Below are 113,630 nucleotides of genomic sequence, written 5' to 3'. Positions count from 1 at the left end.
TGAGACGCTGTTTCTTGTGTGAACGCGCGTCGACGACGAGCCAACAAGGCGGGCCCGGCCTCCAACTCTGACAGGATCAGGTCATTGATTGCGCCTGCTGGACGAACAACATCCTTGATCATTCCAGCTTCACTGCGCTCAACCAACTCTTCGATTTCACCACGAAGAACTGGGCGGATGAAGGTCGCTTCCGCGATTTCCATCAGGCGTGAAGGCGGAACGCTTGGTAGCGATTCTGGTTGTACCAGCGCAGGACTAGCGAGGAACGGATAAGATCATAAAGTCGCTCAGGAACGATCTCTGTCAGTGAAACCCCATCGAACCTGTGTTTTTGGCGCTCTAGCCTGTTGTAATGATAGAGGGCGAAACGGACAGGGTCGCAGTACTCAAGTGCGAAGGAAACCAGGGATTTCGGAAACTCATCGTGTCCTGCATATGGATCTTTCAACTGAACCCAATCCAGAGGCTCAGGATTACCCTTTAGCAAAGCGATCAGCGTCTTCTTCAGATCCCATCCAGACACGTTTGCTGGTGTGTTTACGTCAACTTCCAACGTGTCTTCAGCAGGAAAAAGGGAGAGGTAGTGCTCAATTGACCGAATGTAGATGAACCGGCAATTGGCGTAGTAGTCCTCGGACTTCTTGTTGAGGTAGAGGTGCGAAAGATCGCCCGCGTGCAGAACACGCAGATTTCTCTCGTTTTCCAAATCACGAAAGCTCTTTTCAAGCTCAAAAATACAGAAGAGCTTTCCGAACCGACCTGTGAAGGTGCACCCACCAATATTGCCTACCTGAAATCTAAGAGGCTTCCCCTCGTTGCACTTACCCTTGAACGCAATTCAGGGCAAGTGCACACGAGCAGTTTGCTCTCTAAGTTTTAGGAAAACAGAGAGGCATTGTGAAGATGTGCGGTGTCTTACTTCGCTTCTTCCAAAAGAGCATCAAATGCGCTCAGCGCCTCGGCAGCGTACATCAGGGAAGGTCCGCCGCCCATGTAAACCGCTACGCCGAGCGCTTCCATAAGCTCTTCGCGGGTTACGCCGTACTTGATGCAGGCTTTTGCGTGGTAGCCCAGGCATGCATCGCAGCGCGCAGCCACACCAATTGAGATTGCGATGAGTTCTTTCTGCTTTGGCTCAAGAGCACCGGTTCCGATCGCGCTTTTTGCGATTTCGCCAAATCCCTTCATTACGCCAGGGATACCTGGCGAAGTTCAGCGAGGCGACCGTCGGTTTGTTTCAGAAATTCTTGCCAATTCTCTACAGCCATGCTTCGACTCCTTTATATTAGATATTACTAATACTAATAATTCACCGAAACCCAACAATGATAAAAATCAAAGAAATCACGCATAGCGTATTAATATCATTCGTGTTTTTACATAATTTGCCTGTTAATGTGACGCTAACGTCATTGCAATCTTTACTCAGCTATGATTACTGAAGGAACTCTCGTTTTTTCATTTCGGAAATTAAGATGTCCATCGCAGAAATCCTGACTGCAAAGGGCCGTGCTGCTGATCTTCTCAGCGCTGCCCGTGATGCTTTCCTCTCCCAAGGCTACAAGAAGACCTCGGTGAGCGAAATTGCTGATGCCTCAGGCATTTCGATGGCGCACATCTATAACTTCTATCCCAGCAAGATTGATCTTGCCTGTGCAGTGGTTGCTGCTGAGGTGGTGAAGCTTGTTGCACGCCTTGAAACTGCGACTGATCCCAATGCCAGCGCTTCTGCCCGTCTGAGCAAATTCCTTTTGATGGAATTTGAAGAGACATACAGGTTGCTGGAACTTAATCAGGGATTGGCTGACTGCCTGCAAGTGCTTGAACGCAAACGTCCAGAGGACTTTGAAGAGCTGTTCCGGCTTGTGCGTCAGCCGATGCACACGATCCTGCATTCCGGCAACCTTGCTGAAGAGTTTGACCTGCGTGAGGTTAGTCAGGTTGCGCGGAACATCCACGCGGCCACAATGAAGTTCCGGTTTCCTCAGTTACACAGCCAGGAACCCTATGACATTCAGCGTAAAGAGTGCATTGGCGTGATCAAGCTTGTGCTCAAGGGTGTTGAACGGCGCTAGAGAGTCGCTGATTTTTCGTAAACCGCATTCAATGGCGTTGACTGTTTCGTAGGGATTGCAGATTTCGCTCCCTTGAAACTTATAAAACAGCACGTACGTACTTGTCATTTCGAACTAGCATTAACGCAAATTTTCCTTTTTAAAATCAAGCATTTATAAAGATCACAGTTCTAGACTTATTTGTATCAAGTTACCTATCACGTCTGATTTTTTAGCCGTGTCATCCTCTTGCGTATTTTGGGGGAACCAATGAGTCGCTTAAGAGTATTTGCGTTTGCGGTATTGGGATTGCTCGGCTTCAGCAGCCATTCCTATGCTGTTGAATATCCACCCGGTGTTGAGGTGGAAGAACCCTATGAAGTTTATGAGGAAGAAGTTGTCGACGGGCTGATCACCCCGCCTGAGTATGACTGGGATGGTTTTTATCTCGGTGTTCAGGGCGGCTGGGCTCGTCTGCATGGCACGAACCGCTTCAACAACAGTGGCTCTCAGTACAACGGCGGCACAGTCGGTCTGTATGGCGGTTACAACTATACATACCAGAACATTCTGATCGGCGTAGAAGGTGAAGGCGCATATTGGGCCTTTGGTGAGCGTTCACGTGGCGAGATGTCCCTGCGCTCCGATTACTTCGCAGCAGCCAAGATCCGAGCTGGTCTGACTTATGACTGGTTCATGGCCTATGTGACTGGTGGTGCAGCGGTTTCTACCTTCCGCGCTTCAAATCCAAACTTTGGCCCCGGCACAGACAGCAATACGATGCTGGGCTGGGTTGGTGGTGCTGGTCTTGAAATGTTTGTCACTGAGCGGATTATCGTGCGCCTCGATTATGAACGTATCGTGTTCCCGGGCCGCAGCTTCACCGTAGGCGGCACGCGCTTCAAAGAAGACATTGATAGCGATGCAATCCGGCTAGGTATTTCTTACAAGTTCTAGGCTATCAGAGCCTCAAATGAAAAAAGCCGCCTCATTTCAGTGAGGCGGCTTTTTGTGTTCTGATAGGTCGCTTGAACGCTGATTAGACGCGGCGCTCAACCATCATCTTCTTGATCTCAGCAATTGCCTTTGCAGGGTTCAGACCCTTTGGACATGCCTGAGAGCAGTTCATGATGGTGTGGCAGCGGTACAGACGGAATGGATCTTCCAGATTGTCCAGACGCTCACCAGTTGCCTCATCACGGCTGTCGATCAGCCAGCGGTATGCCTGCAGCAGGATAGCTGGACCGAGGTAACGGTCGCCATTCCACCAGTAGCTTGGGCAAGATGTGGAGCAGCAAGCACACAGAATGCACTCATAAAGACCATCCAGTTTCTGGCGATCTTCGTAGGACTGCAGCCATTCTTTTTCAGGCTCAGGTGTGGTGGTTTTCAGCCATGGCTCGATAGAGCGGTGCTGCGCGTAGAAGCGTGTCAGATCCGGTACAAGGTCCTTCACAACAGGCATGTGTGGCAGAGGGTAGATCTTGACGATCTCATGGGAACATTCGTCCGCACCCTTTGTACATGCCAGTGTGTTGGTTCCGTCGATGTTCATCGCACAGGAACCACAGATACCCTCACGACAAGAACGACGGAAGGTCAGCGTAGGATCGACCTTGTCCTTGATGTAGATGAGCGCGTCCAGAACCATTGGGCCACACTCGTCAGCGTCAACGTAGTAGGTGTCGATGCGCGGGTTGCGACCATCGTCCGGAGACCAGCGGTAGATGCGGTACTCACGTACGTTGGTGGCGCCTTCTGGTTTCGGCCAGACCTTGCCCTCTCCCATCCGGGAGTTTTTTGGCAGTTGGAATTCAGCCATAACAGTTACTCCTGGTTTCGGCGCCTTAGTAGACGCGGGCTTTCGGTGCGATCTTCTTCATGTCGATGCCACCCTGCTCGTAGGTGGTCAGCGGCTCAAGAACAACCGGACGGTAGCTGAGCGTCACCTTACCATCTTCGGAGAGATGGGAGATGGTGTGCTTGCGCCACTCGTCATCGTTACGACCACCCAGAGGACCATCTTTGTAGTCTTCACGAGCGTGCGCGCCACGGCTCTCTTTACGGGCTTCAGCGCCGTAAACAGTGGTAATCGCGTTGGCCATAAGGTTTTCAAGTTCGAGAGTCTCGACCAGATCAGAGTTCCAGATCATGGAGCTGTCGGAAACGTGCAGATCGCTCAGCTCACCCCAGATTGCGGAGATGCGCTCACAACCCTGTTCCAGGCTTTCCTGAGTACGGAACACCGCAGCATCTTCCTGCATGGTCTTCTGCATTTTCAGGCGCAGGTCAGCGGTTGGAGTACCACCTTTCGCAAAACGCAGCTTGTCGAAGCGCGCCATGATCTTCTGGCTGCTTGCTTCGTTTGGCTCTGGGATTGGAGCTTCGCGGTCGATCACTTCACCAGCGCGAATTGCTGCCGCACGACCGAACACAACAAGGTCGATCAGGGAGTTGGAACCGAGGCGGTTTGCACCGTGAACGGATGCACAACCAGCTTCACCAACAGCCATCAGACCCGGCGCAACTGCGTTTGGATCGTCTTTGGTTGGGTTCAGCACTTCACCCCAATAGTTGGTTGGAATACCACCCATGTTGTAGTGAACGGTTGGCAGAACCGGAATTGGAGCCTTGGTTACATCAACGCCTGCGAAGATGCGTGCGCTCTCGGAGATGCCTGGAAGACGCTCTGCCAGCAGGTCAGGATCGAGGTGATCCAGATGCAGGAAGATGTGGTCTTTGTTTTTGCCAACACCACGGCCTTCGCGGATTTCCATTGTCATACAACGGGAAACAACATCACGGGATGCAAGGTCTTTTGCGGAAGGTGCGTAACGCTCCATGAAGCGCTCACCTTCGGAGTTCACAAGGTAACCACCTTCACCGCGCGCACCTTCAGTGATCAGACAGCCTGAACCGTAGATGCCAGTTGGGTGGAACTGAACGAACTCCATATCCTGCAGAGGCAGGCCCGCACGTGCGATCATACCGCCACCGTCACCAGTACAGGTGTGAGCGGATGTTGCGGAGAAGTATGCACGGCCATAACCGCCGGTCGCCAAAACAACCATCTTCGCGGAGAAGCGGTGAATGGTGCCGTCGTCGAGGTTCCATGCAATAACACCCTGACACACGCCGTCGTCAGACATGATCAGATCGAGTGCGAAGTACTCGATGAAGAAGTCTGCGTTGTGGCGCAGAGACTGGCCATAAAGCGTATGCAGGATTGCGTGGCCGGTACGGTCAGCAGCTGCACAGGTGCGCTGTACCGGAGGACCTTCACCGTAGTTCTGCATGTGGCCGCCGAATGGGCGCTGATAGATCTTGCCTTCTTCCGTGCGGGAGAATGGCACACCGTAGTGCTCAAGCTCATAAACTGCTTTAGGGGCTTCACGAGCGAGGTATTCCATCGCATCAGTGTCGCCGAGCCAGTCAGAGCCCTTCACAGTGTCATACATATGCCACTGCCAGCAGTCTGGCGTCATGTTCTTCAAGCTTGCTGCGATACCACCCTGCGCTGCCACAGTGTGGGAGCGGGTTGGGAACACCTTGGAAATACAAGCTGTCTTCAAGCCCTGCTCAGCCATGCCGAGCGTTGCACGGAGGCCTGCGCCACCAGCACCAACAACCACAACGTCAAACTTGTGGTCTACAAACTCATAGGCCTTGCCGCTCTGGCTCGGCGCTGTTGCTACACCGGTTTGTTCAACCATTGAGATCAGCCTCCGAAGCTGATTTTGAGCACTGCAACGACGGAGCTGAGTGCAATAATAGAAACGAAGAAGATGTTACCCATGAGCAGAAGGAGTTTGAGGCCTTCGGAGTGAATGTAATCTTCGATGATAACCTGCATGCCCAGCTTCATGTGCAGGCAACCCACGAGGATTACCAATAGCAGCAAGATGGAAATGACCGGATTTTGAAGCGCTTCAGTGAAACTCGCATAATCAGCACCCTGAAGGGCGATAACGAGGATAACAAAGAAGGAAATCAGAAATACGTTGGCTACAGCGGTTACACGCTGGCGCCAGAAGTGTGTTGTGCCATCTTTGGCAGAACCAAGGCCGCGTACTTTAGCGAGGGGGGTGCGCATATCGGACATCGGTTTCTCCTTTAAGCAACGATAAAGCCAATGATCCAGAGGATCACTGTGAGGCTTACGGAGCCAATGATTGTTGCGCGAGCCATCCAGTTCGCTGCAGACAAGTCAAAGCCATGACCCATGTCCCATACAAAGTGACGCAAACCGCCCAGCATATGGTGCACAAGAGCCCAGGTGAATCCGAAGAGGACGAGTTGGCCCATGAAGGAACCGAATACATCCATCGCGAACTGATAGGATTCAGGGCCTGCTGCTGCACAGACAAGCCAGAACGCCATCAGGATCGTTCCGAAGTAAAGCGCCGCACCGGTGATGCGATGCAAAATAGACATCACCATCGTCACGATCGGCTTATAGATCTGAAGATGGGGCGACAATGGCCTGTTGGCCTTGAGGTCAGCGTTCGCCATAAATCTCTCTCCCGTCCCTAGTTTAAGTTACGCTTACGTAAACGTAACAAAACAAGGCGTTGTATGAGGTTCTAATACCTTCAGTTTCTGGGTGCGTCAAAGCATCCTATGCGACTAAATGCTTTTTCTACTAGGTTTGCCCTCAAAATTGGCCGAAATGATTAGATTTTGCGGTGTAAACTTTGTTAGTTTCTATGTGATCAAGTAACAAGAAACTGCCTATTTATTATCTTGAGTTTTGGGCTCATATTTTATTTTACTGAAATTACCGAAAATTTTTCAGAAAATCACTTAAAGTCAAATTACGTTTACGTAAACTTTATTTAACGTGAATGAGCTGACACAACCCACATCAGCAAGAAATAGAGCAACTGGTTTCGATATCCAGTTTAGCCATCAAAATTGCCTTCTGATCCACTCCCCATCTCACAGGCACTCCCCTTCTGCGTCTTCGTTTCAAGCGATGGCTTACATCGCCACAAACAACATCCGAAAAGGAGACAAAGATGGGCTACAGATGGGCCAAAGACACGCGTACATTCCGAGTAGAGGAGCAGCGTAATTGTCTTGAAGGCATTTTTGATGGTGATGCCTCACTTACGTCCAGCGTCTGTTACTCAGACCACATTGCTTATGAACCGGGAGAAAACATTTTGATGCCCGATGGCGTGTGGGCTCAGGAAGGCTACATGACCACTAACCCGACACGACAAGGTCTTGGCTACATGATCAGCTTTGCTGCTGCCTCAGTTGCGATCCGCGATCGGGTTAACTTCATCTACATTTCATCAGGTAGCATTGATGGTGGTGGATCTGCGTTGATCAAGAAGCTTGGCGGCAAGCTGAACATGGATCTGGAGTTCAGAACCAGCAAAGGCAACAGTGTCAAACTGCCTGGTTATCTCATCCGCACCACCGACATGATCAAGCTCTCTGCTGAAGGCTGGCAGAACAAGGGGTGGAAGCTCATGGAGGCACGTGACTAAGTATGGCAAGCTAAGGCGGAGCAGGAAAAAAGCCGCTCCGCCAAAGTCATCATCTTACTGCAGAGTGAACTCACAATACTCCACGCCGCTCTCATAGAGCTTTGAGGAGAGGCAGGTTAGGTCAATCCGTTCGGAGACATTAGCGAACAACGGTGTGCCGCCTCCACATACGACAGGAGCGACTTTCAAGCGCAGGACGTCGATCAGATTGCTTTCGGCCAGCAGACCAGCAAACATCCCCCCACCGCACAGATAGATATCACCGCCCTGCTCGTTCTTCAGCTCCTCAACGCGTGTAGCGAAGTCGGCCCTGACAGTCTCCACCTCCGCATCTTGGGGCAACTGAATACCTTCCGAGAAAATCAGATGGCGCATATGTGGGTAAGCTTTTGCACCAGCAGGAAGACCAAACTGGTAGCCGAACTCATAGGTATGACGCCCCATGATCACAGTGTCATAAGTCAATAGACGCTCATTATAAGCATCTACATGTTCACCTGTGTGCGGGAAAATTGAAACATCGCCGTTTGGGCCAGCAATAAAACCGTCGCGACTTACGGCGACGTCATAGATAACGCGTCTCATAAAGACTCCATCAAAACAAATAGGCAACAAACACCAGCCACGCTGAACGCAGCAGTGCATCTAATTAGAATTTGGGTTGCCTTAGTTGTTCACTGACAGAGTCCTCCTCATTGCTTGGCGTTAGGCTGAAACAGTTTTCTCGGCAGGTCAACCTGCCAAGACTGCAGAGAGACGATGGCGTAGAGATTTCGAGCTGCTGTGGCGCCGCAGTAACAAAACAAGCAGCTCAACACTCCCTGACTTTTCGCAAAACAGCGGTTTTCAGAGTGCTTTTTCCATATATTGCACCGTCTTCCCTTTTCCTTCCAATTCAGCTTTACCGACGACTTTAAAACCCAAAGAGGCATGGAAAGCGTCAGAAGCTGGGTTGGGAGGATCTGAGTTCACCTCACAGACGACACGTTCGTATCCCTTCGCTTTTGCGAACTGAAAGAGGTCATCATAGAGCTTTCTGGCAATGCCCTGCCCACGCGCTATCTTGGAGATCACGATACGATCCACATAGAGGAAGTTGTCGTAGTGCTCGCAGAACCATCTGAAATTAATGGAAGAATAGACTCCGTCCTGATCATAGGTGATTAGCAGGCCAGCATCGTTGTCTGCGACTTTCACATAGGTCGCCTTTTCGATCAGCTCCGCGAAACCATCCTGTGTCAAAGAGGAGAGCTCGACAGCATGCTCCTCATTCAGAGCATGCGCCCAGGTTAGATCGTCAGCAATAAAGCTTCTAATAGCAAACACACCTGTTTCCTGTTATTTCTTAAAATTGTAGTATTCTTCGCTGCTAAACGGATAAATTGCGTTTCGCCCGGAGCGTCTTGAAGACGTGCACCATAAAGATCGTTGCGAAGAGTGGCGTGATAAGGTTGACGATCGGAATAGCCAGCACGAACGCAACGATGAGGCCTGCCGCAAACACAGTTCCACCTTGTGATCTGCGGAAGGCTTTTGCCTCCTGCACTGGCATAAACCGCATGGCTACGAATTCAAAGTATTCGCGCCCCAGCAAATAGCCGTTTACCAGCAAGAATGCGATCTGCCCGATGCCAGGAACAAAGAACAGCATCAAAGCGAAGATGTTTGCGATGATTACAACACCAACAAAACGCAGAGCGGTAACAATGGACTCGCCAAGAGGCAGAGCCTTACCCGGCTTGTCATGCGGATAGGAGCGTTCTTCAACGAGATCTGAGATCTGGTCCTGATAAAACGCGACAACCATCGCGGAGACTGGGGCGAGGATGTAACCAAGACCGATCAAGGCACCGATGCCAGTCAGGATACTGACTGTCGTGTCCTGCCAATTCTCTGGAAGGTCAATAAAGTATCCGACCAAACCCTGAATGGCGATCCAAGCTACGAGGAGAAGAAGCAGGGTGAGCCCTAAGGCCTTGAAAAATATGCTTCTGAAATGGGGTTCGAAAACCTGCGAAAATGCTTTGATTGCTGCCGATAACATCTCTTGCGCCGAATTCTTGAAAACAAATGGCACTCAGAGCTCGGTACGCTCACACATCCCGCTCTAAGTCGTTGCTTTAAGTGTATTTTGATCTGAAATGCCCAAACACATTCCAGAGTTACGCTCTAGATAAGCATTTCACACAGCAGCAACAAGAGCCGGAGCTATGAAAGCAGCCTGCCAACCATCAAGATCAACAGGCTGCTTAGTTTCTTTATTATCTGCAGCGCGCAAGTTAAGTGGCGAGTTCCATCTCATCAATCAGCTGCCACTTCAGGCTTTCAATGTCAGCCTTGCAAGCCTCAAGGTCCGCTGGATCAAACCGAAACCAGCAACCGCCTCCAACATTTGCAGGTTGGTCAAATGCGCGGTCGATTGCGTTGTTGGCGAGATGGCATTTGAGCAGCGTTCCTACACCGCCATGGCCGGAGAAGAGCACAGGTTCACCACTTGGGATGGTGGTCAGCGCTTTCTTGATCGCATCTACTACGCGGCTTTGGGCATCCAACGCACGCTCCCATCCGCGTACGCTGACTGCGGGGCGGCTGAAGAACTCATCGGCGACCGTTTCAAACTCATCCGGCTCCAGGAAGCCGGTTGAACTGCGGTCATTCTCATGAAGGCCTGAAGCTGTCATGAGCTCGATCCCCAGATGGTTCGCGATGATCTGGCCGGTTTCAATGGCCTTCTTTTCGCGGCTGGCAATAACGTGGTCGATCTCCAAAAGCCACGGCTGGCGCAGGCCTTGTTCTAAGCGTTCCCGACCTTTATCCGACAAATCCCAGTGCGGGACAGGGGTTGCCGGATCGATGTAAACGTTTGGGTGGGTCAGATATATGCAGTAAGTCATGGCACCTCCCCGGTGCCATCAGGCACCTGCTAAACAACCACTGGCTCTAGTCGACCATGGGTCATTGTTCCTCGATAAATTTCTTGATCAAATGATGCGCGATAGAGATGTCAGGAGGACAAATTAATCCCGACTCTGCTTCGCCTTGGAGCATCTTCAGTGTCTCCTCTTTGGAAAACCACTGACAATCCTGCATTTCTTCATAGTCGATATTCAAGTCCGTCGTCAGCGCTTCGCCGTGGAATCCGATCATAATGTTTGATGGGAAAGGCCATGGCTGACTGGCGACGTATTTCACGGTGCCGACTTTAACGCCTGCTTCTTCAAAAACTTCACGGCGGACGGCATCTTCAAATGTCTCACCCGGCTCCACAAAGCCTGCAAGTGTGGTGTAGACATTTTCCATCAGATGGTATGGACGCCCCATCAGGCATTTATCCCCGTGGGTGATCAACATTATCACCGCAGGATCGGTTCTTGGGAAGTGCTGTGCGGAGCAAGACGGGCAATCACGGCGATATCCCGCTTCGGCGAGTTCAGTAGGCTTACCGCACTGGGAGCACATCTTATGGGTTGAGTGCCATTTGCCCATTGAGGCAGCCTGAGCCATCATGCCCAACACTTGTTGGCTTGCAGCGCGCTTCATTGCAATGCCGCGCAGGCCGTAGGCAGCGTATGGCCGATTTTTTCCAGTTCTTCGTCAATCGTTTCCAGGTCAGTGGAGTAACGCAGGCCGAAGTGTGGGCGGTTGCCGTCGCACTCATCAATGCCGAGAAAAATCGTCGTGGCATCGGTGATGCCTAATAGATTGATCACCTCAGCAGAGTGGAGAAGAGGCTGATTGGCATCGTCCGTATTAAAGATAAAACTGTCGTTTGCCTGGATCAGAAAACGTGTTTCCGGCGCAGCTTTGAGTGAATTAACCCATTCTGTATCCTTACGTTTTTCCCCACAGCGATTAAGTGAATTGGCAGAATAGCAAAGAGCAGCAGAGGCGTCGTACACCTCAGTTGTTTCGGCCAGCATTTCGAATTCCTTAAATTATAAAATTATGCAAAGTGAACCCGAGATACCGCTGAATTGCAATGTCGCGACGACATTTTGTGATTTCTGTTTCATCAGATTGATCGGAAGATTCACAGTCTCGTCCACAGTAGCGAGCGGTAAACATCAATGAACACTTGCAAATTTCAGGCAAAACGCCCATATACACGATCGGGAGGTTGGTGGTGGACGAGCCACTCGCCAACCGGGTCAGGTCCGGAAGGAAGCAGCCCTAACGAGTCCATGGCACGGGTCATCGTGCCAGCCTCCCACCTATTTTCCCCGCGCCCATACTCGACAAGCGGCCGGTCTTCGTCTTGAATGGCCGGGAATAAGTTTTACCTTGCCTTTGAAGTGGCTGAGGATTTGGGCGACATGGACGGAATAGACCTTCAGGAAGAGCACCAGACAACAACAGGCGCGGAAGACAAATCTTCCAGCAGCGATGGTGCTTATCGCGTTCTCGCCCGTAAGTATCGACCAAGCACGTTCGATGATCTTTATGGTCAGGAGCCGATGGTTCAGACTCTGCAGAATGCATTTGAGACTGGACGTATCGCACAAGCGTGGATGCTGACTGGTGTTCGCGGTGTCGGTAAAACGACCACGGCACGTATTCTGGCGCGTGGTCTGAACTACGAGATCCCAGGCGAAATTGATAAGCCTACCATCCACTTAGACAAACCAGGCGTTCACTGTCAGGCGATCATGGAAGGTCGCCATGTGGACGTTATCGAGATGGATGCGGCGTCTCATACAGGTATTGGTGACATTCGCGAGATTACCGAGGCGGCGCGGTATCGGCCTGCGAATGCGCGGTATAAAGTGTACATCATCGATGAGGTGCACATGCTTTCGAATGCAGCATTCAACGGTTTGTTGAAGACGCTGGAAGAGCCACCGGAGCATGTGAAGTTCATCTTTGCGACCACAGAAATCCGCAAGGTTCCTGTAACTGTCCTCTCCCGTTGTCAGCGGTTTGACCTGCGCCGGATTGAGAGCTCTACGCTTGTTTCTCTGCTGCGTGAGATCTCCGGCAAAGAGGGGATAGAAATCTCCGATGAAGCGCTGACGCTGATTGCGCGCGCTGGTGAGGGTTCCGCCCGAGACAGTTTATCCCTTCTGGATCAAGCAATTGCACATGGTGCTGGCCGCATTGAAGCTGACGAAGTGCGGCAGATGCTTGGCCTTGCTGACCGCAGCCGTGTGATAGATTTGCTTGAGCACGTGATGCGCGGCGACATTGCCAGCGCTCTGGATGAGCTCAAAGCCCAGTATGATGTGGGCGCTGATCCGGCAGTTGTCCTCTCTGACCTTGCAGACTTTACCCATCTGGTGACTCGCCTGAAAGCGGTTCCCAAAGCGGGTGAAGAGAACTCTGTGACGGAGAGTGAGAGACAGCGTGGGCGGGAGTTTGCTGAGAAGCTTTCCATGCGCGTTCTTTCCCGGACATGGCAGATTTTGCTGAAGGGAATTAATGAAGTGCAGAATGCACCTAAGCCATTGGCCGCGGCTGACATGGTTCTGGTGCGCTTGTGCTACGCCTCCGATCTGCCAGATCCGGAAGAGGCGCTGAAGCTGCTCAAGTCCGGCAAGTTCTCCCCGGCAGGTGGCAGTGCACCAGCAGGTAACGGGCCGCAAGGCGGCGGTGGACCAAGCGCGAGTGGCGCGCCTTCTGGCGGTGGTTCTGCGCCTCAGCTGCGCGCTGTTGCAGGTGGCCAGCCGATGGCACAAGCCGTTGGCGCTGTTCCACAAACAGCACCGCAAATGCGGCAAGCGGAAGAGATCAACGAAAGGATCGCGATCCGCTCCTGGGCTGAGGTCGCTCAGCTTGCGGGCCGCATGAAGGACATTCCGGTCAAGGTTTCCGTTGAGCGCGCTCTGCGACTTGTCAACTTCCAGCCGGGCCGCATTGAGGTGCAGCCAACGGAGATTGCGACACCTGATGCAGCTGGTGAACTGGGCCGAAAACTAACAGAATGGACTGGTCGTCGCTGGATTGTTGCGGTTAGCCGTGAGCAAGGCCGCCCGACTTTGCATGAAGAAAAAGAAGCGAACCAGAGACAGTTGGTTTCTGATGCGCATTCTGATCCGGAAGTGGTGAAACTTATTTCTGCCTTTCCCGGAGCTAAGGTTGTTGACGTGCGCATTTTGAAGCAGGAGGAAGATCTCCCCCTTGAAGCGGCGTCCGAGCCTGTCGACATAGAAGACATGGACTCTATGGATTTCACCCAAGATTTCTAAGGTTTCTGTGGTATGAAACCTAACGAGCAGAACAAGAGAAGCGCGACATGCGCTCAAGAGACGTTTAAGGAGCGAGTCGATGGACTTTCTTAAAATGATGAAGCAAGCCAAGCAGATGCAGGAAAAAATGGGCGAGCTTCAGGAGACTGTGAACGAGCTTTCTGTTGAGGGCACCTCAGGCGCAGGCATGGTAACCGTTACCTTGAATGGTAAAGGTGAAATGACCGGATTGAAGATCGATCCATCCCTCATCAACGCTGATGAAGTTGAAATTCTGGAAGATCTTATCCTCGCTGCGCATAATGATGCTAAGGCGAAGGGTGAGGCGCTGGTTCAGGAGCGCACGCAGGACATGATGTCCGGCATGGGCCTGCCAGCTGGCATGAAACTCCCGTTCGGCTCCTAAGTTCTTCAGGCTAAATCTGTTGCCAAATCACCGCGACCCTGCGCAGATTTGGCAGCATGCCTGAATTGGATTTATTCCCTCTTGCCCGCCTCCTCAGGCGGGCATAGTTTATCTGGCATTGTCTCGCAAATCAGCTTTGCGGGTGCCTTTTCTTTCTCGCAGAGAGCATAGATTTTCGATGAGTACACGCAGGGTTGCTGGTCCCGAAATTGAACGCCTGATTCAGCTGCTTGCCAAGTTGCCCGGCCTTGGTCCACGCTCGGCCAGACGCGCCGCTTTGCATCTGGTTCAGAAGAAAGATCAGTTACTTATCCCTCTGGCGGAAGCATGGGCGTGGCTGTTGATCAGGTTGGCATCTGCTCAGAATGCGGCACCGTTGATACCAGTGATCCTTGCACCATTTGCTCTGATCCGCGCCGGGATGCCTCCACCATTGTGGTGGTTGAGGACGTCTCTGACCTCTGGGCGCTGGAGCGGGCATCGGCTGTGAGCGCGCATTATCATGTCCTCGGTGGCACCTTGTCTCCGCTGGATGGAATTGGGCCGGATGACCTCAACATTTCCAAGCTGATGGAGCGTGTTGAAAGCGGTGGTGTGAACGAAGTTATCCTCGCGGTGAATGCCACCGTTGAAGGACAGACGACAGCGCATTTCATTACGGACCAGCTTGCGCGATTTGAGAATGTGAAAGTGACCCGCCTTGCCCATGGTGTGCCGGTTGGCGGGGAACTGGATTACCTTGACGAAGGCACTCTGGCGCAGGCTTTGCGAGCAAGAACAAAGTTTTAGCAGGTTTCTTGCTTGGCACTTATGCGGGAATTTCAGTGGCATAAGTCGTTTGCGTTGCTATGTGCGTTGATTTGAAAGCTTTGCGTGTTTTTTGCGTTGAACAGGAATTTTGAAAAATGGACACATCTTCTACCAAACCTATCGAGTTTTTCATCCGCAAAACTCAGCGCAACGATGTAAACGAGCTGCTTGCCCTGCTCAACCGGATTATTGAGGCCGGGGGGACAACTGCGCTTGAGAAGCCGCTGAACAAAGGTGAGTTCATCGAGTGGTTTCTTGAAGCGGACATTCTGGAAAGCACTGTTTGCGCGATTGACCGTGAAACCGGTGAGCCGCTTGGCTTTCAGATCGCCAGCCATTACGGAGATATCCCCGCAGACTGGGTTGATATTGGCACCTTTGTAAAGCCGGGCCTGCACAAGAGCGGCATCGGCAGTGCGCTGTTCAAAGCGACCCTTGCTAATCTGAAGGGCAAAGGCCTCGTCGCCATCAACGCCACCATCCGCGCCGACAACACCGGCGGCCGCGCCTACTACACCTCCCGCGGCTTCAAAGATTACAAAGTGCTGAAAGCCATCCCACTCTCTGACGGTACCCCGGTAGACCGGATTTGTAAGCGGTTTGACCTAATTAGGGTTTAGATGCCTTCTCATCGAGTCCCTGAAACAAAAGAGCGTGTTTTGCATTAAGAATTTTCATTAACCGCTCATTTTGCCCACTAAGCATACTGTTATATGATGCAAGAAGAAGACCAAGCTCTCCAGAATAGTGCCAATTATGAGTGCCGTCAGCTAACTTAAATGAACTACTAGAGAGGCATCTCTTCAGTTCCTTGCGGAAGTCTCCATATGCTGGCTCTGTTACTATTTGCGATGCACTGGCATTTTGTAACAGAACTTCTGCCTTTTTCTGCATTTCTCGCAATTTCAACGATATTTCATGGCGTTTGATACCTGCGTCTTCGTCTAAGTATAGATAAACTTCACTTCGTATATCCAAGAACGCCGAGACAGCTTCAGCAGACCTTGAAACAATCTCATAGTCAGCACTGAATCTTTTCTTTCGACAGCTCTTTGAAGAATAAAGGTTCAATAAGTGTCGGAGCTTGCGTCAAAAAATGAACCCGATCTAAATCTTGAACAATAAGCTGATGCGCTCGTTGTAGCGTAGGCAAGAATGCGATTGAGTTGGCTTCATCATCTTTTTGCAACTGCTTACGGACAAGCCAAATACTCCCACCAGTTACTAGCGGCATTACAAACAGAGTACCAAGCATCGTTAGGAACATCATATGTTTAGAAAATGCGTTCTCTAAACTGCCCAAAACGATGCGATATAGCTCAAGCGTCAAGTGTCCTAATGCAATAAGTAAAGCTCCTCCAGCCATGGCGAGGACCATTGCAAAAAACATAAATGGCACCAAAAGCAGCAATGCCCCAGTGACCGAAAAGTCTTTCTTAAAATCTATCATTTGAGCGCAGGCCAGAGAAACTTCAAAAAATGCAATCACTTCTTGGTAGCCCTCTGTTGCTTCAAACTCAAGCTTTGACTGAGTAACAACTTTTACCTTCTGCATTACATGAGAGATCCAAGCTCACCACTCTGGTATCTCAACACCAACCATAACCCCTATTTCTTGAAACTGGATCCCGGATCTGCGCTGTGCTTGTCCGGGATGACGGTGGTGAGGTTGATGGGGTTGCTTCAATGCCGTCATCCCGCGCTTGATGCGGGATCCAGTGGGTGGGCGCAGTAGAGGAAGTGCTACCCCTTATTTTTCAGGGAATGGACCTGGTGTGGGTGGCACTGGTATTTTTTAGGGAGGTGCTGACCTGCGGCGGGTGGTATGGCCGCAGACCAGCAGGGCACCGATTGGCGAGGATGCGGGGTGTATTTGCGTTTCGCCATTGGCACCGGAGCAAGAGGCACTAGTTTGCGCCAAATGCCGTTCACAGTGATGTTGCACGCGCTTTGCGTGGTCAGGGTTACCGATCACGTTGAGCGCATTGCACGATCAAGCCATTTCCTGAGCCAGTCCCTAACATGAGGCTGGCTCTTTTCTTTGCTGCTATGTTGTTTCCTCACTTGAACGCGATGGGCTTTGAGGATTGAGCGCGCGAGCAAAGGGCAGTACGGCTTAATCAGGAAGCGGAACTTTTGTGTTTATTGGCTGCGGATGAGCGACCCGCTCTAACATTCCGCAGCTTTTTTCCAGTGCTTCGAGGCGATCGCGGAAGGCGTGATGCAAAGTGAACAGGGCATCGCGCTCGCTGGAGTGCTGCATTCTCTCCGTCAGCACAAGGTGCTGAATATACGAGAGGTTTTGCAGATCCGAGACAGCGACGATGACTTCATCAATTTCATTTTGGAAAGTATTTGTGGCGCTACATGCGCATGCGGAGTCGTTCATTCTCAATCCCTCTGTCTTTAGGGTGTTGAACAACCACAGGACAGCAAGGCTTTCGACGGCCCGCTGGCGAGCGGGAGGTTCGAAACCTGTAAGACAGACAGGCGAGTTTATTCCCCCCCGAAGGAGGTGTTGTATTCACCGCCCTCCCGCTCATAGCAAAGGGTTTGCGCGCTACCTATAAAGCAGGCACAAAAAATCCGCCAGTGACGGGAGCGGTAACCGCTGTCTTAAAGGAGGTTTCGACGCCTCATGTATGAATGTGGAATGAAAACCACAGGTTGTCAAACTGACAGTTTTTACAGGGATGTGGATGGCTGAGTTTGCGCGTGTTTGGTGAGGCGGTTGAGCTGTGGTTTGAGCTATGCTCATGGCTCTGGATCCCGCATCGCACTTTGCTTGTGCGGGATGACGGTAGGGGTACGAGAGAGCGAGGGTTGCATCTCATGGCGGGCGGGAGGCTAGAAACCTGATACAAGGCAGGCGGGTTTATTCCCTTCCCACGAAGGTGTTGTATTCACCACCCTCCCGCTCACAGCACGAGTTTCACGTACCGTATGCATGACGGTGGAGCGAAACATTGGCGGCGTCAAACTGGTAAATCTGACAGGGAGAAGAAAGGAAACACCCGTGGCTGAGATTAGGCTTCCAAGCGCGATTACGTTAAACAGGATCGTATAAATGCATCATGCTTAGGGCGTGGCCTGCGCTACGATCAAAGCTGAGAAGCCAATTATTTGAAGAGATTGAAGTTGACGATTTACCTTATTCGGCATGCGCAATCAGCTTTTAACGCTGTTTTTGATCCGCAAAAGCCCGACCCCATGATTTTCGATGCGCCGATTACCGAGCTGGGAGAAGCGCAGATCATGCAAGCCCGGAGTGTAATCAACCGGCTTGATATTCAGAGAATCATTGTATCGCCGCTCACCAGAGCCCTGCAAACCGCCTACCTGATGTTTGGAGACAAAAGACCGTTTCAGGTCAACTCATTGGTGCGAGAGCGGGTCTGCCACAGTTGCGACGTCGGACGGCCTCCTCACGAGTTGGCTCAAGATTTCCCTCACCTCGATTTTGATCATCTGGATGAGTGCTGGTGGCATAAGGCGGAGAATGACCACGGTGGGATTTCAGTTGAACCTCAAGAGATCTTGCAGAAAAGAGCCGATGAATTTGCTGAGTATCTTAAGCGCGAACGAATCCATTCAACCGCCGTCGTCACTCACGGCAGATTCATTCGCGCGCTCACCGGATGCCGGCTCAACAACTGTGAAGTGATCGAGTTCGAAACTCATCAGCATTAGGCCTGCACGCTTGGCATTGGGTCCCGCATCGAGGGTGGGATGTGGCTGCTATCAACAGTGTCTCAGGTCTGTTTCGAAAACTCTTGCAATTGGAGGCGGTAAAACTCAGTATGCGCGCTGATGGTTTCTGGGGAGCGAAAGGCCTCGGGATTAAAAGGGAACACGGTGCGGTGTAGCCAACAGGCGCCAATTCCGTGACTGCCCCCGCAACTGTAAGCGGTTAGCGAAGCCAAGCGTGCCACTGGAGAGATCCGGGAAGGCTGGCTGAGCACAGACCCGCGAGTCAGGAGACCTGCCATTATGTTTCACTTCAACCCGGGCGGGGCGTCCCGGAAGGAGGCCATAATGGTTGCATTGGCGCAAGCCTCTCACATATCCGGTTTCTATTTGCCCCCGCTGCAGCGCGGAGGGCGTTATGAGACCTTTTTCCTCACAAACTAAACTTTATCCCGGATCGTTTTGCGAGCCGCTGATGGTCTGCGCACACGTGCGCTTGACTTTTACTTCAGGATTCGACAATTGATGTAACGTTATAACGTAACATTTATGATTATGTAGCGTTTCACTCAGGTGGGGTGGTTGAATGCTGGATCCTGTTTCTTTTCATTTCAATGGCTTAGGCTGCCCGGTTGGTGCTGAACGGCTCAAGGATGCTTTGTCATGAGCGCGGCTTCTGTATCCGTTTGCGAGGTTTCCTGGGCGCCAGAGCGTAAGAGCGCGCTTGTTCTGAAACCGCTGAGCTTTGAGCTGGCGGCGGGGCAAACCCTTGGTGTTGTGGGGGCGAACGGGGCTGGGAAATCGACGCTGCTGCGGCTGCTTTATCGCTTCAACAAGCCGATGAGCGGGCAGATTTGCATTGGTGGCGATGACATCTGGTCTCTTTCTGCTCGGGCAACAGCGCAGCGGGTGGCAGCTGTTCTGCAGGAGCAGCCGACAGATTTTGCTCTCAGGGTGCGTGAGATTGTGGAGCTGGGGCGCACGCCCTATCGCAACGGGCTGGCGGCTTCCGGCGAGCATGACCGGCAGGTGGTGGACCGTGCGATCCGTGCTTTGCAGCTGGATGGGCTGGCCGGGCGGTTGTTCGGCACGCTCTCTGGCGGGGAACGTCAGCGGGTGATGGTGGCACGGGCTTTAGCGCAGGAGCCGGAGCTGCTCATCTTGGATGAGCCGACCAACCATCTGGATATTCGCCATCAGCTGGAAATTCTGAAGCTGATTGAAGAGCTGGATCTAACGATCATCACCAGTTTGCACGACCTGAACATGGCGGCGCAGGTGTGTGATCAGATCCTGCTGCTGGATCACGGGCAGATGCTGGGTTTTGGGGCTCCAGAGCAGATCCTCTCCCCTGCCCTTGTTTCACAAGCGTTTCAGGTGCGGACCACGCGTGATCAGCTGGTGGCTCGGCAACAATCCCTCCTTACTTTTGATCTTCACTCATAAGGACTGTTTTCATGAAAAACTTTGGTTTAGCGCTGGCTGTTGCGCTGCTTTCTTCTTCGGCTGCCTTGGCAGAGGTTTCCGTACAAAGCTGTAATCGCACCGTGGAGTTTGATGGTGTGCCGCAGCGTGCTGTTTCCAACGACTCCAACCTGACAGAGATGATGCTGGCGCTGGGGCTGCAGGAAAACATGGTGGGTTATACCGGCGTTTCTGGCTGGAGAACGCTGGATGCGGAGCTGACCGACAAGGTGGCGGTGTTGCCGGAACTCTCCCCGAAATATCCAAGCAAGGAAGTGCTGATTGGCGCTGATGCGGACTTCTACTTCGCGGGCTGGAACTACGGCATGAAGGTTGGCGGCGAGGTGACGCCAGAGACACTGGAGCCGTTTGGCATCAAAGTCTACGAGCTGACTGAGAGCTGCATCCACCTTGGTGAGAAGCCTAAGGTTTCCATGGATGATATGTACAACGACCTTTTGAACCTTGGCCGCATTTTTGGTGTTGAGGCGCGGGCGGAAGCGCTGGTGCAGTCTTATCGTGATGAGCTGACCCAGTTCAAAGCGGGCCTGAAGACCTCGGACACGCCGCTGCGCGTGTTTGTTTATGACAGCGGTGAGGATTCTCCATTCACTGCGGGTCGTTATGCGATGCCGACTGCGATGATTGAAGCGGCCGGTGGCACCAACGTGCTGGACACGCTGGAGAAGAGCTGGGCGCGCGTGAACTGGGAGGCTGTGGTTGAGGCGAACCCGGAAATGATCGTGATCGTCAATTACGGCGAGGTGACTGCCGAGCAGAAGCGTGAGTTCATGCTCAACAACCCAGCCTTTGCGGAGCTGGATGCGGTGAAGAATGACCGGTTCGTAACGCTGGAGTATGCAGAGGCGACACCAGGACCACGGAACATCAAGGCGATCAAGAAGCTCGCTGCTGCGTTCTGGGGGAACTAAAATGAGCGAAGGAACCGGCGTTGTCGTGGCCCCGCCTGTGGGCCGTTCTCCTCATATGCTGCAGATCTGTTGCGTGGGATTGGCTGCGCTGGTTCTTTCGGTTTGCCTTGCTGTCTCCGTTGGCGCGGTTTCCGTATCCATGGAGACGGTCTGGGGGGTTCTCGTCAACAAACTGGTGCCGGGATTGGTGGAGCCGAGTTGGTCTTTGGGCCGGGAGAACATTCTCTGGCAGATCCGCCTGCCCCGTGCGCTGCTGGCAATAATGGTGGGGGCTGGGCTTTCCATTGTCGGTGCCTGCCTTCAATCCGTGACCCGCAACCCGTTGGCAGATCCGCATCTGATTGGCATCTCTGCCGGGGGGGCGTTTGGGGCGGTGTTGGCGCTGCTGCATACGGGGTTGTTTCTGGGCTTGCTTACGGTGCCATTGCTGGCGTTTCTCGGTTCTCTTGGGGCGACACTGCTCGTGATTGGTGTTGCCAAGTTCACCAGTGCGACCAGCGCAGACCGGCTGGTGTTGACCGGTGTTGCGGTGAGCTTTGTGCTGATGGCGGGTGCGAACATTCTGATTTTCCTGGCGGACCCGCGCGCCACGCACACTGTGGTTTACTGGATGCTGGGCGGGCTTGGATTGGCGCAGTGGGCGCATCTTCTCTATCCGCTGGTGGTACTGCTGTTTTGCGGGACGTGGCTGTGGCTGCGGGCCGGGCATTTCAACGCCATGACCATTGGCGATGAGACCGCAACAACACTGGGTATCTCCGTTGCCTCTTTCCGGCTGGAGACCTTTGTCATCAGCGCGCTGATTACCGGGGTGATGGTGGCGTTTTCTGGCATGATCGGCTTTGTGGGGCTGATGGTGCCTCACATTGTGCGGTTGTTGTGGGGGGACTATCGGCGCCTGATCCCGATCTCGGCCTTGTTCGGGGCGATCTTTTTGCTGCTGGCGGATGTGGTTTCGCGCACGCTGATGAAGCCGGAGGACATGCCGATTGGCATCATCACCGGGCTTGTGGGCGGCATTTTCTTTATCTGGTTACTGCGGGAAAAGCGTTAGCTCGCCGTTTTTCAGGGGCTCAGGCATCTCGCAATTGTTGTGATATTGGCCTGAGCTTGCCGTGATCGCGACACAGATTTTTCGCGTTAGACTCATACAAGGCCGCTCTGGCAGCATGGCAAACAAGCGGTTTTGAAGGGAATTTGCTTTTATTCCGGTTGGTTCCGGCTGCTTTTAATTATGGTTTTGTCGCATATTCCTAGGTGATGAACAGAGGTCTGTTTCGGGAACATGTGTTTGATGCGGAGTACGTGAATGACATCTCGTTTGTATAGCGATTTTGCCGAGCAATATGATGAGGCCATTCAGGAGAACATCTACAACGCTCTTTTGGAGCGCCCGACATTGCTTGGCATGTTGCCTCCGCTGCAAGGGCTGAAGGTTCTTGATCTGGGTTGCGGACCGGGGGTGTATGCGCAGTTTTTGTATGACCACGGCGCGGATGTGACCTGCATCGATGAATCTGAGCAGATGCTGAAGCTGGTGAAAGAGAAGCTGGACGACAATGTGAAGTGCTACACCTCTGACCTTTCCGACGGACTGCCGGATAAGCTGGAGGGCACGTTTGATATCGTGATTTGCCCGTTGATGATCCATTACATTGAAGATCTGGGGAAGCTCTTTTCCGACATTGGCAAGGTGCTGAAGCCGGGCGGCTATTTCGTGTTCTCAACGCACCATCCGCTGATTGATGCGCAGTGCTCTCCAAGCGGCAGCTATCTGCGCCAAGAGCATGTGACGGAGGAGTGGAACACCATTGGCGTACCGGTGAAGGTGAGCTTTTACCGTCGCCCCCTCTCCATGCTATTTGGATGGCTTTCCAGTGCCGGGATGTGCGTTGTGGACCTTCGCGAAGGGATGCCAGCTGCTGAGATGAAGGAAAAATCTCCGGTCCATTATGAGAAGCTGCTGAAGAACCCCAATTTCATCTTCTTCAAATGCCAAAGCCACTGCTGCAAGTGAGTGGTGAACTGAAGCTGCCTCAGACTCTTTGGCAACTTACAGATTTGTGAGTCTCAGGGTTTCTGCGGTTTATCTCCCGCAGAGTCAGTTCCGCCCTGCCCTAACTCGTGAAATCATGAGTCATTTCAAAGGGATATTGACTCTGCGAAACTCACAGGTGTGTTAGTTGCCTCAGAGTCAATTCTCACCTTCTGCAAAGGTGGAGTAAATGCTGCGGAAACGGTCGTAACGGGCTCGGTTAGCGCCCATATCGCTGTAGCCGACACGGGACTGGGAGCGGTAGTGCACAACGCGGTCCTGCTCATCGATCCAGAGCTCTACATCGTCGTTGTAGCCCATCTGAGCGCTTGTAAAGACGGCGTGGAGGTAAGGTCCCTCCACTTTGCTGATCTTGTTCTTGCCCATCTCCTCCAGCGTGTTGGTGAGAGCTGCCTGCGTTGCGCCAAATGTGGCGAGCATGGGCAGCGGCTCTACATGGCGGGAGGCATCCAGTGCTTGAGAGGAGACCGCATTGGGGGAATTCGGGAGCGGCGCAAACTGCCCATCATGAACGCCGACATACTCCGGCACTTTGGAGTTTTGCCAGATAAGCTTTACCGTGACACCGACCACAAGAGCCACCAGAAGAATTGCAATAACAGCCATTTTAGAAAGACCTTTAAACATTATCGTTTCCAGATTTCCCACCTGCACAGAGCATAACTCATTCAGGAGTTGCGGACGAAATGAAATTCTAGTGTTTAGAATTGCCGGGATTATGTCGGCGATGCGGTAGGTGGTTGATGCTGAAGGAAGTTCATGCTCAGCTCTGTGTGTCCAGTATTTCCGCCGTTTTATCGCTTCTGTTAGCCAGCCTCAACATAAGCAGGTTCTGCCGGATTTACTCTTACCATTCGGCAGAAAATACCTAGATCCTCGTTCATTCCATAGTTTTTGGAGCAAACTATGGATCTTTAGGAGCACTCCATCTGGCACGTGCTTTGCTTCTTATTATGTGCGCCACATATTGGCTCGTAATCCGACGAAGCTGCGTTGAGTTCATTGAAGTTCCTTATTGTTGAACTGAGTTCTTCAATTGAAGTTCTGGATAGCGGCTGACGGGGTTCATGAATTAAGTGATTGAATTTGTTGAATTGTATTAGTCAGCTTTGAGGAACTAATTGATGTCGATTAGTAATGTAGGCCAGAATCCTCTACCGAGTACCGATACTTACACTCGGTTCTCACAGTCCTCTGAAAACGTCTTTGGTACTTCGGTTTCTGAAATCACAGCAAAGCAACGCTCTATTAGCAGCGCATCCGCAGAAAATGCACGAGTTGCCGGCCCAAACTTTCGAGGCAAAGTTTCTTATGAGAATTTTCTGGAGCTAAACGGGCTCAATCAGAGTTTGGGCGAAGAAGGACTGGAGGGTATTGCGCAAAGGAGTAAAGAAGCTGAGCTGGAACTGAACGCTGAGCTGGAGGAGCACCTTGCGGAGGGTAAGAGACGATATCACGAAAACTATGAAGAAGATAACAAACGTATAAGACAGAACATCGCCGAGCGTAAAAGAGAGATCGCCAAATGGGAGCGAGAGCTATCAGGAGCTCACGGCAGATACAAAGATTTTGTCCAAGGCATCATAGATAACAATAAGACATCAATCGCAGAGGATGAAAAGCGTATAAGACAGAACGATATTTTTTCATCTCATTGGTCGTAATGAATGTTGCCCTCCTTAATTAGAGCGATGCATGTTGTTTGAACAATGATATCGCCAGTGCGCGGTGTTTTCTTTGCCTGTTGTGGTGGAGCAGGAACTTCATGAAATGACCATGCTCGAGTGCTTACAGATCAACATAAGAGACGCCAATCGCGGCGACATACCTGCGCTGCTTCTGATGATTAAGGCTCTTGCCCGGCATCATGGCGATGATGCTGACGTCAGTGCTCAATCGCTCACCAGAGATGCATTTGAGGACCCTCCATGGATTTACATTGTAGTTGCAGAGTTTGAAGAGCGGATCATTGGTTACGCCGCTCTGTGTCCACTTATGCAATTGCAATCGAGCAGTCGTGGGATCGACATGCATCACCTCTTCATTGAGGAGGAACATCGCGGTCGAGGTGTTGGTAAGCAGCTGATAGATGGCGCTATATCTAAAGCACGTGACCTTAATTGCAGCTATATGATGGTAGGAACATCGCGAAGGAACACTGCTGCGCAGGCTGTCTACCTCTCTTACGGCTTTAAGAAGCGACCACAGTCTGGGGCTAAGTTTCGTATTGATATTTGAGGTAGCAACGTTCATCACTCACACAACGAGTTGAACGCATAATTAAGGCTTTCGGGGCGCAAAACGGCCCAATCGGTGCCATTAAACTTGACGATTTTGCAATTTCACTCTTAATTGCCCTTTTAATAGCAAAATTGCTGCTTAAATCTCTCAGGTCGGGAGAAAAGCAACAAAAGGAAGCCTTTGCAGATGAATTCAGAACGCTCTACGCAAACCACTGAGCGCCAGGAACCTTCTCCACTCTTGAAGCTGGCCCTAGAGCTCGGTCCATTGGGCGTTTTCTTCATCGCCAACTCCAGAGGCGAACAGCTTGCAGAGATGTTCCCTGCGCTGGGTTCTCTCGGGCAACCGATCTTTATTGCGACAGCTGCCTTTATGGTTGCGATCTCCATCTCCCTTACCGTTTCCTACATTCTCACCCGCCATCTGCCGGTGATGCCGCTGGTTTCTGGTGTAGTGGTGCTCGTATTTGGTGCGTTGACGCTGTATCTGCAGGACGAGCTGTTCATCAAGCTCAAGCCAACCATCGTTAATACCCTGTTTGGCTCCATCCTGTTGGGTGGCTTGTTCTTTGGTAAGTCGCTGCTGGGTTATGTGTTTGACAGCGCCTTTAAGCTGGATGCGGAAGGCTGGCGGAAGCTGACCATGCGCTGGGGTGTGTTCTTCTTTGTACTGGCGCTGATCAACGAGTTTGTCTGGCGCAACTTCTCAACGGACTTCTGGGTGGACTTCAAGGTCTTTGGCTTCATGCCAATCACCATGGTCTTCACCATGATGCAGCTGCCGCTGATCCATAAGCACAGCCTTGAGAGCGAAGAGAAGAGCTAAAGCCTCTCTCAGCTTCCTGAATGCAGACAAAATTAAAGCGCGGTTTGGGCCGCGCTTTTGTGTTTTTAGCAGTAAGTTCCAGGTTAGCGCGGTGCGCGCTTTGCCAGGATGCGCTGGAGTGTTCTGCGGTGCATATTCAGGCGACGGGCTGTCTCTGAAACGTTGCGGTCACACAGTTCGTAAACGCGCTGGATATGCTCCCAACGAACCCGGTCAGCGGACATTGGGTTTTCTGGTGGCGGAGCTTTATCGTTTGGACGGCGGGTCAGCGCTGCCAGAATATCATCGGCATCAGCTGGTTTCGCGAGATAGTCAATCGCGCCAAGTTTTACGGCGGTTACAGCGGTTGCGATGTTGCCATAGCCGGTCAGGATGATTGCGCGCGCGTCCGGCTTTTTCATGCGGATGGCTTCAACCACGTCCAGACCGCTGCCATCTTCAAGGCGCATGTCTACGACAGCATAATCAGGTGCCTGTGCTGCAACTTTACTCAGCGCTTCTCTAACACCATCTGCGGTTTCCGTGTGGAAACCCCGTTTCTGCATCGCACGTTCCAAGCGCTGCTGGAAAGCACGATCATCATCAACGATTAGAAGGCGTCCAAGAGGTGCAACTTCTGGTTCTGTCATTTTGCAGGTCCGATTAATCTACGGTATTCACAGGCCACTTTAGTATATTTTTCAGTTAAGGGAAGTTCCCAACGGCTTTTATAGCCAGATTTCGCTAAAGTATTTTTACTAGGATACCTAGAGATTTACTCTCAGGATTCTGGAGTTTGCGCTCCCTGATCCATGGTTTCACGCAGCCAGCGAATATGGACCAAAGCACCGTGCTCCGGATCTTTTCGATTATGAAAATTCACTCTTCCGCCTGAGCGCTCCAGCAATGTTTTGGCGATGAAGAAGCCGAGGCCAAGGCCACCGCCGGACTGGCGCTCGCCGTCATCTATAAACTCTTCTTCCCCGTCCTCTGAGATTGCAGGCGCTGAGCGTTTGGAGACGTAAGGCTCACCCATGCGAGCGAGAACTTCCGGTGCGAAGCCTGGGCCGTCGTCTACGATAAAGATTTCAACGAACTTCTCATCCCACTTAGCCTCAAAGAGAACCGTGGTTTCCGCGAAGTCTACTGCGTTTTCCAGCAGGTTGCCGAGGCCGTAGCTAATGGCCGCATCGCGGACACCCACTGGCTCTGGTCCGGTGCCTTCTGCGTTGACCTTGATTTCGATACCTAGGCCTCTGTGAGGCTCTGAGACGTCGGAGAGCAGCAGGGAGATCGGCATGCGCTGGAACACCTGATCGGCATCACTGGAGAGGCTGGTGAGCTTCTTCAGGATCTCACGGCAGCGGGCAGCCTGAGAATAAACCAGCTCAGCATCTTCGCGTAGTGGGTCGCCTTTCTCAAACTCCGTGGAGAGCTCTTTTGCGGTCAGGTAGATCGTGCCCAGCGGAGTGCCCAGTTCGTGCGCAGCGGCCGTTGCAAGGCCATCCAGCGCGGACAGGTGCTTCTGGTGCGCCAGAACCATGTCACTGGCGGCCAGCGCGTTGGAGAGCTGCCGCGCTTCTTCTGCGACGCGCAGGGAGTATGTGGCCATGAAGAACATGGAGCACATGAGCGAGAACCAGACGCCGACGAGGTACAGCGGTGGCAGATCGATCTGGGTGCCATCGTACCAAGGCAGCGGCATATGGAAGGCGGTGAGCAGCGTTACCACTGCGCCAGCCAGCGCGCCAAGGATGATGGTGTTGCGGGAGGACAGCGCGGTCGCGGAGACCACAACAGGTGCCAGAATGAGGAAACAGAACGGGTTGCCCAGTCCACCGGTGAGGTAGAACAGGCCGCCGAGCTGGATGATATCGTAGGCCAGCTGCGCCGCTGCTGCGTTTTTGGAGATGCGCGTGCTGGATGGCCAGCGTATTTTCAGGATGACATTGAGCCAAGCCGAGGCGGCGACCAGAACGTAACTGTACCCAATTGGCAGCGGGAAGTTGAGCAAGTAGTGCACAACCAACAGAGAGACAGTTTGTCCGGCTACCGCCAACCAACGCAGACGGACAAGCGTATCCAGCTTGATCTGCGGGTCTAACAGTCGCGGCTGTCCTTCCGGTGTGCTTATCATTTAATCTTGCTCCAATACGTCATAAAAGCCCTTCATAAATCACAGGTGATCCACTTGCCAATGGGTTATGTGGCAGAACTATGCTGTTTTGCCGCTGAAATGTTAGCATAGCCTTGTATCCGCCTCTGGGGCATGCTAGCCAACCATCTAGTTGCGCAGGTACGGCAAACAAACACTTAAGAGTGACAGTGAGTTGTACCAGTGATTGTTATTGCGACACGGGAAAAACGATATGAGTGAAGCTAATACTGCTGGCGAACAGGGTGAAGCAGCTGCTCCAGGTATGAACATCCTGGCTCAGTACATTAAAGATCTGTCCTTTGAAAACCCAAATTCTCCGAAGTCTCTTCAGCCAGGTGAGCAGCCTAAGCTGGACATCAACGTAAACGTTGGTGCAAACCCAATTGGCGAAGACCAGTTCGAAGTAATTATTACCCTGAACGCAAAAGCGAACACTCCTGAGCAGGTTCTGTTTGCTGTTGAACTCGTTTACGGTGGCGTATTCCAGATCACCGGTGTTCCTCAGGAGCATATGCACCCGTTCATCCTGATCGAGTGCCCACGCATGCTGTTCCCGTTTGCTCGCAACATTCTTGCAGACACCACACGCAATGGCGGCTTCCCTCCACTGCTGCTCGATCCAATCGACTTTGCTGCTCTGTACCGCCAGAACCTGGCACAGGCTGCAGCAGCACAGCAGGCACCTGCTGGCGACAATGGCGAAGCAAAGCCAAACTAAGAATTTTAAGTTTCCGGCCAACCGTCGGTACTTTGACAAAGCCACGCTGGGTTCCAGCGTGGCTTTTGTTTTGCCTGCAATTCGACATTTCGATCTAGGAAGATGTTTAGTTTCGCCACCTAGGATTGCCGCAGTCAAAAGATAGAGGCCTCAAGAGACTTAAAAATGCGGCATCCAAGATTTTTGAATATTGCTGGCGCACTGGGCATTGCTGCCCTTTTGATGACACCTGTTGGCTCCCTTGCCCAGGACGAAGAGCCGGAGATTGCTGGCCCTGAAGACTGGCACGCTTACAGCTATTCTGCTGAGCAAATCACCGGAGACATCATTCTGGCTCCCGGTACAATCGAGATGGGTAATGCTGGTGTTCTGACGATTACCGGCGTTGAGGGTTATACGCCGAACCTATTTTCCTTCAGCGGTGCCACCTCGCTCAATCTGCCCGAAGGCAAATACTTCTGCGAAAAGGGCGTCGATAAAGGCTTCATGGTCATTGATCGATCCCAGCCAGATTTTCTCGTGATTGACGTCTTCGGCGGAGATGTGCCACCTGTTGCGGGCAAGGGCGTGGACCAACAAGCTGGTTTCTGCGGCTCGTTTACCTACAACAAGTCATAGGAGCTCTCAGCATGGCACGATTGAACAAGGGTGCAGGCTTTGCTTCTGTGTGTTTGGGGTTCTCCCTTCTGGTGAGCCCACTCGCTTTTGCTGAAGATGCTGGTGAGAAGTGGATCGCAGTGAGTAACACCGCGATGAGCATTACTGGCGACATCGAGTTATCTCCTACCGCCATTACCATGAGCACTGGTAGTGTTTTACCGCTGGAAGCGGTGAAAGGTGACGTCCCTAATCTTTATCGCTTTACTCATGCAAATGATCTCAAGCTACTTCGCGACAATACATTTTGCTTGCCACATACAGAAGTGGGGTACGTCGTGCTGAACTATCGAGGTAAGGAGGAGTTGGAGATTGATGTCTTTGATGGTAACGAAGCACCTCACAGCGCTGCTAAGCTAGAAAGCCAACCTGGCTTTTGCGCTTCTTATTTCTATCAGAAACCGTAGTGCTTATAACTGCATTTGCACCTCGATCAGGTCTGTGCAACATACGCTTTATTCTGATGTTGCACGGGGCTGATATGCGGATCAAAGATGCCAATTTCTATCGGAAATACTACAAAAAGTATCATGGCAAGGATCCGTACAAGAAAACTCCGAAGCCTCTGACGCGTCTTGGGGTCACGCGCAAGTATCTGAGCTATCTGCTGTTCTACATCTCCTCCACTTTCCTTTTGAGTGGCTATGCCACCAGCATGCGGGATTTGTTGATCTTCAACTATGTCGTTGCATGCGTGCTTGTTGTGGCTGCTGTTTTCATCTGGCCACGAGAGGTGAAAGCGCTGGAGCTCATTGGTCGCTATCTTGGGGTCGTTCTTTTTGCGGCGGTGTACAGCGCGGTGATCTTCTTGCCGATTGCATACACAGTGACCACCGAGCAGTTTGCCGCCTTTTTGCAGCCCTTCCCGTGGATCATTCATACAGTTTATCTACCCCCAGCCATCTATGCTGGCATCATGATCTGGCGAGCACCATCAGCGAAGGATGAGGCGAACAGCTCTGCTGCGTGATCTCTGTGGACGTCAGGTTGCGCTGGAGGTATCTCTATGCGAATAAACGAGAAATCGTTTTATGCACGGCGCACTTATGCAAAACAAAGCCATCAGCTTTTACAAGAAATACAGCAATAAACATTCAGAGCAGGAGCTCTTTGATCCAGATTTGATACCGCTGACGCGCTTTGGTCTTTTACGCAAGTATCTCAGCTTTGTTGTCTTCTATCTCTCCTATCCGTATGTGAGCAGACTGTTTGACGCCACTGCTCAGGATAGCTTCGCCAGCAACTCTATCCATCTTGGCGGATACCTTATTCTCACTGCCTTTTTGTGGCCCAGACGCCTCAGCTTGTTTGGCTTCCTGATGCGTTACATCAGCATCTGGGGCGCCGTTGTTCTGTATTGGATACTGATCATTTATCTGGTCACGCCGGAAAAGCTTAAAGTATTGGTCGCTACCTATCCGTGGCTGCCCAAGGCTGGCTATTTGCCGTTTGCGTTGTATGCGCTGGTGATGATCTGGCGCACGCCAAAATCAAAAAAAAGACGGTCCTGGCGCCAACAGCTCCGCGCAATGAGGCTCAGTTAAAGTTTGGCCCCTCATTTCAACTGGTCTTCAATTGCTCTTGGGAAAAGTTAGTCTGTCCCGGAGTTCGTGGCCTTCACGTGTCGCGCTCTAACAATTGATTTGAGTGGAACCCTTGCATTTGGTTGTATCTGGCCAAATGAGACATGCTCAATCTCCTTTCCTGAGGCAGCGGTTTTTCTGCGATGTCTGAAAACGCATACGCACAAGAAGTTTGCTACAACCTGCGTGGTGGGAACCGCGCATTGCTGATGGATGCGTTTGCCAATATCCGTAAAGAAGACTTTCTGTTCCCCCCTCCCTGGAAGGTGGCCATCACCACGCCTGGCTATGGACGGCGCGCCATTTTGCAAGATGCTGCAGACCTCTATCAGGATATGCTGGTGGAGCTGGTGCATGAGGCTTCCATTAACACCGGGCAGCCTTCGCTCTGGGCACAGATTTTTAACTGGTCGGGTCTCAAACCGGGGATGAGCGTTTTTGAGTCAGGTTCTGGTCTCGGGTACTTCACCGCTGTTATCGCTCATGTAGTTGGGCCGGAGGGCTCTGTTTACTTCGACGAGCCCCATGAGAAGCTGCATGACAAGTGCCACGAGAACCTTGCAGACATCAACAACGTGCATGCGGTGTATGACGGTGCTGCGTTGGACCGGACCTATCTTTGCTATGGCACCACTACAGTACCTGCTGAGCTCTATCGCAATACCAAGCTGCGAGGGCAGATTGTGTTTCCCTTCACTGATGACTGGGGGCACGGATTCTTCATCAGTCTGAAAAAGAAAAAGAAGGTTTGCGAACTGAAGCTTGGAGCGCCGTGTGCCTTCGTGATCAGCCGGGACTACAAGAACAATCCTTACACCAACGATTTTGGTGAGCTGACGGACATGGCGGTGGACGTCAAACTCGTTGAGCAGGCTTTGGATGACAAGGTGCTGGATGTGGCGAAGATGATCCATTTGGCGATTGAAGCCAAATCGCATTCCTAGGCTTTATGCCGCGCGGTAATCCGGCTTGCCAAACCTCCCTCGTCTCGCTAAGCTCATTTCCGTTGCGCATGAGCGTGATGATCCGAAACGTAACCAAAGGAGGTGCATTATGATTGTGATAAAGGTGCTTCAGGCAGGTTCGTTTAAATAGGCAACACGCCTTACCTGCCTGACCCACTTTGGGGTCCGTATGCGTTAGCTACGGCGACCCTATGGTGCTGTTCTATTTCAGGCAGATAAATGTCCCATAAATTGATTGAGCTGGGTTGGTCCACTCATTTTATGATGCAGCTTCAGGATGATGAGCTGCAGACCCTTCCTGTTGCCCGCGTGACGCAGGTTCATCGAAACCAGATGATTGGCATCGGTCATCAGGGGGAGTTCACCCTGAGCGTTCCCGGCCATGGTTCAACCGGCGATTATGCGGTTGGCGACTGGGTGGTTTATGACGCCCACGCTCAAGTTGTTCGTGCACTGGACCGGCTTACACTCGTGGAACGACGCGCGGCGGGTGAAGATGCCCGTGCGCAGCTGATTGCAGCCAATCTGGACGTGTTGTTTATCACCACCTCCTGCAACAAAGACTTCAACATCGCGCGACTAGAGCGTTATCTGGCCGTGGCTCAACGGGCTGGCATTCAGCCTGTCGTTCTGCTGACGAAAGCTGATCTGGTGGATGACACCTATGCCTTCGAGGCTGAAGTGCAGAAGATTGATCCGCTGCTGCCGGTGATCGCGCTTGATACCCGCGATCCGAAGCAGATGCTCCGCTGTTTGACTGGTGGAAGGCTGGGCAAACTGCAGCATTGGTGGGCTCTTCCGGTGTTGGCAAGTCAACAATCCTCAACAGCCTCAGCGGTTCTTCCGCCAAGACTGCTGGCATTCGCGAGGATGATGCGAAAGGCCGGCATACTACGACGGCTCGCTGCCTCTATCCTGTTGGCGATGGGCGCTGGTTGATGGATACACCGGGCATGCGTGCTTTAAGGCTCTATGATGTGTCCGATGGTGTTGCTGCGGTGTTTCAGGATCTGGTTGATCTTGCAGAGCACTGCCGTTTTTCCGACTGCAATCATGAGAGCGAGCCGGGCTGTGCCATTCAGGCTGCGATTGAAGAAGGGGAACTGGATCCATCACGGCTTAAACGCTGGAAGAAGCTGGCACGGGAAGAGCTGTACAACAGCGAGACTGTTGCGCAATCCCGCTCTCGTACAAAAAGCTTTTCCAAGATGATCAAGCGTGTGCAGGCAGATAACCGTATCCTGAAGGGTGATTACTAGCCCCTTTGAATAGCATCCCCCACAGGGTCAGCTTGTGGGGGTGCTACCGCTTTCTCAGTTTGCCGGTTTCCAGCTAGAACCTTCAAACTGATTTAGGGGAGCCGACCCGCGGTTTTGGCAGAGTTCGCAGGTCGGCTATATGCCCTTGAAGTGTTGTTGTGTTGAGGCAACTTCAAGGACCTCGGGAGGTTTGCCCACTCGGTGGATATGCTGTCTGACCGAAGTGGTGACGCTCACCTTTTTTCAGCCAAATGCAGTGCTGCAATACCGCAGTTGGCGAAGCAGCTTTGTTTTTCCAGCTGCATTCAACGAGTGTTGCGCGTTTCAATGAAATGAGCTGTTCTATAAAGAACAGCAGGGAAAGATTTTTTGAGGTAAGCGCAGCGCGCGAAGCAGTGCCCGACTGCTGAGAGATTCGGTTTTATCCCGAGTTTGCCGTGGCCTTTGGCAGCTCAACCAGGAATGTGGTTTCCGCTCTATCTGGCAGATATGACACGGTACCGTAGTGTGATTTGACCATGGATTGCACGATGCCAAGGCCCATGCCTGTGCCACCTTCTGCCCGCTTGGTGGTGAAGAACAGGTCGAAGATCTTCCCTGCATTGCCCTCAGAAATGCCGCTGCCATTGTCGCAGGTGTAAAACAGCAGGGTTTCTGGTGTTTCCTCGACTTTGATAGTGAGCTTGCTCGCCCCGTGGTTCACTGCATTTTCCAGCAGGTTGGAGAAGATGATCTCCGCATTTTCCAGCGTGATTGGCAGGGTCTGATCTCTCTCGCAGGCAACCTCGATTGCCAACTGCTCATAGTGGCCTTGCAGATGATCGAGCAGGTCTCCAAGGCGCAAAGTTCCTGCGGATATTGGGTTATCTGCCCGGGCCAGATGGCGCAGGCGGTCCAGCAGTGCGGACAGGCGGTTGGAATCCTGCAAAATGTTGTTCAGGAATCTGGTGCGCTGGTCCTTTGACATGTCGTCCCCGGATTCCAGCAGGAGTTCGACTGCTCCTTTGGTGGCTGTGACCGGCGATTTCAGCTCATGTGCTGCGTGAGAGGCGAAGGTGGAGATGTAGTCTGCCCGCTCCGAGATTTTCCGGGCCATGGCGAGGAAACTATCAGCCAGTGATGCAAACTCACGCGTGCCGTTGTGCTTCAAGGGAGCGATTGCCTGTGTGTCACCGCTGCTGATCCGCTGGGTGCGGTCGATCAACTCGTAAATTGGTTTGGTGATGACACGCAGGAACACAAAACCGATGGCGGTTGTCACAAGCAATGTGAAGGCAGCGGCGATTGCCACGATCTGCCATTGCTTGAAGAGCTGGCGCATGGTGTTGCTGGGGGTGCGGGAGGCATAGATCACTCCAACCACCTTGCCCTGCACCAGAACCGGCATTGCAGAGAAGATGCGCGTTGATGTTCCGCGGCTTAGTGAGGTCAACGCTGGCGCCGGTTCGTCCGAAATGCGCTCGCGCAGGACGCTGCGGTATTGGCCAGAGAGCGCCGTTTGCACTTCTTCCACGTGGCTTAGGGAGAGGCCGACTTCGCTGCGCCCAGCGATGACGTTGCTCTATGGTCCAGTATACGAAAGCCGGCCAGAGTGACCTTCTGTGTTTCCATCAGTAGCGGAGACAGGCGACTGCCGATGTTCAGCATCACCTCACTGGATGCTTCAGCGGCTTCGCGAGCCTTTGCGCGGCGTGGGTAGGTTTTGGCGGAAAAGAGGTAGTTGCGCGGTGCTATCGGCGTGTAAGGGCCGTTCTCCACGCTCACGCTGCGCTCAGCACTCACGAGGTCATCTAGGCTGATCTCCTCCTGCTCTTCCACCATTTGCGACATGACGGCTGACAGGACAGCGCTTTGAGCAATCAGGGCGTTTTCCGTTTGTTGGAAGATCTGATGCTCGAAGATGCGGAAGAACAGAATGATTGCGAGAGGGAGCAGCAGCACGCTGAGCAGTACAGCAACCACCACAAGGCCCAGCGTTGGGCGCCACTTCTTTTTTGTTGCTGTGGCGATCATGATGGAACCGGTTGAGCCGCTAGTCTGAAGCCAACGGCGTGCACTGTCTCAATCAGATTCGGCGCCCCTGCATTTGCCAGCTTTGAGCGGACATTGCGGATGTGACTGTCGATTGTCCGGTCTGAGACGTGGATGTTGGGCGGATATGCCAGATCGATGATCCTGTCGCGGGAAAACGTCATGCGCGGGCGGTCCAGAAACAGCTTCAGGATCTCGAACTCGATGGATGTCAGCTCCACGGGCTGACCATTGTAAGCCACTGAGCGGTAGGAAGGATCAAGCTGTACACCACCGGCCTGAAGCTGAGAAGGTTTGGCCTCTCCTGTAATCTTAGGGCCATTGGTGCGTTTCAGGATTGCGCCGATGCGCGCGACCAGCTCTCGTGGGCTGAACGGTTTGGTGACGTAGTCGTCTCCTCCCATTTCCAGCCCGAGGATACGGTCAATCTCTTCATCACGGGCGGACAGGAACAGGATCGGCACTTCTGAATGTTTGCGGATTTCACGGCAGACTTCGAAGCCATCCATCTCCGGCATGCCGATGTCCAGAATGATCAGGTCCACCGGCTGCTGCTTAAAGCAGGCAACAGCCTCAAATCCATTTTCGGCAATGATGGTGTTGTAGTTGGCTTTTTCGATCGCGAAGGTAATCACTTCCCGAATGTGCGCATCGTCGTCAACTACCAGTATATTTTGCATTCTCAGAGGCCCGGATCTTCACGATAACGAGTTCTACTGTCAGAGGCCGGGGTTTGCAACTTAGCCGGGGTTTCCTGTTGGGTCGGAGCCTGCGGTTTTGTTGGAGACTGCGGTCTTGTCGGGACTTCGTTCTCTTGCAGGTAGTTGAGCAGCAGCTGATTTCTGAGGCTCCATAGACGCCAGTCATCCGCATTGTACTTCACGGTGCGAGCCATGCTTCGGCGGGATGACCATAGTTCCAGCAAGTCGCTGTTATTTGCGGTAACACCACGCTCCAACTCACTTCGGATTTTTGCGTCAATGGCCGGGATAGCCTGTGGCCCTAAGCTGATCAGGTACCAATGGTCAAACTTGGAGTTATCGGCGTAGGTCACGTTATAATCTGCGATCAATGCAGCTGTGTTTGTGAGGCTGAGCGTGTAAAGGATCCCCGCAACTGCCAGCATGTTCACACGAACGAGCCAGCCGTTGTTTCGTCCTAAAGCCAGTTTGGCAATGATGCTGAGTACGCCGATAAGCACCAGGATCACCCAGATCAGTGCATAGAGGCGTAGATAAGTCATTGAGTACACGCCGACATAATTGCCGAGGCGTGCGAGGCAGGAGGCGACAAGCAGAGCGGTCTGGATGGTCCATGCAAGCAGCAGCACCTTCACCAATTTGGATTTGGCAGTGGAGGCTCCAGAGCGGCTGGCGAACAGCACAAAGATTGCAGCAAGCAGAGCGGCAATGATGAGGGTGTAGACGCCTTTGTGGGCGTAGTTGGCATAGGTGGTTCCTGCAGGGAGTTCCTGAGAGCCCCACAGGTAGAAGGCATCCAGCACAGTTTGCAGGGCAAAGAGGCCGTTGAAGAGCACGAGCGAGCGGACAACAGCTTTGTAGCCAAAGATTTCATCCATCACGGATTGATAGGCTTGAACAGTTTGCTGTTCTGGGGTTTTGGCCGAGGATTCAGCAGCCTTATTTCTCTTCAGCTTTTTTCTGAATTTTACGCGCAGGAACGGCCAGATCAGAGCAAACGTGATGGACCAGAACACGATGCGTGCCATGTTCAGTTTTTCAAAGAGCTTGCCCAGGTTGATGCTGAGCAGCCATTGCTCAATGACAGGATTTGAAGAACTGAACAGATACAGAAAAATTGGAAACAAGGTGAGAGGCAGAAACCAGGTGAACGCCAGTTTGGCGTAGTTGGACAATGGTCGCTTGCGTCGTTTGACGCGGCTGAGCGTAAACATGTCTTTGATAAAACCCAGCGGCCAACGGCGCAGGAAGATGAGCAGTATTTTGACCATCTTCAAGTCAAAGGCATTCACGCGCTGGTTCATGATGAGAGTGCACATGGCCAGAGCGAGGATGGCGATCAGCCCACTTAGAAAATCCCACTGGAGTACACTTGGCACAACGCCAATGATCACCGTCAGCATCGTAATCCATGCAAGGCGTGGGCTCACCCGGTGTCCGCCCAGCAGCATGACCGCAAAGGCAACAGCTACAATGAACAGGCTGAAGCCAATTTCAGCCCGGTGACCAAAGAACAGATAGTCAGCAAGCAAGCATAGGCCCAAACCGAGAAGAAACCGGGCCTGAATGCCCATTGCAGGCATCCACGACACCGGCTGAATGCGAGAGTTAGATAACATCAATTTCACCCCTGAAATCATTAAGTGAATGAACTCAGGCGACGGTCTACCGATGCCCCTTGCAGGCAGTTGGGCAAAACCGATGAGATCTCGTGCAGATTTGTGCAGTTTCTGTGCAGGTGATAAAAGCTGCTATGGGAAAGCAGCCTGCATTGGTGTGCAGACTGCTGTTTTATTGGGATCTGGCGAGCTTAAGCCGCTTTGATATCACCGAGGAACTGGTCGATTTCGTTGCGGAGGTGATCTGCTTCCGTGCGGAGCTCCTCAGAGGCGATGAGGACTTGCTTTGAGGTGACGCCAGTTTGAATGGCAGCTTCGTTGACCTTGGCGATGTTCTCCGTGACCTCAGCAGTGCCACCGGCAACCTCGCTGACATTGCTGGCGATTTCCTGAGTGGCGAACTTTTGCTCATTAATGGCGCTGGAGACGGCACTGGCGCGTTGGTCGATCTCGCGGATGATCTTGTCGATGTCTTCCATTGCGGTGAGAGATCCCTCTGTGGCGCGCTGGATATCGGCAATCTCATTGCGGATTTGCTCTGTGGCTTGTGAGGTTTGCTCAGCCAGTGACTTCACCTCACTTGCGACCACCGCAAAGCCCTTTCCTGCCACACCTGCCCGTGCCGCTTCTATGGTGGCGTTGAGGGCAAGCAGATTGGTTTGCTCGGCGATGTCTGTGATGATGCTGACCACATCTCCCACACTCTGCGCTGCTTTGCGTAATTCCGCTGCATCTGAGTTAGCACTGTGGACCTGATCCACCGCTTCGGACGCTGCTTTTCTGCAGTGTTGCATCTGGTTGCCAATTTCAGCGACGGAGCAGTCCAGCTCCTCTGTGGCTGAGGCAACAGACTGTACGCTGCGAGAGGCTTCTTCCGCTGCTGAGGCGACTGCCTTGGATTGATTGCTGGTCAGCTCGGAGATGCTCGACATTTCCTGAGAGGACAGCTGCATTGTCTGCGAGTTGCGGCCCATGGTTTCAAGCACATAAGAAACAGCTTGCTCAAAATCTGCAATGCGGCCTTCAAGGAACTCGCCACGCTCGAGCTGAGAGGCGTGCTGGGTGTCCTGCTCCTTCTTCAGATCGCGTGCGAGGATCATGTTTTCCTGGAAGACGGAGACTGCTTGATCATCTGGCCAACTTCGTTCTTCGTCGGCTTTGGTAGTTTGATGTTCAGATTGCCGCTGGCGAGTTGTTCCATGGCTTCTATGATCTTAGCGAAGGAACGCTGGATGGACTTGATGAGGATGAAAGACATCAGGAACACCAGCAGGAAGCCTACAGCAGCAATGCCCATGTGCAGGGTGAGGCGTCCGTTGGCGGATGCCTGAAGCAACTCCGTGTCTTCAATCAGGCTGGCAGCGATGGTGTTTTCCAAGGCCTTGAGCTGGTTGATCTTTTGGGAGGCGGTTTCAAACCACTCAGGGCCGCTGATGGCTTCCAGCGCTTTTGCTGTTTCCTCGCCGCCCAGTGCGATATCGCGATAGGTGTTCAGCTTGGTGTTGGCAGCACCGTTCTGCAGTTTCTCATAGTCTGCGAAAAGTTCGGGTGTGGCGTAGGTTTGGAAAATGTGCGTGAAGGCGTTCTGTTCAACGATTAGACGTTGGAACTTTTGCAGGGCGGCAGGTGGAAACGCATTGCTTGCAAAGCCTGCTGCGCCCACAGCCCGCTCCAGCCCTGCCCGCTCTTTGGTCAGCAGGAAGGCGTGGTAGCTTACGATGCGGTCGACAATTTCCGCATTGGGGCTGAGCTCACTCATTGAGCCGATGATGTCGAGCTTTTCGGAGTTCAGTCTGGTGTAGAAAGCAACAGCTTCAGCCATCTGCACATTCAAGGCATCTACATTGGAGCGCATCCTGGGCGTCTTTTGCAGCTCGGCATTGATGCCTTCCAGATCAGCGGCAAATGCTGGCTGATAGATGGACAGGTCAAAGCCCTCAAGGAACTGCAAGTAGTCGATGCGGGCAGTGTCCGTTGCCTTGCGCTGGCTCTTCAAGTCCGCCTCAAACTGCTGACCTTTGCTGGCAAGGAACAACGCTGTGGCGCCACGTTCTTTCTGCTGCTCATGCACCAGACTGCCGATTTTGACAGAAAGGCGCGTGAGCTGCGAGAGGGCAGCCAGTTTCTGCTCATCTTCAGTGTCGACCTTGATAAGCTGATAGAGAAAAACGAGTGCTGCAATGCTTGGAATAATTGAAAGCAGTGTGATGGTATGAACAATTTTGAGCTTAGCTAAATATGCAAACATGATAATTTGGTCCGCTGAAATCTAACTAAGCATTTTCCCGTGTTTATTTACGGCTAGTTAACGATAAGAGGCCGATTCCATGCATGCGGGCAGCATTCCAAAACGTGTGCTCATTGCATTCCTGATAGAGCCTTGTTCAGAAATTTGTTTTCCGGAAATAAGGTCGAGATGTTAATCAGGTAAAAAATTTTAGTTATTTCGCATATTCTTTAGAAAATAAACATCGAAAATATCAGTAAAATGATTAACCAGAGCAACAAACAACCGATGCAAGGCTATATTTATAAATAAAGATTCGCCGCGAAGACTCGAACCATAAACCTATATACATCCTGATTAAGCGTTTTACTTTGAAGCGGAGAAATTAGAACTTACGTTACGTAGCATGTTCCACGCAATGAACTTGTGAGCCGGACCGACTGGCAGCATGTAGAGTTTGCCGAACCAGTTGTGTGTGATGACGGAAGAGGTTATGCGCACCAACGCACCTTCAGAAATTGCATCGACGCTGAACGTGGTCATGACCGAGAGATGTTTATCTCTTGAGGTGAGCACCAGTTCGCGGTCCTCAATGTGCTCAACCAGAAAGAAATCGAGCTTCTCACCGACTTCTGGAAGCGTGGTCTTTCGTTTGCCCTCAAAGCCTTTGATTTTGGCAACGCCTGCCAAGGCTGAGATCTGGTCCCTCACCCAAAATGCAGCGCCAAGCCATGCAGAGCGTTTGCTGAACAGGGCGTTGTAGACCTCAAACGCGGTTGGGTGTTCTTGTATCTTCAAGGAGTTGACGTGATAGAAGTACAACTCTTCACGTGGAGCAACCAATTGAGGGGCCGGGAGAGATAGGGTTTCCGGCATGTTTTACGCTCCTTTATGATGCTGCAGCTGACCTTCGCTACATTATTTAGATTATACTAAAATATGTTTATTTGCAATGAATTAGATAGCTTCAGCTAGCTTGCCTAATCCTGCGATAATATATTTTTTCGCGCCACATTCTCGCCTTATGATTGCAACACACTTTTTCGCGCACCGCATCGGTGTTTCTAGTATCAATTTACGGCAAACACGCCAACTTCTGAGATCACTTTGGCGAGTGAGTTTCAGGAGGATACGCCTTTCTGTGCTGCTTTGGGCGCCTATGTGCTTGCCATTGGGGGATTTTATGAAATCTACATTGCTTAAAGTTGTTGTGGGGTGTTCGGTTCTTCTCAGCGCTCAGGCCGCTGCTGCGTCCGGTCTTTATCTGGTTCGCAAAGATGGTAGCGAGATTGAAATCTATCTGAAGTCACAAAGCCCGAAGAACGCGACAGATCTTCTTGTGCTTATTCAGGGCTCTGATTGTAACAGCGTGGCTAATAACAAGCTGATCAACGAGGAGTTCTCGCAGGTTCTGCCGGAAGCGGATGTGCTGACGGTTGAGAAGTACGGCATCACCTCCAACCTTTCCTGGGACCGGAATGATGAGCGCGCGGATTGCCCAGCGGCTTATATTGAGAATGACTCGCCGGAACGCCGGACTGCGGATTACATCAAGGTGATCAGTCAGTTGAAGGAAGGCGGCATTTACGAGCGCGTGATTTTGCTTGGTGGCAGTGAAGGCGCGGTGGTTGCCAACATGATTGCTGCGAAGGCTGATTTCGTGACTGCGAGTATTGCGCTGAATGGTGGCGGGCGTCACTTCATTGATGACATCCTGCACAACATGAAATCCAGCGGCATGCCTGAAGAAGCGTTCAAAGAAGCTTCCGCAGGTTTCAAAGGGTTTGCGCAACAGGTGACATCCAGTGAGCCGTTTGAACTCAACATGAGTGGGCATGGCTATAACTGGTGGAACAACATGCTGAAATCAGATCAACTGGAGATCCTCGCGCAGGTCGACACTCCTATTCTGATTGTGCAGGGTGGGCAGGATCAGAGTGTCTCTCCTGAAGCTGTTGAGGAGCAGATTGCGAAGCTGGATGAATTGGGTAAGACCAACGTCACTTACAAATCCTATGCTGACATGACGCATTCTTTTAAGAGCGCTGCGGGCGAAAGTATGGTTCCGCAAGTCATCTCAGATATTCAGGGCTGGCTGGCAAAGCTGGATTGATCCATCGAAGGGCAGTTTTCTGCCCTTTTCTTTTTCGGTGGGGGATGGATCGCTCGTTTATGTAACGGCTAGTGCAGTTCCAGCTTGGCCTGGGCGCTTTCTTGCGTATGGCGAATGCCATCACGTTTCATCTTACGCTCACACTGGCGCTGGGAGGCAGGGGCAAACTTTGGCTTCCACGCGCGTACGACTTCTTTGAACTCGGCCATAAACAGCTGAAGCTCAGTGGCATCAAGCTCATCCAGAGCGATGCAGGACACGACGGCAGGTTGGCCGAGGGCAACACGGATAAAGGTAAAACGGTTCTTGGCAGTATGGTTTTCGTGCAGCATTTGGACCATGAGATGCTGCGGAACTTCTGTATCTTCTGAGAGATAGGCCATCATCTTCAGGCGCTTATCGCAGGCCCGCATGTGGATCTCGATATCGTCAGCGTTCATCGTACACTCGCCGTCTTTGTTGAAGACGAGAGTATCCATGCCGCCATCCGATGCAATCTTATTCATGAGTGTTTGAGGTGTCATATTCTGCAAGACTGACCATCCCATCGTTTTGTTTCTATGATAGCGAAAAATGTCGAACATTCTCCTAAGAGCTCCCCGCTTTTGAGGCAGGAAGTTCTATTGATCACTATGAACGGGAATGTGGGCAGAAACTGTTCTCTACGAGACACAAAGGCGTGAAGTGCACTGAATGGACGTGCTTTGTGCCTGCTTCATAACGTGGGTGTGAAAGCGCAGCATCAAGGCACCCCTCGAAATCGCTTAGATAAGTTGCGCAGATTGTAAAACACAACCAGATGCAATCACATCTGCTGAACTCACCGTCAGATGGCTTGGATAAGTGTTGAAAGACACCGCCGCTTTCCAGGATGCCTTATATCCTTGAGCAGGTATCCCTTTTTAAATCAGCATCTTGGAGATGATGTTGATGTTTTGATCTTCCTGATTTGCCTGCAACGCCTCAATTCCAGCCCGCATGCCTTTTACCAGCGTATCCACGGACATGCTCGGCGCACCGAGGTTCTGAATCATAGCCGCGACTTCTGGCAGATGGGGCAGATGCACCCAGCCTGCCCGGATGGGAAGTTTGTTTTCAGCAATGTGGTGCAGGACGCCATACATGAGGTGATTGCAGCAGAAGGTAGCAGCAGAATCCGAGATATCCGTTGGCACTCCAGCATCCCGCATAGCCTGTGTCATGGCTCTGAGGGGAACTGTGGCGTAGTAACCAACCGGGCCATCAGGTACCGTCAGCTCTCCCTGCAGCGTAACGCCTGCGGTATCCGTAACGTCGTAACGCGCACAATCATTGAGGTTTTGCGCCAGACGTTCCAGCGTGATCATGGAGCGACCACCGTACTCGCCCAACATGAGGACAGCGCTGGGTTTCAGCTCTTCCATGGCGGCAACGGTCTCTTCAATGCAGCGGAAATACGCCCCGGAGACAATGCGGGAGACTATTTTTGCGCCTGCGATCTCTTCACCATCCAGCGCTAATGCCAGTTTTTCTGCGGGATTGGTCGGCGTGTTGGCATAAGCGCCAAAGCCGGTGATGAGAATAGTGTCCATAGGATGCCTGCTCCTTCTCACTGGATTCTATTAACAGTATCGGGAGCAGCTTAAGTCTTTGTTCAAGAGACAAAGAAAGATGGAAAAATGAGCCTCTGAGTGGCAGAGGCTCATTGAAGGTAATTTTTAAAGAGCGCTCTCGATTTCAGCGACCACAGCTTCGGCGGCGGCGCGGGGGTCTTCGGCGCGGTAGATTGGGCGGCCGATGACGAGGTAGTCGGACCCTGCTTTGATGGCATCGTATGGGGTCATGACACGGCGCTGGTCGCCAGCATCAGAGCCTTTCGGGCGAACACCCGGCGTTACGATGCAGAGCTTATCGCCAACCTTGGCACGCATTGCAGCAGATTCCACCGGAGAACAGACAATACCGCCAACGCCTGCTTCAATTGCATCAAGCGCGCGCTGCTCAACAAGGTTTGCAGTTGGGCCGACATAGCCAGCGTCTTTCACGTCCTGCTCGTCCATGGAGGTGAGGACGGTGACACCCAGCAAGCAGAGGTCTTTGTTGCCGACTTCTTCCAGTGCCTTTACTGCGGCACGCATGTTTTTCGGGTACGCATGGATGGTCATGAACTTCATGCCCATTTTTGCGACGTTTTTCACTGCGCTGGTGATGGTGTTGTCGATATCCAGCAGCTTTACATCGAGAAAGATGGAGTGCCCTTCTTTGGCCAGCTCTTCCGCGAACTGGAGGCCACCTGCGAACTGGAGCTGCATGCCGATTTTATAAGTGCCGACAAGCCCTTGTGTCTTCTTGACGAGCTCACGCGCTTCATCAACTGTTGGAACATCCAGAGGAAGGATCAAGCGATCGACTGCATTTGCTGGGCGATAAGACATGCGAGGCTCCAAATATCTGATAGATAAACGGCTCAGTTCCTAACAGTTTGTGCCGAGAAATACCAGAGGGAGTAGCAGATCCTAGCTTTTTCATCTTTGGGTATTTGCAGCGATCCCTTAGCCTGTTAAAACGGCGCGTCTTTAAATGCTTGTGCAGGGGTTTTGCATGAGTATAAGGGCTATAAACTTATCAAGGGACATCCCATGCGTCAGGCCACTATTGCCCGCGGCACTAAAGAAACGACGATCTCTGTTTCCATCAATCTGGATGGCACAGGCAAGTATGACATCAAGACCGGTGTTGGTTTCTTTGATCATATGTTGGAACAGCTTTCCCGACATTCGCTCGTGGACATGACCATTCGCGCAGATGGTGACACCCATATTGACGACCACCACACCACAGAGGATGTGGGCATTGCTCTGGGACAGGCGTTTAAAGAAGCACTTGGCGACATGAGCGGCATCACCCGCTATGCGGATACGCATCTGGCGATGGATGAAGCCCTGACCCGTGTGGCACTGGATGTTTCCGGTCGTCCTTTCCTTGTCTGGCAGGTGGACTTCCCACGGGACAAGGTTGGCACGTTTGATGTTGAGCTTTTTGAAGAGTTCTTCCGTGCGTTTGCCATGAATGCAGGTTTTACTCTGCACATTGCAAACCTTTATGGCACCAACTGCCATCATATTGCGGAAACATGCTTTAAAGCGGTTGCGCGTACAGTACGCACAGCTATCGAACCAGATCCACGCCAGAGTGGACGCGTGCCGACGACGAAAGGTCAGCTTGGCGGCTAACCTTTTTCGGCCCGCAGCTCTACCAGTTATGGAGAATGCAATTGGCTGTCTATTATGTCATGACCGAACCAGGGGTTTCTCTTGACCACCTGAAGGACGAGGACGCACGAAACATCAAATTCGTGAAAGACGGCTTTTCATGGTGGGCGATGCTCTTCCCCCTCCTCTGGTCTCTCTATAACCGCATGTGGCTGGTTTTTCTTGGCTATCTGGCAGCGATCATTGCATTGGTGTTTGTCGCCGATGCCTTTGGCTCGACTACAGGCGGCTTTATCACCGTGCTTGCTACACTGTTCTTTGCGATGGAAGCCGGGTTCCTGAAAAGCTGGAGCCTACGCCGCAAGAACTGGCAGACCGTCGGCTTCATCACTGCCTCCAATCTGGATGAGGCAGAAATCCGTTTCTTCGACCGTGTTTCCCGCCGCAAAGGCGAAACGCGGCCTCCACAGGGGCCTCAGGCTCCACAAACCAGCGACACAGATGTCGTTGGAATGACACTCAAGCGATAACAGGAGTTCCTTCATGAGTGTGGCAATTATTGATTATGGTTCTGGCAACTTGCGCTCCGCGGCAAAAGCGTTTGAGCATGCAGCCCATAACCATCATCATACTCATGAGGTGACAGTGACTTCGGATCCAACCGTTGTTGCCAAGGCAGACCGCATTGTTCTGCCGGGTGTTGGTGCGTTTGCGGATTGTCGGCGCGGTTTGCAGGCGGTTGATGGTATGGAGGAAGCGCTGGCTGAAGCTGTGCTGACCAAAGGCAAGCCATTCATGGGCATTTGCGTTGGCATGCAGCTGCTGGCAACCCGCGGGCTTGAGTTCGAAAAAGCTGAAGGGCTGGACTGGATCAGCGGTGATGTGACCGCGATGAAGCCAGCTAATCCTGAGCTGAAAATTCCTCACATGGGTTGGAACACCATCAACGTGACTGGTGATGAGCACCCAGTTCTTGAAGGCATCAAAACCGGTGGTGATGGCCTGCACGCTTACTTCGTGCATTCCTATCACTTTGCGACAGCCAACCCTGCGCACCGTTTGGCAAGCTTTGACTATGCGGGTGAGTTCACTGCGATGGTGGGGCGAGACAACATCGTCGGCACGCAGTTTCACCCTGAAAAGAGCCAGAAGCTCGGCCTCTCCCTGATTTCCAATTTCCTGAGCTGGGCGCCGTAACGGCTGCCCGCTTTCAGTGACACAGACAAGTCCAAGGACAGAATTATGATTATTTTTCCAGCGATTGACCTTAAAGGCGGCCAGTGCGTTCGTTTGAAACTGGGCGACATGGATCAGGCAACCGTGTTCAACGACGACCCAGGTGCGCAGGCGAAGGCATTTCAGGATCAGGGTTTTGAATGGCTGCACGTTGTTGATCTGGACGGTGCGTTCGCGGGTGAGAGCAAAAACGGCGAAGCTGTTGATGCAATCCTTGCCAACACCAGCAACCCGGTTCAGCTGGGTGGTGGTATCCGCACCATGGAGCACATCGACAACTGGCTGGCAAAAGGCGTTGCACGCGTCATTCTCGGCACCGTTGCCCTGCGCGACCCTGAGCTGGTGAAGGAAGCTTGCAAGAAGTATCCGGATCGCATTGCCGTGGGCATTGACGCCAAAGGCGGCAAGGTTGCAGTTGAAGGCTGGGCAGAGACTTCTGAGCTGACCGTGATTGAGCTGGCGAAGCAGTTTGAAGATGCTGGTGTTGCAGCAATCATCTACACAGACATTGATCGTGACGGCGTTCTGAAGGGCCTCAACATCGAGAGCACTCTGGAACTGGCTAATGCTGTGAGCATTCCGATCATCGCTTCTGGTGGCCTTGCAGACATCAAGGACATTGAGCGCCTGATCCAGCCTGATTGCGATATTCTGGAAGGTGCGATCTCTGGCCGTGCGCTGTATGACGGTCGCCTTGATCCTGCTGAAGCTCTTGATCTGATCAAGAAGAGCCGGGAGGGCCTCGCATGACCCTGAAGGCACGTATTATTCCATGCCTTGATGTGAAGGATGGCCGTGTCGTAAAAGGCGTCAACTTTGTTGACCTGATCGACGCTGGTGACCCGGTTGAGGCAGCGAAAGCCTATGATGCGGCGGGTGCTGATGAACTGACGTTCCTCGACATCACAGCATCCAGCGATAACCGCGACACGATTTATGATGTTGTGCAACGCACCGCGGAAGCCTGCTTTATGCCGGTGACTGTTGGCGGCGGTGTGCGCACCGTGGAAGACATCCGCAAGCTGCTGAATGCAGGTGCAGACAAAGTTTCAATCAACACTGCAGCGGTGAAAAATCCTGAGTTTATTCGGGAAGCCGCCCAGAAGTTCGGCAGCCAGTGCATTGTTGTCAGCATCGACGCTAAGCGTGTTTCTGCTGAAGGGGAGCCTGAGCGCTTCGAAATCTTCACCCATGGTGGCCGTACACCAACGGGCATTGATGCGGTTGAGTTTGCCAAGAAAGCCGTCGATTTGGGCGCTGGTGAGCTGCTGGTGACCTCCATGGACCGTGATGGTACGCAAGAGGGCTACAATTTGCCGCTTACCCGTGCAATTGCGGATGCTGTACATGTACCGGTGATTGCTTCCGGTGGGGTTGGAACTCTGGATCATCTGGTTGAAGGTGTCCGTGACGGGCACGCGACTGCTGTACTTGCTGCTTCAATCTTCCACTTTGGGACTTACAGTATTGAAGAAGCCAAGCAACACATGGCAGATGCTGGAATTCCTATGCGTCTGGATAAGTAAATTTCGCTCAGGTATTGAAAGTAATCCTGAAGCGGCCTCAACAAGGCTAGTCAAATGACCAATTTTACCCTTTCGGACCTAGAGGCTATCATTGCTGCACGTGCGAACAGTGATGATGAACTGTCTTATACCCGCAAGCTCATTTCCAAGGGCGTTTCCAAGTGTGCACAAAAGCTTGGAGAAGAAGCCGTTGAAACTGCGATTGCGGCTGTAGAGCGTGATAAGGAAGGCGTTGCTTCTGAAGCAGCTGACCTGCTTTATCACCTACTTGTTGTTTTGAAGGTTTCCGATGTGGCGCTGGACGAAGTTCTGGCAAAGCTTGCAGCACGCACCGGACAAACCGGACTGGAAGAAAAAGCCTCCCGTACGGACGGCTAGGTTTCTTCTTGTCATGCGAAGTGGGAGGCACGACGGGCCTTGAGCGCTAACGCTATGCATAAAGAACTCGCTCCAGTTCAGGAACTGGATCTGTCTCCCTACTCTGTATTTACAGAGACTGAATGGGCGTCTTTACGTGCAGACACGCCAATGACGTTGAGCGTGCAGGAAATTGAAGACCTGCAATCGCTCAATGACTTTGTGTCTCTGGAGCAGGTGAAGAATATTTACCTGCCCCTTTCACGTCTGCTTGCCTATTACGTGGAAGCTTCCCAGAGCCTTCAGTTTGCGACGAAGCGCTTTTTGGGCATGCAGCTGACCCGCACGCCGTTCATCATCGGTATTGCGGGTTCGGTCTCTGTTGGCAAATCCACCACTGCCCGTCTTTTGCAGGCGCTCCTTTCGCGCTGGCCAGCCAGCCCGAAGGTGGACCTGATTACGACAGATGGTTTTCTGTACCCGAATTCTATTTTGGAAGCAGAAGGCTGATGCGCCGGAAGGGTTTTCCGGAGAGCTATGACCGTTCTGCCCTGCTGAAATTCCTGACCGACATCAAGGGTGGGGAGCGTGAAGTGCGCGCCCCGATTTACTCTCATTTCTTCTATGATGTGATGCCGGGACAGCATGTCACAGTCGAACAGCCAGACATTTTGATTGTCGAGGGGCTGAACGTTCTGCAGACATCTCACCAGCCCAAAGCGGCAAAGGCTGTGCCCTTTGTCTCTGATTTCTTTGACTTTTCTATCTACATTGATGCAGAAGAGCAAGTGCTGCAACGCTGGTATCTGGAGCGTTTCATGCGTCTGCGTGAGACAGCGTTCCGCGATCCAGGTTCATATTTCCATAAATTTTCCACAATTTCGAATGATAAGGCGCAAGAGATCGCGAAGGACCTTTGGCAGAACATCAATCTGGAGAACCTTCGCCAGAACATCTTGCCCACGCGACCACGCGCTGATCTGATCCTGACAAAGGGTACAGACCACAGCATCGAAACAGTGGCGCTGCGCAAGATCTAAACGAGCAAACGCGCTCTTACATTGCTGACTGACAGACTGGCACCAAGAGGCAGGCGCCAGCCTGTATTGCATTTGTTTGAGCGCTGAGTGCCTGCGAGCTTTCCTTGTGAAGGCTTGCCGGACATTTTGCCTGCCGGCGTGCGAGATGCCCCCCAGCAGGAGCTTGCGTCAGTAAAACGACAGCTGCGCACCATCATCAGACTGGCATGAACCACGAAGCGCGTGAGCGCCTCGACCGTTTTCTATTGCCATCTTTCAGCAATCTCGTGATGCAACGCGCGCGGGAACCGGTGCTGCTGTGCCTAAAAAGGCTTTCGGAGGGATTATGCTACAGTTTGCAAAAGTATCCGCGTATGCAGGGTTTAGTTTTCTGGTTCTCACGACTGCAGTGGCTGCAGGACCAAACGCTTCTTTTGGTGAACTATCCTTGCCAGAGGAGCCTGTTTCACTGGTTTCCGGCGAAGATACTCTTCCGCAAAACAAGATGACCACCTCCGGCAACTACAATGTCGCCAAGCCAATTCTTGCAAAGGGCTGGACAGCGGCGGATGACGGAACAGTTGGCGCTTCTCTTCAGCAGATCCTGCCTGTTGGCGCTCAATTGAGTGTTCTGGACTGGGCAACAGACGCTGCCAAGGGTGAGCTGGTTCGCCTTGGCGTTGATCAGCCTGATGAAGACGGTGACATTGCCTCTGATATTTACGTTTCCAAAGCAGACTTTTCCAAATACGCATTGACTGAAGTGGCTACGCTGAGCCGCGACGAAGCCAACAAAATTGCTGGTAGCGAAGAAGACAGCTACATGGGCTATGCCAGCGCCGTGTTGGCAGCAAGCTCAGGTGGTGTTCGTTCTGCCCGCCGTCGCCGCGGCATGACCTACTGCTACCGCTATGTGAAGAAGCACCTCCTTTCCGAAGGGCTTGTAGATACCTATATTCCAGGTGGATCGGCTTACATGGCGATCAAAGCACTGCCTAAATACGGCTTCAAGCGCTTGCGTGTCAGCAGCCCAGACCGCGCTCCAGACGGTTCCATCTGCGTTTACGATCGCGATAAACGGAACCGCCACGGCCACATCGAGGTGAAGAAGAGCGACACCTGCTACTGGTATGGATATGGCTGTAGCAAGAACTCGATGTACGGGCGGCGAGATTTTTATGACTGCTTTGCCAAAGGTGACATCAAACGGAGTTTCTGGGCGTTTACATCATCGAGGAGAGACGATGATGACGATACGAAGGGATCTGCTTCTCTTGTGAGAAAGAACGATCCTTCAGAACGCCTGTAATCAACCTTGATGACGAACCCTGACCGAGAGGTCGGGGTCTTGTCATTTTGGTGTTGTAAACTTTCCAGACCGGGACATTCCGAGGAGCTTTAAAATGCTTGCATATCTAGCTGCACTGAAATCAGTAGAGAAGGCTGAAAAAGATCCTTCTCAAAACCAGAACGAACTGGGGCAGGTTGTCGGTGATGATATGTCTGACTGGACTTCAGCCAAGCAGCCGACAGATGAGACCATGGTTGGTCACTTCTGCCGATTGGAGCGACTGGACCCAGCCAAGCATGCAGAAGACCTTTATGAAGCTTTCAGCGTGGACACTGAAGGCCGGAACTGGACCTATCTGGATGAAGGCCCGTTTCCTGACTTCGAGAGCTTTGAGGCCTACGTTAAAGAGCTTGCGACAGGAAATGACCCTTTCGCCTTTGCCATTATTGAGCAGGAAGGCGGAAAAGCGCTTGGCATCGCCAGCTACATGAACATTGTGCCAGAGACTGGCAGCATCGAAGTTGGACACATCCACTTCTCCCCTCTGCTGCAACGCAAGTGCGGCGGTACTGAAGCGATGTTTTTGATGATGCAGCGGGTGTTCGATAAATGGGGCTACCGTCGTTATGAGTGGCGCTGCAACGCCCTGAACAAGGTTTCCCGCAAGGCTGCGGTTCGTCTTGGTTTCAGCTACGAAGGCACATTGCGTCAGGCCTCCGTCGTGAAAGGCAAAAACCTTGATACGGCTTGGTTCTCTGTTTTGGATAGTGAATGGCCGGTGCTTCGTGCTTCTTTCGAGAAGTGGCTTTCTCCTGCGAACTTCAAAGAGGATGGCGCACGCATCAAGACCCTGAGTGAGCTGATTGCGCGTGAAGAAACACGGGTGTTTTAGCTTTGTTTTTGTAGTCTTCGAGAGGATGAAGCCTCGGGCAACCCCGGGGCTTTCTTGTGCGTGCACTTGCCGCAAAAGGACCTATTACACTCACTTTTTCACTGTGCTAGTCTCACCAGCACCTACCTAAGCTTTTCTTTGATACACTTCTGAATGCGATATGTCCTATGCTTGTTTATGCAGATTACATTGGCTATCTCGCGGCCATTATCGGCACATTGTGCTGGCTTCCGCAGACTTTGAAAACGTGGAAGACGCGCGAGACAAAAGACCTCTCTCTGGCGGCTAACCTTCTTGTGCTGAGCACTGTGTTGCTCTGGTTTATCTACGGCATCATGACTGCTGCCTGGCCACTTGTTGTCGGCAATGTCATCTCCATTATCGCCGTTGGAGCGATTGTGACTGCCAAGCTGATTTACAAGTAAGATTGGGGCAGAAAGATTGGAATTGATTAGATAGAGGTGTGCTGCATTAAGGGCAGGTTCAGCACACCTTTCGGGACGCAATAGACAGAGACGCTGGTTTAAATTCATATCTATCGGGAGGATATGTTTTGACACTCAAGAAGGAACCAGCATGTTCGACCTCAATAAAAACAACAAGAACGCCGCCGCCCAACAAGAACTGAAAGCGCAGTTGGAAGCGCTCCGTTCAAAATCAGGAACAAAGGTCGAAGAAGAACGCGTCGAGGGCGTTCAAAAGAGTGTACTTGATCGCGCTGCTGCCCCTCGTGAAGTGCAATTGACCCACGATATAGCTGCAGCACGCGAGAAGTACCGCGCAGCCTCTTCCGAAGAAGATAAAAAAGCAGCCATGAAGCATATCTCTGACCTTGAGATGCGTCTGGCCATGGAAAAAGAGAAAAACGCCAAGAGCTGAGTGCTCTGGTTTCAGCAATGAAAAACCCCGGTGCAGAGCTGCGCCGGGGTTTTGTTTTGAGCTTTTTCGCGAAGCTTAGTTTGCCAGCTCTGCCAGCATGCCAGCTGCAACGGAGAACTTGGAAACCGACAGGTTCTTCTCCAGAATTTCGCTGGTTGCCTGCTGTGTTCTTTCCGCTTTGCCTGCGTTGCGCTCCAGCCAACCGTCGAAGCCTTTTTCGTCTTCAAGAGCCTGAGCCGCCAGATCACGTAGTGCGTTTGCAAGGATCGAACGGGAGCGGTCGAGTGCCAGACCGTCGTAGTAGTCACGAATGACGAACTCACGAGCCAGCTCTTCAATCGCACCGAACTTGAAGTGTTCAGCAACGCGGAAGTAAGAGGCTGCAACTTCGTCAACGTCACGGTTAGCTTTTTCGGAGACCAGAACGATATCCGGGATGACCATTTCACCAATCAGGCGAGCGATGCGTGCTGCGATCATGATTGGAACGCCAGCTTCTACCAGACGGTTGGTTTCCGCCTTGAGCATTTCAGCGCGACCTTCTGAGAGGAAGGTTTCCAGACGCGGAGACAGACGCTTCACAGTATCGCGGAAGCGGTTGATCGCTGCTTCCAGACCATCCTCAAAGGATACGTTGCGCAGGAACCAGATGACCATACCAAGCACCAGGTCCTGAACCAGAGTGTAGAGCTCCAGCTGCAGGTCACCAGAGATGGTGTTGTCCAGGCGGTCAATCTCTTCGTTCAGCTGTGTCAGACCGAAGGCATCACGAACCACTGCGAATGCACGCGCCACATCAGCTACAGACGCGCCGGTCTGGTCGATAATGCGGGTCAGGAATGCCGGGCCACCACGGTTGATGATGGAGTTTGCCAGCATGGTCGCGATGATTTCGCGGCGCAGACGGTGGCTCTCAATTTCCTGAGAGTAGGTGTCTGCCATCTCTTTCGGGAAGTAGCGGTACAGCTCTTTCGCAAGGTACGCATCATCCGGCACAGAGCTTTCGAGCAGCTCATCATGCAGAGTGAGTTTTGCGTAGGCCAGAAGCACGCCCAGTTCTGGACGGGACAAGTGCTGACCAGCTTTCTCACGCTCTTCGATGGTTGCATCGTCTGGCAGATCTTCCACTGCACGATCCAGCAGATCCTGAGATTCCAGCTGGCGCATCATGCGCACCTGATAGCCCAGATCTTCCAGGCCACGGCGATCACAGAGAGAGATTGCCAGTGTTTGCAGGTAGTTGTTACGCAGCACCAGCTGTGCAACTTCGTCTGTCATATCTGCCAGCAAGACGTTGCGGTCTGGAGTGGTCAGGGTGCCCTTCTTCACTGCGGCGCCCAGCGCAATCTTGATGTTCACTTCCATATCAGAGGAGTTCACACCAGCGGAGTTGTCGATCGCATCGGAGTTACAACGACCACCGGCACGGGAGAACTCAATACGCGCTTTCTGGGTGATACCGAGGTTTGCACCTTCACCGATAACCTTTGCACCAACTTCAGCAGCCGTGATGCGGATGGAGTCGTTGCCACGATCACCCACTTCAATGTTGCTTTCATCAGATGCACGGATGTAGGTGCCGATGCCGCCGAACCACAGCAGGTCTGCCTTCATCTTCAGGATGGCAGTCATAACCTCCTGAGGAGATGCTTTTGCCTTGTTGAGGCCGAGCATCTTCTGAACCTGAATGGACAGAGGAATAGACTTGGAAGAACGTGGGTAGATGCCACCGCCTTCAGAAATCAGTTCCTTGTTGTAGTCCTGCCAGGAAGAGCGGCCCAGATCGAACATGCGCTTACGTTCGTCCCAGGTCACAGATGGATCCGGGTTCGGGTCGAGGAAGATATCGCGGTGATCGAAGGCTGCGACCAGCTTGGTTGCTTTGGAGAGCAGCATTCCGTTGCCGAACACGTCACCAGACATATCGCCGACACCACAAGCGGTGAATGGCTCTTTCTGAATGTCGCGGTCCATCTCACGGAAGTGACGCTTCACAGCTTCCCATGCGCCGCGTGCGGTGATGCCCATTTTCTTATGGTCATAACCAGCAGAACCGCCGGATGCGAACGCATCACCGAGCCAGAAGCCTTTGTCTTCAGAGATTGCGTTTGCGGTGTCTGAGAAGGTTGCTGTGCCTTTATCCGCTGCCACAACAAGGTATGGATCATCCTGATCGTGACGCACCATCAGCTCTGGTGGCAGGATGAGGTCAGCGTCCAGGTTATCTGTCAGATCCAGCAGGGAGGAGATGAAGATCTTGTAGGCTTCTGTGCCTTCAGCGATCCACTCATCACGCTGCCAGTTTTTGGAAGCTGCTTCGGCAGGAAGCCACCTTTTGCGCCAACCGGAACAATCACAGCATTCTTAACCTGCTGTGCTTTCACGAGGCCGAGCACTTCTGTGCGGTAATCCTGTGCGCGATCAGACCAGCGCAGACCACCACGGGCTGCTGGGCCGAAGCGCATGTGAACACCTTCCACGCGTGGGCTGTAGACAAAGATCTCGCGGTACGGCAGAGGCTTTGGCAGGCCTTCCACTTTGTGTGGGTCCAGCTTGAACGCAAAGGTTGCTTTCGGCTGGCCAGCATCATCCAACTGGAAGAAGTTGGTGCGCAGAGTTGCAAGGATCAGGTTCTGGAAACGACGGAGGATTCGGTCGTCATCCAAGCTCGTTACTTCGTCCAGGCTTGCGGAAATCTCATCAATCAGACGGCTCTCCTTACCCGAACGTTCAAACGTTCCGAGTGTAGGATCGAAGCGTGTATGGAACAGGTGAACCAGCTGCTGAGCGATCTGTGGATAGCGGTTAAGAGTTCCCCACATATAATCTTCAGAATAGAGGATTCCTGCCTGACGCAGGTAGCGGGAGAGCGCGCGGATCATCGCAATGTCCCGCCAAGCCAATCCGGCAGTCAGTGCAAGGGCGTTATAACCATCGTTTTCAGCCTGTTTATTCCAGACTGCGAGGAACAGAGCACCGAGTCGTTCAATGTCCGCTTCGGTGAAGTTGCGGAAGCGGTTCTCATCCAGATGCAGCGTGGTGTCGTGCAGGTAGCTCAGCTCACGATCTGCTGGTGTAATCCGATAGGTTCTTTCGTTGATGACACGGAAACCAAGGTTTTCCAGCATCGGAACACGGGCGGACAGCGGAATCGGTTTGTTGAGATGGTATGCACGCAGAGAAATCTGGCCCTTACCTTCACGCTCACGCTTGTAGAAGCTGATCACCAGAGGACGTTTCTCACCGAGCTGCTCGATACGGCGGATATCCTTGGTTGCGGTCGCTGCTGGTGTTGCGGACGTATAGGCACCATCAAACGCAGAACCATAGCGTTTGAGAAGCGCGCCTGAGATCGCATTGCCATAAACGGAGCGCAGAGCTTCTCTCAGGCTGTCTGTCCATGTGCGGACGATTTCCTGAATGGAAGCTTCCAGCTCTGCCTGAGATGGCTGAGGCGTATCACCGACATAACGGCCAACGATGTAGTGGACGCGGACAAGCGGGCCTTCCGGGAACGTTGCGTACCAAGCGGACAGACGGCCTTCGTAGACGTTTGCCAGATACTTGCCGACACGCTCGCGGATGCTCGTGGTGAAGTGATCACGCGGAATATAGGTGATGATGGAAACGAAACGGTCGAACTTGTCAGTTCTGGAGAGAACGCGGACACGTGGGCGCTCGTTCAGCTGCAGAATTGCATCTGCAAAGTTGGAGAGCGTATCGACATCAATCTGGAACAGGTCATCACGTGGATAGCCTTCCAGAATATTGCGAAGCGCACGACCACTGTGGCTTTCTGGATCAAAGCCGTGGTTCTTCATTACCTTCGCGGTCTTATGGCGAATGTAAGGAATGGAACTTGTTGAGCGGGTGTAGGCTGTTGCTGTGAAGAGACCAACTACTCGCAGCTCGCCGCGGAGTTTGCCTTCTTCATCAAACAGCTTCACGCCGATGTAATCCATATGCACGTGACGGTGCACGCGGCTGCGGATATTAGCTTTACCGATGATCAGCGGTTCTGGCTTTAGCAGGAACTCTCTGATTTCCGGTGTCATTACAACGAACTCGGAGCCTTTGCGCAGCACGCGGACGTTAGGATCGGTCAGGATACCCAGACCAGAACCTTCGATCAGGGAAAGCTCGCCGTTTTCGCTGGTATCGTCGAAGATGAATTCACGAATACCGAGAAGAGTGAAGTTGTCAGCAGCCATCCACTCGAGGAAGGCAATCGCTTCATCGAACTGCTTGTTGTCTGCTTTTGCGCGGACCTGCTGGTATTCCTCAACGGCCAGCTGAATTCTGTCGCGCATTGGGCGCCAGTCATTCACGGCCTGACGAACATCATTGAGAACAAGATCGAGGCTCTCTTCGAGCTGCTTGATGTCCTCATCGGAGTTCAGACGGGTCAGGTGAATATGGATGAGACTTTCGCGGCGAACGGATGGTCCTCCCAGACCAACGGTGCCGTGGAATTTCTGGAGGCCACCGTCGTCATCGCGCTCGACAACGAAGAGTGGGTGCAGAACGAGGCGAACTTCGTAACCAGCTGTCTGGATTGCCCCCATTACGGAGGATACGAGGAAGGCCATGTTATCGTTGACGATTTCAACGACGGTGATGTCTTCGAGCTGCTTGCCGTCAGCATTTGGCTGCGGATTGAAAACACGAATTCGATGGGTCCCCAGTGGGTGATTTGCGAAATCAGCCAGGCTTCCTGCGAAACAACAGCAAGCTCTGATGGGGTGTAGTTCAGGAGATCTTCTGCATCGGCGTGAGAGAAGAGGTCTTCGGCAAACCTTGCTTCGTCTTCGTTTTCGTCAATCAGCAGTGCACAGGTATCGGCAATAAGCCCAGCTTTAGCCTCGGTTGTCGTTCCAGACATTCAGGCGTTCCTCATCCAACATTATAGTCGGCACAGGCTGCGCGAACATGCCACATGGACGCGGCCTATGCCTTTGAAACCTATTAAGGTGCATTTGTTCAATTTTTCAATGCGAAACGCGATAAGAACACCGTAAAAACGTCCTTTTCAGTAGAATGTGTTCGGATGTGAGCGACATACGGGAATTCTTGTAATATTCGAAAAGCCCACCCGGCGAACCTCTGGTTGCTTGAGCCTCCCTCAACTGCCAATTGAGGACAGAGGTCTAAAAAAACGCGCCCTATTCTGTGACAATGGGTGATGGACGTTGTACAACCCCTGAACCTATTCCAACTACAAGCTCCAAGGAGTCAAAAATGTCGGTGCGCGTGTTCATTGATGGAGAAGCCGGAACTACGGGTCTGCAGATCCGCGAGCGTTTGGCTGGGCGCCGTGACATTGAAATCCTAAGTATCGCTCCAGAGCGCCGCAAGGAACTGGACGCACGTGCAGAGCTTTTGAATTCTGCTGATGTTGCAATTCTATGCCTGCCTGATGCAGCTGCACTGGAGAGCGTCTCGCTCATCACCAACGACAGCACCCGTGTGATTGATGCGTCTTCCGCACATCGTGTTAATCCAGAGTGGGCCTATGGCTTCCCTGAGATGACAAAGGATCAGGCGGAGATCATCTCCAAGGCACGCTTTGTATCAAATCCGGGTTGTTACCCTCAGGGTGTGATCGCAACTATTCGTCCGTTGCTTGAAGCTGGCCTTATCCCGTCCACCCATGCGTTCACTGTGAATGCGATTTCCGGGTACACTGGTGGTGGTCGTCAGATGATCGAAAAGTACGAAGGCAACGATAAGGCGTCCTCTTACTGGCCATATGGTTTGCAGTTCGGTCACAAGCACCTGCCAGAGATGCAGTTCTACGCTGACCTTGCTCATGCTCCTTTGTTCCAGCCTGCAGTTGGCAACTACGCACAGGGCATGATGACATTTGTGCCGTTGCAGCTCGGGCAGCTTCGCAACGCACCGACTGGCAAAGACCTGCACGAAGCGCTTGCAGACCACTTCTCCAGCGTGGCTGGTGATGTGGAAGTGGCTCCGCTTGAAAGCGTGAATGCAATCGAAGACCTGAGCCCAGAGATGTTCAACGGCACCAACAAGATGCAGTTGCACGTGTTTGCCAACGACGATCGGCACCAGGCTCTGTTGGTTGCTATCTACGACAACCTTGGTAAGGGCGCTTCTGGGGCAGCTGTCCAAAACCTGAATATTATGATGGGCCTGAACGAGAGCATCGACCTCGCTGTTGCCTAAGAAAAATTAGAGAATTCCAGAGATCCGAGGAGAGTATTCCATGGAAAAGTTTACAGTACTGACAGGCGTTGCTGCACCTTTGCCGTTGGTCAACATCGACACCGATATGATCATCCCGAAGCAGTTTTTGAAAACCATCAAGCGTTCGGGCCTTGGCACTGCACTTTTCCATGAGATGCGCACCAACGACGACGGCTCCAAGAACGAAGAGTTCGTGCTGAACAAGCCAAGCTATGAGAAAGCTCAGATCCTCGTTGCTGGCGATAACTTCGGCTGTGGTTCTTCCCGTGAGCACGCTCCATGGGCGCTGTTGGACTTCGGTATCCGCTGTGTGATCTCCACCAGCTTTGCTGACATCTTCTATAACAACTGCTTCAAGAACGGTATTCTGCCAATCATTGTAAGCCAGGAAGACCTCGACAAGCTGATGGACGATGCATCCCGCGGTGCAAACGCGACCCTGACTGTTGATCTGGAAGAGCAGGAAGTTCGCGGCCCAGACGGTGGCGCGATCAAGTTCGATCTGGACCCACACCGCAAGCACTGCCTGCTGAACGGCCTTGATGACATTGGTCAGACTTTCGAGAAGACCCAGCACATCGACAGCTACGAAGACAAGCTTGAACTGAGCCATCCTTGGCACTGATTAAATCAGAAGTTTTCAAAGTTTTTCAGGGCGCCCTCGTGGCGCCCTTGCTATATGGAAAGCTCACAAGGCAGGCTCGGAGAGTTAGGTGAGCAAAGATACCGCTACAGGCTTCTCATTCAAATGGCCGCTCACGTTGGGCTTAGTGATTTTGCTTCTGTCAGTCTGGATTGCAGGTTTCACTTCCAGCATTTTTGCAGGAACCTGTAGAAAGCCTGAGATCTCAGAAGTAAGAAAGGTTCGTGCTTGCAATATTGCTCTTAAACTAGAGTTCTGGAACAGCTTCGTCAGTTCTGAGGAGCAAAAGCTGGCTATTTTGTACTTGGAACGCGGAATTGCTCAAAGTCACCTTGATCGCTCCCATGAAGCAGTTGATGATTTTCGGATCGCTATACAAAAAGCAACCGGACTAACCATCAGAGAGCTGACCCAACGCTTAGAAGCTCATGTAGATACAATCGAACACTTCAAGGGCAGTCCTGAGATCAAGGTCGATGGAAATCCCTTATCAGTTCTTGAGATTTCTAAACAGAGACGGTTTCAGGAGTTGCTTATAAGAATATCTAAGGAAAAGCCTAGTTCCAAAGCGCGGGCAAGTTGGGAGCGACTACTGCAGGAAGCAGAAAGTCAGCGCAATCCGACATTTCAATAACGTCTCCCTCAGCTCGCACTAGTCTTCCAGCAACTCCACAATCTCCGTGTGGCCTTTGTTGCGGGCGTGGTCGATTGGGAGGTTGCCATTGCGGTCGGCGATGGTTTTGCTGGCGCCGGCATCAACCAGCTTTTCGACGATCGCCTGATAGGGCTCGCTGCCATCACCTAGGATGGTTGCTTCCAGAAGGGCAGTCCAACCGAGGTTGTTGACGTGGTCCAGAGGTGCGCCGGCATCAATCAACATGGACACAATCTCGACCGCGCCTGATGGCTGCCATAGATAAGCGCTGACCCTTCGTAGACGGATGTCACCATCGCAGGATCAATGCCCAGATCCAGAGCACGTCGGGCTAAATCTGGGTTTCTCGTCGTAATCGCGATGTTCAGGACGTCACGCTTATTGGCATCTTGCAGGTTGATATCCGCTCCGAGCTTGACCAGATGTTCAAGCAATGCGAGATCACCACGCCGTGCGGCGATGATGATTGCTGTATCGCCTTCCTCATTGCGAAGATCCAATGAGCTGCCGGCTTGAGCGATTTGATCCAGCTTCCCCAGATCTTTCGCTTTAACTACGGCAAAGAACTCCTCCGGTGAAGTGTTCTGCGCAAGCACGGAGGTGCTTGGAGCTGCAACTGCCAGCAGCATTGCCAAAGCAGTACTTGCGAGTGCTTTTGTGAGTGAACTTGGCATCGAAAGACTTCCTCTTTGAGCGAGCTGTTCCATCTCAGTCAAAGCGGCAAACTATGACTGCATGAGGGCATCATGCAGTCATATCACAAGCTTGTGGCTTTATAGCTCGTGTGCTTTTCACTTGTTCGTGCAGATGGCTTTAGGCCATATCGGCAACGACCATGGAGATGCCAACTGCGAAGACACAGAGACTGGCGAGCATAGAGACGCGTTTGCCATTGTTGCTGTTTGCAAGCCAAAGGCGTGCAGGGCCGGACACGAGGCTGCCGACGCCATAGTAGACAATCAGGCAGAGAAGGCTGGCAACCATGCCGAAGATCAATGCATAGACCCAGAATGGCATGACCTCAGGCACATAAAACTGCGGCAGTAAAGAGAAGTAGAAGAGCATGCCCTTGGGGTTGAGCAGGCTGGTCAGGAAGCCGAACTTCAGGTCATTGGTCTCTGTTGGAGCTTGCTGTTCTTCTTCAGAGGTCCACATGCCGCCAGCAAAAAACAAGCGATAAGCTAGATACATAAGATAGGCCAGACCCATCCAGCGGATCGCCTGAAACAGCCTTGGTTCTGCAAGGAAGAGGGACTGAAAACCGGCAGCAACCAACACAGTGAACACAAGGTATCCGGCAGAGATACCGAGAGATGCTTTCAGAGCGGCGGGGCGACCGCTCGCGAGAGCGCGGCTGGTCACGTAGAGCATATCCGGACCAGGAACGATGATCAGACTGAGAATGGTGATGAGAAAAGGAGAGTATTCGCTGCCATTGGGAGTAAATTCTTGCGGGGGTTTTATTCCAAATTTTCTCCGAATATACTCCTGCCACCACCTTCAGAATATCGAATAGATTCCGAAAAATGAACTCATACGCCCAGCTAGACCGAACAGACTTCGCTATATTGGAGATTTTGCAGAATAATGCACTCCTGCCCAATAAACAGGTCGCAGCGGAGGTCAACCTCAGTCCATCAGCTTGTCATGAACGCATTAAGCGACTGAAAGACAGTGGCATTTTAAAGAGTAGCCACGCTGTTGTGGACCCGAAGGCCTATGGCGTTGGGTTTGAGGCTATGTTCTTCATTCAGCTGGATCGGCACGAAGCTCTTTTAGTGGAAGAGTTCATGCAGGAGGTGGTCGGGCTGCCGGAAGTGAAATCCGTCACGCTCATCAGTGGGGTTTACGATATCATTGCGCATTTACGTGTGCGCGATATCGACCATCTGAAAAGCCTTGCCTTTGAGAAGTTCACGAAACGGGCTTACATCACCAAAATTGAAAGCTCGATTGTCTATGATTTTAAAGAGAGCAGAGTGCAAAAGCCGCTTTAGTTAGCTTGTGTTTTAGCTGCGCTTTGCCGCGACTTCTTGCTTATGACGTTCGTTGAGAGCGTCCACTTCATCCAGCTTTCGGCCAACGCAAGCCAAAGCAGCGGCTGCGGTGGTGAACTCGTTTGCTTTATCGACGTAAAGCTTGCGAGCAGTTTCGGGAAATTCCTGAAGCATGCGGGAGAAGAGTGCGCGGCGAATGCGGATCAGCTCACAGTTTTCGAGAGCAACTGCGCGGGCTGGGCGTTTGCCTTCAGCCATCAGAGCGTTTTCGCCAAATAAAGTGCCGGGGCCATAAGTGCCGCGGGGACGCGAGTCGCGCCCCATCCCGGTCTCAAGCTGCACCTTGCCGATTGTCAGCACGATGCCGCCGTCTGCCCGCTCACCTTCATTAAAAACTGTTCCGCCTTTTGATACCTGCATTGTTTCCGCACTGAAGGCGAGCAGGCGCAGCTGGTCCTCTGTAAACTGCGAGAGGAGTGGAACGCGTCTTAAGATTTCGATGTCGCGGGCTAGACTCATAGTTCTTGAATTAGCCGCTTATGCCTCAAGGTACAAGCTTATATCCACCGGCTTCTGTGACCAGAAGCTCCGCATTGGACGGATCACGCTCGATTTTCTGACGCAGACGGTAAATGTGGGTTTCCAGCGTGTGTGTGGTGACGCCGGAGTTGTAGCCCCAAACTTCATGCAGCAGTACATCGCGTGTCACTGGCTTTTCGCCTGCGCGGTAGAGGAACTTCAGGATGGAAGTCTCTTTCTCGGTCAGACGAACCTTCGCACCGCTTTCGTCCTGCATGGACTTTGCAGCAGGCTGGAAGGAGTAACGGCCAATGGTGAACACAGCGTCTTCGCTCTGCTCGTGCTGGCGCAGGTGTGCACGGATGCGAGCGAGGAGAACAGCAAACTTGAACGGCTTGGTAACGTAGTCGTTTGCGCCAGCTTCCAGACCAAGAATGGTATCGCTGTCTGTGTCATGACCAGTGAGCATGATGACAGGAGCGCCAAAGCCTGCTTTGCGCAGCAGCTTTACAGCTTCACGGCCATCGATGTCCGGCAGACCAACGTCCATCAGAACGAGGTCAAAATGATCTTCTTTTGCTTTTTTGATGCCAGCAGCAGCACTGTCAGCTTGAGTGGTTTCAAATTCATCATAAAGCGAAAGCTGCTCAACCAGAGCTTCGCGCAGATCATTATCGTCATCTACAAGCAGAATTTTACGTGCAGTCATATTCTCACCCAATCACCAATCTTTGGTGCTAGCCCTAAAACTTATCTCACATAAATACATGAAGGGTTGCCGAAAAAAAGGCGAGCAAAAACGTGGTAAATCTCAAAGTTTTTCGTAAAATCTACTTCACGCGTAAGTGACCCCCGCTTTATTTGGGAGTGTTTCTCCCGGTGTTTTCCGCAGGACAACAGGTTCGTCAATGCTTCCTCTCGCAGTACCCACTCCACCCGCAAAGTTGCTTAAAAAGACCCAAAAGACCCTATTTGTGCGGCATACAGGTAACGAGCCTCACACAGGAACGTTGACTTTGGGTGCGGTAACATTTGCGTGTGCACTTGGAAGGTCTGGTTTGACCCACACAAAACGCGAGGGCGATGGTGCAACGCCGATTGGACGTTTTGAACTGCTGAATGTGTATTACCGAGCGGACCGCGGGTCCTGTCCAGTGACCTATTTACCAGTTTCGCCGCTATCTCAGAGTGATGGGTGGTGTGATTCTCCAGAGGATGCTCTGTACAATCGTCCTGTAGACCTACCCTTTGAGCCGAGCCATGAGAAGATGTGGCGGGATGACCGGCTCTATGACATCGTCGTGGTGCTGGATTGTAATATGTACCCAGCAGTGAAAGGCGAAGGCAGCGCGATCTTCTTTCACGTGGCGCGTGAAGGCTTCCTGCCAACAGAGGGATGTGTGGCTGTTTACCCTGAAGTGATGCGGGAGATATTGAAAGAAATGGCGCCCGGCGACATGCTCGAAGTCTGTGCGGAATAGTGCAAAACCAGAGGATTCGATTAGGGAGGCTTTAAAGCTGGCCTCTCAATTGTCTCAGGGGAGGCTTTTCCCTGCATTTTCCCTAGTAATCTAAAGTAATTTACTCCATATAGTGCCTTCTTGACGGATTACGCATGAATGGAAGCAAGCTCATGGCGGATACGCTGGTTCCCTTTTTGAAAATGAACGGTTTAGGCAATGACTTCGTGGTGTTTGACAGCCGCGAGAAAAAGGTCATCTTAACTCCGGCGCAAATCGCGACTATCGGAGACCGTGAAAAGGGTATCGGCTTTGACCAGATGATTACGGTCGAGCCTGCAAGTTCCGATGCTTATGCTTTTATGCGCATCCATAACCGCGATGGTAGTGAAGTCGATGCTTGCGGTAACGCAACACGCTGCATTGGCCGTCTGCTAATGGGTGAAGCTGGCACTCCAGGCGTTACCATTCAGACCAACGCTGGTTTGCTGATTGCGCATGCTTCTGACACTGAAACGCTGGTGAGCGTTGACATGGGTACTCCTCGTCTTGAGTGGGATCAGATTCCGCTTGCCGAAGAGTTTGCTGATACGCGCGCTATTGAGTTGCAGATCGGGCCGATTGATGCGCCGGTTTTGCATTCTCCAAGCGTTGTGAATGTTGGTAATCCGCATGCGATTTTCTGGGTGGATGATATTGAAGCCCACGACCTTGAGCGATTTGGACCATTGCTTGAGTGTCATCCGATGTTCCCTGAAAAGGCGAATATCTCCCTTGCTCAGATTATCGGCGAAAACGAAATCCGCCTGAAGGTCTGGGAACGTGGTGTTGGCTTGACGCGAGCCTGTGGCACCGCAGCCTGCGCAACTGGTGTTGCTGCAGCGCGTACTGGCCGGACTGCACGCAAGTGCACCGTCCACTTGCCGGGAGGACCGCTAGGTATTGAGTGGCGTGAGGATAACGACCACATCATGATGACCGGTGAAACCGCAATTGAATTCGAGGGTGCACTCAATCTTGACACCCTGACCTACACAAAGACCGCTTCGGGGGACGCGGCAATGGAGCCAACGCAGTGAGCATTGATGTTGTGACCTTCGGCTGCCGACTGAACGCTTATGAGTCGGAAGTGATGAAAAGCGAAGCGGAGGCTGCTGGCCTCAAAGACGCTGTGCTGATCAACACTTGTGCCGTGACCAACGAAGCTGTCCGCCAAGCAAGACAAACTATTCGTAAAACACGCCGTGAGAATCCAAATGCGCGCATCATCGTAACTGGATGCGCAGCACAAACTGAAGCAGAAACCTTTGCTGAAATGGGCGAAGTGGATCTGGTTCTTGGAAACTCCGAAAAACTGGAGCGCGCCTCTTATGGCCGTGTCGCTCAGTTTGGCATTGAAGAAACCGAGAAGGTTCGCGTCAACGACATCATGAGCGTGCGCGAAACTGCCGGCCACCTGATTGATGGGCTGGAAGGACGCTCCCGTGCGTTTGTTCAGGTTCAAAACGGCTGTGACCACCGCTGCACCTTCTGCATCATCTTATGGCCGTGGTAATTCCCGTTCCGTACCGATGGGTGTGGTGATCGACCAGATCAAACGCCTTGTCGATAATGGTTATGGCGAAATCGTTTTGACCGGCGTTGATATCACCTCTTATGGAGCTGACCTGCCGGGCACGCCGAAGTTGGGCACGCTCTGCGCCAAAATCCTGAAGCTTATTCCGGACCTCAAGCGTCTGCGCCTGTCCTCTATCGACAGCATTGAAGCTGATGATGAGCTGATGGAAGTGATCGCGCATGATCATCGTCTGATGTCACATCTGCACCTTTCTCTGCAGGCTGGCGATAACATGATCCTGAAGCGCATGAAGCGCCGTCACTCCCGTGAGGACACCATTCGCTTCTGCGAAGATGTGCGCAAGATGCGTCCTGATGTTGTGTTTGGTGCTGACATCATTGCCGGTTTCCCAACCGAAACCGACGAGATGTTTGAAAACACGCTGCGAATTGTTGACGAATGTGGCCTGACACATCTGCATGTGTTCCCATTCTCACCACGACCAGGCACACCTGCTGCACGCATGCCTCAGCTTGATCGCAAGGTCATCAAAGAGCGCGCTGCTCGCCTTCGGATCAAGGGACAGGAAGCTCTGCTTGCGCACTTGCGCGCTGAAGTAGGTAAGAAGCGCGAGATTTTGATTGAGCGTGAAGGGCTTGGTCGTACTGAGCAATTTACTCAGGTTGAACTGGATGCGAATATTGCCGGAAGTCTTGTCTCCGCACGCATTACAGGGCATACCGAGAGACATCTGATTGCAGAACCAATTGGCAAAGCAGCTTAAGCTTTTACATTTCAAAGGTATCTTTCCGGCATGAGCGAAAAGAAGCGCGGTTTTTTCAGTCGCCTGTTTGGCGGTTCTTCAGAAGAAACACAGAGCGAGCAGGAGCAGAAAGCACCTGATAGTGCAGAGCTGCGTGAGTCTCTTGAAGGCGTTCAATCCGTTCCGCTTGACCCTGTAAAAGGCCTTGAAGAAACGGCTGAAGCGGTCGCAGATGAAACTCTTGATCTGGAAAATCCAGAGCTTGCTTCAGAACCTGAAGCAGCAGTTGAAGAAGAAGCTTCTGAGAAGCCTCATGATTTGGATGAGGCCGAAACCAAAGCCCTCGAAGAGACTGCATATCTGGACACCGATGATCTGACTGAGGAAAATTCAGCAGACTCTCATTCCGAGCAAGATATACTTTCCCCTAAGGTCAGCAATGATGCTGCGCCCGTCGCTGAGGATACTGCCGATGAACGACCGGTTCTCACACATGAGATCACTGAAGCATCAGGAACAGAGGAAGGACCTGAAGAAGCAGGAAGCTCTGAAAGTGTTCGGGAACACGGAGACGCAGGAACAGGTGAAGAAGGTCGAGAGATCGAAGAGAGCCGAGCGGCTGAAGAGACTGGAGAAGCTCCGGGAACTGAGGAAACTGGCAAAGATCTTCCAGTAAAGAAAAGCTGGTTCCAGCGTCTTAAAGCTGGGCTTTCCCGTTCCTCAAATGCTCTGACAGAGGGCATCAGCTCCATCTTCACCAAGCGCAAGCTGGACGCTGATACGCTTGAAGAGCTGGAAGACATTCTTATTCAGGCAGACCTTGGCATCGATACTGCAATCGCGATTACGGATCGCGTTTCCGACGGGCGTTATGACAAGGAAATTTCAGGCGAAGAAGTTCGGGCTATTCTTGCTGACGAGATTGAAAGCGTTCTTGAGCCTGTTGCCAAGCCACTGGATCTCAATAGCGGCCACAAGCCACACATCGTACTGATGGTGGGTGTGAACGGCACGGGTAAAACCACCACAATCGGTAAGCTGTCTTCTCTGCTTCATGAGCAGGGCAAGAAGGTTATGCTTGCAGCTGGCGATACTTTCCGCGCGGCAGCCGTTGAGCAGCTGAAGGTTTGGGGTCAACGCACAGGTGCTGAAGTTGTTGCTCGTGATACCGGCGCAGACGCTGCTGGGCTTGCTTATGATGCTGTTGATGCGGCTCTCAGCAACGGCACAGACGTATTGTTGATCGATACTGCTGGCCGTTTGCAGAACAAAGCTGAACTGATGGACGAGCTTGAGAAGATCATCCGCGTGATCCGAAAGCGTGTTCCTGATGCGCCGCATACCACTCTGCTGACCCTCGATGCTACTACCGGCCAGAATGCCCTATCTCAGGTTGAGATCTTCGGTAAGGTTGCGGGCGTAACTGGCTTGGTGATGACCAAGCTGGACGGTACAGCGCGCGGCGGCATTCTGGTGGCTATTGCCCGCAAGTATGGCCTGCCAGTGCACTTCATCGGTGTCGGTGAAGGCGTGGATGACCTTGAGCCATTCTCTGCAAAAGACTTTGCTGCGGCGATTGCTGGTAAAGACGACGAGCTGAACTAAGTCAGCAAAAAAGATTTGGAGAGGCACAGGTTGCCTTTCCGCTCCTATCTGTTTTCTACAAATTTCACTGAGTTCAATGGACAGGCTCGCACTATCGGGTAGACTGGCAGCTTCATTGCCTCCCCTATCGATTTACGAGCCTTCCTATGACACTTGAGTACCTTCTGACTTCCCTCATTGTTGTTCTGCTGCCTGGCACTGGCGTTCTTTACACAATCGCTATTGGCCTCGGAAAAGGGCTGAAACCGAGTGTTGCTGCTGCCTTTGGCTGTACGCTTGGTATTGTTCCAGCAGCCTTGGCAAGCATTGTTGGCCTTGCTGCCATCTTTCACAGCAGTGCCCTTGCCTATCAGGTTCTCAAGTACCTTGGCGTTGCTTACTTGCTCTACATGTCATGGAGCATTTTGCGCAGCGGTGGTGCATTGGAAGTGAATGGTGAGAAACGTGAGCGGACCCTGTATCGCACTGCTATCGATGGCATTCTGCTCAATGTATTAAACCCAAAGCTCTCCCTTTTCTTCCTTGCGTTCCTGCCTCAGTTTGTTTCTCCTGGCAGTGAGAATGCGACTTACGCTCTGCTGCTTCATGCATTTGTGTTTATGGTGCTGACCTTTATCGTCTTCATTGCTTATGGAGCCATGGCATCGCTTGCGCGCGATTATGTGATCAACCGCCCAAAAGTTATGGCTTGGCTTAAGCGGGGCTTTGCAGCTACGTTTGGCGCTCTTGGTGTGAAGCTGGCACTCTCTGAGAGCTGAGACAGCGAACTGCAATTCTGAAAAGACAAACTATTGGAACACAATGGATAATCTAAAACTCAGGTTCCCGCCGGTTATGGTTTTTGCTGGCTTTGCGGTTCTTATCTGGCTGGTTGCTCTGCTTCTACCCGGAGACATCAATCTGCACGGTGCAGAGACAGCCTTTCTCGTGATTGGTATTGGAGCTGGTGGCTATTTTGGCGCGACCGGCCTCTCCGAATTTCGAAGGGCCCGGACGACAACCAGTCCTTCTCATCCAGAAAATGCAAGTGCCATCGTTTCTGATGGGATTTACTCCAAAACCCGGAACCCGATGTATCTGGGCCTGCAGTTCATTCTGCTGGGCTGGGCGGTCTTTCAAGGCAACCTGTTTGCTATTCCGGTTGCTCTGGGGTTTGCAGTTTACATCACAGCCTTTCAGATCAAGCCGGAAGAAGCCATTTTGGAGGAGAACTTCGGCAGTGAGTATCTGGCTTACAAAGCACGCGTTCGCCGCTGGATGTAGCTGCCAACTGTCGAGGCAGATGCTTCAACCTCCACTCCCTTTTGTTACTCTATGGTAAGAATGCGCAAGTAGTGTCCCTAGCGTGATACTGGCCGTTGATCCAAGAAAACAACAAGAGGGAGATCCTGATGGCCGTGCTAATGAAGTTCGATGATATCGATCAGGTCTACAAAGAAACCAGCAAAATCAAAGCTGCGCTGAAGAAAGCCAAGGTTGACGAAAAGACCGAAGACGCTTTCATGAAAGAGCTGAACCAGAAGAAGAAGCGTGCCGAGACCAAGTTTCTGGATGAAGTGAACAACGACTCCAAGATCAAAAACTTCAAGGCCGAGTCTCTGAAGGGCGATGGCGGCTTTACAAAAGCGCTCAAAGAAGCCGCTAAGCGTACACCTATTCAGCTGATGGAAGCGAGTGGCAAGGTTACGCTTAAGGTTGGCAAAGATATTGTCGTTGGAACTTAAAGCAGTTCGCATTTAAGCTGAAGCGCTGGAGCTGCTTTAATTATTGTATTTGCGTATCTTTATCCGAAAACCGGTTCCCACTTTTCGGCGATACGTTGTAGGTTCCGCTTCTAAGCATTCTATCCGAAAAACCATGGCCGAGCTCTCGGCCATGGTTTCTTGTTCTGCGTTCTAAGCCCGCAACTTACGTGCTGATCACGCCGCCTTCGATGGCTTCCATACGGAACGCTGCTGCCATAAGGGCCTTGGTGTAATCTGTCTGCGGGTTGTCGAAGACTTCATCTGACGTGCCTGCCTCCATCACCTTGCCATGCTGCATAACCACCACATCGTTGGCGAGCGCACGAACCACCTTGAGGTCGTGCGAGATGAACAGATAGGCCAGACCGTGCGCTTTCTGAAGGTCACGAAGCAGGTCAACCACCTGTGCCTGTACGCTCATGTCTAGCGCTGAGGTTGGCTCGTCCAGCATTACGAACTTTGGTTCCAGCACCATAGCGCGTGCGATGGAGATACGTTGGCGCTGACCGCCGGAAAACTCGTGCGGGTAACGGAAACGAGTGGCAGCATCCAGTCCCACCTCTTCCAATGCCGCGGCGACCTTGGCTTCGCGTTCTTTTGCAGAAAGATCCGGCATATGGATCTTGAGGCCTTCACCAACAATCTCAGAGACTGACATTCTTGGCGACAGGGAGCCAAACGGATCCTGGAACACGATCTGCATGTCTCGGCGAAGCGGGCGCATTTGCTTCCAGGAATGTTCCTGAATATCCGAGCCGTTGAAGCTGATGCGACCATTTGAAGAGATCATGCGCAGGATCGCGAGACCGAGCGTGGTTTTACCCGATCCACTTTCCCCCACAATGCCAAGTGTCTGCCCGGCACGCACAGTCACGTCGATGCCGTCGACAGCTTTGATGTGGCTGACAGTTTTACGTAGGAAGCCACGTTTGACCGGGAACCAGACCTTCAGATCTCTCGCTTCGACAATAATCGGCTGGCTGGTATCGCCAGCAGGTGGATGGCCCTTTGGTTCAGCAGCCAGCAGGTGTTGAGTGTACTCGTGTTTAGGAGTCTCGAAGATATCTTCGGTGTTGCCCTGCTCTACGATCTTGCCTTGCGTCATCACGCAGACGCGATCTGAGATCCGTCGCACGATGCCAAGGTCATGCGTGATAAAAAGCATGGCCATGCCGGTGCTCTTCTGTAGATCCTTCAGCAGCTGCAGAATTTGCGCCTGAACCGTCACATCAAGTGCAGTTGTCGGTTCATCCGCAATCAGCAAGTCAGGCTCGTTTGCCAGTGCCATGGCGATCATGACACGCTGGCGTTGACCGCCAGAGAGCTGGTGCGGGTAGGACTTCAGGCGCTCTTCCGGGTTCGGTATGCCAACCTGATGCAGGAGCTCCAGAACGCGTTTTCTTGCGTTTGTATCGCCCAGACCACGGTGGATCTTCAGGATCTCCGCGATCTGCTGCTCAATGGTGTGTAGCGGGTTCAGAGAGCTCATTGGCTCCTGAAAGATCATGGAGATCTTGTTGCCGCGTACATGGCGCATTTCGCTTTCGGACGCTGCAATCAGGTCTTCACCCTGATAGACAATCTTGCCCGTTGGATGGCTGGCAGCTGGATATGGCAGAAGCTTAAGCACAGACAAAGCGGACACGGATTTGCCTGAGCCACTCTCGCCCACCAGCGCGACGGTCTCGCCTTTCTTGATCTCAAAAGAGATCTGATCAACGGCGAGGTTTGTTTTCTCGCCCTGATGGAAGGCGATGGACAGATCCTCAACAGAGAGGAGCGTTTGATTATCAGTCATATGCGATCCTCCCTTCTTCAGTTCATCGTTTTGCGTGGATCAAAGGCGTCGCGGACGGCTTCACCAATGAAGATCAGCAGGCTGAGCATGATGGACAGAACAAAGAAGCCTGTCATGCCAAGCCATGGTGCCTGAAGGTTGTTCTTGCCTTGCTTGAGCAGTTCACCCAGTGAGGCTGATCCCGGAGGCAGACCGAAGCCAAGGAAGTCTAGCGCAGTCAGCGTGGAAATGGAGCCATTCAGGATGAACGGCATGAAGGTGAGCGTTGCCACCATCGCATTTGGCAGCAAGTGACGGCGCATGATTGTGCCGTTGGAGACGCCCAGCGCACGTGCTGCGGAGATGTACTCAAAGTTTCGTCCTCGCAGGAACTCTGCACGGACGACGCCGACCAACGCGACCCATGAGAATGCGAGCAGGATTGAGAACAGGATCCAGAAGCCCGGCGTCAATACCGAGGATATGATCAGAATGAGGTAGAGCGTCGGCATTGCGGTCCAGATTTCAATGAAACGCTGGAAGCCAAGGTCAACCCAACCACCGTAGAAGCCCTGCACTGCACCAGCGCCGATGCCGATAACAGAAGAGGCCAATGTAAGAGCCAGACCAAAGAGCACGGAGATGCGGAAACCGTAGACGAGACGAGCGAGCACATCGCGGCCCTGATCATCTGTGCCGAGCCAGTTCCAGTTGCCGATGGTGCAGTTTGGATCGCTCACGCCATCCGGATAGCGCTCACAGCGCTGTTCCTTATCCATCATCCAGCTTGGAGGAGCTGGTGCTGGAACGGGGATCTCGTTGTTCACTGTTTGATAGGAGTAGCGGATTGGCGGCCAGACCATCCAGCCATTGGCTTCGATCTCTTCCTGAATAAACGGATCGCGGTAGTCAGTGGTTGCTAGGAAGCCGCCGAACTTCTCTTCCGGGTAGTCCACGAAGATCGGAGACAGCAGCTCGCCTTTATAGGAGACCAGAAGCGGACGATCATTCGTTATGAACTCAGCACAGAGCGTTAGCACAAACAGGACGAGAAAGATCCAGAGGGACCAGTATCCACGCTTGTTGGCTTTGAAATTTTGCAGGCGCCGCTGATTGAGCGGAGACAGCTTTTGCCGCTTTTCAGGCGGCTGTGTCTGCTCTGGCAGCGGATTGATTGTTTCGTAGCCCTGATCCTGAAGGCGTTTTTCGAGTTGCGTGTCCATAGCTCGTCACACCTCCCGGCTTTCAAAATCGATCCGGGGATCAATCCACGTGTAGGTGAGATCTGAAACCAAATTCACAATCAGGCCCATTAACGAGAAGATATAGAGCGTAGCAAACATGACTGCGTAGTCACGATTGAGCGCAGATTCAAAGCCCAGCAAGCCAAGACCATCCAGCGAGAAAATGGTCTCGATGAGGAGTGAGCCTGCAAAGAATGCTGAGATGAATGCGCCTGGGAAGCCAGCAACAACGATGAGCATGGCGTTTCGGAACACATGACCGTACAGAACCTGACGCTCTGTCAGCCCTTTAGCGCGGGCGGTTTGCACATACTGCTTTCTGATTTCATCCAGGAAGGAGTTCTTGGTCAAAAGCGTTGTTGTTGCGAAGGCTGAGAGCGCCATTGCTGTCAGCGGCAGCACCAGATGCCAGAAGTAATCGAGGATACGTTCCGGCCACGACATATCGCTCCAGCCTTCCGAGGTGAGGCCCCTGAGCGGGAAGAAGTCCCAGAACGAACCACCTGCGAACAAAACGATCAGCATGATAGCGAAGAGGAAGCCCGGAATTGCATAACCGACAATGATGATGCTGGAGGTCCAGACATCAAACGAGGTGCCATCCTTGACCGCTTTACGGATGCCCAGCGGGATGGAGATCCCATAGGAAATCAGTGTCATCCAGAGACCAAGCGAGATAGAAACCGGGAGCTTTTCAACGATCAGATCGACAACGGCAATATCGCGGAAGTAGCTCTCACCGAAGTTGAAGGTGGCGTAATCCAAAATCATCCGGCCAAAACGTTCCAGCGGTGGTTTGTCAAAACCAAACTGGGCTTCTAGCTCTTTGATGAACTCAGGATCAAGCCCCTGAGCACCACGATACTTCGATCCTGCGCTGTCTCCGCTGCCCTGATTGGCGGCAGCCGAGCTACCAAAATCACTGCCACCACCTGAGATGCGGCTGGTTGCTGATACACTATCCCCTTGCAACTGCGCGATGACCTGTTCAATTGGTCCACCCGGTGCAAACTGGATAATGACAAAGTTAATCGCCATGATGCCGATGAGGGTCGGGATCATCAAAAGCAATCTACGCAGAATATAGGCGCCCATGGGCTTCTTTTGTCCCTAACTTTCCTTGCCGATGCGAGCGGCTTTTTCCGAGTCTACCCACCACGTTGTTTCAACGGGGAAGTCGTAGGCAGGCATGTCATTCGGAATGCCGAACATGTCCCAGACAGCGACCGTGTGGAAGGCTTTGAACCACTGAGGCACCCAATAGAAGCCTGCTCGCAGAACTCTATCCAATGCTCTGGCAGCGGTTATCATTTCCTCACGTGACGACGCATTAAGTGCTTTTTCCACCAGATCATCGACCGCTGGCACTTTGATGCCTGACAGATTGTAAGATCCGAAGGTTTCAGCAGCTGATGATGTCCAGAAATTGCGGATGCTTGGTCCAAGCGTTGGCGTCAACGCGAAACGGTGCCCAACAATGTCATAATCAAAATCATCTACACGCTTCTGGAATTGTGCTGGATCGACAACCCGGAAGCTTGCTTCAATGCCTAACAGTCTGAGATTCTTGACGTATGGCAGTACAATTCGTTCGAAAGCAGGCGAGTTGGAGAGAAACTCCATTACCAACTGTTTTCCATCAGGGCCAACCAGTTGCTCGCCACGCCTGTAGTAACCAGCTTCCTTCAGTAGGAGAGATGCTTCTCTGAGAAGTTTGCGATCCTGACCGGAACCGTTAGAAATCGGCTGGGTGATCGCCTCACCGAAGACCTCTGGCGGCAAGTCCTTCTTGAAAGGCTCCAGCAAGGCCAACTCTGCTTCACTTGGCTGACCAACTGCTTTCATCTCAGAGTTTTCGAAGAAAGACTGTGTTCTGGTGTAAAGATCATAGAACAAGGCTGAGTTAGACCATTCAAAGTCGAACGCGTAGCCCAGTGCCTCACGAACCTTCGGGTTAGCAAACTTCTCTTTCCGCGTATTCAGGAACCAACCTGCGCTCCGGATGGGAGGCGGATAGCGAACTCCTTCTTTACAACGCGTCCTTCTGTAAGCGCCGGGAAATTGTATTCAGTTGCCCATGTTTTGGAGGAGAACTCCTCGTGGAAGGTCAATCGCCCCTTTTTGAAGGCCTCGAAAGTTGCCTGACGATCACGGAAGAAATCGAGGCGAATGATCTCGAAATTGTGGTGACCCTTTGTCACCGGGAGATCTTTTGCCCAGTAGTTCTCGACCTTCTTGTATTCGATATAACGACCAATCTCGTAGCGACCCACCATGTACGGCCCGGAAGACAATGGCGGTGTCAGCGTTGAGGCCTCAAAGTTGTAGCGGGTGTAGTAGTTCTTCGAGAAAATAGGGAGAGTTGCTATCAAAAGGGGAAGTTGCCTGCTGTGATTGCCCGAAAAGGCTACAGTGACAGTGTGTTCATCCGGTGCAGTTGCAGAAACCATCTCCTTGATGGACTGACTTATGATCGGATGGCCCTTCTCCTTCAGGGTCATCAGGCTGAAGACCACATCTTCAGCATTGAGTACCGAACCATCATGGAAGCGGGCTTCCGGCCGGATCTTGAAGGTGACGAAGTTGCCGTCTTCTGACACCATCGCGCTTTCAGCAACCAGACCGTACACCGCATCCGGCTCATCATAGGCGCGGATCATCAGACTGTCGAAGCAGCGCTCCATGCGTGGTGGAGCATCTCCTTTGAGGATGAAGGTGTTGAACGTGTTGAAAGTCTGCGGGTTCTGATTATAGCCCCAGCTTGGAGCCGTCATGGCGATCTTGCCACCAACAGGTGCTTCTGGGTTGACGTAGTCAAATGACGTGAAGTCGGCTGGATATTTCAGATCACCAAAGACGGACAGACCATGGCTCCAAGTGCCAGCCTGCACAGGTAACGCGCCCCCCGGAACGAGGAAGGCTGCTGCTGTGGCTGCACTGAACTGCAGGAAGCTGCGTCTATTGATATGGCTTAGCTTCATCAATTGGCCTCCTGTATTTTCTTCGCTTTTTCTTCGTCCCACCACCAAACGGTCGGAAAGCCGATGCTGAACTCAGGAAGTTGCTTGGGATGGGAGAAACGATCCCAACGAGCGACACGGCTGAATGGGGAGGTCCAACCCGGCACAACGTACTGCTCCCACATAAGGATGCGGTCCAGAGCTTTTGTGGCCGCGACCAGATCATCACGATCATGCGAGTTGATGATGATCTCGATCAGCTCGTCGATTGCAGGGTTCTTGATGCCAGCATAGTTCTGGGAAGCTTCACTATCAGCGGCGTTAGAACCCCAGTATTCTCTCTGCTCATTGCCTGGAGACAGAGACTGGGCCCAGCCGGTGTAGATCATGCCAAAATCACGACTGCGGACGCGGTTTACGTATTGTGAGCTGTCGACGACGCGCAGTTGCAGATCAATGCCAAGCTTTTTCAGGGATGCCTGGTAACGCAGAGCGACACGCTCAAAACGGCCACCGTTCAGCAGGTACTCAATGGTGAACGGCTCGCCAGTTTCTTTGTTGACCAGCTTGCCTTGCTTTTGAACGTAGCCAGCTTCTCTGAGAAGGCCGATTGCTTTTCTCAGGTTGGTGCGTTCCTGACGAGCATCTTCAGAAACCGGGTTTTCATAGGGCTCAGTAAAGACTTCAGCAGATACCGGGGATTTCAGGGATTTCAGGATTTCCAACTCACGCCCTTCTGGTAGGCCTGCGGAAGCCAGCTTAGTGCCGTCGAAGTAGCTGGTGAACCGGCTGTATTGATCGAAGAAGATCGTGCGGTTCATTTCCTCAAAGTTGAGAGCATAGTTCAGTGCGCGGCGAACGCGGCGGTCTTGAAACTTCTCTTTACGAGTGTTGAGGATAAAGCCCAGCATAAGGCCGCTGCCGCGGTATGTCTGCGGGAACTTCTCCAAGACAATGTGGTTCGCTTTCACCGCAGGAATGTCGTAGGCGGTTGCCCAGTTTTTCGCGGTGGTTTCTGTGCGCCAGTCGAAACGGTCCGCCTTGAAGGCTTCCAGCTGCACGGTTTCATCGCGGTAGTAGTCGTAGGCAATCGTATCAAAGTTGTTGGAACCAACATTCACGTTGAGGTCTTTGGCCCAATAGTCCTCAACACGGTCAAATGAGATAGAACGACCCGGGACAACCTTTCCGATCCGGTATGGACCTGATCCAAGAGGTACTTCCAGTGTACCTCTGGAGATATCGCGTGGGTTGCCTTCAGCATCTTTCCCAGTCCACCAATGTTTTGGCATGATGTAGAGAGAGCCAAGGATTTGCGGAGCTTCCCTGTTACCGGGCTTATCAAAGTTGAACCGGATCTCAGTTGGACTGAGAATGTCGTAGCCCGTCACATGACGATAATAGTATTTGCGGGAAGGATCCTGTGTGGTCCATTGATCAAATGACCAGCCACATCCTCTGTAGTGATTGGCTTTCCGTCATGCCAGCGTGCATCAGGGCGCAAACGATAGACCACCCATGCATAGTCATCAGGATACTTCATCGCATCTGCGATCAAGCCGTATTCCGTAGAGGACTCACTCATGGATGGGGTCATCAGCGTATCGTAGATGAGGCCAAGGCCGCCGGCGCGGACACCCTTTGATGCGACGAGGTTCAGGCTATCGTAGGTCCCTGTTGTCGAGAGCCGTACTCTGCCTCCCTTCGGGGCATCTGGATTGACATATGGGAAGTGCTTAAAGCCCTTCGGCATCTGAGGTGTGCTGATGAGAGAGTCTGCGTACCGCCACTCAGGTTCATTCGTTTCAGCAATTGCTGCGGAGGACGTCAGGCTTGCGAGAGCAAGCGCCAAACCTGTTAGTGAGCTATATAGTTTGGTACGCACAACATTCCTCCATAAATACAATCAGTAGTTCTAGCGTAGAAAAGTCACCACGCGCTGAAAATTGAGCTTTTCTTGCAGCTTTCAGCTAAACTTAAACTAAGATTACGGCTGAAAACACTTCTGCGACAACGTCTTTTGCCAAGATGACAAAAATTTAACTGGAAGAAACGAGGAAAAGGTTAGCATTCACCAGAAAGTAGACAATAAAAAAGCCGGGATTAAATCCCGGCTCTTTGACAATTCTACCCTCACATATGTGGGAGGGATATCAATTCAATTTTAGTTGATTGGCACTGGGTTGTCTGAGAGTGAACGCAGGTAAGCGATCAGATCAGCACGTGGCTTGTCTTTTTTCAGACCAGCGTAACCCATGGAAGTACCTGCAACGTGTTTCTTAGGTGCTTTGATGAACTCGTTCAGCTGCTCGAAAGTCCACTCAGGATTGTTTGCTGCGAACTCCTGCATTGCTGCAGAGTAAGAGAAACCACCGTGAGAGGCAGGCGCGCGACCTACGACACCCCAGAGAGCAGGACCAACTTTGTTTTTGCCGTCCTGATCAAAGGTGTGACACGCTGCACACTTCTTAGCTTGCTTTGCACCAGCATCTGCATCAGCAGTTGCGAGCAGTTCCTCAATTGAGACAACCTTGGTTTCTTCCGCAGCTTCTTCACCTGCACCGTTGTCGGCACCAGCTACTTCGATTTCAAAACCGCGTTTTTCGTCTCCATGAGGCGCGAAAATAATGTCTGACAAAACATTCAGGCCCATGAATGCAACCAAAGCGAACAGAATTGCGCCGGCAATTTTGTTCAGTTCAAACGAGTTCATAGCTCACACGCTCCGAATATTGGTTAGGCTAGCCGTATTGCAGCAGGCATGGCACCTAACTCGATCTGTGTATTTTGCTGGGAAACTACAGTTATTTTCGGGCACTTGTCCATAATTTAATTAGTGTTTTTCCTAGGACTTTTGAAGTGATGTGGACCAGAGGTTGATCTTTACGATCTGAAAAAACCAATGAACACAACGCCTCTCGCACGGCAGCAGTTTAAAATCGCTATAAACTACTGATTTATTCATAGATATCCCGCTCAGCACGATTTTGATTGCACCTTAAGGCGCAGCACAACCATTTTACCTGGGCTCAAGTGTATGCGACAAAATATCACACCAAAACTGTTTCCCATCTGGGGATTTTACGGTGGAGGACCAAATGAGCCCGTGGCAAACGCCATTCTTGAGGTCTTTTCACCTTATGTTTCGCCTCTGAGTATTATTAGAGTTTGCAATCCCTCATATCTAGGGCAATTTGTGAGAGTGATTGTTTCGCAAAAGTTGGCGAAGCCTCAAATGTACCATGATTTAAGATTGCCGTGAGTGTAGTGATGTCAGATCAGCGCAAAGTCGTGTTTCAAGGAGAAGTGGGAGCTAACTCCCACATGGCGTGTAACGCCGTTTACCCAGAGTACCAAGCTATCCCTTGCCCGACTTTTGAAGACTGCTTTCACGCGATCGAGTCCGGTGACGCCGAACTTGGTATGATCCCGATCGAAAACTCGGTCGCAGGACGTGTTGCGGACATCCATCACCTGCTTCCTCGCAGCAATCTGCACATTATCGGCGAGTACTTCATGCCGATTCGCTTCCAGCTGATGGGCATCAAAGGCACCAAACTGGAAGAGCTGAAGAGCGTTCAGAGCCACATCATGGGTCTGGGCCCAGTGCCGAAACTTCATTCGTGATCATGGCCTTAAGCCGATCATCGGCGCTGACACCGCAGGCTCAGCCCGTCAGGTTGTGGAAGGCGGTGATAAGACTGTTGGTGCTTTTGCTCCTGAACTTGCTGCTGATGTGTATGGTTTGGATATCCTCGCACGTGATTGTGAAGATGCGGCACATAACACCACCCGCTTCGTTATCCTTTCCCGTGAGAAAAAGCAGGCCGTCAATACCGGCCAGCCGATCATTACTACTTTCATCTTCCGTGTTCGCAACGTTTCTGCTGCTCTTTACAAAGGGTTAGGCGGATTTGCGACCAACAACGTCAACATGACGAAGTTGGAATCCTATCAGCTCGAAGGCCAGTTTTTCGCTTCAATGTTTTACGCAGATATTGAAGGACACCCAGAAGAACCCAACGTAGCCCTTGCACTTGAGGAGCTGGCGTTTTATTCGACTGAACTGAATATTCTTGGGGTGTACAACGCTAGTCCGTTCCGCGAAAAAATTCGGGAACCTGAGGCTAATCGTGCCTTGCGTCCTACACCGGGAAAATAACAGTTGTAGGCCTGCTCCAGCGGTGAGCCACCTATGTATCGATCCGGACAGTACTGAGCCGGGCTAGTTACAAGGACTTTACATGTCTGAATTCAAGTTTGATGCATTGTGCATCGGCAATGCAATCACTGACGTCTTCTCTCATGTAGAAGATAGCTTTCTCGTTGATCAGTCTTTGGTAAAGGGCTCCATGCGTTTGGTCGATACAGACGAAGCTTTGCGTCTGTATGACCTGATGGGTCAAACAACCCGCATTTCCGGCGGCAGTGCTGGCAATACTGCAGCAGGTATTGCGTCTCTTGGCGGCGCGCCTGCGTTCATCGGCAAAGTAGCTGATGACGAGATTGGCGAAGTATATCGCCATGACATGAACAGCATTGGTGCGCATTTCCAAACCAGCCCACTTCGTGATGATCTGGCATCTGGCCGTTCAATGATCCTGATCACCCCGGATGGTGAGCGGACCATGAACACTTACCTGGGATCCGCAACCAAGCTGACAGCTCTTGATATCGATCCTGAAGTGGTTTCCAACTCCGCGATCACTTACATGGAAGGGTATCTGTGGGACGAAGAAGCAGCTAAGAAAGCCTTCCTTGAAGCTTCACGCGTTGCTCATGAAGCCGGTAAACTGGTTTCTCTCTCCCTTTCCGACAGCTTCTGTGTTGATCGTTTCCGCGATGAGTTCCTGGAACTGATCCGCGAAGACAAAGTGGACATTCTGTTTGCCAATGAGCACGAGTTGAAAGCTCTCTATCAGACATCCGACATTGAAACTGCGATTGCGCTGGTTCGTGAAGACTGCACGCTGACCGCTCTGACCCTTGGCTCAGAGGGTGCTATGGCGATTTCCCGCGAAGAGACCGTACACGTTCCGGCAACAGCGATTGTTGGCGGTGTGCGTGACCTGACCGGCGCTGGCGACCTGTTTGCCTCTGGCTTCCTGTTTGGTCTGGCGCGTGATTTCAGCCTGAGCGACTGTGCTGAGCTTGGCTGCTTGTGTGCTGGTGAAGTGATCAGCACGTTGGCGCCCGCCCAGAAAAACCTCTCAACCAGATTGCAGAGCAGAGTGGTTTCACTCTGGAAGCCTAAGAATGGGCAATGATGATCTAGGCGGCTCTCGGGCCGCCTTTTTTATTTGTAGATCTGCTGAATATCTTCTGCATTGTTGACCTGAAAGAAGAGCGGCTGGGCTGTTCCGATATGCAGACGCTCGGTTTCCTCCTGTCTGAGATTGCAGAGCTTCGAGATCAGTCCTCTGATTGTATTACGATGCGCCGAGATGAGGATATTTTTCCCGTTTGAGAGTTGAGGCAGGACGCGATGTCGGAACACGCCGAGCGCTCTGTTCGCTGTCATCTCCAAACTCTCCCCGCCCGGAGGAACGGCATTCAATGAGTGTCGCCATTTGTGGACTTGCTCTACACCGTGCTGCTGGCAGACTTCCTCAATCGCTTTGCCGGTTAGCTCACCATAAGCACGTTCGTTGAAAAGCTTATCTTCAATCACATGCAAATGAGACTGTTCAGCTTCTTCCAGAATGTGCTCCAGCGTCTTACGTGCTCGTGTCAGGGCTGAGGAGTAGGCAAGATCAAACTGTATTGCATGGGCTTTTAGAGCGCGGCCAGCGTTTTTGGCTTCTTCAATGCCTTTGGGTGTCAGGTCAGGGTTGCCCTGCCCAGAGAACACTCTGCGTGCATTCCATTCGCTTTGCCCGTGGCGTACCAACACCAACAATCCCATAAGACACGCCTCGTCGATCTTCCTTACTGCGTGTCTTATATAGTTTCATTTGCGGGCCTAAACCCGACTTTCGTTGAAACATCCCACAGTGATTTTACGCAGGCTCCAGAATGTTCGTGGGCAAGCCGTCCAGGCTGGTGGCGTTGTGCTTGCGCCAGTAGTTCTCCAGCTCTTCACGATCCATCGTCTCATAGTAAGGCAGGAACTCCTTCTCGATGCGCGTATCAACCAGATCCATGCGAGGAACTGTTGAACCGCAGGAGGTCTGGATGAGTTCGATATCAAGATCGAAAATCTGGCGGCATCCCGGCAGATCAGGGAAGAGACTGATCATCTTGTCCCAATCGGCATCTCTGGGATGAAGGACCCTTGCCTGACCAAACACGCGCAGTGTGAGACGCTGCTCACCGAAGGAACAGAACATCAACGTCATGCGCCCATCTTCCTGAACGTGGGTGGCTGTTTCATTGCCGATGCCCGTCAGGTTTAGCCAGATAATCCGCTCATCGCTCAGCACCCGGAGCGTGTCCATGCCTTTGGGAGACAGGTTGATGTGCCCCGTTGCGGCGGCTGTCGCCACGAAGAACATCTGCTGCTCTTCAATGTGCTGACGGAATCTGCGGTTCAGTCTTTTGGCTTTGATCATGGCGGTCAGGAACTGCTTAAGAGATGGCTAGTCAGCATCTGCGTACTGGACGTTGATGCGGCGCTGTTCGCTTGCGTAGCTGCCAGAGCGGCCTTCGTTACGCTTGTCGTAGCCTCTTGACCATGCTTGCCAGAACTCCTCTGAAGAGCTTTCCATCTCCATGATCTCTGGTTGGACCACAGGGGTCTTTGGCAAGACAGTGTTGGGCAGCTGCACCACCTGAAGCAGAGGCCGGTGGCGCGGGAAGCTGATCGGTACATCCTGCTTGCGTAGCTTCACATTTATGAAGAGGGGAGAACAGAACCAGCTGGAGTCAATCATCGCTTCAAAGCAATCAAATGCCGTGTTGGAGGGTAGGTTGATTGGTCCGCGAACCCAGTGGCACTGTCCTTCATCGCCGATAAGGCTGTACCCGGCGCCAATCTGGACGATATCGCCTTCTGGAAACACATCCAGAAACGGCGGATAATAGTCCTCAAGGCCTTCCGGGCAGGTATTCCTGTAGTCTTCCACGAAGTCTGTAAGATACAGCCGATCCAGCAAGGTCCACTCGCCATCTGCCCCAAGTCGGTACAGGACCTCTGATCCAGTCCACATCAGGTAGAAATCAACTGGCGGGTAAACGTACCATCCCTGACGAGAAGCAGTAATGAGGGGTTCACAATACTTCATAGCCCGGGCGGGCATCATGCCAAGGTTCGTTCCATCTGCCTTTACAACGTCGGGGGCAGACTTAACCATTCTTACAAACTTCACGGAAATTCCCTCGCAGACAATACACTCTGCAAAATGAAGCGAGGCAGACTAAGCTGCCTCACACATTAAATTATTTTGGCTTTTTCTCTTCATCTTTAGGAGCCAGGCCACCGTTCAATTTTGCTGGCTTAGCTTGTGCAGATGCTGGGCGACCGTCGTTTGCTACTGAAAACTTCATAGGTTGTCCTCTCAATCAAATAACTAATGTGGTCATACAATTGCTGTATGCATTAAGAGGCTTACACCTAAAATTACGTAGCGCAAGCTTAATAATAATCGCTGCATCATTATCTATTATTGATAATCTTCAATGCATTACATTTCACGGACTTAGTATTTAATCAAAGTCTATTTGTGTGAATAATATTTATATTTTAAGATTCTAATTCAGCTACTGGCGAGGGGAATAACTGCGGGCAAATAAAAAAGCGGCTCAAAGAGCCGCTTTTATGATTCTGAGTTGTGGGGCTGGTTTAGACTTCAGCCAGATCCTCAACGGAAAGAACCTTACCTTCTTCATCTAGGCGATAAACAACTGGCTTACCTGTGCCGAGTTCACGCTTGAGGATTTCTTCAGGTGAAAGACCTTCAAGTTCCATGATCAGGGAACGCAGGGAGTTGCCGTGTGCAGCAACGATCACGCGGTTGCCTTCCAGAACTTTTGGAAGAATGTCAGAGCGGTAGTAAGGCAGGGTGCGCTCTGCAGTCATCTTCAGGCTTTCGCCGCCTGGAGGAGGCACGTCGAAAGAACGACGCCAGATGTGTACCTGCTCTTCACCGAACTTCTGACGCGCTTCGTCTTTGTTCATGCCGGTGATGTCGCCGTAGTCACGTTCGTTCAGAGCTTTGTCCTGAGCGGTTGGCAGGTCTTCCTGACCAAGTTCGCCAAGGATCAGCTTGAGAGTGTGCTGAGCGCGCAGCAGGTCAGAAGTGAACGCCAGATCAAACGTCAGGTTCATTTCCTTGAGCTTCTTGCCCGCAGCTGTTGCTTCTTCAACACCCTGTTCTGTCAGGTCTGGGTTTTTCCAGCCGGTGAACAGGTTTTTCAAATTCCATTCGCTTTGTCCGTGACGGACGAGAACCAAAAGGCGTTCCATCAAACTCTCCTGGAGAGGTTATGTGTTCTTGAAAACAGTTGTCTTGGAAGACTGTTTTCAAAGGTCATTGCGCATACCCCGTTGTGTACCAGAACCCCGGGAATGCGCTGTGTATCACTCGTCGTTCAGGCCGAGAACATCAGCCATTGAGTATAGGCCCGGTTGCTGCTTGTGCGCCCAAATGGCGGCTTTCACAGCACCGCGAGCAAAAATCTGTCGGTCTGTTGCAATGTGCGAGAGTTCTATACGCTCTCCTTCACCTGCAAACATCACCGTATGTTCACCTACCACTGAGCCGCCGCGCAGCGTTGCAAAGCCGATGTCACCTCTGTTGCGCTCACCTGTGATACCGTCACGTGAGCGAACACTATGAGTTTCCAAGGAAATTTCACGTCCTTCAGCTGCAGCTTCACCGAGAAGCAATGCTGTACCGGACGGAGCATCGACCTTGTGTTTGTGGTGCATTTCCAGAACTTCGATGTCGAAATCTTCATCGAGGGCCGCTGCTGCCTTTTTTACGAGGCCAGCCAGCAGGTTCACACCTAGGCTCATATTGCCGGATTTTACAATGCGGGCCGATGTCGCGGCGTGAGCAGCTCAGTTGATTGAGCGGAGGTCATGCCGGTGGTGCCGATGACATGCACGATAGAATGACGGGCGGCGGCGTCTGCAAAGGCAACGGTTGCTTCAGGAAGCGTGAAGTCCAGAACACCGTCTGCTTCTGCGAAAGCTGCGTCGAGGTCGGACGTGACTGCAACGCCAAGCTTGCCGCATTCGGCCAGCTCACCTGCATCCTTACCGAGGAACTCTGAGTTTTCGCGTTCAATCGCTGCGGAGACTACCACTCCGTCCATTTCGTTTACGGTGCGCACCAAGGTCCGGCCCATTCGGCCAGCGGCACCGACAACAACCAGTCGCATATCACTCATCACATTCCCCCGAGCTGCCAACAGCCCCTCCAAACTTAAGGTGAGAGTGGGTATAGCAGGCAGTTTGCATTGTTTCAAACCGATATGGCCCCAGAGGCAGCTCCAGTCGTGGTTGTGAGGTTTTCTCAACCTGCACTTTATAGAAAATGCTGATGGCACACCTTCTATGACATAGACATCTCTCTATTTTTGCCTAGTCTGTACAGGTCTTCATTATTGCAGCGAGCTGACTTTACGCTGGAACCCATCGGAAGAATGGGATTTTGAGAGCTCGCCCATTCTGGGTTCTACTATGGATAATATTCGCGGCAGCGCCTGGATGGTGCTGGCTATGTTGGGGTTTGCCATTGAGGATACGCTTCTCAAGACTGCGACGGCTGCTGTGCCCGTCGGGCAGACGCTCATGCTGTTTGGAGCAGGTGGAACTTTTGGCTTTCTGTTATTGACCTGGAGACGAGGTGAGCGGGCGTTTGCTTCCGAAGCTTTGAAGGCTACGCTGTTTACGCGGGCGATTTTTGAGATCACTGGCCGCCTGTTCTTCCTCCTTTCTCTGGCGCTGAATACTCTTTCCAGCACTTCTGCAATCCTGCAGGCCACGCCTATTGCTGTTACTCTGGGTGCGGCGGTGCTGTTTGGAGAACGGGTGAGCTGGCAGCGCTGGCTGGCCATTCTGATCGGGTTTGTTGGTGTGCTGATGATCATCCAGCCGAGTTCTGAAGCCTTTCAGGTGACGTCCATTCTTGCGATCATCGGCATGATTGGTTTTGCCGGGCGGGATCTTGCGACGAGAGCAGCTCCCCCTGCCCTCTCCAACATGCAGCTTGGGGTCTATGGATTTGGCGTGTTGATCCCCACCGGAGCGCTCTACGCGTTCTGGACCGGCGGTTTTGTCTGGCCTGATCTTTACAGCGGCCTGAGCATTGCGGCAGGCACTCTTGTGGGTATTGGCGCCTACTACTCCCTTACCGTTGCCATGCGCACGGGCATGGTGTCTGTGGTCACGCCGTTCCGTTATTCACGGCTGCTCTTCGGCCTTCTGCTGGGCTTTATCATCTTTGACGAAAGCGTTGATGCCATGACGCTGGCAGGGTCGGCGATCATTGTGGTGAGTGGTCTATATATTCTGATGGGGAACTCACCCCGCAAGGCTGCGGCCACCAAGGAAGCCACAGAGCGAGCGTAACGCAGGTTCAGAAGCACTTATAGCACCGCGTGGATTTCCATGCGGTGTTGGAGCTAAGGTTTCCCGTTTCTCACGGGTGGAGCAAGGCGAACAGGCTCTGCCTGCGCTACTTGTTAGAAATGTTTCTTCGGCATTGACTGTTCGCCTCGCCCGGGCCTTTTCTCATGAACACGCGGGCTCCCTCTCGGACAGACGCGACAGGCACGTTTGCGCATCACAGATGCGCTTTCATGCCTTTGACAGTTTCCTGTCACCACCGGACGCCCTCCGGAACGACCCCAAGCTCCCTACTACCACTGTGGTCTCAATAGGGTATGGCGCTTCACCGGACCTCCCGACACGATACGTTACCTCATGCCGGTAGCCCAACCCCGCCCACGCCACGGAATGGACGGTCCACTCCTGCCCGAATGCGTGGGCACGAGATCAAGCGTAAGGGTGTTTTTGATGAGGGGGATAAGTTTTGTTGGCTTTGCTCAACCCAAATCGACCTTCACGAACGAAGCCGACAGATCAAGCAACTAAGCCAATCTCAATTCAGGTTGACAACATGTTGTCGAAATTATATTGACAGCACGTTGTCAATATAGGAGGCGAATTTGAGAGTCTTCATCAGATCAATAGTTGCAGGTATGGGACTGGCTTCCCTCGCCATTCAATCCAGCGCTCAAGAAGGGATTAAGATCATCGAAACCGAGATTGTCATCAACCAGTCGGCCAACCTGAGTGTTTATCGCGCGGGGCCAGAATCGACCCAAAACGTTGTTTTTCTACACAGTGATAGCGGTGCGGCGACACAGTGGTTTTCGGTCATGGAGAACCTCGCGGATACGCATTCAGTGATCGCTTTTGATCAAAGAGGACATGGTTCATCCTCACCTACAGCAAGCGGCGATTACAGCTATGAAGCCAGAGCTGAAGATTTGCAGAAGGTGATTGCTACGCTTGGTTCTCAATCAGTTGTTCTCGTGGCTCATTCCGGCTCTGCGGGTGTCGCACTTAAATATGCCGAGGCAAACGCCGATACCTTGCGAGGAATTTACTTTCTTGATCCTGCATCTGATCCGCGCGCAATGCCAGAAGACATGCGGCAGGGTTTCTTGGATGCCATTCGATCTGAAAACGGGCTGGATGCTGTGCAGGGATATTTTGCTTCAATTGCAGGCCAGAACCCAGAAACCATCACGACTGTAACCAGTGATGCCGCTCAAGTTGCACCAGACGCACGCATCGGGTTTGCGCAAGCTTTGATGGATTGGAACCCGGAAATTGCAATGTCGTATTGGACGGGCCCGACTTTCATGGCCATTACATCTGCCAATGATACCCCGGCGGCCATTCGTCACCTGGGTGAAACTGTCGAATACGACCTCTTATCGACTGAAGGGCATTGGGCACAGTTAGATGCGCCGGAAATTGTTGCGCGATCAATAAGATCCTTTATTGATAGCTTGTCTTGAGTTTGGAGGCTGACGTTGTGACAATCAAAAGAAACAGAGGTGGCGACGCAGTCTCAAACCTAATGCTTACAACATTTAAGTTGAATGGCGCATTCCTCGCGGCGGGGGACAAAATTTCAGCCCCATCGGGGCTTACATCCTCCCGCTGGCAAGTGCTGGGCACCTTAATGTGGGGTGATATGACAGTTTCGGGAATTGCCCGAGAAATGGGTCTGTCACGTCAAGCGGTGCAACGTATTGCTAACGTACTTGCCGAGGAAAAATTAATCACATTTCTCGATAACCCCAGTGACAAACGCGCCAAACTGGCATCCGCTACCGATACGGGTCGTGAAGCGATCCATAGCCTGGCAGAGCGGCAATATGTTTGGGCGAACACAACGGCAGAAGGCATCGATCCCAAAGAGATTGAGCAAGCCGTCGAGGTTATGAAGAAAGTCCTTATTGCATGCAAGCAAGAGTGAACTGAAAGTTCCTGTTTCTCACGGGTGGAAGGCTCTGCCTGCGCAGCAGCCCAGAAGGGGCTTGGGATAAGCCACAATGATATGGGCTTTCATGTGGTGACTTCCTGATCCTTTCGGTTGGTACGGTAAGTGCGAAGGCTTCGTTCAATCCAAGGGCTAGCACTGACAATAATGATACCGATCAGCACCCCTGCGGACCCGATCAGAAACCCGGTCGTCAGAGCGTCTCCTAAAAGGAAGTAGCCAAGGATGACCCCGATCAGAGGGGTCAGGAACGAAAACACACCCAATTGTGTGGCCTTGTAACGTGTCAACATCCAGAACCAGCACAGGAAACTTGCGAATGCAACAATTACACTCTGGAAGGCAAGGTTCCAGAAAAGTGGCGCTGACGGGATGATCCCAGCCTGTCCGGTAAACGCCGCGATCGTAATCAGAATGATCGCGGTAATCGCGAGTTGATAGAACAGAACGTGGGTGGCGTACAACTCACTGAGACGTGTTGTCCGGATCAAAACGGTTGTCGCTCCCCAAAGAACTGCAGCCAATAGAGCCAGCGTATCCCCTAAAAGCATAGAGGCAGCAGCAGGTGTGCCGGATTGATCTGGCCCCGGTGTGAGGAAGGCATAAGCAATGCCGATGACGGCCACGAAAATACCGCCCCATTGAAGGGCAGAAAGACGCTCGGTTGAGAGTTTCAGATGAAGGCCCAAAGCGGCGAACACTGGAGCTGTGTAAAGGAAAACGACCACGTGAGATGCAGTGCTGTATTCAAGTGCTTTCCCTATAAGGAGGAACTCAAAGGCAAAAAGAAGTCCTGCCAGCGCTCCGAGCAATGCAGTTCCTCCCGATAAGAGGGGGCGCTTCTGCCGAAACGCAGTCAGAGTATATACGCAAGCGGCAGCTAGCCCTGAGCGAATGCCGATCTGAAACACAGAAGAAGCATAAGACTCAGTCGCTTTGAGGCCAATTTGTTGCATGGCCCAGATCGTGCAAATGCCGACCATCAAGCCGATAGCTATAATATCAAGTGGCTTGCGCTGATCCAAAACCATTCTCCTTGTTGTGCGCAAGGACAATAGCTTTTGTCATTTGATCAGTATATATTGATTAAATGACAGTTGCTGTAGAAAATCTGACAGATAGATCCGGGGAAGTCTCTCGCATACATGACGTTCCGTTTCGAGAGCACTTGCCACAGCCGCTTTATTTCCGGTCGGCGCAGATGCCAAAGAATGCGATTTACCCACGTCATAGCCACCCATGGGGTGAACTGGTTTATTCCTATAGTGGCGTAATGGAAATCAACCTCAAGGATGGCCACTTCCTTGCTCCGCCACAATATGCCGTATGGTTGCCACCAGACGTGGAACATCAAGGATTGAACAGGCAGGCTGCCGTGCATTGCTCTCTTTATGTTTCCCTTGATCTCTGCGGACCACTCCCCCAGCGGACCACAGCTCTCGAGGTCAACCCGATGCTTCGGACCATGCTGGAGTATCTGAGGGAGAAGGAAGGTACGTGCCCATCCAATCCTGCGCACCTTCGATTTCTGCAGGTCGTGGTTGATCAATTTGCAGAAGGACAGCAGGTCGGTTCTTTTCTGCCCTCGACGACAGACCCCATACTGGGAAGGTACTTCAGCATCTACAAGATAATCCGCATGACAATCGGTCATTAGCGGAACTTGCCCGGCTCCATGATACATCGGAGCGCACGCTGATCCGTAGGTGCAAGCGTGATCTTGGGATCCCCTTTGCAGAATGGAAGCAAAGGTTGCGCGTACTGAAGGCGATGCCAATGCTGGAAGCTGGAGGTTCAGTGCAAAGCATCGCTGATCAACTGGGTTATGGCAGCGCCTCATCCTTTATCGCCATGTTCGGGCGGATGATCGGGAAAACACCTGACGGCTATCGCAAGTCAGTTCTCAAATAGGCATTCCGGAAAGCACTATCTAATTTGAGTGTCCGTCGTCAGCAATGGGCTCTTCGGTATGAACCCCCCGCATCCTTATTCCAAAACCGTTTCCGTCTTTCGGCAAAACAAAAAAAGACCGGCCCATTTCTGAGCCGGTCTTCTTAACTTAAGTCGAGAAGCTAGGGATTAGTCCTTTGCTTTCTCTTCTTTCTTTTCGTCTTTTTTCTCTTCACGAGGGATTTCCTGACCGGTTTCCTGGTCAACAACCTTCATGGAGAGACGAACTTTACCGCGCTCATCGAAGCCCATCAGCTTAACGAAGACTTTGTCGCCTTCTTTGATCACGTCGGTCACTTTTGCGACTTTGCGTGGAGCCAGCTGGGAGATGTGAACCAGACCGTCACGTGCGCCGAAGAAGTTTACGAATGCGCCGAAGTCTACAGTCTTAACAACGGTACCTTCGTAGATTACGCCAACTTCTGGCTCTGCAGCGATGGAGTTGATCCAGTTCAGAGCAGCTTTAATTGCTTTACCATCGGAGGAAGCCACCTTAACGGTGCCGTCGTCTTCGATGTTCACTTTCGCGCCGGTCTTCTCAACGATCTCACGGATCACCTTACCACCAGAACCAATCACTTCACGGATCTTGTCTACTGGGATCTTGATGACTTCGATGCGAGGAGCGTGTTCGCCGAGCTCGGAGCGAGCTTCGGTGATTGCTTTCGCCATTTCGCCGAGGATGTGAACGCGGCCACCTTTAGCCTGCTCCAGAGCGACTTTCATGATCTCTTCGGTGATACCGTCGATCTTGATGTCCATCTGCAGCGCAGTGATGCCGTTTTCGGAACCAGCTACTTTAAAGTCCATGTCGCCGAGGTGGTCTTCGTCACCGAGGATGTCGGAGAGAACTGCGAAGCGCTCGCCTTCCTTGATGAGACCCATTGCGATACCAGCTACTGGAGCTTTCAGCGGAACACCTGCGTCCATCAGGGACAGGGATGCACCACATACGGACGCCATGGAGGAGGAACCGTTGGACTCGGTGATTTCGGATACAACGCGAACGGTGTATGGGAAGTCATGGTGTGCAGGCAGCATTGGGTTAACAGCGCGCCATGCCAGTTTACCGTGACCGATTTCACGACGTCCTGGGGAACCCATGCGACCAGCTTCACCTACAGAGTATGGAGGGAAGTTGTAGTGCAGCATGAAGGTTGCTTTTTTGGTGCCTTCCAGCAGATCGATGAACTGCTCGTCTTCACCAGTACCCAGTGTTGCAACAACCATTGCCTGAGTTTCACCGCGGGTGAACAGGGAAGAACCGTGTGCACGTGGCAGCATGCCAACTTCAGAAACGATGGAGCGCACTGTAGACAGGTCACGACCGTCGATACGGGAACCGGTGTCCAGAATGCGGCCACGAACGATTGCAGCTTCAGCCTTTTTGAACAGGTCGGAGATGACGTTCGCTTCAGGAGCGCCTTCTTCACCGGTTACGAGAGCTTCAACCACTTTCGCCTTCACAGCGTCAACAGCGTTTTTACGCTCGGTTTTCGCGGTGATGGAGTAAGCAGCGCCCAGCTCTTCGTTTGCCAGTTCCTGAACTTTACCGAACAGGTCGGAATGATCAGGCAGGTTCAGTTCACGAGGCTCTTTCGCAGCTTTTTCAGCCAGCTGAATGATTGCGTCGATAACAGGCTGGAAGCCTTTGTGACCGAACATCACAGCGCCGAGCATTACTTCTTCGGAAAGTTCCTGAGCTTCGGACTCAACCATCAGAACAGCGTCGTTGGTACCTGCAACAACCAGATCCAGATTGGTTTCTTCCATCTGGTCAACTGTTGGGTTCAGAACGTATTCGCCGTTGATGTAGCCAACACGTGCACCACCGATTGGGCCCATGAATGGAACGCCGGAGATGGTGAGAGCAGCAGAAGCACCAACCATTGCAACAACGTCTGGAGCGTTTTCCAGATCGTGAGACAGAACGGTCAGAACAACCTGAGTTTCGTTCTTGTAGCCATCAACGAACAGCGGACGGATCGGACGGTCAATCAGACGGGAAGTCAGGGTCTCGTGCTCGGACGGACGGCCTTCGCGCTTGAAGAAGCCACCTGGAATGCGGCCAGCAGCGTATGCCTTTTCCTGATAATTTACGGTGAGTGGGAAGAAATCCTGACCTGGCTTTGCGTCTTTTGCAGACACAACAGTCGCAAGAACTTTAGTCTCGCCGTAAGTTGCGATGACTGCGCCGTCTGCCTGACGGGCTACCTTGCCGGTTTCAAGGATGAGCGGACGTCCGCCCCAATCTACTTCCACGCGATGTATATCAAACATATCTTTATCCTAACGTTCGCCTCAGTGCCTGATGGTCGTCATCAAGCTCGAGGCTGTCATTTGCCGGCAATGCGCGCACGAACTCCTTGAGTATCAAGGGCGCGATGCTTTTCAGGTCGAACGATTGCAGGCAAGACAGCGAGAAGCTCTGTGTTTGTTGCGCGTGCTTTATCCGAAAACCGGTCTTCACTTTTCGGAGGAGCGCTGCGAGCTTCTGGCAATCCTGCCAGGTCTCCATTCGCCTGCTTTATTTCTGGAAGAGGCCTTCCTCCGCCAGACTATACCTCCCGCATTTTCCAGAGATACCTCGGAAATAAGAGGGAGTAAGCAAAACGCGGCGAGCTTTCGCTGCCGCGCTTCAAATTCTTCGTCTTAGCGACGAATGCCCAGACGCTCAATCAGGGACTGGTAACGAGCAACGTCTTTGCCCTTGACGTAGTCAAGCAGCTTACGACGCTGAGAAACCATTTTCAGAAGACCACGACGGGAGTGGTTGTCTTTCTTGTGACCCTTGAAGTGCTCAGTCAGAACAGTGATGCGGTGAGTCAGGATAGCAACCTGTACTTCTGGAGATCCGGTGTCGCCTTCTTTGACAGCGAATTCCTTGATCAGTTCTGCTTTTTTTTCAGGCGTAATCGACATCGATTTTTCCTTATCTAATGGCAGCCGAAGCTGCATCTTATTGAATGCGCTCTCTTACAGAGCCATGTGCTGAACTCGGGCCGTGCCAAGATGTCGTCTAGCAGGGTCAGGCCAACACATGTTGGCCGGGCAAGCGTCTGCTTCCCAGCGGCGGGACTATGACTGAAAAACTCTCAAAAAACCAGAAGAATCTTGAGATGGTTGCAGCCAGAGACCCAATGAGAGTTATTTTCTGATTTCGGCCAGTGATTACGGAAAATTTCCCGCAATCACCTGTCATATTCTGTTGTAATTGCGGGCATAACCATCAAGCGCCGAGCTTAAAGGTTGAAAACCCGCTTCGGCTTGAACTCGCCTTTGGAGACTTCGCCAAACGCGATCAGTTTGCCGCCTGAGACCACATAGATCTCTTCCGGGCCGATCGGTGCATCTGCGCCACGCAGCAGAACCGGATTACCGCGCTTCACTTTTGCGGCAGCATCGCCGGTGATGCGCACTTCTGCAAACTGGTGCAGAGCGGTTTCAACCGGCTTGATGTAGCCAATCAGCTCAGCGTTTTCGAGCGGGTTGAGGACAGGAGGCTCTTCGCCTTCTTCCACCTCTACCATCATGCTTCTTTCGCTGCACGCAGCTCATCCAGCGTAACCATCTGCTCTTCGCCGAATGGTCCCACCAGCAGGCGGCGCAGGTCAGTCACGTAGCCGCATGTGCCGAGGCGCTCGCCGAGATCACGGGCCAACGAGCGCACATAGGTGCCCTTGCCACATTCGGCTTCGAACACCGTGCGGTTTTCATCGATGCACTCGACGAGATCCAGACGGTGGACTTCGATCACGCGGGCTTCAAGCTTCACGTCTTCACCATCACGCGCCAGATCATAGGCACGGTTGCCGTCGACTTTGATTGCGGAGAAAATTGGTGGGACTTGCTCAATCCGGCCACGGAACTCAGGCAGGATCGCGAGGATCTCGTCCTGTGTCGGGCGGACATCAGAGGTTTTGACCGGCTCCCCCTCAGCATCGTCAGAAGTGGTCTGCGTGCCCCAGGTGACCTCGAAGCGGTACACCTTGCGGCCGTCCATGATGTAAGGAACGGTTTTGGTCGCCTCACCGAAGGCAATCGGCAGGCAGCCAGTTGCGAGCGGGTCAAGGGTTCCTGCGTGTCCAACCTTTTCAGGATGGAAAATTCTCTTCAGCTGGCCCAACGCATCGTTGGAGGTCAGGTTCAGAGGTTTGTCCAGAACAAGCCATCCGTTTACCGGGAAACGGGGTCTACGTCGCTGCTGTCTGCGCGCCATACTTCTCAGCTCTTATTCGTAAAATCTGTGCGGGAACGACTGCGATTAATCGCGGTCGTTTTCACCCTGATCGTCTTCGTCATCAATGCCGCCATCAGCAAAATCTTTGCGGATGCTTGGCTCGTGGAGCAGACGGGTGATGAGATCATCATCATCGAAACGGGTGTCTGCAACGAAGCGGAGGTCGCAGGTGTACTTCATGGTGACACGGCGAGCGACCTGACCACGCAGGTACTTTGCGTTGCGCTTGAGGGCTTCAAGAACGACCTCTACATCGCGACCACCCATTGGCATGACGAGAACGTCTGCCCAACGCAGGTCTGGTGACATACGAACTTCAGGAACGGTGATGATCACACCATCCAGATCCGGGTCACTTACCTGACCGCGTGTCAGGATGTCTGAGAGTTCTTTGCGGACAAGCTCACCTACACGCAACTGGCGCTGTGACGGCTGGCCTGCAAATTCATCGCGTGCTTTTGCCATTGTTTTCTCTTTTTATTTCAGAGTTGCACTGCATCGCGCTGATCGCCTTCATGCCGCTTGCAGTCACTCGCTCTTGTAACAGCAGAGCGCCGACGGAGTTGACCCCGCCGGCGCTACTGAATGCTTTTAGATTGAACTCAGCTCTTATCAGAGAGAGCGAGCAATCTCTTCTACCTGGAAGCACTCGATGACGTCACCGACGCGCATATCCTTGTAGTTGGTGAAGTTCATGCCGCACTCAACGCCGGACTCAACTTCTTTAACTTCGTCCTTGAAGCGTTTCAGTGTGCCCAGCTCGCCTTCGTGAACAACAACGTTGTCACGCAGCAAGCGAACCTGTGCACCGCGCTGAACCACACCTTCGGTGACCAGACAACCTGCAACACGACCAATTTTGGTGATGTTGAAGATTTCTTTGATGTCTGCGTAGCCGAGGAAGGTTTCGCGACGCTCTGGAGCAAGCATGCCAGACATGGTGGACTTCACATCGTCGATGAGATCGTAGATCACGCTGTAGTAGCGGATTTCTACGCCTTCGCGACGTGCAGCTTCCTGAGCCTGTTTGTTTGCACGAACGTTGAACGCCATGATCGGAGCTTTGGAGCAATCGCCAGAGTGATATCGCTCTCGGTGATACCGCCTACGGATGCTGCAACAACACGTGCACCGACTTCGTCGTTGCCCAGTTCTTCCAGAGCACCCTGGATTGCTTCGGCAGAACCCTGCACATCGGACTTGATGATGAGCGGGAATTCTTTTTTGCCTTCTTCCTGCAAGCCCTTCATCATTGCTTCCAGAGAACCACGAGACCCAGCAATACGTGCTGCAATCTGATCGCGTTTCTGGCGCTGACGATATTCGGAGATCTCGCGTGCGCGGCCTTCGTTTTCGACAACTGCAACCATGTCACCAGCAGATGGTGTGGACTGGAAGCCAAGAACTTCAACCGGCTTGGAAGGACCAGCTTCCTTAACCTGCTTGCCGTTCTCGTCGAGCATTGCACGGACGCGGCCCCATTCGGAACCAGCGATGACAACGTCGCCAACCTTCAGCGTACCCTTCTGAACCAGAACGGTTGCAACCGGACCACGGCCCTTGTCAAGCTTGGCTTCGATTACGGTACCTTCAGCTGTACGGTTCGGGTTCGCTTTCAGCTCAAGAACTTCAGCCTGCAACAGGATCATTTCGATCAGCTTGTCGAGGTTGGTGCCTTCTTTCGCGGAAACTTCCACGTCGATCACGTCACCACCCATGGATTCTACAACGAGGTCTTCGCGAAGAAGATCGTTGCGAACGCGGGATGGATCAGCACCTGGCTTGTCCATTTTGTTGATCGCGATGATCAGTGGAACACCAGCAGCTTTTGCGTGAACAATCGCTTCCTTGGTCTGTGGCATCACACCATCGTCCGCAGCAACCACGAGGATAACTACGTCGGTGGACTTGGCACCACGTGCACGCATCTGAGTAAATGCGGCGTGACCAGGAGTATCGATGAAGGTGACCTTCTGATCGTTCTGCTCAACCTGGTATGCGCCGATGTGCTGTGTAATGCCGCCAGCTTCGCCAGAAGCAACGTTTGCCTTACGCAGTGCATCGAGAAGCGAGGTTTTACCGTGGTCAACGTGACCCATGATGGTCACAACCGGAGGACGGCTTACCAGTGTTGCTTCATCGTCTTCAATGGTGAAGAGACCCTCTTCAACATCCGCCTCAGAAACACGCTTAACGGTGTGGCCCATTTCCTCTGCGATCAGTTCCGCAGTATCGGCGTCGATGATGTCGTTGATCTTCATCATCTGGCCCTGCTTCATGAGCAGTTTGATCACGTCAACCGCACGCTCAGACATACGCTGTGCGAGTTCCTGAATGGTGATCGCTTCAGGCAGTGTTACTTCACGTGCTACCTTCTCGCGAACGACCTTCTGTTGACCCTGACGCTTTTCCTTCTCACGACGACGGCGCATGGAAGCCAGTGAACGGCTGCGACCCTCGTTGTCACCGGTTGCGCGGGTGATTGTCAGTTTTGACTTACGACGATCGTCACCTGCGCCACGGTTAGGTTTGCTAGGAGCCTCTGGCTTCTTGTTCCGGGTTACCGGCTTCAGAGCCATCTTCTTGGTGTTTGCCTTACCAGTCTCCATGCTCTCAGCTGGAGCAGCTGCAGCGCCTGGACGTGCACCGCCCGGACGAGCGCCTGGACGTGGACCGTCAAGACGTGGAGGCTTGCCATCACGCATTGGTGGACGACCACGATCGCCACCTGGACGAGGACCACGATCACCACCTGGACGCGGACCACGATCACCCTGAGGGCGAGGACCACGATCGCCAGCTGGGCGAGGACCACGATCACCGCCTGGACGAGGGCCGCGCTCACCCTGAGGGCGAGGGCCACGATCGCCACCGCGATGCGGACGGTCACCAGAACGCTGAGGACGATCACCACGGTCGCCGGAGCGCTGTGGACGATCACCGCGAGCTGGACGCTCTTCACGCTGAGCTGGTTTTGGAGCTTCAGCAGCTTTTGCCTTTGCTTCCGCTTCAGCCTTTGCTTTCGCTTCTGCTTCAGCTTTTGCACGCACTGCAGCTTCTTCAGCTTCGCGCTTTGCACGAGCTTCGTCTTCTACGCGCTGCTTTTCAGCTTCAATCGCGCGCTGACGTGCCAGTTCTTCCTGACGCTTAGCTTCTTCAACGCGACGCTTCTGGTCTTCGACCTCACGAACCTTCGCCATTTTCAGCGCTGCGAGACGTGCGTCTGCTTCGCCCTTGGTCAAGGTTTTGAGGACTGCACCACCGCCCTGGCCGCCATTGCCGCCACGACGCTGACCGCCACGCTGGTTGTTGTTTCGGTTGCCACCGCGACCAGCAGCTTCACCACGCTTCTGAGCATCGCCAGCACCGCGACGTGCCTGCTGAGGACCGCGATCCTGAGCTGGACGCTTTTCAGTGCGACTTGTGGAGGCCGCAGGAGAAGCAGGAGTTGCAGATGCAGCGGAACCTTCCTGGCCCGGTACAACTACACGGCGCTTCTTCTTTTCCACGACGACTGCCTTGGAGCGGCCGTGGGAGAAGCTCTGCTTAACAGTGCCCTTCTCAACACTGCCTCCGCGTTTGAGGCCCAGCGTTTTCTTTTCCCCGCCGGCGGGATTGTCGTGGTTGTTTTTGGTATCGCTCATATTGCCTTCAGTCCTGCGTCACTGCACCCTTTGTACCGTCGTCGTCAGCCCCAGCAGAAACATCCCGGAATTGCGCAAGGCGTTGCGCGTGCTTCACGAAGTTTCTGCCCGCCTCGCCGGCCAGCAGTACAGCATGTATAACGTTTTCCCGATCCAGATGCGTACTCATCTGATCCGAGGTAAACAGGCGGATCACGCTGAGACGATCCACCTTGCCAAATCTAGAAGCGGCTACGGCCGCCAACTTACGCACACCATCTTCAGAGGCATCAGTGGCGTGCACCAGAGCAAGAACACTCTCCTTCTTGAGAGAAGCCTCGACTTTCGAATAGCCGACAATCAGGTTGCCAGCTTTTCGGCTCATGGACAGTGCGCCCAGAGCTGCCTGCTCCAGCAGTTCGTCAGTGTGGTCGGCCAAACCTTCTTCAGCGTTAACCTGCTCCTTAAAGCCTCTCGAGAAAGCGCGCTTTTTAATCGCTTCCTGCAAGACAGACTTCTTTGCGGTCACCCAAACCCCACGTCCCGGGAGGGTGCCTTTCACATCAACTACAACAGTTTTGTCAGGAGCCATAACGAATCTGAGAAGCTCTGTCACCGGTAGAACTTCACGCGTTACAGCGCAGGTACGTTCTGTCGGCTCATTTTTTCTCGGCACTTCGTTTTCCCAACCCAACTATTGTTGTTATTTTTCATTCAGTTACGGGGATGTAGAAATCTGCAGGCTTCTGCTGCAATTTCAACACACCCCCGTATAAAACTTTTTTCTGCAGTCAAGCGGCTACAGATTATTCAGAGGACTGCTCGCCTTTTGCGTCTTCTGCACCGCTCTCTTGCGCCAATTCCTCGTCTGCGTCAACCGCAGTCTCGTCAATTGTTTCAGCTTCGAAGGATTCTTCGTCGCCTTCAAATTCGCCTTCTTCGACTTCCAGCTCTTCCTCGGAAACCTCAACGAGGTCCTCCGGAGAGATCCAGCCAGCAGCGACGCGGGCGGACATGACGATCGCTTCCGCATCAGCGCGAGACAGATCAAAACCGCTCAGAGTACCTTCCACGCGAATGGTTTCTTTATCCTTGCGCTCTGTCCAACCGACGAGATCGTCAGCTGCACAACCTGCAAGGTCTTCCATGGTTTTGATTTCGTCTTTACCCAGTGCGACCAGCATCGCGGATGTAAGACCAGGGACCTGAACCAGCTCTTCGGAAACGCCAAGCTGACGACGCTCTTCTGCGAGTTTAGCTTCCTGTTCTTCCAGGTACTCACGTGCACGAGCTTGGATTTCGTCGGCTGTTTCTTCGTCGAAGCCTTCAATGGACGAGATTTCGTCGATGTCAACGTACGCGACTTCTTCTACAGAAGTAAAGCCTTCTGATGCGAGAAGCTGAGAAACCATCTCGTCAACATTCAGGGTGTTCTGGAAGAGATCGGAACGGATCTGGAATTCTTTCTGACGACGCTCGGACTCTTCAGCCTCTGTCATGATGTCGATGCCCCAGCCGGTCAGCTGAGATGCCAGACGCACGTTCTGGCCACGACGACCGATTGCCAGAGACAGCTGATCGTTAGGAACAACAACTTCGATACGCTCGGAGTCTTCGTCGAGAACAACCTTAGCAACTTCAGCAGGCTGCAGTGCGTTCACGATGAAGGTCGCAGCATCGTCATTCCAAGGAATGATGTCGATTTTTTCGCCTTGAAGTTCGCCAACAACTGCCTGAACACGGGAACCGCGCATACCAACACATGCGCCAACCGGATCAATGGAACCATCGTTGGACAGAACAGCGATCTTAGCGCGGGAGCCCGGATCACGAGCAACTGCTTTAATCTCGATAACACCGTCGTAGATTTCTGGCACTTCCTGCGCGAACAGTTTAGCCATGAACTGTGGGTGTGTACGGGACAGGAACACCTGCGGACCGCGCTGTTCGCGGCGCACGTCGAAGATCAGTGCGCGAATGCGATCGCCATTGCGGAAGATTTCGCGTGGGATCAGCTCGTCGCGACGAACGATAGCTTCGCCTTTGCCGGTGTCGACAACAACATTGCCGTATTCAACGCGCTTAACAACTGCGTTGAGCACTTCACCGATGCGGTCTTTGAACTCATCGTACTGCTGGTCACGCTCTGCTTCGCGCACTTTCTGCACGATAACCTGCTTCGCGGACTGAGCAGCGATACGACCGAAGTCCAGCGGTGGCAGTGGATCTGCCATGAAATCGCCGATGGTTGCATCCGGGTTGCGCTCCTGCGCATCAACCAGAGCAATCTCGGTGGAGATGTTTTCGACAACCTCAACAACCTGCAGCAAACGCTGAAGGCGGATTTCACCGGTTTTCGGATTAATCTCGGCACGAACTTCAGTCTCGGTGCCATAACGGGAGCGAGCGGCTTTTTGGATTGCATCCTCAAGAGCAGCAATCACGATGCTACGGTCGATCGACTTTTCGCGGGCAACCGCATCAGCGATCTGCAGCAGCTCCAAACGGTTTGCGCTGATAGCCATTCCTCGTCAACTCCTTCCACGCCCTGCTTTCTTCACACCAGCAGGAACATCAAAATCAAAAGGGTGGCTCTCTTAAAACCGGAACCGCCCATACCCCTTGCGCAACACAAACAGCTAATCAGTGATTGAGGTAACTGTCGTCGTCCGTAGGCTCCCCACGGGCTGCTTTTGCGGCTTTGTCGGCTTTTAGAGCCGCATCAATCAGTTCATCGGTCAGAACCAATACGGCTGACCCGATCTCATCCAGCGGAAGACGCGCCGCTTCGTCCTGACCTTCCTGTACGTCGGTCATTCTGATGACAGCATTTCCCTCTTCCACACCAATGATGTGTCCACGATATCTCTTACGCCCAGCTTGCGGCACAGACATTTCGATTTTCACAACATGTCCGGCCCAGCGTTCGAAGTCGCCAGCGCGTACGAGCGGGCGGTCGATACCTGGAGATGAAATTTCGAGATGATAGGCACCGGAGATTGGGTCGTCCACGTCCAGCGCCGGGGAAACTGCGTGGCTGATTTCTTCACAATCTTCAACAGCCATCGTCCCGTCCGGGCGCTCTGCCATGATTTGAAGGGTGCAGCCATTGTTTCCGTTTACACGGATGCGCACCAGCCGATAGCCCAGATCAACAATGACTGGCTCGACAATTTCAGCTACGCGGGCCTCAAGACCCTTTTCCTTTACAATCCGGGGATCGGTTTCGTCCACTTGGTACCTATCGTCTTAATGCAAAGACATACTTTGTGTCTTTGGCAGTTATTTTCGGATACCTGATTTTCGACAGTCAGGCATCAATACCGACTTAGCTAATAAAAAAGAGCGGGTCCTTTCGGGGCCCACTCCTCAATGCTCTTAACTGAGCCGATAGAGAACTCTTGCTCTGCAATATAGTCATTTGACCACTGTATGCAACAGAAAATCAAAGATGAGAGCAGACAAAAGCAAGATGCTTTTAGGTTTTCGTCTCTTCAACTCGTAAAAATGTCAGGTAACGGCCAATTCTGCCTTCACGATGTGCCTTGCGCTCGTAACGTGTTCCCGGCCAACTGTGCCACGGGGTGCGCCAATCGGCAGCACACTGAGCACTCCATTCAAAGGCAGGGTGCTTGCGGCAGTGCGACAGGGTCCAGTCCACGTAGGTGTCGATGTCGCTGGCAAATCGGTATTCGCATCCCGGTTTCAACGCCCGCGCGATGCGCGTCAGGTTGATCTGGTTCACGAAGCGGCGCTTCCAGTGCTTCTTCTTTGGCCATGGGTCCGGATAGAGCTGGTAGGCCATGTCCAGTGACGCAGCAGGGAGCCAGTCGAGCAGTTTGCCTGCATCATCATCATAAAGACGGATGTTCTTGAGGCCATGCGCTTCGATGCTGGTGACAGCCTTGATGATGCCGGAACTGAACGGTTCGCACCCGATGAAACCGATCTCAGGATTTTCTCTGGCGCGGTGAATGAGGTGCTCGGAACCACCGAACCCGATCTCCAGACAAACGCTTTTGACTGGCACGGGGAACAGGTCCGCCAAATTTTCCGGAGGCGTTTGTGTCAGGTCCAATGCCACTGTTGGCAGGACCTCCTCAAGCAGTTGCGACTGTCGCGGACTTGCTGGCTTTCCGACGCGGCGGCCGAAAAAGGAGCCTTTGTAGTGATCTACCATCGTTCTCATAAATACAAACTGGCCGGAGGTTGCCCCGGCCAGTTGTTTATTCTCTAGCGTTAGAGGTTAAGCGTAGGCTTTCTCTACAGCATCACGCAGGTTATGGACAAGGTCGATTTTCTCCCAGGAGAAACCGCCGTCCATTTCAGCTTCACGACCGAAGTGGCCGTAGGCTGCTGTACGTGCGTAGATTGGCTTGTTCAAGCTAAGGTGCTCGCGGATGCCGCGCGGGGTCAAGCTCATGACTTCGCGGATCGCAGCTTCAACGCGCTCGCTTTCAACACGGCCTGTGCCATGCAGGTTCACGAACACGGACTGCGGCTCGGCAATACCAATCGCGTAGGACAGCTGAATGGTACATTTGTCAGCCAAATCAGCAGCCACAACGTTTTTCGCGAGGTAGCGTGCAGCGTAGGCTGCGGAGCGGTCAACCTTGGTTGGATCCTTACCGGAGAACGCACCGCCACCGTGAGGAGCTGCGCCGCCGTAGGTGTCTACGATGATCTTACGGCCTGTGAGACCACAATCGCCATCAGGACCACCGATTACGAACTTACCGGTTGGGTTGATGTGCCAGATGGTGTTGTTGGTTACCCAGTCACGCGGCAGAGCTGCGCGGATGTAAGGCTCAACAACGGCACGCACATCATCAGATGTCATGGTTTCATCCAGATGCTGAGTGGACAGCACGATGGATGTTGCCTCTACTGGTTTGCCATCTTCATAACGGATAGAAACCTGGCTCTTTGCGTCCGGGCCAAGCATTGGCTCGTTGCCGGATTTGCGTGCATCTGCTAGCAAACGCAGGATCTTGTGAGAGTACAAGATCGGAGCTGGCATCAGTTCTTCTGTTTCGCGGCATGCGTAACCGAACATGATACCCTGGTCGCCGGCGCCTTCGTCCTTAGAGCTGGAGGCGTCTACGCCCTGAGCAATATCTGCGGACTGGCCATGCAAAAGAACCTGAATGTCGAGGTCTTTCCAGTTAAAGCCGGCCTGCTCATACCCGATGTCCTTTACAGCAAGGCGGGCGATGTGAGCCAAATACTCTTTTGTGAGAGTGGCCGGGCCGCGGGTTTCACCTGCGATAACGAGCTTGTTCGTTGTTGCAAGCGTTTCACAAGCCACGCGGGCTTCTGGCATTTCCTTTAGAAATGCGTCTACGATCGTATCTGAAACGCGATCGCAGACTTTGTCGGGATGGCCTTCTGAAACCGATTCCGACGTGAACACGTAGTTCTGACGAGCCATTGGCAAACGTCCTTCTGGGAAGAAATATATAATTGAAGCGACGGCATATCCGTCGCTTCTGGTTTTACATCAAACAAGGAATGTCGATTACGTCAAGAGATTTAGATCAAAATTGCCAGAGAATTGCGAAAATTTACGGATCACAAACTTAATCTTCATCCCCAGCAATACTCTTCACGAGCTCTACAACCTTTTTCCGGACTTTCGGGTTTTCAATGCGAACGAAAGCCTTGTTGAGAGCTAAACCATCAGAAGATGACAAAAAGTCGACAACGTAGGTGGTTTGTGGGTTATCACCAACGCCTGGGGTCTCATCCGGTGTACCCGGTGCATCTTCAAAGAAAAAGGCGACAGGCACTTTCAGAATGGTCGCAATGTGCTGCAAGCGGCTTGCACCAATCCGGTTTGTCCCTTTTTCGTACTTCTGGATCTGCTGGAAGGTAATGCCAAGGCTCTCGCCAAGTTTTTCCTGACTCATGCCAAGCATCATGCGGCGCAAGCGTACTCTGCTGCCGACGTGAACATCGATAGGGTTTGGTGCTTTTTTGCTGGGCATTATCAAAGGCCCTCTTCTTTGGTTTTTTACGGTGCCTTACCGTGGGTTTTTATTTAAACGGGAGCGCAATGCAGCGACTCTCGCAAGAACGCAATTCATCAAACCTGCATTTCGACAGTTGCCAAAACAACCTCTCACAGAGGCATCGGTGGCAGGCCCATAAGGTTTTTTTGAGGCCAGATCTGACGATCATGGTGAAAACCTTTACGTGTATTAGATGACGACATTTGCGTGCATTCGTCAATCTCTACGGGTAGGTAATAATTTCTCCATCACCAATAGGAGACTAACAACTACTAGAATAATTCCCCAAAAAATTGAATCACCCACCCTCACGTAAAGCGTGGGCCTTAGTATTTCAGGCAATTCACTATTGAAACTACCTTTTTTATTTAGAACAACTTCTGCGAGTATTCTACCATTGGAATCTACTAGGCTGGAAATACCAGTATTTGCAGCTCGCACTAACGGCACGCCTTGTTCAACTGCTCGAATTCTTGCCTGCGCCAAATGCTGATACGGACCGGCTGTTTCGCCAAACCATCCGTCATTTGTTAGATTTACGAGCAAGTTAGGCCGCTCGGATTCCGGGAGGACCGTTTGCGGGAAGATCGCCTCATAACAAATCAGAGGCTGGAAACTAAATGAATTTTTTAAATCTATTTTCTTGTGCCGAGCTGCCGCTGTGAAGTCTGCTGGCGCAGGAACCAGACGCTCCACACCAATGGATTGCAAAAGCCAGCGCATCGGCAAATATTCTCCGAAGGGAACAAGCCGCACTTTGTCATAGATATCTATGAGTGCACCTTCGTCTGATACAACAAAAGTACTGTTAAAAAAGCGATTCTGGTTCCCTGAGAGTTCTCTGCGAATACCACCCGTAATCAACATAGTATTTTGGGGAAGTGTGGCTCCGATGGCCTCCAGAGCCCCTGGCTGCTCATCCAGAAGGAATGGGAACGCCGATTCAGGCCAGAAGATCAGGGTCTCACCGACCTGCTCCATCTCTGCCAGAGCCTGCTGTGTCTGTTGCAGATAGAGAGGGAGAAGCCTTTGTCGGTTTTCGGGCTTCCACTTGTCCGCCTGAGGTACATTGGGTTGTATTACGAGCACCCGAAGCCCCTCAACCGACTGTTGCGGGGCCTGCAACCTATTCGTTCCGTATACAACCACGCCAGCCCACACCACCGCACACGCAGAGATATAGACTGCGGCAGCTTTGCGCCCTTGATCGAACAGGACCACAGGCATGGAAAAGACGAGGAGAACGAGGAAGCCAACACCGTAGATGCCAAGAGCAGAGAAGCTCTGCATCAGCGTCAGGTTATCGGCAAATGCATAGCCCCAGACGTTCCATGGAAAGCCTGTCAGTATGTGTCCGCGCAGCCAATTGGAGAGCGCAAGGGCGACCACAAACACCAGAATGCGGGAGATCCCACTCGTCCAAAACAGAGACGCAGTGCCAATGACGATGGCGGGGATTAGAGCCAGACCACCGGGCAGGATGACCAGAGCAAACGGGATCATCCAGCCATAGCTTTTGGCATCGACGAGGAAAGCTTCTGCGATCCAGAACAATCCGATCAGGAAGAACCCGAAGAAGAACCCCCAAGCCGTGCGGAAGAAGGCCGCAAAGCGGGCTTTTCGGCGTTCAGCTGCGCGTTCCTTGGCACCATCGAGAAGGAAGATCAGAAGCGGTAGCGTCACCCAGAGAACTGGAAACGCACCATAGGGGGGAAATGCAAAGGCTGAAACCAAACCGGCCACGAAGGCCAGTAATCCGCGTCTCCACCCTGATAATTCCCGAATACTGTTTATCAGAGTTCGAGCGTTACCAATGGCAGAGACCATTCCCCACTCCCGAATGTCAAAAATTTAAAATCAGCAATACGTCGCTTATTCTGCAGCTTCAGGCCGGCGCGGGCGTATTCTTTGAACCGCAACACGCTGGTCTGTTCTCCGCTTGGAAATGCGCAGGCGCTTGATACGGCGCAGGTCGGCATCGATCACTTCGAATTCAAAGGCCGGAAGTCCTATCGATGATCAACTCACCACGAACCGGCACCCGATCCAGAATGGAGAACAGGAGGCCACCAAGGGTGTCCACTTCTTCCGTCTGCTCTTCGCCGAGTTTGAAGTCTGCTCCAAGCTCTTCCTGAAGATCTTCCAAATCAATTCGAGGATCAACCACCCAAACGCCGGGGCTGACATTCATGATAAGCTCTTCTTCGTCCTTATCATGTTCGTCTTCAATATCGCCAACCACAGTCTCAACGATGTCCTCAAGGGACACGAGACCATCTGTTCCGCCATACTCGTCAATCACCAGTGCCATCTGGACGCGGGTGACCTGCATCTTCTTCATCAGATCAGAAGAAGACATGGACGGTGGAACGAAATGCAACGGGCGGATCAAACCGGTGACGTTGAGCGGCGTTGACAGGTCAACGCAGGACAGATCCAGCAGAGATTTTTCTTCTGCTGTCTTTTCCGAGGCATTTTTCTCAGGCTTCACCAGGGTCAACGGGACTTCGGATTTCTTGGCTTTTACAGCCAGCTCAACGAAGTAGGACATAAGGTCCTTGATGTGGACCATGCCCCGAGGATCATCCAGATTGTCATGATACACCGGCATACGGGAGTGACCGGAGGCCTTGAACAGGGCCATCACTTCACCGATTGTGGTGGTGTCTTCCACTGCCTCAATGTCGGCACGCGGATCATGACATCTTCAACACGAGATTCGCGCAGTTGGAGGATGTTGGTCAGCAGCTCGCGCTCTTCCTTCGTGAAGGCAGCATCAGCGCCTTCGCTGTCACGGGCGAGCTCATCTTCCAGGTCTTCGCGCAATGAAACGGCCGCGCTTTTGCGGAAACCTCTAAACGGATTCAGTTTTGATTTCAGCCTGGTCCACACACCAGGCCTGATCGCTTGTGGCTCAGAGGTATCTTCGGCGACGGCTGTGCCGGTACTACTTGCAGGCTCTGCAGTTTCAGCCTGAACGGAGGTGCTTGCACCTTCTGTACTTCGAGGTTCCGGGTTCATCTCTCTCTCGTTGTTCCCTGCATTCACTGTGAGTGCCGGGGTATCATTTATCTGCCGATAGTGGCGCATCTTTGTAGGGATCAGGGATTTGTAAGTTCGCCAAAATCAGGCGTTCTTCCGCTTCCATTTCCTCCGCTTCCTCATCTATCTGGTGATCATATCCAAAAAGATGAAGGGTTCCATGAACAATAAGATGAATTAAATGGTGTTCGAATGGAATCCCAAGCTCTACAGCTTCGCGCTTTACCGTCTCATTTGCAATAATAATATCACCTAATAGCGGGCCGAATGGAGGCTCTTCGCTATCATCTCCCGGAAACGACAAGACGTTCGTCGGTTTATCCTTTTGACGCCACATCTTATTCAGTTCCTGAATATGAGCATCATCGGTGAAGACGAGGGAGACTTCTGTGTTTTCTATTACAGAGAGGTCACTTGTTGCGAAAGCGGCGGCGATTGCCTTTTCGGCAACCGCTTCCAGTGTTTCTTCACTTTCCCAATCGCCTGCTTCAACCAGCAGTCGATGTGTACCGGGCAAGCCGTTGTCATTCTTTGGAGCCTTGCTCTTCGTTTTCTTTGGCTGCAGCTTCTTCAGCCTGTCTGCGTTCTTTGGCTTCCAACCGGCGACGGCTCTCGTTGTCGTACGCACCTACGATGCGGGCCACGAGTTCGTGACGCACAACATCGCTCTCTGTGAAGTCTACGCGCGAGATGCCTTCGACACCGCTGAGGATCTTCAATGCTTCACGCAAGCCAGACATCTGGCCCGGAGGCAAGTCGACCTGGCTCGGGTCACCGGTGACGATCATCTTGGAGTTCTCACCCAAACGCGTCAGGAACATCTTCATCTGCATGGATGTGGTGTTCTGCGCTTCATCAAGGATGACGATTGCGTTTGAAAGCGTACGTCCGCGCATGAATGCGAGGGGCGCCACTTCAATCATACCGCTTTCGAGGCCACGCTCCAGCTTTTCCGGCGCCATCATTTCGTTGAGGCCGTCGTAAAGCGGACGCAGGTATGGATCGACCTTATCCTTCATATCACCAGGCAGGAAGCCAAGGCGTTCGCCTGCTTCAACAGCAGGGCGAGACAGGATCATACGGTCAATTTCACCACGTTCCAACAGCGCTGCCGCATAGGCAACGGCGAGGAAGGTTTTACCTGTACCGGCTGGTCCTACACCAAAGGTCAGATCAGAACGGTCCATTGCCCGGATGTAGGCATCCTGCGCAGCGGTTCTGGCAACCAGCGTCTTACGCCGTGTTGCAATCTGCGCAAATGCCATGCGAGATTTTGGTTCCATCGTTGGCAGAGAAAGCTGAGCTTCAGCCACTTCTGCCAGACGGATCGCTCCATCTACATCGCCAGGTGTGATGTCGTGGCCACCCTGAAGCCGCGTATACAGCGACTCCAGAGCAAGCTTGGCTTGCTCTGTGGAGGTTTTGTTGCCACGAATGGTGACCTGATTGCCGTGAGCGATCGCTTCAACACCCAGACGCTGCTCAATCAGCGCCAGGTTCTGGTCAAACTGACCGAACAGATCACTTACCAGTCTGTTGTCTTCGAATGCCAACACCACATGCATCATATCAGATGCCGCAATGGGGCGCATGGCCGTCCTTGAAGCGGACGTTGTCTGGGCTTTGCCCTTCAAATAATGCCTCCGTTCGCCTTTACGCGAGAATCTGGGAGCATCATGCACTTAAACAAGGCGACCTTCCAGACTATTTGCGCTGGCAGCGACAATTTCTACTGATCTGATTTCACCATACAGGTCCAGAGGTGCATTTACATGAACAGGCTGGAGCCAAGGTGAACGACCTGCAAGCTGGCCTTCTCTGCGGCCTTCCTTTTCAAACAGTACATCAATTGTTTTGCCAATCAATGACGCATTGAAGTCTTTTTGCTGGGTGCTGAGCAGCTCCTGCAGCTCTGCAAGGCGTTCAGATTTCACTTGCTCGTCGATCTGCTCTTCCAATGTGGCACCCGGTGTGCCTGGGCGCGGGCTGTATTTGAAGGAGAATGCAGAACCGTAGGTGACGCGGCGGATCAGATCCAATGTGTCTTTGTGGTCCTGATCAGTTTCACCTGGGAAACCAACGATGAAGTCACCGGAAAGGGCGATATCGTCACGCGCTTCACGAATGCGGTCGATCAGGCGGAAGTAGTCATCGCGGGTGTGCTTGCGGTTCATTGCCTTCAGAATTGCATCAGAACCAGACTGAACTGGCAGGTGCAGGTAAGGCATCAGAATGTCGAGGTCGCGGTGAGCAGCAATCAGGCTGTCTTCCATATCCCGTGGGTGGGATGTGGTGTAGCGCAGGCGCTCGATGCCGTCAATTTTAGCAAGACGGAACAGGAGTTCGCCGAGACCCCATTCGCGGCCATCCGGGCCTTCGCCGTGCCATGCGTTGACGTTCTGGCCCAGCAGTGTCACTTCGCGAACGCCAGCAGCTGCCAGACGCTCGGTTTCCATGACGATCTGTTCCACTTTACGGGACACCTCAGCACCGCGGGTGTAAGGCACCACGCAGAAGGTGCAGAACTTATCGCAGCCTTCCTGAACGGTTACGAACGCAGTAACGCCACGCTTACGGACAGCTTCTTTAGAAGGCGTTGCGAGGTGCTTGAACTTGTCCTGAATGTCAAACTCAGTCTCAACGACCTTTGAGCCATTGGAGGCACGTGTGAGAAGCTCTGGAAGGCGGTGGTAAGACTGCGGACCAACAACGAGGTCAACAACAGGTGCACGGCGTGAGATCTCTGCCCCTTCTGCCTGTGCCACACAGCCAGCAACAGAAACCATCATCTGCTTGCCGTCTTTGGCTTTCTCTTCCTTGAGCTTACGAATACGGCCAAGTTCGGAGTATACCTTTTCTGCCGCTTTCTCGCGAATGTGGCAGGTGTTCAGGATAACCAGATCCGCATCGTCTGGATTTTCAGTCTTTTCGTAGCCATCGTTGCTCAGGGCATCGTTCATACGATCGGAATCGTAGACGTTCATCTGACAGCCATAGGTCTTGATGAAGACCTTACGGGTCGCTTCGGTTTTCTCGAGCGCCTCCGTTGTGTTGTCGGATTGGCTCTGGTTTTCGTGGTCTACTAGGTTATCCATTAAATCCTCGAGTGGATCTGCAGCCGGGTTATCTTCTTCTTGCAATGCCCGGCAACTCGAGCGCATCTGCCCTTTTCATCAGCAGCGCCAGCTCGTCATTTTCAGAATTTTGGAGAGCTTTACTCTGTTTTTCACAGAAAGAGAAGCCTAGACTTGATCAGGCTTGGACCTGCTCTTGCTGTTTGGGAAGATTTCCCTGCAATGCTTCAATGGTCATTCCTCTGACCTGCTCCTCCAAATCACGCGTTAAGCGCTTGCGATTAGTCGCTTTTTCGATTGGTACAGGTGTACCCCACGTCAAATCAACGTCCAGTCCACCTTCTTTGATGACAGACCAGAGATGCCCTGCGAGTTCCATGTCTCCGTACCAGGCGACATGGGCACGCCAGAAGCGGCCCATTGGCATGCCCTGTAGGCGCGTGTAGGCGATGGAAAGCGGCTGCACATAAGCAACCTCCTCATCTCCCACATTCATTGCGTGGTGAACGGCTCCCACGAGCGCAGAACGGAAAGGCAGCACCTCGTTGCCGTTGCTGGATGTCCCTTCCGCAAACAGCACCATGGCATCGCCCTGCGCCATGCGCTTAGCGACTTCCTGAGCTACACGGCCTGTATCGGATCTTCGTTGACGATTGACAAATACGGTCCGCTGGAGCTTGGCGAAGAGGCCAAAGATCGGCCAGCCGGCAACTTCAGATTTTGCAATGAAACTGAGGGGTTTCGTACAGCCCAGAACCACGATGTCCAGCCATGAACAGTGATTGGCGGTGACGAGAAGAGGGCGTTCGGACGCCATTTGTCCGTGTTGGTGGACGCGCAGTCCTATCAGGCGGGAGGCTGCTTTGTGCCAGAGCAGAGGAAATTGCCGCTGGACCGGCCAGCCTAGCTTCATTGCGACCCACTGAGGGGGAATGAGGGCCAGCGTAACGATCGTTAGTGCGGCGATTATGCAAACTGCTCTGACAGTTGCCATGCTCGGCCTCTATTTTTCGTCTATCGGAATGCCGTAGAGCTCCAGACGGTGATCAACCAGTTTAAAGCCCAGCTTGCGCGCGACTTCTTCCTGCATCTTTTCGATTTCTTCGCTGCGGAACTCGATCACATCGCCAGAGCGCAGGTCGATCAGGTGATCGTGGTGCTCATCAGAGACGGTTTCGTATCTGGAGCGACCGTCGCGGAAGTCGTGACGTTCGATGATGCCGGAGTCTTCGAAAAGCTTCACTGTGCGGTAAACAGTTGAGATGGAGATCTTTGGATCGATCTGGGAAGCTCTTCTGTAAAGCTCCTCCACATCAGGGTGATCTTCAGCAGACTGAATTACATCAGCAATCACGCGGCGCTGTTCTGTCATTCGCATGCCTTTGTGAGCACACATTTCAATCAGCGTCATTTTTTCTTCTGCCGTCATTTTGCCCCATATTCCTCAAAATCACGCAGGCACCACAATATCAGTCTGCTTCGGTATCCTAGCTCCCAAAACTGTGAGAGAAAAGAACCAGTTTCACTGTAGCGCGCTTTGAGCGTGAGCTAAAAGCCTCGTCTCACATGCGTAGTGTCGCTTAAAGGAGATCGCAACGCATAACAAGCGCTGTTCCACTGCCTTCGCTAGCCGCATAGTATGCTTTTCTTTCTCCAACCTGCTTGAAACCCAGTTTTTTGTAGAGTTTCAGCGCGGAGTCGTTGGTGTCGTCCACTTCCAAGAACAGTGCTTCGGTACGATCAGAGTAGAGCTGGAAGATGGCAGCTTCCATAAGTTTTCGCCCTATTCCCTTGTTTTGTTGTTTGGGAGACACCGCGATGGTCAAAACTTCTGCTTCACCAGCAATCGAGCGAATGACGACAAACCCCAGATCGGTTTTGCCAGTTACGCCGGATGTGCGGGCAGACAGGAAGAAAACTCCCTTCTGCTCGAAGATTGTGGTGAGTTCTGCTGTGCCCCAGTTTTGCTTGAAGCACTCGGCATGAAGTTTCGCCAGTTTAGGCAGGTCGTCTTTCTCAGCGCGCTCGATTACCGGAGGCTTTTCTGATGTCCACCAGGACTTCATTGACGACGAACCTTTCCTTTCTCACCCGGAACAGCGTCAGGGGCACGCAGATAAAGTGGCATCGGCGCTTTGTCCTGACGCTTAGCACCTTTACCGAGCTTGGCGATGTAGTCAATCGATGCAGCAGCAGCATCGTTGCAAACACGGGATTTATCAATCCCGGCAGCATTGGCAACAGCCTGCGCAGCAGAGCCTGCGAGGATTGTCTCGCCGTCCAGCGAGTGAGCAAGATCTTTTACGGTTGAAACACGGGCTTCGCCGATTGGGGCGCCGGTTTCATCGAAATTCTGGCAATACACTTCATCACGACGCGCATCGAGAACCACCAGAATTGGTTTTCTGACAGGAGCAGCGTCCAGAGCTTCGTGTGCGATTGCGGCCAGCGTTGTTACGGAGACCACCGGCTTTTCAAGCACCAGCCCAAAGCCGCGGGCGATGGAGAGGCCGACACGCAAACCGGTAAAACTGCCAGGGCCAACATTGACGACAATGCGGTCCAGCGAGTTGAACGTGGTCGAGGAGTCCGTCATGACACTCGCAACCATGCCCATGATGCGCTCGGCGTGGCCCCGGCCGAGATCTTCGCATTGGGAGACAATATCCGATGTTCCGCCGTCATCAGTTAAAACGGCGGCAGCACAGGTACTTAGTGCGGTATCAATAGCAAGCAACTTCATAAGTTCGGCTTATCGTTAGGGCAGCTGATTGTCGAGCAACCAATTCGTTTAACACCCGGAGTATTTTTAGGCCTTGCAATAAAAAGGGCAGCTGGTGCTGCCCCGTTTCAGAAGAATTACATTAGCAAAAACTACATTTGTCTAACTTCTTGAACTTCTGGGATGAAATGCCGCATGAGGTTCTGGATGCCATGGCTCAATGTTGCTGTTGAGGATGGGCAACCCGCACACGCGCCGCGCATGCTCAAATAAACGATACCCTCACGATATCCCCGGAATGTTATGTCGCCACCGTCCTGAGCAACAGCAGGGCGCACACGGGTTTCGAGGAGCTCTTTGATCATGGTTACAGTTTCTTCGTCTTCTGCGTCGAAGAACTCTTCTCCAATGTCGCCGTCACCAGTTTCCTCACCTTTGAGGATTGGGGTGTTGGCCATGAAGTTTTCCATGATCGCACCGAGAATGGCTGGGCGCATATGCTGCCAGTCAGTCTCATCCTTGGTGACGGTGATAAAGTCATGTCCAAAGAAGATGCCAACAACACCCGGAATAGAGAAAAGCTTCTCAGCCAATGGCGAGATAGCGGCTTCTTCTGCCGAGCGGAAATCGCGCGTGCCTTCCGGCAATACTACGCGGCCAGGCAAAAACTTCAGGGTTGCCGGGTTTGGTGTCGCTTCGGTCTGAATGAACATGGTTTTGTTTCCGATTTTTATGCCAAAGAGTATTCTTAAGCAGTCGCAGCACAGTTTACACTACTTCACGCTTCAGCAATGACTGTTTTCAGTTCTATATGA

Annotated in this window: 111 protein-coding genes, 1 other RNA gene, 12 pseudogenes and 1 riboswitch (1 of these 125 running past the window's edge); of the genes and pseudogenes, 54 read left to right on the top strand and 70 right to left on the bottom strand. The window is 52.5% G+C overall.

Features of this window, described 5'->3' with window-relative positions; genetic code table 11:
* From JCM12308_RS28965 to JCM12308_RS04055, 3 genes are all read right to left on the bottom strand, one after another.
* Positions 1-203, bottom strand: partial view of a hypothetical protein gene (locus tag JCM12308_RS28965; protein ID WP_208978239.1) — the 5' portion only. It extends 46 nt beyond the left edge of the window; 203 of the gene's 249 nt are visible here — the first part of the coding sequence; it begins with the start codon at positions 201-203; its stop codon lies off the left edge, out of view.
* Entirely contained in the window at positions 203-706 is a 504-nt protein-coding gene (locus JCM12308_RS28960; RefSeq protein ID WP_208978238.1) for a DNA polymerase beta superfamily protein, read from the bottom strand. The genes JCM12308_RS28965 and JCM12308_RS28960 overlap by 1 nt, the downstream gene beginning before the upstream one ends.
* Before the next feature lie 209 nt (positions 707-915).
* Positions 916-1,188 carry a carboxymuconolactone decarboxylase family protein gene (locus JCM12308_RS04055; protein ID WP_208978237.1) on the bottom strand — a complete coding sequence of 91 codons (273 nt, stop codon included), beginning with the start codon at positions 1,186-1,188 and terminating at the stop codon, positions 916-918.
* A gap of 287 nt (positions 1,189-1,475) precedes the next feature.
* Here JCM12308_RS04055 and JCM12308_RS04050 point away from each other — a divergent pair, with 287 nt between their 5' ends.
* Entirely contained in the window at positions 1,476-2,075 is a 600-nt protein-coding gene (locus JCM12308_RS04050; RefSeq protein ID WP_008548272.1) for a TetR/AcrR family transcriptional regulator, read from the top strand.
* Positions 2,076-2,324: 249 nt separating this feature from the next.
* Positions 2,325-3,011, top strand: coding sequence for an outer membrane protein (locus JCM12308_RS04045; RefSeq protein WP_054782940.1), 687 nt, complete (start codon positions 2,325-2,327; stop codon positions 3,009-3,011).
* 82 nt (positions 3,012-3,093) lie between these two features.
* On the opposite strand, the gene JCM12308_RS04040 is transcribed toward JCM12308_RS04045, so the two are convergent.
* The 4 genes from JCM12308_RS04040 to sdhC are packed head-to-tail and all read right to left on the bottom strand — an operon-like array spanning position 3,094 to position 6,566.
* The gene (locus JCM12308_RS04040; RefSeq protein WP_008548236.1) at positions 3,094-3,876 is read right to left on the bottom strand and encodes a succinate dehydrogenase iron-sulfur subunit; all 783 of its coding nucleotides are present in this window, start codon (positions 3,874-3,876) and stop codon (positions 3,094-3,096) included.
* A 25-nt stretch (positions 3,877-3,901) separates the two neighbouring features.
* Positions 3,902-5,767, bottom strand: coding sequence for a succinate dehydrogenase flavoprotein subunit (gene sdhA, locus JCM12308_RS04035; RefSeq protein ID WP_008548323.1), 1,866 nt, complete (start codon positions 5,765-5,767; stop codon positions 3,902-3,904).
* Positions 5,768-5,772: 5 nt separating this feature from the next.
* Complete coding sequence (sdhD, locus tag JCM12308_RS04030) at positions 5,773-6,156, bottom strand: succinate dehydrogenase, hydrophobic membrane anchor protein (protein WP_008548683.1); 384 nt, start codon at positions 6,154-6,156, stop codon at positions 5,773-5,775.
* An 11-nt stretch (positions 6,157-6,167) separates the two neighbouring features.
* Positions 6,168-6,566 (bottom strand): succinate dehydrogenase, cytochrome b556 subunit, encoded by a 399-nt coding sequence (gene sdhC, locus JCM12308_RS04025; protein WP_054782939.1) that lies wholly within the window; start codon positions 6,564-6,566, stop codon positions 6,168-6,170.
* A gap of 506 nt (positions 6,567-7,072) precedes the next feature.
* Between sdhC and JCM12308_RS04020 the strand changes: the two genes are divergently transcribed.
* Positions 7,073-7,552, top strand: coding sequence for a hypothetical protein (locus tag JCM12308_RS04020; protein ID WP_054782938.1), 480 nt, complete (start codon positions 7,073-7,075; stop codon positions 7,550-7,552).
* Between the two features lie 54 nt (positions 7,553-7,606).
* Here JCM12308_RS04020 and JCM12308_RS04015 read toward each other — a convergent pair whose 3' ends face one another.
* The 6 genes from JCM12308_RS04015 to JCM12308_RS28950 all read right to left on the bottom strand — a co-directional run bounded on the left by JCM12308_RS04015 (position 7,607) and on the right by JCM12308_RS28950 (position 11,472).
* Positions 7,607-8,137: a dihydrofolate reductase family protein gene (locus JCM12308_RS04015; protein ID WP_054782937.1), complete on the bottom strand. Its 531-nt coding sequence runs from the start codon at positions 8,135-8,137 to the stop codon at positions 7,607-7,609.
* 261 nt (positions 8,138-8,398) lie between these two features.
* Entirely contained in the window at positions 8,399-8,878 is a 480-nt protein-coding gene (locus JCM12308_RS04010) for a GNAT family N-acetyltransferase (protein ID WP_054782936.1), read from the bottom strand.
* Positions 8,879-8,921: 43 nt separating this feature from the next.
* A complete protein-coding gene (locus tag JCM12308_RS04005; RefSeq protein WP_054782935.1) occupies positions 8,922-9,596 on the bottom strand; it encodes a sulfate transporter family protein in 675 nt (224 codons plus the stop codon).
* A gap of 235 nt (positions 9,597-9,831) precedes the next feature.
* Positions 9,832-10,446, bottom strand: a complete 615-nt coding sequence (locus JCM12308_RS04000; RefSeq protein WP_054782934.1) for a histidine phosphatase family protein — start codon at positions 10,444-10,446, stop codon at positions 9,832-9,834.
* Positions 10,447-10,507: 61 nt separating this feature from the next.
* Positions 10,508-11,092 carry an NAD(+) diphosphatase gene (nudC, locus tag JCM12308_RS28955; RefSeq protein WP_208978236.1) on the bottom strand — a complete coding sequence of 195 codons (585 nt, stop codon included), beginning with the start codon at positions 11,090-11,092 and terminating at the stop codon, positions 10,508-10,510.
* The gene (locus JCM12308_RS28950) at positions 11,089-11,472 is read right to left on the bottom strand and encodes a hypothetical protein (RefSeq protein WP_208978235.1); all 384 of its coding nucleotides are present in this window, start codon (positions 11,470-11,472) and stop codon (positions 11,089-11,091) included. The genes nudC and JCM12308_RS28950 overlap by 4 nt, the downstream gene beginning before the upstream one ends.
* A 192-nt stretch (positions 11,473-11,664) precedes the next feature.
* Between JCM12308_RS28950 and ffs the strand changes: the two genes are divergently transcribed.
* The 5 genes and pseudogenes from ffs (at position 11,665) to JCM12308_RS03975 (ending at position 15,570) form a co-directional block, all read left to right on the top strand.
* Positions 11,665-11,763: signal recognition particle sRNA small type (ffs, locus tag JCM12308_RS27675), an RNA gene on the top strand.
* Between the two features lie 102 nt (positions 11,764-11,865).
* Complete coding sequence (locus tag JCM12308_RS03990; protein WP_208608969.1) at positions 11,866-13,734, top strand: DNA polymerase III subunit gamma/tau; 1,869 nt, start codon at positions 11,866-11,868, stop codon at positions 13,732-13,734.
* A 79-nt stretch (positions 13,735-13,813) separates the two neighbouring features.
* Positions 13,814-14,140, top strand: a complete 327-nt coding sequence (locus JCM12308_RS03985) for a YbaB/EbfC family nucleoid-associated protein (protein ID WP_008548682.1) — start codon at positions 13,814-13,816, stop codon at positions 14,138-14,140.
* A 178-nt stretch (positions 14,141-14,318) separates the two neighbouring features.
* Positions 14,319-14,929, top strand: a pseudogene (gene recR, locus JCM12308_RS03980) (recombination mediator RecR).
* 116 nt (positions 14,930-15,045) lie between these two features.
* Positions 15,046-15,570 carry a GNAT family N-acetyltransferase gene (locus JCM12308_RS03975; protein WP_054782932.1) on the top strand — a complete coding sequence of 175 codons (525 nt, stop codon included), beginning with the start codon at positions 15,046-15,048 and terminating at the stop codon, positions 15,568-15,570.
* On the opposite strand, the gene JCM12308_RS03970 is transcribed toward JCM12308_RS03975, so the two are convergent.
* The 3 genes from JCM12308_RS03970 to JCM12308_RS03960 all read right to left on the bottom strand — a co-directional run bounded on the left by JCM12308_RS03970 (position 15,560) and on the right by JCM12308_RS03960 (position 17,339).
* Positions 15,560-15,928, bottom strand: coding sequence for a hypothetical protein (locus JCM12308_RS03970; protein ID WP_054782931.1), 369 nt, complete (start codon positions 15,926-15,928; stop codon positions 15,560-15,562). The genes JCM12308_RS03975 and JCM12308_RS03970 overlap by 11 nt on opposite strands.
* Before the next feature lie 43 nt (positions 15,929-15,971).
* The gene (locus JCM12308_RS03965) at positions 15,972-16,505 is read right to left on the bottom strand and encodes a hypothetical protein (RefSeq protein WP_054782930.1); all 534 of its coding nucleotides are present in this window, start codon (positions 16,503-16,505) and stop codon (positions 15,972-15,974) included.
* 561 nt (positions 16,506-17,066) lie between these two features.
* The gene (locus tag JCM12308_RS03960; RefSeq protein WP_008548684.1) at positions 17,067-17,339 is read right to left on the bottom strand and encodes a hypothetical protein; all 273 of its coding nucleotides are present in this window, start codon (positions 17,337-17,339) and stop codon (positions 17,067-17,069) included.
* Positions 17,340-18,088: 749 nt separating this feature from the next.
* Between JCM12308_RS03960 and JCM12308_RS03955 the strand changes: the two genes are divergently transcribed.
* The 5 genes from JCM12308_RS03955 (at position 18,089) to JCM12308_RS03935 (ending at position 23,050) form a co-directional block, all read left to right on the top strand.
* Entirely contained in the window at positions 18,089-18,640 is a 552-nt protein-coding gene (locus JCM12308_RS03955; protein WP_054783068.1) for a histidine phosphatase family protein, read from the top strand.
* Positions 18,641-18,744: 104 nt separating this feature from the next.
* Positions 18,745-18,954: riboswitch (cobalamin riboswitch) on the top strand.
* Between the two features lie 346 nt (positions 18,955-19,300).
* A complete protein-coding gene (locus tag JCM12308_RS03950) occupies positions 19,301-20,083 on the top strand; it encodes an ABC transporter ATP-binding protein (RefSeq protein ID WP_054782929.1) in 783 nt (260 codons plus the stop codon).
* Positions 20,084-20,094: 11 nt separating this feature from the next.
* The gene (locus JCM12308_RS03945) at positions 20,095-21,033 is read left to right on the top strand and encodes an ABC transporter substrate-binding protein (RefSeq protein WP_054782928.1); all 939 of its coding nucleotides are present in this window, start codon (positions 20,095-20,097) and stop codon (positions 21,031-21,033) included.
* Between the two features lie 55 nt (positions 21,034-21,088).
* The gene (locus tag JCM12308_RS03940; RefSeq protein ID WP_054783067.1) at positions 21,089-22,087 is read left to right on the top strand and encodes a FecCD family ABC transporter permease; all 999 of its coding nucleotides are present in this window, start codon (positions 21,089-21,091) and stop codon (positions 22,085-22,087) included.
* Positions 22,088-22,342: 255 nt separating this feature from the next.
* Positions 22,343-23,050, top strand: coding sequence for a class I SAM-dependent DNA methyltransferase (locus JCM12308_RS03935; protein ID WP_008548669.1), 708 nt, complete (start codon positions 22,343-22,345; stop codon positions 23,048-23,050).
* Positions 23,051-23,227: 177 nt separating this feature from the next.
* Here JCM12308_RS03935 and JCM12308_RS03930 read toward each other — a convergent pair whose 3' ends face one another.
* Positions 23,228-23,695, bottom strand: a complete 468-nt coding sequence (locus tag JCM12308_RS03930) for a DUF1499 domain-containing protein (RefSeq protein WP_054783066.1) — start codon at positions 23,693-23,695, stop codon at positions 23,228-23,230.
* A gap of 518 nt (positions 23,696-24,213) precedes the next feature.
* Here JCM12308_RS03930 and JCM12308_RS03925 point away from each other — a divergent pair.
* From JCM12308_RS03925 to JCM12308_RS03915, 3 genes are all read left to right on the top strand, one after another.
* Positions 24,214-24,753 carry a hypothetical protein gene (locus JCM12308_RS03925; RefSeq protein ID WP_054782927.1) on the top strand — a complete coding sequence of 180 codons (540 nt, stop codon included), beginning with the start codon at positions 24,214-24,216 and terminating at the stop codon, positions 24,751-24,753.
* A 64-nt stretch (positions 24,754-24,817) separates the two neighbouring features.
* Positions 24,818-25,327, top strand: coding sequence for a GNAT family N-acetyltransferase (locus JCM12308_RS03920; protein ID WP_164845258.1), 510 nt, complete (start codon positions 24,818-24,820; stop codon positions 25,325-25,327).
* Between the two features lie 189 nt (positions 25,328-25,516).
* The gene (locus JCM12308_RS03915; protein WP_054782925.1) at positions 25,517-26,155 is read left to right on the top strand and encodes a septation protein A; all 639 of its coding nucleotides are present in this window, start codon (positions 25,517-25,519) and stop codon (positions 26,153-26,155) included.
* 83 nt (positions 26,156-26,238) lie between these two features.
* Here JCM12308_RS03915 and JCM12308_RS03910 read toward each other — a convergent pair whose 3' ends face one another.
* Together JCM12308_RS03910 and JCM12308_RS03905 are read right to left on the bottom strand one after the other, a co-directional pair.
* Positions 26,239-26,784, bottom strand: a complete 546-nt coding sequence (locus JCM12308_RS03910) for an ActR/PrrA/RegA family redox response regulator transcription factor (RefSeq protein WP_008548588.1) — start codon at positions 26,782-26,784, stop codon at positions 26,239-26,241.
* Positions 26,785-26,915: 131 nt separating this feature from the next.
* Positions 26,916-28,271: an ActS/PrrB/RegB family redox-sensitive histidine kinase gene (locus JCM12308_RS03905; RefSeq protein WP_054782924.1), complete on the bottom strand. Its 1,356-nt coding sequence runs from the start codon at positions 28,269-28,271 to the stop codon at positions 26,916-26,918.
* 232 nt (positions 28,272-28,503) lie between these two features.
* Here JCM12308_RS03905 and secB point away from each other — a divergent pair, with 232 nt between their 5' ends.
* The 8 genes and pseudogenes from secB to rsgA (JCM12308_RS32115) all read left to right on the top strand — a co-directional run bounded on the left by secB (position 28,504) and on the right by rsgA (JCM12308_RS32115) (position 33,474).
* Entirely contained in the window at positions 28,504-29,010 is a 507-nt protein-coding gene (gene secB / locus JCM12308_RS03900; protein WP_008548640.1) for a protein-export chaperone SecB, read from the top strand.
* A gap of 165 nt (positions 29,011-29,175) precedes the next feature.
* A complete protein-coding gene (locus JCM12308_RS03895) occupies positions 29,176-29,628 on the top strand; it encodes a hypothetical protein (protein WP_014283478.1) in 453 nt (150 codons plus the stop codon).
* Positions 29,629-29,639: 11 nt separating this feature from the next.
* Entirely contained in the window at positions 29,640-30,074 is a 435-nt protein-coding gene (locus tag JCM12308_RS03890) for a hypothetical protein (RefSeq protein WP_054782923.1), read from the top strand.
* A gap of 74 nt (positions 30,075-30,148) precedes the next feature.
* The gene (locus JCM12308_RS03885; RefSeq protein ID WP_054783065.1) at positions 30,149-30,637 is read left to right on the top strand and encodes a hypothetical protein; all 489 of its coding nucleotides are present in this window, start codon (positions 30,149-30,151) and stop codon (positions 30,635-30,637) included.
* Positions 30,638-30,698: 61 nt separating this feature from the next.
* A complete protein-coding gene (locus JCM12308_RS03880; RefSeq protein ID WP_054782922.1) occupies positions 30,699-31,211 on the top strand; it encodes a hypothetical protein in 513 nt (170 codons plus the stop codon).
* Positions 31,212-31,393: 182 nt separating this feature from the next.
* Positions 31,394-32,194 carry a protein-L-isoaspartate O-methyltransferase gene (locus tag JCM12308_RS03875; RefSeq protein WP_054782921.1) on the top strand — a complete coding sequence of 267 codons (801 nt, stop codon included), beginning with the start codon at positions 31,394-31,396 and terminating at the stop codon, positions 32,192-32,194.
* 240 nt (positions 32,195-32,434) lie between these two features.
* Positions 32,435-32,896, top strand: a pseudogene (gene rsgA, locus JCM12308_RS32120) (GTPase RsgA); the annotation flags it as partial.
* 107 nt (positions 32,897-33,003) lie between these two features.
* Positions 33,004-33,474 (top strand): GTPase RsgA, encoded by a 471-nt coding sequence (gene rsgA / locus JCM12308_RS32115; RefSeq protein WP_280138356.1) that lies wholly within the window; start codon positions 33,004-33,006, stop codon positions 33,472-33,474.
* Between the two features lie 421 nt (positions 33,475-33,895).
* Here the strand turns inward: rsgA (JCM12308_RS32115) and JCM12308_RS03865 are convergent, their stop codons facing one another.
* The 7 genes from JCM12308_RS03865 to JCM12308_RS03845 all read right to left on the bottom strand — a co-directional run bounded on the left by JCM12308_RS03865 (position 33,896) and on the right by JCM12308_RS03845 (position 40,928).
* The gene (locus JCM12308_RS03865; protein ID WP_208978234.1) at positions 33,896-34,987 is read right to left on the bottom strand and encodes a sensor histidine kinase; all 1,092 of its coding nucleotides are present in this window, start codon (positions 34,985-34,987) and stop codon (positions 33,896-33,898) included.
* A 5-nt stretch (positions 34,988-34,992) separates the two neighbouring features.
* A complete protein-coding gene (locus JCM12308_RS28945) occupies positions 34,993-35,487 on the bottom strand; it encodes a hypothetical protein (RefSeq protein WP_208978233.1) in 495 nt (164 codons plus the stop codon).
* The gene (locus JCM12308_RS03860; protein ID WP_054782920.1) at positions 35,484-36,185 is read right to left on the bottom strand and encodes a response regulator transcription factor; all 702 of its coding nucleotides are present in this window, start codon (positions 36,183-36,185) and stop codon (positions 35,484-35,486) included. The genes JCM12308_RS28945 and JCM12308_RS03860 overlap by 4 nt, the downstream gene beginning before the upstream one ends.
* A 2-nt stretch (positions 36,186-36,187) precedes the next feature.
* A complete protein-coding gene (locus JCM12308_RS03855; RefSeq protein WP_208608915.1) occupies positions 36,188-37,825 on the bottom strand; it encodes a DUF4153 domain-containing protein in 1,638 nt (545 codons plus the stop codon).
* Positions 37,826-38,016: 191 nt separating this feature from the next.
* On the bottom strand, positions 38,017-38,925 hold the full coding sequence (locus JCM12308_RS28940) for a methyl-accepting chemotaxis protein (protein WP_208978232.1): 909 nt from the start codon (positions 38,923-38,925) through the stop codon (positions 38,017-38,019).
* Complete coding sequence (locus JCM12308_RS28935; protein WP_208978231.1) at positions 38,922-40,073, bottom strand: nitrate- and nitrite sensing domain-containing protein; 1,152 nt, start codon at positions 40,071-40,073, stop codon at positions 38,922-38,924. Before JCM12308_RS28935 ends, JCM12308_RS28940 begins: the two co-directional genes overlap by 4 nt.
* A gap of 345 nt (positions 40,074-40,418) precedes the next feature.
* Entirely contained in the window at positions 40,419-40,928 is a 510-nt protein-coding gene (locus tag JCM12308_RS03845) for a DUF2867 domain-containing protein (RefSeq protein WP_054782919.1), read from the bottom strand.
* A gap of 307 nt (positions 40,929-41,235) precedes the next feature.
* Between JCM12308_RS03845 and JCM12308_RS03840 the strand changes: the two genes are divergently transcribed.
* Complete coding sequence (locus tag JCM12308_RS03840; protein WP_164845257.1) at positions 41,236-42,165, top strand: alpha/beta hydrolase family protein; 930 nt, start codon at positions 41,236-41,238, stop codon at positions 42,163-42,165.
* A 68-nt stretch (positions 42,166-42,233) separates the two neighbouring features.
* Here JCM12308_RS03840 and JCM12308_RS03835 read toward each other — a convergent pair whose 3' ends face one another.
* The 3 genes from JCM12308_RS03835 to pyrF form a co-directional block, all read right to left on the bottom strand.
* Positions 42,234-42,671 carry a type III secretion system chaperone gene (locus tag JCM12308_RS03835; protein WP_054782917.1) on the bottom strand — a complete coding sequence of 146 codons (438 nt, stop codon included), beginning with the start codon at positions 42,669-42,671 and terminating at the stop codon, positions 42,234-42,236.
* Positions 42,672-43,067: 396 nt separating this feature from the next.
* A complete protein-coding gene (gene pcp, locus JCM12308_RS03830; protein WP_054782916.1) occupies positions 43,068-43,736 on the bottom strand; it encodes a pyroglutamyl-peptidase I in 669 nt (222 codons plus the stop codon).
* A 126-nt stretch (positions 43,737-43,862) separates the two neighbouring features.
* A complete protein-coding gene (gene pyrF, locus JCM12308_RS03825; protein WP_054782915.1) occupies positions 43,863-44,579 on the bottom strand; it encodes an orotidine-5'-phosphate decarboxylase in 717 nt (238 codons plus the stop codon).
* A 204-nt stretch (positions 44,580-44,783) separates the two neighbouring features.
* On the opposite strand from pyrF, the gene hisB reads away from it, so the two are divergent.
* The 11 genes and pseudogenes from hisB (at position 44,784) to JCM12308_RS03770 (ending at position 52,556) form a co-directional block, all read left to right on the top strand.
* Positions 44,784-45,377, top strand: a complete 594-nt coding sequence (gene hisB, locus JCM12308_RS03820) for an imidazoleglycerol-phosphate dehydratase HisB (RefSeq protein ID WP_008548769.1) — start codon at positions 44,784-44,786, stop codon at positions 45,375-45,377.
* A gap of 35 nt (positions 45,378-45,412) precedes the next feature.
* Positions 45,413-45,886, top strand: coding sequence for a DUF2628 domain-containing protein (locus tag JCM12308_RS03815; protein WP_054782914.1), 474 nt, complete (start codon positions 45,413-45,415; stop codon positions 45,884-45,886).
* Between the two features lie 13 nt (positions 45,887-45,899).
* On the top strand, positions 45,900-46,553 hold the full coding sequence (gene hisH, locus JCM12308_RS03810; protein ID WP_054782913.1) for an imidazole glycerol phosphate synthase subunit HisH: 654 nt from the start codon (positions 45,900-45,902) through the stop codon (positions 46,551-46,553).
* A gap of 45 nt (positions 46,554-46,598) precedes the next feature.
* Positions 46,599-47,342: a 1-(5-phosphoribosyl)-5-[(5-phosphoribosylamino)methylideneamino]imidazole-4-carboxamide isomerase gene (gene hisA / locus JCM12308_RS03805; protein ID WP_008548661.1), complete on the top strand. Its 744-nt coding sequence runs from the start codon at positions 46,599-46,601 to the stop codon at positions 47,340-47,342.
* Positions 47,339-48,118, top strand: coding sequence for an imidazole glycerol phosphate synthase subunit HisF (gene hisF / locus JCM12308_RS03800; protein ID WP_008548610.1), 780 nt, complete (start codon positions 47,339-47,341; stop codon positions 48,116-48,118). Before hisA ends, hisF begins: the two co-directional genes overlap by 4 nt.
* Positions 48,119-48,172: 54 nt before the next feature.
* Positions 48,173-48,496: a phosphoribosyl-ATP diphosphatase gene (locus JCM12308_RS03795; protein ID WP_008548771.1), complete on the top strand. Its 324-nt coding sequence runs from the start codon at positions 48,173-48,175 to the stop codon at positions 48,494-48,496.
* Positions 48,497-48,550: 54 nt separating this feature from the next.
* Positions 48,551-49,515, top strand: a pseudogene (gene coaA / locus JCM12308_RS03790) (type I pantothenate kinase).
* Between the two features lie 325 nt (positions 49,516-49,840).
* A complete protein-coding gene (locus JCM12308_RS03785) occupies positions 49,841-50,803 on the top strand; it encodes a hypothetical protein (RefSeq protein WP_054782912.1) in 963 nt (320 codons plus the stop codon).
* 94 nt (positions 50,804-50,897) lie between these two features.
* The gene (locus tag JCM12308_RS03780) at positions 50,898-51,677 is read left to right on the top strand and encodes a GNAT family N-acetyltransferase (protein ID WP_008548709.1); all 780 of its coding nucleotides are present in this window, start codon (positions 50,898-50,900) and stop codon (positions 51,675-51,677) included.
* A gap of 167 nt (positions 51,678-51,844) precedes the next feature.
* Complete coding sequence (locus JCM12308_RS03775) at positions 51,845-52,102, top strand: SemiSWEET family sugar transporter (RefSeq protein WP_008548548.1); 258 nt, start codon at positions 51,845-51,847, stop codon at positions 52,100-52,102.
* Between the two features lie 151 nt (positions 52,103-52,253).
* Complete coding sequence (locus JCM12308_RS03770) at positions 52,254-52,556, top strand: hypothetical protein (RefSeq protein ID WP_008548432.1); 303 nt, start codon at positions 52,254-52,256, stop codon at positions 52,554-52,556.
* A gap of 75 nt (positions 52,557-52,631) precedes the next feature.
* Here JCM12308_RS03770 and JCM12308_RS31310 read toward each other — a convergent pair.
* A pseudogene (locus JCM12308_RS31310) lies at positions 52,632-57,438 on the bottom strand (NAD-glutamate dehydrogenase).
* Positions 57,439-57,794: 356 nt separating this feature from the next.
* Here JCM12308_RS31310 and argC point away from each other — a divergent pair.
* The 3 genes from argC (at position 57,795) to JCM12308_RS03750 (ending at position 60,040) form a co-directional block, all read left to right on the top strand.
* Complete coding sequence (gene argC / locus JCM12308_RS03760; protein ID WP_054782911.1) at positions 57,795-58,742, top strand: N-acetyl-gamma-glutamyl-phosphate reductase; 948 nt, start codon at positions 57,795-57,797, stop codon at positions 58,740-58,742.
* A 40-nt stretch (positions 58,743-58,782) separates the two neighbouring features.
* The gene (gene leuD, locus JCM12308_RS03755) at positions 58,783-59,388 is read left to right on the top strand and encodes a 3-isopropylmalate dehydratase small subunit (protein ID WP_014283457.1); all 606 of its coding nucleotides are present in this window, start codon (positions 58,783-58,785) and stop codon (positions 59,386-59,388) included.
* An 88-nt stretch (positions 59,389-59,476) separates the two neighbouring features.
* Complete coding sequence (locus JCM12308_RS03750) at positions 59,477-60,040, top strand: hypothetical protein (RefSeq protein ID WP_208608911.1); 564 nt, start codon at positions 59,477-59,479, stop codon at positions 60,038-60,040.
* A gap of 18 nt (positions 60,041-60,058) precedes the next feature.
* Here the strand turns inward: JCM12308_RS03750 and JCM12308_RS28920 are convergent, their stop codons facing one another.
* The 3 genes from JCM12308_RS28920 to JCM12308_RS03740 form a co-directional block, all read right to left on the bottom strand.
* On the bottom strand, positions 60,059-60,286 hold the full coding sequence (locus tag JCM12308_RS28920) for an ankyrin repeat domain-containing protein (RefSeq protein ID WP_208978230.1): 228 nt from the start codon (positions 60,284-60,286) through the stop codon (positions 60,059-60,061).
* The gene (locus tag JCM12308_RS03745) at positions 60,280-60,735 is read right to left on the bottom strand and encodes an ankyrin repeat domain-containing protein (protein ID WP_208978229.1); all 456 of its coding nucleotides are present in this window, start codon (positions 60,733-60,735) and stop codon (positions 60,280-60,282) included. Before JCM12308_RS03745 ends, JCM12308_RS28920 begins: the two co-directional genes overlap by 7 nt.
* 139 nt (positions 60,736-60,874) lie before the next feature.
* Positions 60,875-61,423 (bottom strand): LysE family translocator, encoded by a 549-nt coding sequence (locus JCM12308_RS03740; RefSeq protein WP_208978228.1) that lies wholly within the window; start codon positions 61,421-61,423, stop codon positions 60,875-60,877.
* Positions 61,424-61,587: 164 nt separating this feature from the next.
* Between JCM12308_RS03740 and JCM12308_RS27670 the strand changes: the two genes are divergently transcribed.
* Positions 61,588-62,058 carry an Lrp/AsnC family transcriptional regulator gene (locus tag JCM12308_RS27670; RefSeq protein ID WP_083416850.1) on the top strand — a complete coding sequence of 157 codons (471 nt, stop codon included), beginning with the start codon at positions 61,588-61,590 and terminating at the stop codon, positions 62,056-62,058.
* A 12-nt stretch (positions 62,059-62,070) separates the two neighbouring features.
* On the opposite strand, the gene JCM12308_RS03730 is transcribed toward JCM12308_RS27670, so the two are convergent.
* Both JCM12308_RS03730 and JCM12308_RS03725 read right to left on the bottom strand, forming a co-directional pair.
* Entirely contained in the window at positions 62,071-62,577 is a 507-nt protein-coding gene (locus JCM12308_RS03730) for a cyclic nucleotide-binding domain-containing protein (protein ID WP_054782910.1), read from the bottom strand.
* Between the two features lie 25 nt (positions 62,578-62,602).
* Positions 62,603-63,286: a response regulator transcription factor gene (locus JCM12308_RS03725; protein WP_041767864.1), complete on the bottom strand. Its 684-nt coding sequence runs from the start codon at positions 63,284-63,286 to the stop codon at positions 62,603-62,605.
* A 199-nt stretch (positions 63,287-63,485) separates the two neighbouring features.
* On the opposite strand from JCM12308_RS03725, the gene JCM12308_RS03720 reads away from it, so the two are divergent.
* The 7 genes and pseudogenes from JCM12308_RS03720 (at position 63,486) to JCM12308_RS03690 (ending at position 69,687) form a co-directional block, all read left to right on the top strand.
* The gene (locus JCM12308_RS03720) at positions 63,486-64,058 is read left to right on the top strand and encodes a L,D-transpeptidase family protein (protein WP_208608909.1); all 573 of its coding nucleotides are present in this window, start codon (positions 63,486-63,488) and stop codon (positions 64,056-64,058) included.
* Between the two features lie 134 nt (positions 64,059-64,192).
* Complete coding sequence (gene dapF, locus JCM12308_RS03715) at positions 64,193-65,116, top strand: diaminopimelate epimerase (protein ID WP_167369203.1); 924 nt, start codon at positions 64,193-64,195, stop codon at positions 65,114-65,116.
* A pseudogene (gene mtaB / locus JCM12308_RS03710) lies at positions 65,113-66,379 on the top strand (tRNA (N(6)-L-threonylcarbamoyladenosine(37)-C(2))-methylthiotransferase MtaB). The gene dapF and the pseudogene mtaB overlap by 4 nt, the downstream one beginning before the upstream one ends.
* Before the next feature lie 30 nt (positions 66,380-66,409).
* On the top strand, positions 66,410-67,963 hold the full coding sequence (gene ftsY, locus JCM12308_RS03705; protein WP_054782908.1) for a signal recognition particle-docking protein FtsY: 1,554 nt from the start codon (positions 66,410-66,412) through the stop codon (positions 67,961-67,963).
* Positions 67,964-68,109: 146 nt separating this feature from the next.
* On the top strand, positions 68,110-68,721 hold the full coding sequence (locus JCM12308_RS03700; protein WP_054782907.1) for a LysE family translocator: 612 nt from the start codon (positions 68,110-68,112) through the stop codon (positions 68,719-68,721).
* 43 nt (positions 68,722-68,764) lie between these two features.
* Entirely contained in the window at positions 68,765-69,226 is a 462-nt protein-coding gene (locus JCM12308_RS03695; protein ID WP_054782906.1) for a methyltransferase family protein, read from the top strand.
* A gap of 128 nt (positions 69,227-69,354) precedes the next feature.
* Positions 69,355-69,687 carry a hypothetical protein gene (locus JCM12308_RS03690; RefSeq protein WP_008548597.1) on the top strand — a complete coding sequence of 111 codons (333 nt, stop codon included), beginning with the start codon at positions 69,355-69,357 and terminating at the stop codon, positions 69,685-69,687.
* Between the two features lie 184 nt (positions 69,688-69,871).
* Here JCM12308_RS03690 and JCM12308_RS03685 read toward each other — a convergent pair whose 3' ends face one another.
* The 7 genes and pseudogenes from JCM12308_RS03685 to JCM12308_RS03660 all read right to left on the bottom strand — a co-directional run bounded on the left by JCM12308_RS03685 (position 69,872) and on the right by JCM12308_RS03660 (position 78,402).
* Complete coding sequence (locus JCM12308_RS03685; protein ID WP_054782905.1) at positions 69,872-71,506, bottom strand: ABC transporter ATP-binding protein; 1,635 nt, start codon at positions 71,504-71,506, stop codon at positions 69,872-69,874.
* 17 nt (positions 71,507-71,523) lie between these two features.
* Positions 71,524-72,708: an ABC transporter permease gene (locus JCM12308_RS03680; protein ID WP_054782904.1), complete on the bottom strand. Its 1,185-nt coding sequence runs from the start codon at positions 72,706-72,708 to the stop codon at positions 71,524-71,526.
* 6 nt (positions 72,709-72,714) lie between these two features.
* The gene (locus tag JCM12308_RS03675; protein WP_054782903.1) at positions 72,715-73,824 is read right to left on the bottom strand and encodes a microcin C ABC transporter permease YejB; all 1,110 of its coding nucleotides are present in this window, start codon (positions 73,822-73,824) and stop codon (positions 72,715-72,717) included.
* 15 nt (positions 73,825-73,839) lie between these two features.
* Complete coding sequence (locus JCM12308_RS32705) at positions 73,840-74,712, bottom strand: ABC transporter substrate-binding protein (RefSeq protein WP_306303312.1); 873 nt, start codon at positions 74,710-74,712, stop codon at positions 73,840-73,842.
* Positions 74,709-75,710 (bottom strand): ABC transporter substrate-binding protein, encoded by a 1,002-nt coding sequence (locus JCM12308_RS32700; RefSeq protein WP_306303310.1) that lies wholly within the window; start codon positions 75,708-75,710, stop codon positions 74,709-74,711. Before JCM12308_RS32700 ends, JCM12308_RS32705 begins: the two co-directional genes overlap by 4 nt.
* Positions 75,710-77,541: pseudogene (locus JCM12308_RS03665) on the bottom strand (extracellular solute-binding protein). Before JCM12308_RS03665 ends, JCM12308_RS32700 begins: the two are co-directional and overlap by 1 nt.
* A gap of 312 nt (positions 77,542-77,853) precedes the next feature.
* Positions 77,854-78,402: a c-type cytochrome gene (locus JCM12308_RS03660; RefSeq protein WP_054782902.1), complete on the bottom strand. Its 549-nt coding sequence runs from the start codon at positions 78,400-78,402 to the stop codon at positions 77,854-77,856.
* 557 nt (positions 78,403-78,959) lie between these two features.
* Here JCM12308_RS03660 and JCM12308_RS03655 point away from each other — a divergent pair.
* Positions 78,960-79,851, top strand: a pseudogene (locus JCM12308_RS03655) (prephenate dehydratase).
* An 82-nt stretch (positions 79,852-79,933) separates the two neighbouring features.
* A pseudogene (locus JCM12308_RS03650) lies at positions 79,934-80,943 on the top strand (adenosine kinase).
* Positions 80,944-80,985: 42 nt separating this feature from the next.
* Here JCM12308_RS03650 and JCM12308_RS03645 read toward each other — a convergent pair.
* From JCM12308_RS03645 to dapB, 5 genes and pseudogenes are all read right to left on the bottom strand, one after another.
* Complete coding sequence (locus JCM12308_RS03645) at positions 80,986-81,594, bottom strand: 2,3-bisphosphoglycerate-dependent phosphoglycerate mutase (protein ID WP_054782901.1); 609 nt, start codon at positions 81,592-81,594, stop codon at positions 80,986-80,988.
* Between the two features lie 94 nt (positions 81,595-81,688).
* On the bottom strand, positions 81,689-82,240 hold the full coding sequence (locus tag JCM12308_RS03640) for a pyridoxamine 5'-phosphate oxidase family protein (RefSeq protein ID WP_054782900.1): 552 nt from the start codon (positions 82,238-82,240) through the stop codon (positions 81,689-81,691).
* 27 nt (positions 82,241-82,267) lie between these two features.
* A complete protein-coding gene (locus tag JCM12308_RS03635) occupies positions 82,268-82,996 on the bottom strand; it encodes a DUF6065 family protein (RefSeq protein ID WP_208608907.1) in 729 nt (242 codons plus the stop codon).
* A 473-nt stretch (positions 82,997-83,469) separates the two neighbouring features.
* Complete coding sequence (locus tag JCM12308_RS03630) at positions 83,470-84,096, bottom strand: 2,3-bisphosphoglycerate-dependent phosphoglycerate mutase (protein WP_037036366.1); 627 nt, start codon at positions 84,094-84,096, stop codon at positions 83,470-83,472.
* Positions 84,097-84,207: 111 nt separating this feature from the next.
* A pseudogene (gene dapB / locus JCM12308_RS03625) lies at positions 84,208-85,022 on the bottom strand (4-hydroxy-tetrahydrodipicolinate reductase).
* A gap of 292 nt (positions 85,023-85,314) precedes the next feature.
* Between dapB and JCM12308_RS03620 the strand changes: the two are divergent.
* The 3 genes from JCM12308_RS03620 (at position 85,315) to JCM12308_RS03610 (ending at position 88,129) form a co-directional block, all read left to right on the top strand.
* The gene (locus tag JCM12308_RS03620; protein ID WP_054782898.1) at positions 85,315-86,205 is read left to right on the top strand and encodes a DMT family transporter; all 891 of its coding nucleotides are present in this window, start codon (positions 85,315-85,317) and stop codon (positions 86,203-86,205) included.
* A 599-nt stretch (positions 86,206-86,804) separates the two neighbouring features.
* On the top strand, positions 86,805-87,665 hold the full coding sequence (locus JCM12308_RS03615) for an alpha/beta fold hydrolase (RefSeq protein ID WP_128647330.1): 861 nt from the start codon (positions 86,805-86,807) through the stop codon (positions 87,663-87,665).
* A 62-nt stretch (positions 87,666-87,727) separates the two neighbouring features.
* Positions 87,728-88,129: a MarR family winged helix-turn-helix transcriptional regulator gene (locus tag JCM12308_RS03610; protein WP_054783063.1), complete on the top strand. Its 402-nt coding sequence runs from the start codon at positions 87,728-87,730 to the stop codon at positions 88,127-88,129.
* Between the two features lie 89 nt (positions 88,130-88,218).
* On the opposite strand, the gene JCM12308_RS03605 is transcribed toward JCM12308_RS03610, so the two are convergent.
* Entirely contained in the window at positions 88,219-89,178 is a 960-nt protein-coding gene (locus JCM12308_RS03605) for a DMT family transporter (RefSeq protein WP_054782896.1), read from the bottom strand.
* A gap of 176 nt (positions 89,179-89,354) precedes the next feature.
* Here JCM12308_RS03605 and JCM12308_RS28915 point away from each other — a divergent pair, with 176 nt between their 5' ends.
* Both JCM12308_RS28915 and JCM12308_RS32110 read left to right on the top strand, forming a co-directional pair.
* Entirely contained in the window at positions 89,355-89,810 is a 456-nt protein-coding gene (locus JCM12308_RS28915; RefSeq protein WP_208978227.1) for an AraC family ligand binding domain-containing protein, read from the top strand.
* The gene (locus tag JCM12308_RS32110) at positions 89,702-90,064 is read left to right on the top strand and encodes a helix-turn-helix domain-containing protein (protein WP_208978282.1); all 363 of its coding nucleotides are present in this window, start codon (positions 89,702-89,704) and stop codon (positions 90,062-90,064) included. Before JCM12308_RS28915 ends, JCM12308_RS32110 begins: the two co-directional genes overlap by 109 nt.
* A 168-nt stretch (positions 90,065-90,232) precedes the next feature.
* Here the strand turns inward: JCM12308_RS32110 and pnp are convergent, their stop codons facing one another.
* The 22 genes and pseudogenes from pnp to JCM12308_RS03490 form a co-directional block, all read right to left on the bottom strand.
* Positions 90,233-92,383 (bottom strand): polyribonucleotide nucleotidyltransferase, encoded by a 2,151-nt coding sequence (gene pnp, locus JCM12308_RS03595; RefSeq protein WP_014283428.1) that lies wholly within the window; start codon positions 92,381-92,383, stop codon positions 90,233-90,235.
* Positions 92,384-92,387: 4 nt separating this feature from the next.
* A complete protein-coding gene (locus tag JCM12308_RS03590) occupies positions 92,388-92,621 on the bottom strand; it encodes a hypothetical protein (protein ID WP_054782895.1) in 234 nt (77 codons plus the stop codon).
* A 134-nt stretch (positions 92,622-92,755) separates the two neighbouring features.
* Positions 92,756-93,025, bottom strand: coding sequence for a 30S ribosomal protein S15 (rpsO, locus tag JCM12308_RS03585; RefSeq protein WP_008548711.1), 270 nt, complete (start codon positions 93,023-93,025; stop codon positions 92,756-92,758).
* A 320-nt stretch (positions 93,026-93,345) separates the two neighbouring features.
* A pseudogene (gene truB / locus JCM12308_RS03580) lies at positions 93,346-94,322 on the bottom strand (tRNA pseudouridine(55) synthase TruB).
* A 45-nt stretch (positions 94,323-94,367) separates the two neighbouring features.
* On the bottom strand, positions 94,368-94,808 hold the full coding sequence (rbfA, locus tag JCM12308_RS03575) for a 30S ribosome-binding factor RbfA (protein ID WP_054782894.1): 441 nt from the start codon (positions 94,806-94,808) through the stop codon (positions 94,368-94,370).
* Between the two features lie 147 nt (positions 94,809-94,955).
* A pseudogene (gene infB / locus JCM12308_RS03570) lies at positions 94,956-97,987 on the bottom strand (translation initiation factor IF-2).
* 7 nt (positions 97,988-97,994) lie between these two features.
* Entirely contained in the window at positions 97,995-98,642 is a 648-nt protein-coding gene (locus JCM12308_RS03565; protein WP_083416921.1) for an RNA-binding protein, read from the bottom strand.
* A 130-nt stretch (positions 98,643-98,772) separates the two neighbouring features.
* On the bottom strand, positions 98,773-100,491 hold the full coding sequence (gene nusA, locus JCM12308_RS03560; RefSeq protein ID WP_008548691.1) for a transcription termination factor NusA: 1,719 nt from the start codon (positions 100,489-100,491) through the stop codon (positions 98,773-98,775).
* Positions 100,492-100,609: 118 nt separating this feature from the next.
* Positions 100,610-101,200, bottom strand: a complete 591-nt coding sequence (gene rimP, locus JCM12308_RS03555; RefSeq protein ID WP_014283424.1) for a ribosome maturation factor RimP — start codon at positions 101,198-101,200, stop codon at positions 100,610-100,612.
* 244 nt (positions 101,201-101,444) lie between these two features.
* Positions 101,445-102,146, bottom strand: coding sequence for a tRNA (guanosine(46)-N7)-methyltransferase TrmB (gene trmB / locus JCM12308_RS03550; protein ID WP_054782893.1), 702 nt, complete (start codon positions 102,144-102,146; stop codon positions 101,445-101,447).
* Positions 102,147-102,212: 66 nt separating this feature from the next.
* Positions 102,213-103,397 carry a methionine adenosyltransferase gene (gene metK, locus JCM12308_RS03545; RefSeq protein ID WP_014283422.1) on the bottom strand — a complete coding sequence of 395 codons (1,185 nt, stop codon included), beginning with the start codon at positions 103,395-103,397 and terminating at the stop codon, positions 102,213-102,215.
* Positions 103,398-103,545: 148 nt separating this feature from the next.
* Positions 103,546-103,956 (bottom strand): helix-turn-helix domain-containing protein, encoded by a 411-nt coding sequence (locus JCM12308_RS03540; protein ID WP_037036478.1) that lies wholly within the window; start codon positions 103,954-103,956, stop codon positions 103,546-103,548.
* A 237-nt stretch (positions 103,957-104,193) separates the two neighbouring features.
* Positions 104,194-105,804 (bottom strand): apolipoprotein N-acyltransferase, encoded by a 1,611-nt coding sequence (gene lnt / locus JCM12308_RS03535; RefSeq protein ID WP_054782892.1) that lies wholly within the window; start codon positions 105,802-105,804, stop codon positions 104,194-104,196.
* A 45-nt stretch (positions 105,805-105,849) separates the two neighbouring features.
* A pseudogene (locus tag JCM12308_RS32940) lies at positions 105,850-106,998 on the bottom strand (hemolysin family protein).
* A 43-nt stretch (positions 106,999-107,041) separates the two neighbouring features.
* The gene (ybeY, locus tag JCM12308_RS03525) at positions 107,042-107,536 is read right to left on the bottom strand and encodes an rRNA maturation RNase YbeY (RefSeq protein WP_128647328.1); all 495 of its coding nucleotides are present in this window, start codon (positions 107,534-107,536) and stop codon (positions 107,042-107,044) included.
* A 7-nt stretch (positions 107,537-107,543) separates the two neighbouring features.
* Positions 107,544-108,653, bottom strand: a complete 1,110-nt coding sequence (locus JCM12308_RS03520) for a PhoH family protein (RefSeq protein WP_083416841.1) — start codon at positions 108,651-108,653, stop codon at positions 107,544-107,546.
* Positions 108,654-108,701: 48 nt separating this feature from the next.
* A complete protein-coding gene (gene miaB / locus JCM12308_RS03515; RefSeq protein ID WP_054783061.1) occupies positions 108,702-110,114 on the bottom strand; it encodes a tRNA (N6-isopentenyl adenosine(37)-C2)-methylthiotransferase MiaB in 1,413 nt (470 codons plus the stop codon).
* A gap of 157 nt (positions 110,115-110,271) precedes the next feature.
* Entirely contained in the window at positions 110,272-111,087 is an 816-nt protein-coding gene (olsA, locus tag JCM12308_RS03510; protein ID WP_037036355.1) for a lyso-ornithine lipid O-acyltransferase, read from the bottom strand.
* A gap of 9 nt (positions 111,088-111,096) precedes the next feature.
* The gene (locus JCM12308_RS03505; protein ID WP_008548754.1) at positions 111,097-111,522 is read right to left on the bottom strand and encodes a Fur family transcriptional regulator; all 426 of its coding nucleotides are present in this window, start codon (positions 111,520-111,522) and stop codon (positions 111,097-111,099) included.
* Between the two features lie 151 nt (positions 111,523-111,673).
* Complete coding sequence (gene rimI, locus JCM12308_RS03500) at positions 111,674-112,159, bottom strand: ribosomal protein S18-alanine N-acetyltransferase (RefSeq protein ID WP_014283414.1); 486 nt, start codon at positions 112,157-112,159, stop codon at positions 111,674-111,676.
* Positions 112,156-112,836, bottom strand: a complete 681-nt coding sequence (tsaB, locus tag JCM12308_RS03495) for a tRNA (adenosine(37)-N6)-threonylcarbamoyltransferase complex dimerization subunit type 1 TsaB (protein WP_054782891.1) — start codon at positions 112,834-112,836, stop codon at positions 112,156-112,158. The genes rimI and tsaB overlap by 4 nt, the downstream gene beginning before the upstream one ends.
* Before the next feature lie 131 nt (positions 112,837-112,967).
* Entirely contained in the window at positions 112,968-113,528 is a 561-nt protein-coding gene (locus tag JCM12308_RS03490; RefSeq protein ID WP_008548596.1) for a NifU family protein, read from the bottom strand.
* Positions 113,529-113,630 lie beyond the last annotated feature (102 nt).

Source organism: Pseudovibrio denitrificans JCM 12308, assembly GCF_001310815.1.
Classification (GTDB): domain Bacteria; phylum Pseudomonadota; class Alphaproteobacteria; order Rhizobiales; family Stappiaceae; genus Pseudovibrio; species Pseudovibrio denitrificans.
This window is presented reverse-complemented; position numbering and strand designations above follow the sequence as displayed.

Bases quoted from the DNA above. Each gene is read 5' to 3' on its own strand.
- JCM12308_RS03775 (WP_008548548.1), top strand. From the start codon at position 51,845: ATGCTTGTTTATGCAGATTACATTGGCTATCTCGCGGCCATTATCGGC.
- JCM12308_RS03935 (WP_008548669.1), top strand. From the start codon at position 22,343: ATGACATCTCGTTTGTATAGCGATTTTGCCGAGCAATATGATGAGGCC.
- JCM12308_RS03885 (WP_054783065.1), top strand. From the start codon at position 30,149: ATGCGGATCAAAGATGCCAATTTCTATCGGAAATACTACAAAAAGTAT.
- JCM12308_RS03895 (WP_014283478.1), top strand. From the start codon at position 29,176: ATGCGGCATCCAAGATTTTTGAATATTGCTGGCGCACTGGGCATTGCT.
- JCM12308_RS03880 (WP_054782922.1), top strand. From the start codon at position 30,699: ATGCACGGCGCACTTATGCAAAACAAAGCCATCAGCTTTTACAAGAAA.
- JCM12308_RS03700 (WP_054782907.1), top strand. From the start codon at position 68,110: ATGACACTTGAGTACCTTCTGACTTCCCTCATTGTTGTTCTGCTGCCT.
- JCM12308_RS03945 (WP_054782928.1), top strand. From the start codon at position 20,095: ATGAAAAACTTTGGTTTAGCGCTGGCTGTTGCGCTGCTTTCTTCTTCG.
- olsA (WP_037036355.1), bottom strand. From the start codon at position 111,087: ATGGCAACTGTCAGAGCAGTTTGCATAATCGCCGCACTAACGATCGTT.
- JCM12308_RS03960 (WP_008548684.1), bottom strand. From the start codon at position 17,339: ATGAACGACTCCGCATGCGCATGTAGCGCCACAAATACTTTCCAAAAT.
- JCM12308_RS03690 (WP_008548597.1), top strand. From the start codon at position 69,355: ATGGCCGTGCTAATGAAGTTCGATGATATCGATCAGGTCTACAAAGAA.
- JCM12308_RS28920 (WP_208978230.1), bottom strand. From the start codon at position 60,286: ATGTTGATTGATGCCGGCGCACCTCTGGACCACGTCAACAACCTCGGT.
- JCM12308_RS28940 (WP_208978232.1), bottom strand. From the start codon at position 38,925: ATGATCCTCGCACGCGATCTGAAGAAGGAGCAGGACACCCAGCACGCC.
- JCM12308_RS03645 (WP_054782901.1), bottom strand. From the start codon at position 81,594: ATGGGATTGTTGGTGTTGGTACGCCACGGGCAAAGCGAATGGAATGCA.
- pcp (WP_054782916.1), bottom strand. From the start codon at position 43,736: ATGGACACTATTCTCATCACCGGCTTTGGCGCTTATGCCAACACGCCG.
- JCM12308_RS03840 (WP_164845257.1), top strand. From the start codon at position 41,236: ATGAAATCTACATTGCTTAAAGTTGTTGTGGGGTGTTCGGTTCTTCTC.
- JCM12308_RS03855 (WP_208608915.1), bottom strand. From the start codon at position 37,825: ATGTTATCTAACTCTCGCATTCAGCCGGTGTCGTGGATGCCTGCAATG.
- rbfA (WP_054782894.1), bottom strand. From the start codon at position 94,808: ATGGCAAAAGCACGCGATGAATTTGCAGGCCAGCCGTCACAGCGCCAG.
- JCM12308_RS03745 (WP_208978229.1), bottom strand. From the start codon at position 60,735: ATGCCAAGTTCACTCACAAAAGCACTCGCAAGTACTGCTTTGGCAATG.
- JCM12308_RS28935 (WP_208978231.1), bottom strand. From the start codon at position 40,073: ATGTTTGCATATTTAGCTAAGCTCAAAATTGTTCATACCATCACACTG.
- JCM12308_RS04050 (WP_008548272.1), top strand. From the start codon at position 1,476: ATGTCCATCGCAGAAATCCTGACTGCAAAGGGCCGTGCTGCTGATCTT.
- JCM12308_RS03620 (WP_054782898.1), top strand. From the start codon at position 85,315: ATGGATAATATTCGCGGCAGCGCCTGGATGGTGCTGGCTATGTTGGGG.
- JCM12308_RS03835 (WP_054782917.1), bottom strand. From the start codon at position 42,671: ATGAATAAGATTGCATCGGATGGCGGCATGGATACTCTCGTCTTCAAC.
- argC (WP_054782911.1), top strand. From the start codon at position 57,795: ATGTCGGTGCGCGTGTTCATTGATGGAGAAGCCGGAACTACGGGTCTG.
- JCM12308_RS04040 (WP_008548236.1), bottom strand. From the start codon at position 3,876: ATGGCTGAATTCCAACTGCCAAAAAACTCCCGGATGGGAGAGGGCAAG.
- JCM12308_RS04055 (WP_208978237.1), bottom strand. From the start codon at position 1,188: ATGAAGGGATTTGGCGAAATCGCAAAAAGCGCGATCGGAACCGGTGCT.
- JCM12308_RS03940 (WP_054783067.1), top strand. From the start codon at position 21,089: ATGCTGCAGATCTGTTGCGTGGGATTGGCTGCGCTGGTTCTTTCGGTT.
- JCM12308_RS03975 (WP_054782932.1), top strand. From the start codon at position 15,046: ATGGACACATCTTCTACCAAACCTATCGAGTTTTTCATCCGCAAAACT.
- JCM12308_RS04000 (WP_054782934.1), bottom strand. From the start codon at position 10,446: ATGACTTACTGCATATATCTGACCCACCCAAACGTTTACATCGATCCG.
- JCM12308_RS03890 (WP_054782923.1), top strand. From the start codon at position 29,640: ATGGCACGATTGAACAAGGGTGCAGGCTTTGCTTCTGTGTGTTTGGGG.
- JCM12308_RS03925 (WP_054782927.1), top strand. From the start codon at position 24,214: ATGTCGATTAGTAATGTAGGCCAGAATCCTCTACCGAGTACCGATACT.
- JCM12308_RS32700 (WP_306303310.1), bottom strand. From the start codon at position 75,710: ATGAAGCTAAGCCATATCAATAGACGCAGCTTCCTGCAGTTCAGTGCA.
- JCM12308_RS03685 (WP_054782905.1), bottom strand. From the start codon at position 71,506: ATGACTGATAATCAAACGCTCCTCTCTGTTGAGGATCTGTCCATCGCC.
- JCM12308_RS03610 (WP_054783063.1), top strand. From the start codon at position 87,728: ATGCTTACAACATTTAAGTTGAATGGCGCATTCCTCGCGGCGGGGGAC.
- JCM12308_RS03590 (WP_054782895.1), bottom strand. From the start codon at position 92,621: ATGGAGACCTGGCAGGATTGCCAGAAGCTCGCAGCGCTCCTCCGAAAA.
- JCM12308_RS04045 (WP_054782940.1), top strand. From the start codon at position 2,325: ATGAGTCGCTTAAGAGTATTTGCGTTTGCGGTATTGGGATTGCTCGGC.
- JCM12308_RS03490 (WP_008548596.1), bottom strand. From the start codon at position 113,528: ATGTTCATTCAGACCGAAGCGACACCAAACCCGGCAACCCTGAAGTTT.
- JCM12308_RS03675 (WP_054782903.1), bottom strand. From the start codon at position 73,824: ATGGGCGCCTATATTCTGCGTAGATTGCTTTTGATGATCCCGACCCTC.
- JCM12308_RS04020 (WP_054782938.1), top strand. From the start codon at position 7,073: ATGGGCTACAGATGGGCCAAAGACACGCGTACATTCCGAGTAGAGGAG.
- pnp (WP_014283428.1), bottom strand. From the start codon at position 92,383: ATGTTTGATATACATCGCGTGGAAGTAGATTGGGGCGGACGTCCGCTC.
- JCM12308_RS03965 (WP_054782930.1), bottom strand. From the start codon at position 16,505: ATGCAGAAGGTAAAAGTTGTTACTCAGTCAAAGCTTGAGTTTGAAGCA.
- JCM12308_RS03660 (WP_054782902.1), bottom strand. From the start codon at position 78,402: ATGAACTCGTTTGAACTGAACAAAATTGCCGGCGCAATTCTGTTCGCT.
- trmB (WP_054782893.1), bottom strand. From the start codon at position 102,146: ATGGTAGATCACTACAAAGGCTCCTTTTTCGGCCGCCGCGTCGGAAAG.
- pyrF (WP_054782915.1), bottom strand. From the start codon at position 44,579: ATGTCTTATCGCCCAGCAAATGCAGTCGATCGCTTGATCCTTCCTCTG.
- nudC (WP_208978236.1), bottom strand. From the start codon at position 11,092: ATGAAGCGCGCTGCAAGCCAACAAGTGTTGGGCATGATGGCTCAGGCT.
- JCM12308_RS03695 (WP_054782906.1), top strand. From the start codon at position 68,765: ATGGATAATCTAAAACTCAGGTTCCCGCCGGTTATGGTTTTTGCTGGC.
- JCM12308_RS03910 (WP_008548588.1), bottom strand. From the start codon at position 26,784: ATGACAGAACCAGAAGTTGCACCTCTTGGACGCCTTCTAATCGTTGAT.
- JCM12308_RS03680 (WP_054782904.1), bottom strand. From the start codon at position 72,708: ATGGACACGCAACTCGAAAAACGCCTTCAGGATCAGGGCTACGAAACA.
- JCM12308_RS03725 (WP_041767864.1), bottom strand. From the start codon at position 63,286: ATGACTGCACGTAAAATTCTGCTTGTAGATGACGATAATGATCTGCGC.
- tsaB (WP_054782891.1), bottom strand. From the start codon at position 112,836: ATGAAGTTGCTTGCTATTGATACCGCACTAAGTACCTGTGCTGCCGCC.
- JCM12308_RS03860 (WP_054782920.1), bottom strand. From the start codon at position 36,185: ATGCAAAATATACTGGTAGTTGACGACGATGCGCACATTCGGGAAGTG.
- nusA (WP_008548691.1), bottom strand. From the start codon at position 100,491: ATGGCTATCAGCGCAAACCGTTTGGAGCTGCTGCAGATCGCTGATGCG.
- JCM12308_RS03815 (WP_054782914.1), top strand. From the start codon at position 45,413: ATGCAATTGGCTGTCTATTATGTCATGACCGAACCAGGGGTTTCTCTT.
- JCM12308_RS03990 (WP_208608969.1), top strand. From the start codon at position 11,866: ATGGACGGAATAGACCTTCAGGAAGAGCACCAGACAACAACAGGCGCG.
- rpsO (WP_008548711.1), bottom strand. From the start codon at position 93,025: ATGTCGATTACGCCTGAAAAAAAAGCAGAACTGATCAAGGAATTCGCT.
- JCM12308_RS03505 (WP_008548754.1), bottom strand. From the start codon at position 111,522: ATGACGGCAGAAGAAAAAATGACGCTGATTGAAATGTGTGCTCACAAA.
- JCM12308_RS03640 (WP_054782900.1), bottom strand. From the start codon at position 82,240: ATGATCAAAGCCAAAAGACTGAACCGCAGATTCCGTCAGCACATTGAA.
- JCM12308_RS03785 (WP_054782912.1), top strand. From the start codon at position 49,841: ATGCTACAGTTTGCAAAAGTATCCGCGTATGCAGGGTTTAGTTTTCTG.
- JCM12308_RS04005 (WP_054782935.1), bottom strand. From the start codon at position 9,596: ATGTTATCGGCAGCAATCAAAGCATTTTCGCAGGTTTTCGAACCCCAT.
- JCM12308_RS03770 (WP_008548432.1), top strand. From the start codon at position 52,254: ATGTTCGACCTCAATAAAAACAACAAGAACGCCGCCGCCCAACAAGAA.
- hisA (WP_008548661.1), top strand. From the start codon at position 46,599: ATGATTATTTTTCCAGCGATTGACCTTAAAGGCGGCCAGTGCGTTCGT.
- secB (WP_008548640.1), top strand. From the start codon at position 28,504: ATGAGTGAAGCTAATACTGCTGGCGAACAGGGTGAAGCAGCTGCTCCA.
- sdhC (WP_054782939.1), bottom strand. From the start codon at position 6,566: ATGGCGAACGCTGACCTCAAGGCCAACAGGCCATTGTCGCCCCATCTT.
- JCM12308_RS03875 (WP_054782921.1), top strand. From the start codon at position 31,394: ATGTCTGAAAACGCATACGCACAAGAAGTTTGCTACAACCTGCGTGGT.
- JCM12308_RS03720 (WP_208608909.1), top strand. From the start codon at position 63,486: ATGCTTCCTCTCGCAGTACCCACTCCACCCGCAAAGTTGCTTAAAAAG.
- leuD (WP_014283457.1), top strand. From the start codon at position 58,783: ATGGAAAAGTTTACAGTACTGACAGGCGTTGCTGCACCTTTGCCGTTG.
- JCM12308_RS28945 (WP_208978233.1), bottom strand. From the start codon at position 35,487: ATGATCGCCACAGCAACAAAAAAGAAGTGGCGCCCAACGCTGGGCCTT.
- JCM12308_RS03845 (WP_054782919.1), bottom strand. From the start codon at position 40,928: ATGCCGGAAACCCTATCTCTCCCGGCCCCTCAATTGGTTGCTCCACGT.
- JCM12308_RS03950 (WP_054782929.1), top strand. From the start codon at position 19,301: ATGAGCGCGGCTTCTGTATCCGTTTGCGAGGTTTCCTGGGCGCCAGAG.
- lnt (WP_054782892.1), bottom strand. From the start codon at position 105,804: ATGGTCTCTGCCATTGGTAACGCTCGAACTCTGATAAACAGTATTCGG.
- miaB (WP_054783061.1), bottom strand. From the start codon at position 110,114: ATGGATAACCTAGTAGACCACGAAAACCAGAGCCAATCCGACAACACA.
- JCM12308_RS03730 (WP_054782910.1), bottom strand. From the start codon at position 62,577: ATGAGTCTAGCCCGCGACATCGAAATCTTAAGACGCGTTCCACTCCTC.
- JCM12308_RS03915 (WP_054782925.1), top strand. From the start codon at position 25,517: ATGAATTCAGAACGCTCTACGCAAACCACTGAGCGCCAGGAACCTTCT.
- JCM12308_RS03780 (WP_008548709.1), top strand. From the start codon at position 50,898: ATGCTTGCATATCTAGCTGCACTGAAATCAGTAGAGAAGGCTGAAAAA.
- JCM12308_RS27670 (WP_083416850.1), top strand. From the start codon at position 61,588: ATGAACTCATACGCCCAGCTAGACCGAACAGACTTCGCTATATTGGAG.
- hisB (WP_008548769.1), top strand. From the start codon at position 44,784: ATGCGTCAGGCCACTATTGCCCGCGGCACTAAAGAAACGACGATCTCT.
- JCM12308_RS28915 (WP_208978227.1), top strand. From the start codon at position 89,355: ATGCCAAAGAATGCGATTTACCCACGTCATAGCCACCCATGGGGTGAA.
- hisF (WP_008548610.1), top strand. From the start codon at position 47,339: ATGACCCTGAAGGCACGTATTATTCCATGCCTTGATGTGAAGGATGGC.
- JCM12308_RS28950 (WP_208978235.1), bottom strand. From the start codon at position 11,472: ATGCTGGCCGAAACAACTGAGGTGTACGACGCCTCTGCTGCTCTTTGC.
- JCM12308_RS03795 (WP_008548771.1), top strand. From the start codon at position 48,173: ATGACCAATTTTACCCTTTCGGACCTAGAGGCTATCATTGCTGCACGT.
- dapF (WP_167369203.1), top strand. From the start codon at position 64,193: ATGAATGGAAGCAAGCTCATGGCGGATACGCTGGTTCCCTTTTTGAAA.
- sdhA (WP_008548323.1), bottom strand. From the start codon at position 5,767: ATGGTTGAACAAACCGGTGTAGCAACAGCGCCGAGCCAGAGCGGCAAG.
- ftsY (WP_054782908.1), top strand. From the start codon at position 66,410: ATGAGCGAAAAGAAGCGCGGTTTTTTCAGTCGCCTGTTTGGCGGTTCT.
- JCM12308_RS04015 (WP_054782937.1), bottom strand. From the start codon at position 8,137: ATGAGACGCGTTATCTATGACGTCGCCGTAAGTCGCGACGGTTTTATT.
- rimI (WP_014283414.1), bottom strand. From the start codon at position 112,159: ATGAAGTCCTGGTGGACATCAGAAAAGCCTCCGGTAATCGAGCGCGCT.
- JCM12308_RS03905 (WP_054782924.1), bottom strand. From the start codon at position 28,271: ATGATAAGCACACCGGAAGGACAGCCGCGACTGTTAGACCCGCAGATC.
- JCM12308_RS03985 (WP_008548682.1), top strand. From the start codon at position 13,814: ATGGACTTTCTTAAAATGATGAAGCAAGCCAAGCAGATGCAGGAAAAA.
- metK (WP_014283422.1), bottom strand. From the start codon at position 103,397: ATGGCTCGTCAGAACTACGTGTTCACGTCGGAATCGGTTTCAGAAGGC.
- hisH (WP_054782913.1), top strand. From the start codon at position 45,900: ATGAGTGTGGCAATTATTGATTATGGTTCTGGCAACTTGCGCTCCGCG.
- JCM12308_RS03930 (WP_054783066.1), bottom strand. From the start codon at position 23,695: ATGGCTGTTATTGCAATTCTTCTGGTGGCTCTTGTGGTCGGTGTCACG.
- sdhD (WP_008548683.1), bottom strand. From the start codon at position 6,156: ATGTCCGATATGCGCACCCCCCTCGCTAAAGTACGCGGCCTTGGTTCT.